Genomic DNA, 85,098 nt, shown 5'->3' on the forward strand with positions numbered 1-85,098 from the left:
ATTTGTGTATAAGAGACAGCCAAGGGAAGGGGGCTTGAATTACCGACTGACGTTATTTTCTAGTATTTACAAATTGACGGATTTTCTTGCGTTGCTCCGCAGACAAAGCATTAAAGCGATCTTTAACGTTTTGAATATCGAAGTCTGAAGCGTTTACCTTCTCTGTGATTTGGTAAGCATCAAACTCATTGTTTCCAGTTGGTTTGAACACTGGTTTGCCATTTTCAAGTGGAATACGAACCTCTTCACCAGTGTTGTGTTTAATAACAAGGTCAAAACCGGAGTCAGTATTGTTTGGTTCAATAGTGCCTGTTGCTACCCAGTTATCATTGCCTTTTTCAGTGATGATCAGCGTTTGGTCGTGCCAAGCGTAGTCGTATGCCATGTTCGGGTTACCAACTTCGCCTTCGATTGGGTTTGATGGCGTGCCCGGTTTGATAACAGGCTTACCGTTCTCTAGCGGGATGCGAACCACTTCGCCTGTGCTGTGTTTGATGACTAATTCAAAGCCAACGGTTGTTTCTTCGATTGTTCCTGTCGCTACCCAAACATCGTTGCCTTTTTCAGTGATGATCAGCGTTTGGTCGTGCCAAGCGTAGTCGTATTCCATGTTTGGATTACCAACTTCCCCCTCGATTGGGTTAGATGGCGTCCCCGGTTTGATAATAGGCTTGCCGTTCTCTAGCGGGATACGAACCACTTCGCCCGTGCTGTGTTTGATGACTAACTCAAAGCCAACGGTTGTTTCTTCGATTGTTCCTGTCGCTACCCAAACGTCGGTGCCTTTCTCAGTGATAACGAGAGTTTGGTCATTCCATGCGTAGTCGTATTCCATGTTTGGATTACCAACTTCGCCTTCGATTGGGTTAGATGGTGTGCCCGGTTTGATAACAGGCTTGCCGTTCTCTAGCGGGATGCGAACCACTTCGCCCGTGCTGTGTTTGATTACTAATTCAAAGCCAACGGTTGTTTCTTCGATTGTTCCTGTCGCTACCCAAACATCGGTGCCTTTCTCAGTGATGACAAGAGTTTGGTCATTCCACGCGTAGTCGTATTCTATGTTTGGATTGCCAACTTCGCCTTCAATCGGGTTTGATGGCGTGCCCGGTTTGATCACTGGTTTGCCGTTCTCTAGGGGGATGCGAACCACTTCGCCTGTGCTGTGCTTGATAATAAGCTCGACGCCAGAGTTGGTTTTCTCAATCGTGCCTGTCGCTACCCAAACATCAGTGCCTTTCTCAGTGATAACGAGAGTTTGGTCGTGCCATGCGTAGTTGTATTCCATGTTCGGGTTACCAACTTCGCCTTCAATTGGGTTAGATGGCGTGCCCGGTTTGATTACTGGTTTGCCGTTCTCTAGCGGGATGCGAACCACTTCACCTGTGCGGTGCTTGATAACAAGTTCGACGCCAGTATTCGTCTTCTCAAGCGTACCTGTCGCAACCCAAACATCAGTGCCTTTCTCAGTGATGATCAGCGTTTGGTCATTCCATGCGTAGTCGTATTCCATGTTTGGATTACCAACTTCGCCTTCGATTGGGTTAGATGGCGTGCCCGGTTTGATTACTGGTTTGCCGTTTTCTAGTGGGATGCGAACTACTTCGCCTGTGCTGTGTTTGATAACAAGTTCGACGCCAGAGTTAGTCTTCTCAAGTGTGCCTGTCGCCACCCAAACATCAGTGCCTTTTTCAGTGATGACAAGAGTTTGGTCATGCCATGCGTAATCGTATTCCATATTCGGGTTGCCAATCTCGGTCTCGATTGGGTTATTTGGCGTCACTGAGATTGGCTTCATTGGTGAAGCCGGATCGGAACTTGAACCACCCGTGCTGATACTGCCTACCGCACCAACAAGAAGGCCACCAGCAATCGCGCCTGCGCTGTCCCAACTGCTTTCATCGGTAGCGTCTTCCGTTGCAAACTCACTCAATTCCATTTGTTGATTACGTGCATTCAAGCTAGCGACATACATCGCCTGTGAAGCGGAAAGTTGTTGATCAATTAAGATTGAGGTTTGACGATTAGCTTCACGAGTGTCGACTTGCACAGCGTAAGCATTAACAGAAAGAGAACTAAAAACGATGGTAGCTAGAAGTGATTTTCTCATTGGTGATTTCTCATAATCGCTTGGAAGAAAGGCAGAGCGATGTATGCCCGACCGATGAGAAAATCTTACTTTTAATACATCTGGACGAATATTGAGCAGAAGGAAAATGGGTATTAACTAAGAGTTAATAGGGTTGTGTGCCTGAGGTAATTGATTCAGTAAGTTAGAAATAATTGCCATTAGCCATTGCTGAACAGGGTCGAATCGATCCTTGTTGGGGTAATAGACATGAATCCGCTTAAGCAGTTTGTCCAACTGATCTTTCTTGATATCCAAAGCGGTGAGATTGGGATAACGCTCAATGTGGAAAAAGGCGGTATAGGGAAACAGCAGGTCTGTCTCTGCCAATATTTCCAGAATAGGGGATGGCAATTCGGAGCGAAACGCAATCTTTGGTGGAACATTGGGATAGTATTCTCGAAGTACTTTGATCGCGTATGGTTCATCGATGTTCCAATCCGTGACGAGCAAAAGCGCCAAAGGGTAGGAAATGGTGTCGGCCAACGAAATGGTTTTTGCTGCCAGAGGATGGTCTTTGCGAACGTAGATGCCAAACAAGTCTTGCCCCACCACTTCGCTAAGAATGTCTTTGCGCGAGAAAGGTAACTCGTAGTTAATGCCGACTTTACAGGTTCCATTGGCAAGATCATCGAGTGAGTTATTGTTCCAGCAAGGCAAATGAAGTTCTACGTTGGGCGCTTGTCGGCTAATTTCACTGAATAGATCTTTGCCTAAAGCTTGCAATAATATCGGGGAAATCGCGACGGTGATTTTACCTTCAAGCTCCGCAGGGTCGAATTGGTTGAGGGAGTTCAGCTTTTTCGAGAGCTTATCGAACGTTGGCTCAATGACACCGTAAAGTTCCGTAGCAAAGTGAGTTGGTGATAGCCCCGTTGGCACTTTGACAAACAACGGATCATCGAAATGGTTTCTCAACTTAGTCAAGGATTTACTGAGTGCGGGCGCGGTGACGAACAATCGATTAGACGCTTTTTGAAGATTTTGCTCCTGATAGATGACCAAAAAAGTTCTCAGAAGATTTAAGTCTAAGTTGGAGTATAAATCTTTCAATATTCACGCCCTTTGTTGTTGATGTTGCTTACTTTAATATCCTTAATTTAGTACTGAGAGTCAAAGCTGCAACAAAAGGTTGGACCTTTGACTAACGAGTGGATGGCTTGAATCAATTGACTGAACGCATCAATTAGATTTCGTAATCAAACACGATGATGTCTTCAAGCAGTGGTCTAAATACCTTTTTCAATGCATCGTGCTCTGGGTGAGGTAGGTAGTTCTGACGACCTGCTTCATCGGCAAACGTCATCATCACGGCGTGTGTGTAGTCTTTATTCTTTCCTTCTGGGCTGTTGTTTAAGCCCCACTCAACGTAGGTTACGCCTTCCACTTTCGTTGGCATGGCTTCGAATAGCTCTCGCAGTTGTTGGATTTTGTCGCTGGTGGCAGATGCTTTAAATTTGATGAGTAGAATGTGTCTGATCATGATTTTGTGCTGTTGTTATATTTTGTTGTGTTTGAAGAACAACACTATAACGGGCATCAACTCTAAAGTTAGCTTTTGGCGTCACAAAATAGGGAAACAAAAACGCGAGCACTTTGGCTCGCGTTTTTAGTTGGTCTAGTTAGGTCGGAAGTTGTTAGATGGGAACCGTTAACCTTCGATGCGTTTCACCAAGTAGAAATGCTTTTTACCGCGTTGAAGCAACCAGTATTGATCGAACAACGGGAAGTTCAAACTTGGGTTTTCTGCATCAACTTTCTCGCCGTTCACACTGATGGCGTTGTTGCCAATCAGTTCACGAGCAATACGCTTTGAGTTGCCTAAGCCTGATTCAACCAGTAGTTCTACCAAGTCTTGCTCAGCACTTTGCATGCTCGGTAAGCCATCGAGTTCCAACTGTTTTAGCTCGCTCAAACTTAGCTGCTGCACATTGCCACTAAATAGCACTTGAGTGATTCGCTCCGCACTTGCTAAGCCTTCTTCACCGTGGACAAAACGCGTCATTTGCTCTGCTAAGATACGCTGTGCTTGCGGTTTGCCTTTGCTCTCTTGGTCTTGTGCTTCAATCGCGGCAATCTCATCGCAACTCAAGAAGGTGTAGTAGCGCAGGAAGTGGTAAACATCGGCATCTTCCGCAGATAACCAGAATTGGTAGAAAGCGTAAGGTGAAGTTTTACTTGGATCCAACCACACTGCGCCACTTTCGGTTTTACCAAATTTAGTGCCGTCAGATTTGGTGATCAAAGGTAGGGTTAGACCGAAGACCTGCTCACCATTTTGACGGCGAGTAAGGTCAATACCACTAACAATGTTGCCCCATTGGTCATTACCACCGATTTGTAGGCGGCAGCCGCACTGACGGTTTAGTTCTGCGAAGTCGTAAGATTGCAGCAATGCGTAACTAAACTCGGTGAATGAAATGCCTTGGTCTGGACGTTGTAAACGTTGTTTAACAGACTCTCGGCTGATCATGGTATTTACGGAGAAATGCTTACCTATGTCGCGGAAGAAGTCGATCACGTTAATCTGCTTCACCCAATCCGCATTGTTTACCATGATCATTGGCTTGCTGACTTGGTTATTCATCAACTGTTGAATTTGATTCGACAGATCTTGTACCCAGCCCGTTACGGTTTCTTCTGAGTTTAAGCTTCGCTCTGTGGCTTTAAAGCTCGGATCACCAATCATACCGGTCGCACCACCAATCAGAGCGATGGCTTGATGCCCTGCATCTTGAAAGCGCTTGAGCATAATCAGTGGAACTAGGTGGCCGATGTGCAAGCTACCTGCGGTTGGATCGAAACCGCAGTACAAGGTTTGTGGCGTAGAAAGCAGTTGTTGAACTTGGTCTAAATCGCTCGCTTGGGCAATCAAACCGCGAGCTTGTAAATCTTCAATCAGTGTCATCGTCTTATCTTTATCTGGTTTGGTTGTATTCAGATTAAAAGGCGATGCGGAATCGAGATATATCCTTAAAGGGACAGTTTGTTATCTTGATTGGGTGATCAGGTGGTTAAGAAACAACTGAAAGAACTCACTTAACGACGCGACATTCAGCTGCGCGTAGATGCGTTTACGGTGGTTCTTAACCGTGCCCTCAGCCACATCTAGCTGCGTTGCTATCTCTTTGCTGTCATAGCCTTGCGCGATCAATGCCGTGATTTCTTGTTCTCGATTAGTGAGGACAGTTTCACCAAAAGATGCCAGTGCAGACTCAATCGCCGTACGCATTTGCCCTGAATAAGCGTTAGGGCTGAATACTGGTTCGGCGAGTGTAAACTCGGTTTGTTTCCAGTGCTGTTGGCACAAAGACTGGATAATGGCGAAGTAAGATTTAAGCTTGGTGACTTGAGGCTTGGTGAAGCGTTTGTCGTCTTGCATAAATCCAAAGTAGAGCATCACCCAACGCGTTGGTTCGATTTCGATCAGCATGCTGAGTTCATCTTTCCAGCCCGTTTGATGGTAGAACTGCTCACAGTAGGCATGGTAATCGAGATTGTTACGTGCGACGTCTTTGCTTACGACATCTTTGAGCGTAAAAATGCCTTGCTCTTTGCTGGCGTTAAGCTTCTGGTAAAACGGGTCGTTTTGAAAAGAGGTGGTGAGATAACGCTGGAACAAAAGCTCGCGCTCATTCTCAATCGAATCATAAAGATAGATAGGGTGTTTGCCTTCGCGGTAACCGAGGATCACCGCGCAATCAAAACTCAATAACGAAGCTATAACGCGCATCAGTTTGGGCGTAAAGCTTGGTGAGTTGAGGGCAGAAATTGTCTCTGCAAGTTGAGTGTTGAATGCGTCGTTAGGCATGGGAATTCGAGCGTGCGATAAAGGTTGAGATAAGCATAACGCAACAGACCGTGATCCCAAAGTGATCAAAAAAGGGAGCCCTGTGCTCCCCTTAAATAAATCGATGCGTTCTTGAGATTACTGCGAATCGGTCAGCTCTTTGTTGACCCAGTATTTCGAGCCAGAAACGTTCGCATCAACCAACAAGCCTGTGGTGTTGAGCTGATACACCGCCACGCCGCTGTTGAATTGCGCTGTCATCTCTTCGCCATCCTCACCAGCAACTAAAGATGCCTCGCTCGACGCTTCCCAGCCTTCCTCGACAAAGGTGTTGAAGTCTTTTTCTTCCTCAAACAGCACGACTTGTTGGTAGAACTTACCGCCAACACCAAGAGCAACACCCGCACCAAACATGTTCATGTAAGTGCGCTTATCCGTTGACTTGTTGACTGCAACACCAGAGCCGGAGTTAGTGTGGAACATCAGCGACAGTTTGCGTGAATCAAACACAGCATAGCCGTAAGCGTTGTCGTAGAGATCTTTCGCTTCTGGTTTCTCATTGAAGAGTTTTAGTAAGGTGCTATCCGCCATTAAATCAATTGCTTGGCGCGCTTCTTCTGGCGTATCACCTTCCATCAATTCATCAATTTTCTTATCGGCGTCGTCGATCCACTTTTTACTGGTTTCAATACTGGCATCGGTCCATTCACCCGCGGTGTTGATCGCATCTTCAGACCAGTTAGTGAAATCTTGCCAAGCTTGTTTAGAGAACGCCTTGGTGTCATCCCAAGTGTCTTTTGCAGTATCAGAGACGGCGTCACCAAGGTCTGAGAGACTGTTAGAAATGTCGTCCCAATCTGCGTAAGCCGGAGAGGCGAGTAGCGTTAAAGCGGTAACAAGTGCAAGTGACTTTTTCATAGGTCCATTCTTTTATGAAATCAGATTCTTTCATTCTAGGTGAAAAATCTCAGAGGGAAAATTAGCACGCCGTTTAGGTTGGGATTGTCGTCACGAACTCACAGAGCTTTGACATGATAGACAAAGAAAAAGCCCTCAAACCGAGGCTTGAGGGCTTTGCATTGCGAGTTGGAAAGGAGCGTATTACTTGCTCACTTTACCTAGCTTCAACCAAGTATCGATAACCGTATCTGGGTTCAATGACACAGAGCTGATGCCTTGTTCCATCAACCATTCTGCTAGGTCATCGTGGTCTGATGGGCCTTGGCCACAGATACCGACGTATTTGCCAGCTTTGGTTGCCGCATCGATGGCCATTTGCAGCATGGCTTTCACTGCTGGGTTGCGCTCATCAAATAGGTGAGCAACGTCGCCAGAGTCACGGTCTAGACCAAGCGTAAGTTGAGTCATGTCGTTTGAACCGATAGAGAAGCCATCGAAGTACTTCAAGAACTCTTCAGCAAGCACGGCGTTTGACGGTAGCTCACACATCATGATGACTTTCAGACCTTGGTCGCCGCGGCGTAGGTCGAACTTAGCCAGTAGGTCGATAACCGATGCCGCTTCGCTTGGTGTACGTACGAATGGGATCATGATTTCAACGTTCTTCAGACCCATCTCGTTACGAACGCGTTTGATTGCTTGAGTTTCTAGCTCGAAACAGTCTTCAAACACTGGAGAAATGTAGCGAGACGCACCACGGAAGCCGAGCATTGGGTTTTCTTCGTGCGGTTCGTAACCTTTACCGCCCACCAAGTTGCTGTACTCGTTCGATTTGAAATCAGACATACGAACGATCACGCGTTTTGGCCAGAATGCAGACGCGATAGTCGCGATGCCTTCGGTTAGCTTGCTAACGTAGAAATCGATTGGATCTTTGTAGCCACGGATACGCTCAGTGATCTCTGCTTTTAGTTCATCGCTTTGCGCATCAAAGTTCAGCAACGCTTTCGGGTGAATACCAATCATCTTATTGATGATGAATTCAAGACGCGCAAGACCGACACCTTCGTTCGGAATTTGAGCGAAGTCGAATGCACGGTCTGGGTTACCCACGTTCATCATTACTTTGGTTGGAAGCAGCGGAAGCTCATCAACCGCAGAGCGTTTGATTTCGAAATCCAGCTCGCCTTGGTAAACGTAGCCCGTTTCACCTTCAGCACAAGACACTGTTACGGTCTCGCCGTCCGTCAGTTTGCTGGTTGCATCACCACAACCAACGATTGCAGGAATACCAAGCTCACGTGCGATGATCGCTGCGTGGCAAGTACGGCCGCCACGGTTAGTGACAATCGCAGACGCCTTCTTCATCACCGGTTCCCAATCTGGGTCAGTCATGTCTGTCACCAGCACATCACCATCTTGCACCAGTGACATTTGGTCTAGAGAATCGACTAAGCGCACTGGGCCTTTACCGATACGTTGACCAATTGCACGGCCTTCAACCAACACATCTGCTTTGTTGCTTAGCTCGTAACGCTCAATCACGTTTTGCTCGCTTTGAGAGCATACTGTCTCTGGGCGTGCCTGTACGATGTAAAGTTTGCCGTCGATGCCATCTTTTGCCCACTCAATATCCATAGGACGTTTGTAGTGCTTTTCGATGATCATCGCTTGTTTTGCTAGCTCTTTGATCTCTTCATCATTCAGAGAGAAGGCGTTGCGCTCTTCTACTGACGTGTCGATGATCTCAACTTGCTTACCGATTTCTTGACGGTCTGAGTAGATCATTTTGATCTGCTTAGAGCCAAAGGTCTTCTTAACAATTGGGTGTTGACCCGCTTCTAGCATTGGTTTGTGAACGTAGAATTCATCAGGGTTAACCGCACCCTGAACCACCATTTCACCCAAGCCCCAAGAAGAGGTGATGAATACGACTTGGTCGAAGCCAGATTCCGTATCTAGGGTGAACATAACGCCAGAAGAGGCTTTGTCCGAGCGCACCATGCGTTGAATACCTGCCGATAGCGAAATGCCACGGTGGTTAAAGCCTTGGTGTACACGGTATGAAATTGCACGGTCATTGAACAAAGAAGCGTAAACGTGCTTGGTCGCTTCTAATACTGCATCAATGCCTTTTACGTTTAGGAACGTCTCTTGCTGACCAGCAAATGACGCGTCCGGTAGATCCTCTGCAGTTGCAGAAGAGCGAACGGCAACAGAAATCTCAGGATGATTATCTGTCAGTTCTTTGTAGTTATCACGGATATCTTGTTCAAGATCCGCAGGGAATGGCGCTTCTAATACCCATTGACGGATTTTTGCACCTGTCTCACGCAGTGCTTCTACATCCTCAACGTCTAGTTCATCAAGTAGTTGGTGAATGCGTTCATCCAAACCTTCGTGGTCTAGGAATTGATTAAACGCATAAGAGGTGGTCGCAAAACCGTTTGGTACTGATACGCCAACATTGGCTAGGTTAGAAACCATTTCGCCAAGTGAAGCATTCTTACCGCCGACTTTGTCGACATCATCCATGGATAGGCCATTGAACCAGAGGGTGTTCTTTTGCATGTCTTTCTCCAGAAACATTGCAGCAATTGTAGAGGGACTTAAAGGCAAACGATTACGTATTGACTAAAAAAAATTCTCAAGGAATTTTCAAAGCTGTGGGGAACGTAATTGCAAGCCAAATTGATTTATTAATATTATGTAAACCATCCTACTCAAATGAATTTGAAAAAATAAACAAAAATGCAAATAAATAGCCAAAGTCGTGATGTATTCTATGTTTCTGACGGAACAGCCATAACATGTGAGACATTAGGGCATGTTGTTCTGGGTCAGTTTCCTTTCATTGCTAATGAAAAAACCTTTCCTTTTGTCGAAACGCCAGACAAAGTTGCCGATGTTATTAAAGAAATTGAAATTTCCTACCAGCGAGAAGGCGTTAAGCCATTGGTATTCTTCTCAATTGTGGTACCAGAACTTCGTGAATTGCTTCGCAAAGCCCCTGCAAATTGTTATGACGTGTTAGAGAGCATTGTGCAGAAAGTAGGAGACGACATTCAAATGAAGCCACAACCAAAGCTGCAACGTTCACGCAGTGTTGGTAAAGATTCTGATACTTATTTCGACCGAATCGCTGCGATTGAATACACGCTTGCTCATGATGATGGCATCACTTTAAAAGGCTTAGAAGAGGCCGATATTATTTTGCTGGGTGTGTCGAGAAGTGGTAAAACGCCCACCAGTCTATACATGGCGATGCAATTTGGTATGCGCGTAGTGAATTACCCGTTTATTGCCGAAGACGTCAAGATGATGCGTTTATTACCGGAGTTTGAAATCCATCGTCATAAGCTGTTTGGTTTAACCATCAACCCTGAACGATTGAATGAAATCCGCGAGAACCGCTTGTCAGGCAGCGAATACGCCAGCACTGAGCAATGTAAGTTGGAGCTTGATACGGTAGAAGCGCTGTTCAGAAGAGAAGCTATCCCTTACATCAACACGTCATCGCTGTCGGTGGAAGAAATCACCACGCGTATATTAGAAAGAGCAGGAATGAAACGTCGCCTATTTTAAGGACATTTCCGGATATTACTTGAGTACAGAACTTAACAAGGTTCCGATAGCCAATATCGGCACCTTGTTTTCTTACTGGTGTGTCTTTTTATGGAGATCTTGCCTCAATTCATAGCGTTGATACTAAGTAAGCTGGGAGCCTTAACGGGTTTTGATCATTTGTGGTTTGCCTGCAATGAAAGCGATGCCAGTCCATACCAAGGAAATCGCAAATAGGAAAATCAAAGGCTCTTGCCAAGAATGAAAGGATTCATGCAAAAAGCCGAAAATCATCGGGCCGGTGGCGGCAAATAAATACCCGACGCATTGCGCCATACCGGACAGCGCAGCCGCCTGGTGTGCGTCGTGCGTGCGTAAGCCAACAAAAGACAGGCTAAGAATAAACCCGCCACCAAGACTAAACCCGATCGCAATGACCCACACCACAGCAAGCTGAGGCAATAGCATTAACCCGATAAGCCCCAATGCAGCGCAAGCTGAAATCATGCTGCTTAAACCGCGTTTGTCTTTCATTCTGGCCATAAGAGGGATAAGAACCAAAGCAGGAACAGCAGTGGCAAGTTGAAGCACCCCATGTAAGACGCCGGCTTCATTTTCTGAATAACCTTTTTCAAGCAATATGCTTGGTAACCAGCTTACGAAGATGTACATCATAAAAGAATTAAGCGCGAGGTAAGCCGTGACCTGCCATGCTGCGAGTGTGCGCCAAAGGTAATGATGGCCTTCCAATGTGGTGGTATCTGCCGTTGGTCGAGTATGTTGGTGTACTTGCGGTAGCCACAGCACAATCGCAAGAACTGGGAAAATCAAGACGCTAGCCAATGACAATCCCCAGTGTGGGATTTGGTCAATATGCCATTTGGTTGCCCAATCCATGATCGGATACGCTGCGCTTGCACTGAATGTTGATGCGACGCCCATCATCAAGACATACATAGAGGTGAGTGTCGTGACCTTATGAGGAAAATCTCTTTTCAGTAGGCTGGGTAAAAGTACATTTCCAAAAGCAATGCCAATGCCAATCAACAGAGTGCCAAGGTAAAGCATAGTAACTGCCCCAAGTGAGCGTAGGATAATCCCGAAAGAGATAACCACGAGCGCAAACATCAATGCTGGTTCTAGCCCTACTTTACGCGCAACGCCTGACGACACTGGAGAAAATACTGCAAAGGCGATCAAAGGCAAGGTTGTAATAAAGCCAGCGAAAGTGGGGGAAAGTCCTAAGTCTTTAGAGATGAAATCAAGAATGGGACCAACCCCGGTGATTGGTGCTCTTAGCGTGCTCGCGATAAGCATAATGCCAAGAATCAGGAGCAGAGGATGATTGAGCTTTACTTTATTTTTATGTGACATAATGTCGCCTCCTAGATAGTGGCGTCATAGTACGTCTTCGATTAGAATCTGAATTTATTGATATTGACATATTATTGCTAAAAACAGACAAATATGGCGAACCCCCTTCCTAGCTCTTACTTTGACTCCGATGACTATCACCAAAAAGTGGTTGCGCTACGGATGCATGAAATCGAGCAAGATGAAGTGCCTTACCATCAGCATCGCAAGGGGCAATTGATCATGCCTTTGACCGGATTTGTAAAGAGTCAGATAGAAGATGCGATTTGGATGGTGCCAAATCATTGCGCGGTGTGGATTCCGAGCCACATTCCCCACAATAATGATATTGCGGCAAATACTGATATTTGCATGCTGTTTGTCGATCCGGTTATTCAAGGTTTACCCAATAAAACGTGCACCTTATCGGTTTCTCCTTTATTGCGAGAGTTAGTCATAAAGCTTGCCAGCGAAGATAAAGATTATGATGAAGCAGGACGAGTTGGGCGTTTAGCTCAAGTTTTAATCGATGAACTTATTAGCATGCCGACAGAGCGGTTTGATTTTCCAATTCCGAGAGAGCCGAGACTCAATAAATTAGCGTATTGGATGATTGATGATCCGAACAATCAAATACACATTGGTCAATGGGCGAAATCATTGGCGATGAGCGAGCGCACTTTAGCAAGGTTGGTTCAACAAGAATTGAGTATGACGTTTGGCCAATGGCGAGCGCAATTACATGCGATTGTCGCGATACAAAAACTGTCGAAAGGAGAAAGTGTTCAGCGAATTTCCGAAGATTTAGGCTATGAGTCGGTTAGTGCGTTCATCACTTTTTTCAAAAAATTATTAGGTAAACCTCCTGCTCAATACATGAAAGATTTCCGTTGATGTCAGAGAGCAATTCATATCAACGAGATAGTGAGTAAGCCTTGAGGAGGCATAGTATTCGCCCCCTCATTGGTTGCAGATTATGTCATGCTTCTATTGACCTTTTACTTAGGTGATCAGTAAAACTCAAACATCTTTTGCACGGCTTGATAATCTTTAGTTTGTGTCAGAGACAACATCAATAAAATACGAGCTTTCTGCGGGTTCAATGTACCAGATGCAACGAAGCCATATTTGTCGTCGTCTATTTCTGCGTCCAAGGTAGTAGACCCAGTAGGCGTGCGAGAGCTGCGAACAACCATGATGCCATCTTTACTCGCCTTTTCTAACTCATCAAACACGCTATGGTATAAGTTCCCATTGCCCACACCAGCACTGACAATACCATCAAACTTCGCATCAACTAACGCTTTGACTGGCAAATTAGACGCGTTGGCGTAGTTATAAACAATGCCCACTTGAGGCAGTTTATCAAGTTTAGATACGTCAAAAGTGGTTTCAGTAGTGTGTTTGCGCTCTGGACTTCTTTGATATTTCGCGTCGCTGTTATGAATGTAGCCAAGTGGACCAAAGTTCGGTGATTGGAACGTGCTGACCGAAGTGGTGTTGGTCTTAGTGACATCACGGGCATCAAATATGGTGTCGTTCATTGCGACTAAAACACCGCGGCCTTGTGAGTCTTCATCTGTTGCGGTCACAACGGCATTGTAGAGGTTCACTGGGCCGTCTGCGCTCATCGCGGTAGAAGGTCGCATCGCGCCAACGATGACGACGGGTTTGTCGCTTTTTACGGTGAGGTCAAGAAAGTAGGCTGTCTCTTCTAATGTATCCGTACCATGAGTAATGACGATACCGTCGACATCATCTTGCGCGAGCAATTCATTGACGCGCTTCGCTAATTTCAACCATACCTCGTCATTCATATCTTGAGAACCGATACTGACAACCTGCTCACCAGAGATATCTGCAATCTTTGTCATGCTAGGCACCGCGTTGATCAGAGAATCTACTCCGACCTTACCAGCTGTGTAGCTGGATTCAGTGGCTGATTGTCCAGCGCCAGCAATCGTACCACCAGTCGCAAGAATCTTTATATTCGGAAGATCCGACTGAGCAAATGATAAAGAGCTGAAGCACAAACCAAGTGTTATCGCACTGAGGCGGAAAAGATTTTTCTTCATAGGGATCACCTGTTTTTGGGTTAGATGTTGGGGGAAGCGTTATCTATCCTAAAAATAGTACGGTAGATTTTTTGAGCACAACCTCACCAATTTACAGATAAAAATAGTGATCAACCAAGCACTTAAAGAATATCAAATCAGATGGTTAACGTAATCGACGTGCTTGATTAACAAGTGAGCCTTTCCAGTAATCTGGTCAACAATTGATTAATCGTAATTGATTCATTAGTAAATAAAGAAGCGCCGTTGTACCACTGGTCGGGAACAGGAAGTGGTAGAGCAGTTCCGCCTAACCAAAGTTCCGTGTAGTTCTAATGGTCTGTGCTTCAGTTAAATACAGGTTGAAGTTTTTGCAATTGGGATGACTGGCTTGATTGTACGTACTCAAGGAAGTCTTGTTTTGGTATAGGCTTTGAAAAGTAGAACCCCTGAATGTTATAGAACCCAAGCTCATGTAACACTCTCAGTTGAGAAGGATCTTCCACACCTTCGACTATGACCGACATATTTAAGGTTTGCGAAAGAGTATGAATGGCTTCGAGCAAAGGCTGGATGGTATGTCCGTTACTCAAGTTGTTCACAAAGACACGATCGATTTTTATGATATCAAATGGGTACTGAGTGATGAAATCTAAGCCTGAGTAACCGGTACCAAAATCATCAACAGCAATTCGGATACCTAGCCTTGATAGGCGGTCCAAGTGTGCACGCAAGGTCAAGAATTCGTCATCATTGAATATAGCCTCTTCGGTAATTTCAAACACCAAACGTTCACTAACTAGATAGTGATACTTCAATCGAGACTCGACTTCATTAATAAAATCTCCTCGAAGTATCAAAGAGCGACTCACGTTTACACTGATATAGCGCTCACTGAACATGATTTTGTTTTCGCTGATCATGGTGATTGCATTGTCTAAAACCAAGTAAGTGATTTGGTCTATCAAACCGACTTTCTCTGCCAAAGGAATAAAAATACCCGGAGAGATAAACCCTTGTACTGGATCGTTCCAACGGACTAATGATTCTCCACCAATTACAGTTCTATCTCGCTGATCGACAATTGGTTGGTAGTGCACGCTCAAATTACGGCCTTTTATAGCTTGTGTTAGTGAGAATTCTAAACTGTTTTTGGCAAATTTCTTTGATGAGAAAAATAGGTGTATGACCAGAGCACAAGCCATGCCTAATAGTCCGATCCAGAGTTTGCTTGCCAAGTATTGCCAATAAAATGGAAAGCCTATTGTTGAGTAGACGGTAAATGGTAATAGTTTGGATGTGGCTTGCTCTTGCCTAAGTTCATTTTGAGTGATGGTGTTTATCGCCGTTCTATCAATGATGTCGATACGATAATGCATGTCACCAAAGCGGAAGATATCGGCAACCAATATTTGCAAGACTTGTTTTGGAAAGACGACGCTGATACCTCGATCTTTTTGTTCAGTGAAGAAAAGGATCAAGGCTTGATTGTTGGTAAGTGCCCTTTGAGTAAATGATAACGTAGCATGTATGTCGCTATCTCCCAAACGATTCAATATGCTGGAATAGATACGAAAAGAAGGATGTCGTTCACTACTGGTACATAGAGCATTGCCATTCTGATCGAACGTAGAGATATCTTTCGCCATTCCTAAGCTAAAGATGCTTGTTCGTAAGTCATGAATTAGTTCATCGCATGATTTAAGGAAGTACTTGTCATCTAACAAAGGGAGCAATTGCTGCACATTATCGCGCAACTCAGTTTCGATCGCCGAAACTGCTTGTTCTGTGAGCTTTTTATGATGTTGATTTGCTAGGGGGATAAAAGCCAACATTGAAATCGTAAATGATAGTAGGCCAACACCGACCAACTGAAAATTATTATTCCACTTCTTAGACATTGTTTTAAAGAATTGATTGGTCACAGAATTAAATCGTGCAAGCAGGTAATGACATAAAACTATCTTAACCGTCTCAGTTTTAGGATTTGGTCAGCGTAAACTGTGATCGCTATCTTATAAAATATAGCTAAGTTACTATTTTAAAATAAAAAATGTCGATTTCATTCACCTTTCTTTAAAGCTTAATGCATGTGCATGCATGAACGCTTTAGAGCGGTTTTTACCATTTCATTCAGTAGATAATCATCAAAAAATGACTTACACAAAATGCGATGGAAACGCACATTTTTTCACGAGTGCTCTGACAATGTCCTAACGAAAACACAAATAACTTCGATTAATTTAGTCTCGGCAAACGTTTTCGTTGTGTGATATTCCACTATCAAGAGGTTAGAGAAATGATCGCGAAAATTTACTCTGTTAAAGTGACTTGTCCGTGCTGTGGTGAGCTGCATACTCAACAATCGAAAGATTGGTTTATTGACCGAACTACACCGTTCTTAGTTGGGGAGGGATATGACTTCCACTGCGGCTGTGGGCAGGAAGTTGAATTTTCTTTTTTGGCTCAACAACACGGTTCGATTGTCAGGCCGATGAGTGATTTAGGTATTTGATACGAGAAACCTACAAGCATTCTTTTCTGCAACACTGGTTCGATGTATCTAACGATAAATAAGTTAAAAAAAAGCGGCTTTACCCCGGAAAAGATAAAAAGCCGCTTGCTAATATAACCAAGTACTTAATGTGACTTGGATATAGACGTGTTAATCCACGTCTTAACGCATAATCATTTGCTCGCGACCAGGACCAACAGAAACCATTTTCACTGGCACGCCCATTAGTTCTTCAATACGTAGAACGTATTTTTGTGCCGCAACTGGTAGCTCTTCGAATTTACGACAACCAGTAATGTCTTCGCTCCAGCTTTCCATCTTCTCGTAGATTGGTGCTAGAGCAGCCGTTTGAGGCCAAATTGGGTTTTCGCTGTGCTCGCCTTCGTAACCAACACAGATTTTTAGATCTTTAAGACCCGTTAGACAGTCTACTTTGGTCAGAGCGATTTCAGTCGCTGCTTGAAGCTCAACGCCGTTCTTAGTCGCTACTGCATCAAAGTAACCCATGTCACGCGGACGACCTGTTGTCGCGCCAAATTCACCCGCTAGTTCACGGAATGCATCTTGCTCTTCCATTGCAGTGATTAGCGTACCAGTACCTACTGATGAGCTGAACGCTTTTGCTACTGCAATAACACGCTCTGGACGCAGAGCAGGAAGACCACTACCGATACCAGCGTACATAGACACAACGTTTGAAGATGTTGTCCATGGGTACTCACCGTAAACAAGGTCACGGCCCGCACCTAACTGTGCTTCGAACAGTAGAGTTTGGTCTTTTGCTTGCAGCTCTTTTAGTGGCAGCGTTACGTTGCAGATAGCATCACGCCAAGGTTCAGACACTTCTAGCAACCAGTTCGCCATTTCTTCAGCGGTTTGTTCGAATTCGAACGTTGGGTAAAGTGCACGTAGTTGTGGAAGTTTCCAGTCCATCCAGAACTTGATGCGTTCTACTAGAACTTCTGGTTGTTTCAACCAACCAACTAGGATGCCTTTTTTCATCACACGGTCGCCGTATGCAGGTGCAATACCTTGACGAGTTGAACCGTATGCTTTGTCGCCTAAGCGTTGTTCTTCTAGCGTATCTTCTAGTGCGTGTAGAGGTAGGCACAGTGTTGCGCGATCAGAGATGCACATGTTCACTTTAACGCCCGCTTCCGCGACTTCCGCAATCTCCTCAGACAGCGACGCAGGGCTGATAACCATACCCGGACCTAAAACTGCCAAACAGTCAGGGTTGAAAACGCCACTTGGTAGCTGGTGCAGCTTGAACGTGCCTAGGTCGTTAACTACGGTGTGACCCGCGTTGTTACCACCTTGGAAACGAATGCTTGCAGAAGCTTGCTCTGCCAAAAAGTCAACGATGCGGCCTTTGCCTTCATCACCCCAGTTTGCACCCACAACAACGATAGACGACATAATTCATTCTCCAAAAACAGACCGGAAAATCTTAGGATGCTCGCATGAATAAGAGAAATTAATTATACTCATTAACTTGATAAGAAAGTCATATCGGGTAATTTTCTATGTTGGATTTGAACTGGTTACGTACGTTTGTCACCTTGGCAGAAGTAAAACATTTCGGAAAAACAGCGATTGAACTGCACATGACGCAGCCAAATGTCAGTCTTCACATCAAGCAACTAGAACAAGCCACTCGTACCAAGTTGATAGAGCGCAACCCTGTACAACTGACTCAGGCGGGTAAGCGGTTATTAGACACTGCCGAACACATGTTGAATGAGCTGCAAATCTGCCAATCCGATCTCAATGCCATTAATGACTTAACGCAAGGAACGCTCTCGATTGCGGCGAGTGACATTGTCTCGCGTCTGTTACTTATCAAGCCATTCCAGCAGTTCAAAAACGAGTATCCTGGTATCGACTTAGCACTGTTCAACACCACTTCATCGCAAGCGGTGGATTTGGTAAAAAGTGCTCGTGCTGACATCGGTTTTGTTATTGCGCAGAAAGAGAGTCAACCACTGCACTTTACGTCGCTGACCCAGATTCATTGGTGTGCTTTCGGCGATAACATTTTCGATTGGCGAGATAACAGCGAAGAGAACCAAACACTTATCTTGCTCGGTCACGATACCCGAACGCGTGAGTTGATTGACGCGTCTCTGCCAGAGCTAAACCTGCCAAAACATAGAGTCATGGAAGTGGGCAGTGTAGAGGCTCAAATTGATTGGGCAGAAGCCGGATTCGGAACCGCAATTGTGCCGGACTTCTCACTCGATCCTAGATTGAAACTATCAAGAAAAGTGACGCCGTTACCCAGCTTCCCCAACACCGATTTTGGCTATATTGTTCGCCAAAACCAAGTGCTGTCCAAAGCCGCCAAACAGTTATTGAAGTGGGTGGGTGAGAATGTATCTGTGGTGGGGTAAAGCTTAATACAGTTCTTCGAGGTTAAGCACGTTAAGTTCACAAACACTATAGATTTCATTAGTGATGGGTTCCGTTTTTGTTGTCGGATAAGTGAAGACTTTGAGTGGGGTGTCCAAGTTGCAGGTCAAGTTTTCAAGAGAAATGAACAGAAGGGGAGACGGGTGAAATGAATGGACTTTTGATTGCCATATCGTTATCTCATTACCTCGAAATTGGGTGCTGAGATCCAGCTTTACTCGAATATCTTGCAATGACTGATGTTGATGTTTTGAATCTAATAGCACGGCTTCAAAAACAAAGTACCCTTCCGCATTAGATTGTGTCGAGTCAGATACAACACCTTTGAAAACAATCGTCCTTTCGATATTGATGCCCTCAACGGGCTTGCCATTTAAACGCAGATAGCCAGATATATAAGGACTTAAAACACCTTTCATTTTTCATGTCACCTCTTGCTGAAATATAAAAGGTGTCAGAATCTTTAAAGTTTATTGAGCGAGCAAGAATAAACCTTGTATTTTCGACTAAAATCACCACGCTTTGAAAACGATTAAGTTTTCTCGATGAAAAAATGAGGCGAGCTGTTTATCATAGGCAACGAAATTAACCATGCCACTATTGTGATGACTGACAAGATTATCTCCATCCCTCTACCATCTTTGATTCACCGAATTGGTGGTGATCATGCTAAGCGAGCCAAAGCTATCGCCGCAGAGAACAAGTGCGAACTGAAGCGTATTCGACGCTCGCGTAATTGGGAAATTGCAGGGGAGGCTTTGGATTTGAAAGCGTTCCTCGATCATATCAAGGCAGAAGAATCTGAGCCAATGCAATTTGTGATCAACAAAATGGAAGTTGGTCTTGCCAAGCACAGCGATAAGCTTGAACCTTTGGAAGCCAAGCTGATTCGATTCGTCTTGGAGAATCCAAACATTACTTTGGCGGAGCTAATGTCGGAAACCAACTGTACCATCGCCCAAGCTCGAACGGCGCGTTTCGATGCTGAGATGCTATAAACCTGAAAGTTTCTTCTCCTATTCCCTGTCTATATAGGTAAGCGATTGATTATCAAACATCGGATATTGTAGAGAGGGAAGGTTATGAAGCTGATATTGAAACTGTTGAGCGTATTCTTCATTTGGGGGAGTTTGACGCTTCCTGCTTTCGCTCTTGATCCTGTTTATAGCGACTTTCTCGGTAAAGCGATTCGTGGCTATGACCCTGTCGCCTACTTCACTCAATCAAAACCAGTCAAAGGTGACAGCGACTTTACTTACCGTTGGAATGATGCCAAATGGTACTTTTCATCGGCTGAAAATCGAGATGCATTCGTGAAAAATCCTGAGAAATTTGCACCGCAATATGGCGGCTATTGTGCTTGGGCAGTGAGCAAAGGCTATACCGCTAAGATAGATCCTAATGCGTGGAACATTCACGATGGAAAGCTCTACCTAAACTACAGCAAATCCGTTCAAGCCTCTTGGCAACAGGACATTCCGGGCAACATTGCGAGCGGGGATAAAAACTGGCCGAAGTTACTCGCAGAATAACGAAGTCTAACAAGATAAAAGGTCGCTATTACAGCGACCTTTTTCAATTTTGGTTCCATGAAATGGAGCATTACCACATCAGATCGTCTGGTACGACGAAATCTGCGTACGGGTCATCTTCTGCAGGGATATCCGCTTCTGGTTCTTTCTGTTCGATGATCACAGACTCGTCACGTTGAGCAATCTTGTTCGCAACAGGACGAGGAATGACCACATAGCTTTCACCAACGATGGCGATTGCCAAGATGCCTTTGATCAACTGATCACGGACAAGTGAATCGACATAGAGAGATTTCACTAGCGTGCCGTGAGTGAAATTGTATTTGATGTCACCATCTTTCAAATCAAGCTTGTTCATTTCGATTAGCTGAATGATTTGCGCTTTAACTTCTTTGCTCAAACGCTCGTTGTTTTGCTGCTCGCTAAGTTGCTTGTCACGTTCTAACTGCTGACGTTTGTTCTCTTCAACCGCCGCTTTTACTTCGCGGGCTTGAACGCGTGATTTTTTAGAGCCTTTCTTAGCTTTCTTCAGTTTTTTCTCGTTAACCAAGCCTGCTTTTAGCATCTGCTCTTGAAGGGTAAGTTTTGCCATGTTCTATCCGGTTAGTGCGCAATTTTGTGCATTTTAACCAGTCAGAAGACGCAAAGGAAGAGGGGGAAGTCCTTCTCATTGATATTGAGTTCGCTAAGGTAAGGAGAACAATGGAAATGAGCAATGGTTAAAATATAGAACTTGATTCGATAAAAAATAGTAAAAATAAAGAGACTATCATTCTGTAATATAATTTAGTAATTATTAGATAATTCCAACGGCCTTTACTTTAGTGTGCTTATTGTTATTTATTCTTCGATTTATTGTGAGGCTGATAATATTAGTAATCATTGATGTAGTTGATTTTTATTTTATTGATTTTAATTTTGTCGATGTCAGTCACAAAAAAAAGGCAGAGGAAAAAAACTCAATTTATGATCCTTTACCATAACTCGATAACCCTCACCGTTGAAATCTATTATTTGTAATGATCGATATATTGCTGTCCTTTCCGACCAATGTGTTCTTTGTGCCGTTTGTTTTTCTTCTTTTGATTATGTGCATTGATCTCATCTTTAATGTTGTAGATGTGGCGGTCGCAGATATCGATTTATTTGAATCGGGAAATCTATTTAGTGGTGGGCTCTTATTGCCCCCGATATTATCTAAAGTCCCACTAGCGGTGGGCCTGTGCGTGAGTTTCTTCTTTGCCACTATTCTGTCTTTCTATTTTTCTTCTTTTATAGATCAATACATTAGCACTACTACAGCGATGATTGCGAAAGTCGTTTCTATACCTGTTAACTTCTATTTGTCTTTGTATATTAGTGCCAAGCTATTAAGCCCATTAGCGCCACTCTTTGATAAGAGTAAGGCGTTTGCAAAGGTCGATTTTGTAGGGATGAAAGCAAAGGTGCACAGTGGTGAAGTGAATGCTCAGCGCGGTGAAATTATTGTCCATCATAATGGCAGTGAATTCTTACTGGATGCCCGAATATTAGAGTCGGATGCACCCATTGAATATGGCAACGATGTCGTAATCGTTTCTCTAAATAAACAAAAAAAATATTACATTATTAATCAGTAGCTAGAAAATTAAGGAGCAGCTATGCAGATTTCTCCAAGTCTGATATTCCTTGGAATTGGTATCGGGATTTTTTTGATTATTCTTGTGTTTCTTACCACCCGATATAAAAAAGTTCGAGGTGAAGGCGACGCGCTTATTGTAAACGGACTGCATGCTACTCGCGCTTCTTTAACTGGTACTTTTGTATGGCCAGTGATCAATAAATTTGAGTTCATGGATATTACTCGTAAAAAAATCTCTGTCGTTAGAAGTGGTCGTAAAGACCAAGAAGGCGAAGAATATGAGGGCCTGCATTGCCGAGATAATATTCGTGCGGACCTTAAAGTCGATTTCTATATCGGTGTGAATCATGAAGAAGAAGACATTGTTCGTGTTGCTAAACTCTTTACTGCTCATGATGCCTCTAACCTAGACCGCCTAAAAGAGCACTTCCAACCTAAGTTTTCTGAAGCTCTTAAAACGGCGGTAAAACAGTTTGAATTCGAAGAGCTGTTAACTAATCGTCGTGCGTTTCGTGATGCCGTTGTTGATGTAATCGGTAGCGAAATGGATGGTTTTAAAATCTATGATGTTGTGATCGATAAAGTCGACCAAACGGCTTTAGATGCGCACAGCCCAGGCAACATTCTCGACGTAGAAGGCATTCGTAAAATCTCTGCTATTACCGCGCAAAAGAACACGGAAACTAACGCGATTCGTCAGGATGAGCAAACGACTATCAAGAAGAAAAACGTTGAGGCCGAAGCGAATCGTCTCCAGCTTGATAAACAAGAGAAAGAGAGCATAGCTCGTACTCAGCGTGAAATCGATATTATCAAAGCGCAAGAAGAGGCGTTGGCCGCTGAAAAACGTGAAGAATATGAGCGAATTACTAAGCTAGCTGAACTTGAAACCGAGGAAGAAGTTGCTAAGAAACGCGAAAGTGTCGAGATGGAAGTCGAAATGACACGTATTGCAAACCAGCGCCAAGTGGCAATTCAACAAGAAGAGCTCAATCGTTCCGTCGAGACTGAACGAGTTCGCACCTCAGCGGAAGTCGCTGAAAAAGAAATGCAGAAAGAGACGACGGTCGAAGAAGCGATGAAGTCTGTCGCAGAGACTCGTTCTCAGCGCGTTGAAATCGAACGTAAGATTGCGCGCGAAGAGGAAGAAACGGAAAACTTGCGCGTGAATGAGCGTGTAAACCGTGAAAAACGCATCAAGCTGACGGAAGCAGAAGCGGTTGCGGAATCTGCTCAGATCGAACTATTGGTTGCAGCTCGTGCAGAGAAAGACGCAGCTCGTGAACGTTCTGAACGTATCTTGATCGAAAACGAAGCTGAGATGAAAGTGAAGACTCGTGACGCGGAAAATGAGTTGGCAGTGAAGACTCGCCAAGCTGAAGCGGAACAGGTGGTCACAACCAAACGTGCGGAAGCAGAATTTGTGGCGAAAGATCGTGAAGCCGCAGCGAAAGAGCGCATGGCACAAGCAGAGAAAGAGTTGATTAGTGCAACAGGTCTTGCTGAAGTGGAAGTAGAGCGTGAGCGTGCGCTTGCGATAAAAGAGACGGGTGAAGCAGAAGCTTACACCTTGCAAAGTGCCGGTGAAGCCGAAGCTCAAGCCCTACGTGCTAAAGGCCTGGCAGAAGCTGAAGCTCAGACAGCTCGTTTCGAGGCGGCTCAGCAATATGATGATCACACACGTGAACACGACAAGTGGGTGATGCAGTTACAGCAAGAGAAAGACCTTGAATTGGCGCGTATTGATGCTCAGAAGACTGTGGTCGGAGCGAATGCTCAAGCCTTGGGCGAGGCGCTATCGAAGGCAGATATCCGTTTGTTTGGTGGTGAAGGGATGGAGCAAATCCGCCGCACTATCATGGATGCTGCTGTCGTTGATGCGAAGTTTAACGAATCAGAGGTTCTTAACCCACTGGTCTCAGATTACGTAAATGGCAACCGTAGCTTGCCGCAAGACATCAAAGACGTGTTAGAGAGTACGGAACTGAAAAGTAGTGATTTGAGTAACGTTGCTTTAGCGGGTTTGCTGAATTCACAAGGTGGCGCCGCGGAGCTGATGAAGAAAATTCAAAGCTCATTAGACACAACAACCAGCGATAAATCTTAACCTTTCATTCTCTCTAAAAAATCCCGCTTCATCGTAAGCGGGATTTATAGGTATTAGCATGTCAGATATGACTCAAAAAGCGGTGAGTGATGCTGGTGCATACGATGTTTTAAAGACGCGTTTGTTGCAGCAAGGCAGCCAGCTAAAGTCTCTCTCCCAATCCTTCAATCAGCAACGTCAAGAAACGTTTGGCGGTCAAGATTTCAAGTTGATCGGCAAGGTCAATGTTCAAACCGATGCCAAGTGTATTCCGATCGACATGGCTCAGGTAAACCAGCATTTACTGTTCGGTTATCATGTCCAAGTCGGGATGAAAGCGACCCCTTCGTTAGATGATGTCTTCGGGCTTTATCAGCTTCACGAAAATGAAGGTACGTTTCGTGTAGAACGCCTTCCACTTGAATCCAGTTTTTTATCGGATTCTCGTTTTACCCATGAATTGACGGAACTGTTTACTTACTACCGAGACGCGAGGCTTTCTCAAATTTCTCGTCAAGAAAGCACGCTTTACCTCGCCTTCCAAATCGGAATGCGCCCGGAAGACAGGAAAGTATTTCGTTTTCAGATCAACGCCCACTCTATGGAGTACATTGATTCTTTGGGGCAAAACGCGCTAACCAGTGTTCCTCAACATGATTTTGATTGGATCCCAACAACGCGAGATGATCATGTGCTTGGCGATCATCCGCATGTATCTATTCAAGATAAGCTGTTTGTTGAATGTGTGGGTGGGGACTTAACCATCAAGGTGGAAGACAACACCAAAGATGGCAAAGGTATCTACAGAGAGGACGTTGAAGATCCTCACCAAAGCGTTGCTGATGCACAGATCGACTACGCGTTTGTCGGAGACTTAATCGCGCTTCGAGTAAAGCCAAACCGAGAAAAACACGCTCGATACTTCCTCTACAATTCAGTGAATCAGTCCGTTGTAAGGGCTGATGCATTAAGGGCAAGTGCAAAAACGTTACCTGAAGATCATGGTGTGCTTTACGCTAATGGTTATGTTTTATCAAATGGCGAAGACAAACAGTTCGCCTTTGAAGCTGACCAGCTCAAGTTTTTCCAACAGATCACGTCACCGAATGGTGAAGACATTCTTTATATCTTTTTCAACGCCGTTGAAGGTTATTACATCGCCTACACCTACAACTTGATTGAAAAGAAATTTGAAGCGCCAATGGAAAGCCACGGTTACAGCTTATACCCAGATGGCCGCTGGTTAGTGTTTCAACTGTCAGAAAATGAAGAGGCGTCTACCATCCACCCAATGAGAATTTGGGATACGCCATTTTCTACACCAGAGCACTATGCGAAGGTCAATGCGCAAACTCAAGGCAGCAGTCCACTGTTCAATCTTGGTAATACTGAGCTAGTGCGAGCACTGTCTTCTGTACTTTCGATTTGCCAATTAGCACAGAGTGAAGAGGTGACTCAAGCGGCCTATGAGGTACTGATAAAGCAGTGTCGTTCAACGCTCGATCACTACACCTGGCTCAATCATGATTACGCTTGTGGAATAGGCAGTGCGATCAATGAACTCATGGGGACTACCGATAAGATCATCGATGAGTTTGCCAAAGTTCAACAGCTACAAAAACATGCAGCAAGCAGTCTTGATGAGCAAAAATCTGCGGTTTCCGAGCTTATCGGGAAAATCAAACTGGCACCCAAAGAGCAAGCGAACACGCTACTGAGTTTACTTAGTGAGGTAAAAGGGCAAGTTGGCGTGACTATGTCGCTCCGTCAGCAGCATTATATTGATGAGGTTCAAGTCGACCGTTTGCTTGAAGAATTACAGGCACAGCGTGAGTCACTTAACCTACACTTGCTCACTCTTCTTCAGGACGAAAAAGCGTATGTCCCGTTCAAGAAGCAAATTCAGAAAATCGAGTTACAACTCGAAGAAGTGAGCAAAACGGCGGAGATTCAGAAACTAAGCGAAGAAGTTGAAACACTTCGTCATGAGCTTCAAATAGTGACGGAAGAAGTTACAGACATCGAAACCGAAGACCCGACACAAGCAACTCGGATCTTAGACCTCACGACAGAAGTAACGTCGCTGCTTAACACTGTTTCAGCCAAGCTAAGAGCAAAATCTCAAGGCTTACAAAGCGAAGAAGCTCAAGCGGAATTTAGTGCTCAATTTAAGCTACTCAGCCAGTCGGTGAGTAGTGCAATGGAGCAAGCGTTAACGCCAGATGATTGTGATACCCAGCTTGCCAAGCTCGTTGGGCAACTGGATAAGTTAGAGTCGCGTTTTGCAGATTTTGACCAGTTTTTGACCGAAATATATTCAAAGCGTGATGAGATCCAATCGACACTGGATAACCACAAGCAACAGCTCATAGCGGGTCAACAACGTCGAGTTCAAAACTTGCTCCAAGCGGCGAATGTCACTATGAGCAGCGTAGAAAAGCGCGTTGAACGATTTGATGATGTCGCAGGGCTAAATAGCTACTTTGCTACTGATGCAATGGTACTTAAGCTACAACAGTTGTCTCAGACTATTCGTGAGCTTGGCGACAGTGTGAAAGCTGACAGTGTTGACGCAAAATTGAAATCGCTTCAAGACCAATCTTTGCGTGCGCTACGTGATAACCAAGACATCTTCGAGAAAGGTGGAACCGTTCTGCGTTTGGGCAAGCATAGGTTCAGTGTGAACCAGCAACCACTTGACCTTAGTTTGGTCGATCAAAGTGGTGAATTGGCGTTACACATTTCCGGTACGGATTTTTACCAAGCAGTTGAAGATAAAGCATTCCTCGACTTGCAAACCGTTTCTCGTTTAGACGTAGCCTCAGAAAGTGAAGATGTCTATCGAGCGGAATATCTGGCGTATTTGATCTTGCATCAAGCTTCTATCAATCAAGATGGGCAGAGCCTAGAAACGCTTTATGAAGCTTTGAAAGAAGATAAGTTGAATGAACTCGTTCAACGCTTTGCGGCGCCACGTTATCGAGAAGGGTATGTCAAAGGTATCCACGATCATGATGCGGTTAACATTTTACATAAAGTGCTGCCTGTTTATCAGCAAGCGGGGTTACTGCGTTACAGCCAAACCGCGCGCTCGAAAGCCATCTTATGGTTATTAGAGCAAGATGCTGAAAAAATAAAGTATTATCAACAACAGGCGCAAAACGCGAAGTTATTACGAGAGCATTTAAATGCATCGCAAGCGTATCAAGAGCTGCAAAAACAACTGGTTGATTCCCTAAATGATCAACATGAAGCCGCTGACTACCTTGCGCAGCTATTGAGTGAGCAAGATTGGCAAATTGAAGTGAGCCAGGATTCTCTTTCTCTCTGTGAAGATTATTTGCAATTCAGACGCAGCTTAGGCTGGCAACCTCAACCGCTAAGTTTTACTGAATCATTTAACGATCACCACCAGTGGCTCAGTGCGTACACTACGAAAAAGCAATACGGTCAGGCATTCGCATGCGAAGCGGCGACGGTTGCTGTGGTGAATACCTTGTCAGAGAAAAGGCTAGCCAGTGTCGACTTTTCATTGGTGTGTCATGTCGAAGGATTACTGGGAGAGCACACTCGAATTAGCAAAGGCAGTTTAGCGCTCGTATTGGATGATTTTATTCAAAGAAACGAACATCACCGAAGCTCTGTGGTTCCGAGCTTTGAAGCTTATCTATCTCAGCGCACTCAGTTGTTGAGTTCTGCTAAAGAAGATTTCCGTCTTAGTGAGTTTAAACCTCGCCCATTAACGTCATTTGTGCGCAACAAGCTGATCAGTGAGAGTTACTTACCTCTTATTGGCGACAACTTTGCTAAGCAAATGGGCACGTTAGGCGATAAAAAGCGTACTGACTTGATGGGGATGCTACTTCTTATCTCTCCGCCTGGTTACGGTAAAACGACGTTAATTGAGTATGTTGCACACAAATTAGGTTTGGTGTTTATGAAGATCAATGGCCCATCCATCGGTCATCAAGCGACATCCCTCGATCCAGCCGACGCCCCTGATCAAAATGCGGCGCGTGAAATTGAAAAAATTAACCTTGCGTTCGAGATGGGCAACAATGTGTTGCTGTACTTGGATGATATTCAACATACTCATCCTGAATTTTTACAGAAATTCATCTCACTCTGTGACGGTACTCGCCGCATAGAAGGTACATGGAAAGGGAAAACGAAAACCTACGACATGCGTGGCAAAAAGTTTGCTGTCGTCATGGCGGGTAACCCGTACACCGAGAGTGGTGAAGCGTTCCGAATCCCAGATATGTTGGCTAACCGTGCGGACATCTACAACCTCGGTGACATGCTGTCTGACCAAAAATCGATCTTCGACTTAAGCTTTATCGAAAACTCGCTCACCTCCAACAATGTTCTTGCGCCTTTAGCAACGCGAGATCTGCATGATTTGTACCGCTTTGTCAGAATGGCAGAGGGAGAAAATATCGCCCTGAGTGAGATGAGCCATTCGTACTCAGCAATCGAATCTGGCGAGATCGTGACAACCCTACAAAAACTGGTCATGGCTCAGCAAATTGTGCTGAAGGTGAATCAGCAGTACATCAAGTCAGCCGCAACAGCGGATCAGTATCGTGTCGAACCACCATTCAAGCTGCAAGGCTCGTATCGAAACATGAATAAACTGGCGGAGAAAATCTCGTCAGTGATGACCGACCAAGAGATGAACACGCTGCTTCAAGATCACTATCAGGGTGAAGCGCAAACGCTGGCTGCGGGCACTGAAGAGAACCTACTTAAGCTTGCAGAGCTACGTGGTGACATGACGGATGAACAGCGAGCTCGTTGGTCTGAAATCAAAGAAGGGTATCAGCGTCAGCAAATGATGGGTGATTCCGAAGACAGAGCCGGACAGGTGGTGCAGCAACTTGCCATGCTGAATCAGCACGTTGCTCGCTTTGGTAACCATGAACAGGAGGGCAACTAAATGAATCGACAGAAATGGTCTGCATGGTTGGAGGCCTCGATACAAGATTACCGCCTAGATGATAGTGAGCGAAGAGAGCTCCAATCGGAGCTGCAGGATTCGGTATTAAGTCATGAAGACCGTTCGTACCTGCGGAATTTGAGCTTTAAGCTTGTACAACAAGAAATACAAAACCAAGGTGATGCAGCCGCTTTGGTTCGCTGGTTAGAGCGAGTAGTCAAAGTCTTAGACAATGTAATGAGTGCGAATTCGGCAGATACCGCGTCGAGTTGGTTTTCACCGGGTAGAGCGTGCGCATCCGGCATTATTGAACAGCTGAAACTGGCCCGTCATTCAGTGGATATCTGCGTTTTCACGATTGCAGATAATGACTTAACCGATCAGATCCTCGCCGCGCATAAAAGAGGCGTGGCGGTCCGAATCGTGACCGACAACGACAAAATGTACGATAAAGGCAGTGATGTTGAATATCTTGCAGCACAAGGTGTGGCGGTTAAAATTGATACCACTCGATATCATATGCACCATAAGTTCGCGATATTCGACCAACAGCGGTTGATCAATGGCAGCTTTAACTGGACACGCAGTGCTTCTAAATACAATCAGGAAGATATTACGCTTACCGACGATCGCAGGTTTGTTTCTGCGTTCTCAAGACAATTTGAAACGTTATGGCAAAAGTTCCCTTGTCATAAGCCGTCATAAATATAGGGAGATCCCATGACCGAATTGATGAATTCTGAACATCAGGTACTTGAGGTGGACGCTACTCCTCAAATCGTCGCGCTAGCAGAGCAATTTGATGCGTTTGACAGTGTAGCGACGATCACTTTTGGTAAAGAAGCACTAGAAAAAATCACCGCTTTCTCTGACGAAGTCTTAGAGCAAGTCCGTGTTCGCGACAGCGGTGAGGCGGGCGATATTTTGCATGCAATGGTATCGTCCATGGACAGCGCTGAATTCTCAAATCTAGGCAAAACCAGCTTGTTATCGAGACTTCCTCTAGTCGGTGAGCTTTTTGATTCATTCAAAAAATTCTCGGCAAGTTTTGATTCAGTGAAAAGCCAATTGGAACAGCTTTCAGGGCGTTTAGAAGCACAAGAGATGAAGTTGGCTCATGATATTACCCAGCTCGATACGCTCTATGATCATAACTTAGATCTGCTTGGCGGATTAGAGCAGTACATCGCCGCTGGTAGGTATAAGTTAAATCAACTTACTCAGAATGTGTTACCAAACTTGCTGGCACAATCTGAGCAAAGTGGCGACGCGTTGGATGCCCAGAAATATCGGGATGCGACCCAAGCTGTTGCGCGTTTAGAAAAGCGCGTGCATAACCTTGAGCTTACTCGCCTTGCTGCCATCCAAACTGCGCCCCAGATTCGATTGTCTCAAGAAGGCAATAAAATGCTGATGGAAGACATTCAAGATATCGTTCACAACACCTTCCCATTGTGGAAGCGCCAATTCTTGATTGCGATTTCCAATTACGAAAAAGAGAAAGCGTTAAAGGTAACGCGCGCGGTGAAGGATTACACCAATAAGCAATATGTGCAAAACGCGGAGAAACTGAAGGCGTTAGAAGAACAAATTGCAGAAAACTACCAGCGTGGCATTCTCGATCTCGATTCTCTAGAGACCGTGAATCAACTGACGATAGAAACGTTGAACAATACACTATCTCGAGTGAAGGAAGGCAGAGCGCAACGCGAGCAGGCTCAGCAAGTGATTGAGCGAGCAGAGGCGGAACTTAAACAAGCGCTTCAGCAAACCTTGTAAGGTGAATCATCGAGAAATCACTCCCTTACTTATTTTTTATCTACTTGTAACTAGTAATAGAAAATAGGGAGTGATTTTTTTGGTAAAAGAGACAGCGTGGTTTCATGCCGAGTTTACAGAACCACATCAGCGGTGATTGCGCTTACATGTGACCAGAACCGTGGAACATGCCACCGAACATTCCGCCAAATATCATCCCTAAAATGCTGAAGATGATCCCTAGAATGATCATCGCCGGGATTGAAGCGATAGCGAACTTGACCATAAAGATCACCATCGACATAAATGGCATCTTAATATCAACAACGGTGACTTCTTGTTTTGTAGTTTCATCAGACACGAGCGTTCTCCTAAATTTGCATTCTGAATATGCAGCCAGTTTATTACATTCAAACTTAAGAAAACGTTGAGCTGTGTTGCGCTTTTCCCTTTATGGGATAGCAACTGATTAATCTGAGAAATACGGCACGCTATGAATCGCTATCAGAAGCGGGTAAAACCTCTCAACCAAGCGCCGGATAATCGGTATAGCCGTGTTCATTACCACCAAAGAGTGTGGAGCCATCCAGTTCTGCCAGAGGTTGTTGGTGCTGTAAGCGCGCCACCAAATCTGGGTTAGACACAAACGGGCGTCCAAACGCGACTAAATCCGCATAGCCTTTCTCAATCACCTCGTCAGCACGCTCTTGGGTGTAACTGCCAGCGACGATAATCGTATTGGTGAAGTATTCGCGCAGTTCGATGCGGAAGCTTTCTGGAATCACTGGTGCGTCGTCCCAATCCGCTTCAGACAGGTGCAAGTACGCAATATCACGAGCTTGAAGTTGTTTCGATGCATCGAGGATGGTTGGCACAATGTCTGGACAGTTCATGTCCTTGAAAGTGATGAATGGCGCGAGTCGTACTCCCACTTTGTTGGCACCGATGGCTTCGCTCACCGCATCGACCACTTCTAATAAAAAGCGAAGTCGGTTTTCGCGAGTACCGCCGTAGTTGTCGGTTCTGTGGTTTGAATTAGTACGTAGGAACTGGTCAATCAGGTAACCATTACCGCCGTGGATTTCGACGCCATCGAAGCCTGCTTCAATCGCACGTTTCGCGGCATAGGCAAAATCATTTACAACACGGTCAATATCCGCTTGAGTCATGGCTCGAGGCTCTACACAATCGACCATGTTGCCATTGCCTTGCTCGTCGGCAATCCATACTTGGGTTTCTACTGGCTTTAGTGTTGATGGGGCAATAGGCTGTTCGCCTTTTTGAAATGTAGGGTGTGATACACGGCCAACATGCCATAACTGACAAAACATCGCTGCACCTTGCTCTTTTGCTGCTTGAGCGACGGTTTTCCAGCCTGCCACTTGTTCATCAGTGTAGACGCCTGGTGTGAACGAGTAACCCTGCGAATCGTCTGAAATCTGGGTGGCTTCAGAGATGATTAAGCCTGCGGTTGCGCGCTGCTTGTAGTAAGTCGCCATCATTTGGTTTGGAATGTTGCCCGGTTGGCTGGTGCGCGCTCTGGTCATTGGAGCCATGACGACGCGGTTTTGTAGATCCAGTTGTTTTAGTTGTGCTGGTTCAAATAGCTTGCTCATGATCGATTCCTTACTTAAGTAGTGGCACTTGGGTTTTGTTGCTTACCGATTCCATCCAATCTTTCACGGTGTTGTCCCATTGGATTTCCGCGGCACTGAAGAACCCGCGCAAAATAGAAAATAAGATCGCTTCGTCTACCAACGTCACATGCTGGTAGGAATCGAGATTCAACACACTTTTCGCACGTTCAATGAGCGCTTCGACCTCTTTGGCAATGTTTGGTGTGTCTTGCAAAAGTGCATCAAAATTGAGTGCATCCGTTTCCTTTTTTGCGCGCCAAGCGAGCTGTGCAGACTGAGTGGCAAACTCTGGTAAATCCATGTTTGACCAACGTGGGTAACCCACTTTCTGCAGTGGAAGAAACGCGATTTTTTGCCAATCTAGCGCTTGTTGAGATGGTTGGCTTGTTTCACTTGATGTTGCCAGTTCAAGGAAGTAAGCGATGATATCTAGACTTTCTGCCATCGCTTCACCGTTGTCTTTGATAAGAAGAGGTACTTGTTTGGTTCCAATCAGGTCTGTTGTGGTTTTGTCGTCGTCATAAGCAATATTGATGACGTCGAGTTGGATATTCAGCATGCCAGCAACGTAGCGGACGCGAGCACTGAATGGGCAATGTTCGTAAATGTAGAGTTTCATAGTGTTTTCCTAGTGATTTAATTGGGTAGCCCCGCCTTTTCGGGAGGCGTTAAGTCAGGGCTACCAGTAGGGATGAAATTAGTTGTTGAAGCTTGGTGTTAGCTCAGTTTGTTTGCTTTCTTTGCGGTTCGCCTTGGCGATGAATAGCAGACCAATCAGTGGAACAATGATGGCTGCGTAAGGGATCATGCCTGCGCCCATTTGGCTATCGAGCACCATGCCGCCTAAGAAACCGCCAAAGGCATTGGCTAAGTTGAACGCAGAGATGTTTGCTGTCGCCGCTAATTCTTGACCTTCACCACCGTGGTTCATTACTCGAAGCTGCATTGCTGGCACGTTAGCGAATGACGCAATACCAAATACAAAGGCGGTGGCAATAAACAGAACTTTGCTGTCGACAGCTAGGCCGACCAGTACCAGTGACACAATCATCGCGATAGCCCAGAACATGGACGCTTTTTGTAGGTTTTTATCTGATGAGCGACCACCCATGGTGTTGCCGACAATCAGACCGACGCCAACGATAACCAAAATCCAAGTCACGGCACTTTCACCAAAGCCAGTGATGTGCATGGCGATAGGGGCGATGTAGCCATACAAAGTCATAAACCCCGACCAAGCAAATACGGTGATCGCAAGGCTAATAAGTAGCATTGGGTTTTTGAACGCAGCCAATTGCGCTTTGACATCTTTTGCTTCGCCATGACCCGTCGATTTGATCACTGAAGTGATGAAGAACAGAGCCACTAAACCAAAAGCGGCAACGGTTAAGAAAGTGGTGTGCCAGCCGAATTGCAAGTCAATCCAAGTACCGCCAGGCACACCTAAAACGTTAGCCAGTGTTAGGCCTGCGAACATCTGTCCGACCGCACGACCTGCCATTTTTTCTGAAACCAAATTGGTCGCGACCACGGCTCCGATGCCGTAGAAAGGACCTTGAACCAAGCCTGTGATCACTCGGCTGACCATCAACACAAAGTAGTTCGGTGCGAAAGCGGACAATACGTTGCCGAGAATAAACAGCACCATTAGCCCAGCCAGTACGGCTTTCTTGTTAAAGCGCGCTAAGTAAATCGTAAGTAGCGGGCCGCCAAACACAATGGCAAGCGCGTAGGCACTGATTAGGTAACCCGCTTGCCCTTCCGTGATGGACAAAGAGTTGGCGACTTGAGGAAGGATTCCTGCAATAACAAATTCCGCGGTACCGATAGCAAAAGCTGCAAGCGTTAGGATCCATACCTGCAGTGGCATTTTTTCTTTATTCATGGGGAAGTCTCTTTTTTTATTTCGTTTGAACCCATTGGTGCCATGCTTTTGTATTGCTCTGGCACCTTGTTTTTATTTGCGGTTAGCTAAGCGTGCGTTGTTAGCCAAGCAGTCCGCCACCATCAACATCAATCACAGCGCCTGTCATGTAGCTGTTTTCAATCAGAAGTAAGTAAGCTTTTGCAACGTCACTGGCTTCGCCAACTTTGCCTACAGGTAAGCTATTTTGTGTGCGTTGGTACATGGCATTTCTATCGTCTTCGTTCATGCCTTGATACGCCTCAGTTCTAGTCAAACCTGGACTGACCGCATTTACTCGGATAGGAGCCAACTCTTTCGCCAGTACTTTCGTGGTCGCTTCAATGGCCGCGTTGATGGCAGTTTTGACGTAGGTGTTAACAACAACTTTGCGCGATAACATGCCAGACGTTAGCGTGATTGAGCCGCCTTTCTTGATGTAGCGTGCTCCATGTTTCGCCGCGTTGATTGCGCCCCAAAATTTGGTATCGAACGCGTATTTTGCTTGGGAAACTTCTACATCCACCACTTTGCCTGCCGGAGCATAAGAGCCTGCTGTGACGATCAGGTGGTCAAAAGCACCAATGGTTTCGAAGTAGTGGTAAACCGACTGTTCATCGCTGATGTCTAACCCTGTTTTGCGGCTTGCTACGTGGACAACCGCATTCTCGCTTGCAAGTTGTTGGTTAAGTTCAGCACCAATACCTGATGTGCCACCGAGTACGACGTAAACGGTTTTTTCTGTTTTCATGATTTGTTTCTCCAATCTCGTTTCGTTGGAGCCAGTATATTGATTGGAAGAAAATTGATAATTGGGTAATATTTGAATTTATTATTCAGCTCAGTCGAATAATGAGTTTTTAGGAGGGAATGTGGACAAGTTTTCGGATATGACGCTGTTTGCCAGCATAGTGAAGAACCAAGGGCTGGCTGCGGCTGGCAGAGAGCTCGGCTTATCGCCAGCAACAGTAACGGCAAGATTGCAGTCGCTGGAAGACCGTTATGGGGTGAAATTACTTAATCGCAGTACAAGGCATATTTCACTGACGGACTCTGGCGCTATGTACCATCAGGCATGCTTGGAAATCATCGACAGCGTCAAAGAGACGGAGAACTTACTCCAAAATGGCACCAAAGAAGTGCGCGGCACACTTAAAATCTCGGCTCCTCGTGATATTGGTAAGCAATATATTTCGCCAATACTGTCGGAATTTAGTCAGCTCTATCCAGACGTGATCCCTTATCTGTATTTGAACGATAACTTATCCAACTTAGCTGAGTCCGGTTTGGACATCGTTATTCGATATGGGGAGCTAGCCGACAGTAACCTTATCTCTCGCAAACTGGCATCCAGTCGCCGAGTGCTTTGCGCTTCTCCTCAGTATTTGGCAAAGACAGGCACGCCGATCACGCCACAAGATTTAGCACAGCACGATTGTTTAGCCATGGTTCGCAGCAATGAAGAGTTGAAAACATGGCACTTTCAAGATGAAGAGCAGCACAATGTAGTTACTGTCGTACCGAAGCGTTTTTCTGATGATGGCGAAGTGATTCGTCAATGGGCGTTAGCTGGGGCAGGTATTGCGTTGAAATCGATTCTCGATGTGCAAGAGGACATCAAACAGCAGCGTTTAGTGACGGTGTTAAATGGCTATATGAAGAACTTCAACGCATCGACTTCATCTGCAGGCGCAGATTTGAACGTGATTTACCTGAGCCGCCAGTATCAACCCAAGCGACTTCGTTTGTTTTTGGACTTCTTGATTGAGCGTTTTCATAGCCAGTTTCCGGATTAAGCAAGGCTTAGACGGCAACCTGTAATTGAGGCCATGTGATTAGCCAGTTTTTGGATTCTACCCGAGATTGAAACAGCACTAATGTTCGCTTGGGGTTGTAAGTAATCTGGCCTTCAAACAAAGACTCAAATCCGAACGCTGAAATGCACTCTATCTGGTTCTTTTCGTTCAATCTGGCAGCGACCGCTGTCTCTTTTTCTGGCCAGTAACTCATCGCATCTAAGGTACTTTGGTATGGCTCATCACCATTCCTTAGGTGCATGTTTGCTTGATTGCGAACTTGCCAGTTGAGCTCTGGCATTAAGACGTTTAGTTGAGCTTCGTATTTGAGGTAGGCTTGTTCGTCCAACTCATTCGACTCGAAATAAACCACATCAAGATCGTTTAATGGTGTTGGATTATGCTTTTGATGAAGGTTGTCCCAAACTAGGTTTCGTACAAAGCCTGCAGCAATGTAGCAATCTGGCAAAGCCAGTGAGCGAACACACCCCAATGCTTGAATGCGAAGTGGATCTTCTGTCATCAACTGGGCAAGTTTTTCTTCAAACATCGGTATTACTTCGCTGGTGGCAGTTCAATGCCGAGTTCATCGCGTTTTCGTTTACTCAAGCCAAGTGCAACCAATCGATAAGATTCTGACAAATAGTACTTTAACTCTTCGTCTAGGCGTCCGGAGGTTTCCGTTTGCTGAATCCACTTCATGTCACGGTTTGCGAAATAAGGGGCCGGAATATAGCCCTCATAATCACTTAAAAAATCGAAGTTTAAAGGGGAAGTCTTAAACGTAAATGCAGGCTGCTTATCTTTACTCCAGCCACCAATAGCAAACACCTTTCCACCGACTTTCCAAACGTGCGCATCACCCCATTGAACAACATGAGAAGTGGCAGTGAATGAGCCGCAGAATTGATTAAATTCATCGTATGTCATTGGGTTACCTCAATAGTGATTAGCTTAAATTTTGGGCTAGCTTAGTGATGTGTGCAATCAAAGCCAAGTGAGATTCTGAGGTTTCCCTTCTATGGCGATAGATGCCGACAGTACCCGGCTTGGGCTGTGATTCCACGGTTAAGATTTTCAACCCTAACGATTGTAAGTAATCGCTCAGGTGGCTGGTATAAGACATCACGGCTATGCCACTTTTTAGTACATCAATACTCGCAAGTAACGAATCGACTTCGTAAGTTGGACGGTTATCAAGTTGCTGACGTTCCCTTTCGTTTTGCTTGGGAATTGGGTTGTCTAAAACATGGTTAAACTTTTTTGCATCATAGGTGACGGATAGGGCGGGGTATTCATGGAGCATTTGTTTCGTCACCATTTTACCCAAAAGTGGATGATTGGGAGAGACAAAGTAGGCGTCAACAGTTTGAAATAAAGGAATAAAAGTAACATCACACTTTGACGACAACCCTACAATTTCATGACCAATGAAGAATTCAATTTGCTCATTAATCAAAGAATCCATTAAACCCAAATGATTCCCAAATTCGACGTGTGTGGATGCGGATGGTTGCTGAGACAAATGTTCATCTAAGGCTTGTTTTACGAACAAAGGCCACCACGCATCTCCGGTTCCTATTTTTATTTTGCCGACTTGATACTGCTTCCTCTCTTCAATGCCTTGCATCATTTGATTATATTCGTGTTGCATTGCATCGCTATGACGATAGAGAATACGACCAAACTCGGTCAGAACCATGCCGCTTTGGTGGCGTTCAAAGAGAGTGACGCCAAGAGATTCTTCCAGCTTTTTTAAATTACTCGTCATTGTCGGTTGGCTTAGTCCGGCCATCCTTGCGGCGGCACTTATGCTTTGACAACGAGCAATCAGTAAAAATTGCTGTAGAGATTTGTCCATTGTTATTCCCCTTTTTGAAACAAGGTTTCTTGGGGGTATTGTGCACAATTTCTTTTATAAATCACAAATCTGCTATCTGAAATAATTGAATTTATTAGTGTTTCATAGATCTAAATCACTATTGGTGAGCAACATATAGATATTGTCTATAAAGCTTGTGATGTTACCTATTTTTCTCTGAAGAGCGTCTTCCTTAGACTGTCGCCAAAATAACAATCTAAGGGATGAACATGAAACCAAGTTTTATAGCGCTTGCTGTTGCTGCAACGATGGGATTAGTTGGATGTGGTTCAGGTTCTGATACCACGGAGATCGTCGATAATCCAATTATTTCGGAAGATCTTTACTTGCGCGGATTGAATGGCGATTGGGGGACTGCAGAACACGCGAAGCTGAACTATTTAGGCAACAATGAATATGAAACGGTGTTGCGTGTAGCGCGAGGTAGTAATCAGTTCAAGATTGCCGATCCTGGCTGGCAAATTCAATACACCCATTTTGAACAGCCTGCGATGTTTGATGAGGCTCAGGACTATTTACCAAAACCAGAAACGAATGAAGCGTGTATGAATGACGACTGCAATTCGGAAATCACGTTTGAAGATAAAGGTTACTATAAGTTTTCTGTGAGTTTTGCGGACGACAGCAGCGCGACGATGACCGTAACAAAAGCCACGCAGGAAGAGGCAGAGAAGTATTATTCAGATGCTATTTTGGATCCTGAAATGGTGCATGAGGGGCATCAAAATAAAGAACTAAAACTGTTCCGAAACTATGATGACAGTAACGAAACAGTGACATTTTCAGTCAAGGATCCTAAAGCAGATCTGCGTGAATTTGGCATCTCAACCACGACGGAACTGCGAGACGCTCTGGATCAAGGCATGGTGATTACGGAGAAAGAAGGGCCTCGCGTTGTATCTGGCGATCTCGCGTTTGATGCACTGTTCGCTTTGACGATGAAAGAGCTCGATCAACTTGCGGTATCTGAGATCAAAGACGGCAATTACAACTACAACAAACCAATAAAGGCAGAAGTGTTTGAAACAGGTGCTAAATGGCATTACGTTTGGACTCGTGATTTGGCATATGCGGCCGACCTTTCCCTTGCGTTGATGAATCCTACGCGCGTTGAAAACGGTTTGGAATTCAAACTATCTGCGTTCCGTGATTCAACCGATAAACAATATGACGGTGAGCAAATTGTTCAAGATACAGGTACTGGAGGCAGTTGGCCGATCAGTACTGACCGAACAACTTGGGCGTTAGGGGCTGAACGTTTACTGTCGACACTGGATGGCGAAGCTTACAACCAATTTGCAGAGCGTGCTTACAACGCGGTTAGCAACACGCTAGAAGCCGACCGTTTAGCGGCGTTTGATCAAGATTCAGGCCTTTACACGGGAGAACAGTCGTTCTTGGACTGGCGCGAGCAGACATACTCTACGTGGACGCCTGATGATGTTAATGCGATTGGTAGTAGCAAAGCGTTGTCTACTAACGTGGTTCACTATCGAGCAATGCGCTTAGCGGCGAAGTTGGCAGAACAATTTGACTCAAAAAACGCGGTGAAATACGCAGATTGGGCTGAGCAGTTAAAAACGGCAATCAATACTGAGTTTTGGAATGAACAGCGTGGTATGTACGTGAGTTACTTGTTCGATAACGGGCAAGATATTGCGGTCGATAAATATGACATGCTAGGTGAAGCGCTTGCAATTATAAGTGGCATTGCAAGTGATGCTCAGGCGAAACAAATTATGGAAAGCTATCCTCATAGTGAGTTTGGTGTGCCAGTTTATTTCCCTCAACAACCTGATGTTCCTGTGTATCATAACCGTGCTATTTGGCCATTTGTCACCGCATATAGCTTGCGCGCTGCACATCATACCCAAAACGTGGCAGCGGCTAACAATGCGATTCAATCCCTAGTTCGCGGCACCGCAACGAACCTATCAAATATGGAAAACTTGGAGTGGCTGTCTGGCAAATCGTTCATTATTCACAGTGATCATGGTGCAGATGCTTCTCTTGATGGCCCTGTGATCAACTCGCAGCGCCAGCTATGGTCGGTAGGTGGTTACCTCAATATGGTGGTCGAAACTATCTTTGGTATACACACTGAAACAGGACAATTGGAAGTTAAACCGTTCATTACAGGATGGGTTCGCAATCAACTTTTTGCTCAATCAGATCAGATTACATTGGAGAACTTTAGCTTCAAGGGTAAAAGCTACTCTGTGACGGTTCACCTGCCAGAAGTACAAGATGAGTCAAACGGTTACTATCCAGTGGAAGAGGTGACGGTTGATGATAATGGTCACTACCAAGTCACCTTGGGTAGTCTTGTTGCTGACGACAGCAGTATAAAAGTGGTTGATGGAGTCACACCTTACGCAACGGAGAGCGAAAAAGTCTTTTCTCCAAAAGAGCCTACGCTCGATGTCACTCGCGCTAACAATAATGTGACGATCGGTGTAACTAGTGACTACAACATTAACTTGTACCGCAATGGTCAACTGATCCAAAGCAATGTTAACGAAAAAGAGTACAGCGATACCTTAAGCGGTTTTGCGTGTTATTTGGCTGAGAGTATTAATGAACAAGGCTTCCGTTCTAACCCAAGTGAACCGGTTTGTGTTGGCGAAGATATTCGCGTCAAACTCGAGGGTGATTACCAACCGCTGAGAGACGATGTATCAGTGGTCACTGTCAGCAAAGATAGTGGTGATGTAAATGGTCTGAGTGCTTTCACCGTTCCTACCAAAGGGCGATACCAGTTGGCGGCGCGGTATAACAATAACTTAGGCCAATTAAATACCGGTATTACTAACGCAGTGAAAGAGCTCGAAGTTCTCGACGAATCTGGCCAGTCAGTTGGTAAAGGTTATATTCAAATGGGCCATATTGGTGAGAACAAAGGTATGCGTTACTCAACACCGATTGAAGTCTCTCTAGAACAAGGCAAATCATACCGACTGGTTCTCAAAGACCATTTCAATATGAGTTACTTGAAATCTAATGAAACCTACATTTACTCAGGTGGTGTAGATGGAGAGATGAACGAAGCGCAGATTGCTGATATCCGCATCACACCGCTTCAATAACGTGAATTGAAGTTCTAAGAAAAAGCCGCTGAGATTATCAGCGGCTTTCTATTTAAGTAACCACTGGATGTTCGTTGTAACGTGAGTGTTCAGAAAAGTGCTTACCAGCGTTTGGATTCCGACATGCTAGTGGAGAGATGGTCGATAAAGGCTCTTAATAACGGTGTGACTTGTTTACGCGTGCCATAGATGGCATGAACGCCTAACGTTTTTGGGTGCCATTCCGGTAATAACTGAATCAACTTACCCTCAGTGAGCATATCCTTCACAGTTGGGTAGGGCTGTAAGCTGATTCCGTTACCATTTAAGGCGGCAGCAAGCAGTACTTCTGGGGTATTCGCGCTGATATTGCCTTTGATGGAGACTGATTCATCACCGTTTGGCCCAGAGAATATCCACTCAGAACGACCAAAATAGCTAAAGGAAAGACAATTGTGGTGTCCTAGGTCTTGGGCGTTTAACGGTGCGCCTTTTTGTTCTATGTATTTGGGGGACGTACATATCACCGAGCGGCATTCACCTAATTGCTTTGCTACGACATTAGCAGGTAACTCATTGGTGATACGTATGGCAAGATCAATGCGTGATTCCACGAGGTTTACGGTTTCATCTGTCGACACAATATCAATCGCCACATCAGGCCACTGTTCAACAAAGCTTGTGATTGCGTCAATTAGGAAGCTACTCACAATGGAATAGCTCGCGGTAATACGCAATTGACCTTTTAGATTCACTCGATTTTGATTTCGGATTCCGCTTAGGGATTCTTCAAGCGCAAGTAGCTCTCGTGCAATCTCAAGCGTCTCTTTCCCTGCACTGGTTAAACTGAGGCTTCGAGTTGTGCGGTGCAGTAAACGAGTATCCATCCACGTTTCGAGCTCACCCAAGTAACGTGTCACTTTAGTTCGGGACATGTCGAGGTGCTCTGCTGCTGCACTCAAACTGCCACGCTCTACGATCGTGACAAAGACGTTCATTGCCTCAAGTCTGTCCATTCTTCTGCTTCACTTTAAGAAAATCACTGTCGTAGTATATGTCCGGATTTCGCAACAGTGAAAGTTAATTTGCTGTCTATTTCATCTAAAACCAATCAAATAAGATGACCTCAACACTAAACGAGCCGCATGAGTTGGTTCTCTAACACGGAATAAGATGATGAATAAGCGTTCAATTACTCTACTGATCACAGCACTAGCGGCATCGAACTATGTGTCGGCTGCGGACTTAACGATTACCCACTACAACCCCGGTGAAAATGCGATCTTTCCTGCAAGCTCTGTGCTTGTTTCTGGTGAAAAAGAGCTGATGTTGTTTGACGCACAATTTAGCGTCAAAGACGGAAAAAAATTGGTGGAACAGATTAAAAACAGTGGCAAAGAGCTGTCGATGATTTACATCAGCAGCGGTGACCCAGATTATTATTTTGGCTTAGAGCCTATTGTTGCGGCCTTCCCTGATGTCAAAGTGGTCGCGAGCGAAGCGGTTGTTAAACATATCGAACGAACAAAAGATGCAAAACTGGCGTACTGGGGACCTATTTTGGAAGAGGGAGCACCATCAAAAATTGTTGTGCCTACTGTACTCAATGACACCACTCTGACGCTTGAAGGTAAGCGTATTGAAGTAAAAGAAATCAATACTCATGATGTTTACCTTTGGGTGCCTTCGGAGAAGACGGTATTTGGTGGTGTATCGGTTTACAGTGGTGTTCATGTTTGGATGGCTGACACTCAGTCGAAACAAGAGCGTGCTCAATGGTCTCAATCGTTGGAGCGTATGAAAGTACTGAAACCAAAAACCGTGATTCCGGGGCACTACCTTGGTGATATGCCGAAAGGTGTGGAAGGTGTTCAATTCACTATAAACTACATCGCAGACATTGAGCAGACGCTAGAAAAGTCAAGCAAGCTATCATCAAGCGAGATTTCGGCAGCGATGAAGGCTAAGTACCCACAATTTGCTGCCACAGAAGGCGATCTTGAACTGGGCGCGAAAGTACTAAGTGGTGAAATGGAGTGGCATTAATCTAAGCCTACTATTCGCCATACTACCAAAAAAAAGAAGCCCCTCATTGTGAGGGGCTGTTGTCGTAATAGCTTTGCCACTTGTCGACGTGGTTTACGATGTGATTGCTGATGAGTGGTAAGTAATTAAAGGCGTGTTCAAAGCTTCAGAACAATTCTTGCCGAGTTACGTCACATACTGACACATTCAAAATCGGTACATGACCGATTAAATAACCATACAAAAAGTCATATTTTTGGTGTCACAGATGATTGGTGTATTTGTCCCCAATAAATACCTAGTCTAACGTGCAAATTATCTGTTAATTCATCACGGTGATGGACGTCATATAACTTGATACAGTTTGGCCAATTTAGTGTCTGTAGGGGTGTTAACACACTTCTTCATTGTCATAAGAGTCGAACAGTATGGTAAATGATGTGGATTTCACCTTTTATGTTTCTGGGTTCTCCGGTGCATTTAAAGTCGAAAGCTTCCGGATTACGGAAACAGCCTCTTCTCCCTTTGAAATGAACCTGACAGTGTTGTCCGACGATGATGCCATCACGTTTGATGCCTTAAGCCGAAAAATGGGCGTTCTGAGCCTGTTTGGTCAAGGTGTAGGAACGGCTCGTCAGTTTAATGGCAGCATCTCTGAGTTTCGCTATTTAGGCTCTGGTCGCGGCTTCTCGCGCTATCATATTACCTTGGTTCCACATCTTTGGTTTCTCACTCAGCGCCAAGACTGTCGTATCTTCCAGATGCAAACCGCTCCGGACATTATTCGTCAGGTCTTTGATGATGCAGGAATGGGCGATTACCGCTTTGAACTATCAGCGCAATACGAAGCGAAAGAGTACGTTCTTCAATATCGTGAGAACGACCAGCATTTTGTGCAGCGAATAATGGCAGAGCATGGCCTTTGGTATTACTTTGAGCACGGCACTACTGGGCATACTATGGTCATTGTCGATAGTAATGATGCAATACCTGAGCTCATCAGTTCACCCGCTAATGCTTCTTACCTAGGACCTGTGATTTATCATGCCCAAGGCGGTGGTTCGCCAGATCGAGAACACATCTTCGACCTCGAACAAATCCATCGTACTCGTACTGGCATTGTCAGCTATGGCGATTACAACTATCTCACACCGAAAATCCCACAAGGCAAAAGTGCGGATGAAGGCCCGAACTTTGATTTGCAGCGCTACGACTACCTTGGCCGTTATACTTCACCAGACTTAGGGCAGCAGCGTGTAACGGAGTGGATGTCCGAATACACAGTGGACAGCCATCAGATTGAAGCTGCGAGCGATATCATGCGTCTCACCGCAGGCTACAGCTTCGATATCAGCCAGCACCCTCGTTCCAACATCAACCGTGATTACCTCATGTTGACGGTGATGCACACGGGCTTTAACCCTCGTGTACATGAGGAAGAGTCGAGTGATGAGCCTACAACTTATCACAATCAGTTTGTCTGCTTACCACGAGACGTGACATTCCGTGCACCTAAAATGGCGTCACCTGTCGTTGATGGTCCTCAAACCGCGGTTGTAGTTGGTCCTGCGGGTGAAGAAATCTACACCGATGAATATGGACGCATCAAAGTTCAGTTCCATTGGGACCGCTACGCACAAAGCGATGAGCATAGCTCATGTTGGCTACGTGTTAGTCAATCAATGGCAGCACCAAACCGGGGCGCTGTTTATTTGCCGCGCATTGGTCATGAAGTGATTGTGACCTTCCTAGAAGGCGATCCAGACCGCCCGTTAGTGACGGGGGCGGTGTACAACGGTTTACATACGCCGCCATACCCATTACCAGAAAATAAAACTCGCACCGTATTTAGAACCCAAAGCCATAAGGCTGAAGGTTACAACGAAATGTACTTTGAGGATGAGAATGACCAAGAAGAGGTTCACTTCCGTGCTCAAAAAGACATGAAGACAAAAGTGCTCAATAACCGTTACCGAGATATCGGTAATGATGAAGAGTTAAAAGTCGGCAACAACCAAGAAAATAACATCTTAGGCGACCGTAAAGAAGTGATTGACGGGCATAAAACCTCCATCACTAAGCAAACCTTTATGGAGCAAGTTGAGGAAGATGTTCACGTTACTTACAACGCTAATGAGAAAAAGCAAATCGCGAATAATCAAACACTATCCATTGATGAAAACCGCCAAACAATGATTGGCAAAAGCACGTCTCTAGACATCGAAGGAAATGCGACACTCGCTATTCTAGATAGTCGTTCTGTAGATGTCGGAAGTGACGATTTACAAAGGATTGGTGCAAACCTCACGGTGGATGTTCAAGGTAATACGTCTATACGCTCAGATGGAGAGACGACCTATATTTCTGGAGAGGAAATCAAAGTTCAGGTTGGCTATGCGGGATTAATACTAAAAAGCAGTGGTAAGATTCAGCTCTATGGCTCTTCGATTACGATAGATGGTGGATCTGAGAGTATCATCAAAGGTGGTAAAGTCGCTATTAATCCGGGTAAAGGTAAATCTCGCTTTGTAGAAGCTCCGCCATATGAGTCTTTTATGCGTTATAACCAACGCATTGTATTGAAAGACCAGTCCACAGGTGTTGTACATGCAAACAAGCAATACAAGATAGTGTTTGAGGATGGAAAGGAAATTTTTGGTAAAACTAACGACAAAGGTCAAACATCGTTAATAAATACCAAAGATTTAGAGGCTTCGTTTGATATTTACTGGAGAGAAATCTAATGACAGATGACCTATGGATTTATGCCGGCAGCTCAAAAACAACAGATGCTAACGATAAAGAACCGGTAGAGGTCAATGTTGCTGCAGGAAATATGTTTTGGGCCGATGACCAAAGTGGCCAAGATTTAGATATACAATTTGCTGTAAATGGTAAACGTAGTCCCTCGCTACCTAAAGAATTCACGCCTAAGGCGACGCTGCTTCCAAATACGGCGGAGGGAACGTGCAACTCTCTTGAAGTGTATGTGAATGGGCAAGGCTATACCATATTAGAAAATCGGTCGATAATGGAGGGGGTTAAGTCTCCAGGGGATCTCAGAGCTGCGATACTGACTTGTCCTGCTAAGTCTTTGAATCAAAAAACAATCATTAAACCCAATAATAATGGCGATAACGAAGTCATCTCTATCCTTAAAGCAAGTTCTACTTTAGTTCTTCCAGAAAACCTTCTCGGCGAAGTCTTTGATATCGACCAACTATCAGAGGAGGTAGTTTCTGCACTTTATGACACTTTAGCAGAAAATTCTTTGTTGGAAGTTTATGATCACTTGTCAAATAGCAACCGGGATCAAAATGCCACAGCGACAATGATGGTTCAAATGGTCGATCATGGAAAAGCGTACACTTACTATAAAGAAAAGTATGGCGCAGATGCTGCAAGGGGGTATTTGAAAGAGTTTATAGTTAAGGGGCAGTTTTCCGTTAAAAGGATGTCACAGTGGGGGGGGAAACTTGGTATTGTGTTTAAGGGAGACCGCAGAAATCGTGCATTTCTTACGGGTATAAACTACGGAATTGATGCTGACAAAGTTCAAATGTTTAGCTCCATCATTCAAGCTTCAGAAGATATGGCATCAGAAAGCTGGAGAAATCTTAGAAACAACGTTTCAAATAACGCAAATCCGTTTAAGGGAACAAATATTATATCTTTTGTTTTTGTTGCATCTTTTGATGTATATGAGTTTTTTACAAAAGATATTGGAGAGCAAAATATTGCTGAGTTTTTAGGTGCTTTAGGTATAACTACAGCAAAGCTTTTTATCTCCGGAGTAATTTCTATGCTTGTCTTAGCTTTTGCTGTTATGTATTTAGGTAGTTTTGGGGTAGTTTTAAGTGCAGGCATTCTTTTTTTAAGTATTGCCGGAGTGTCTTTTTTAGTCGGTTGGGGGATTGACGCTCTTGATACAAAGTATGAGGTTAAAGATAAAGTAAAACTATTTTTAAAAGACGCTTTTCCTGGATTGACAATAGAAAATATGATCAATAAAGATATTGATAAAAACAAGCGTGATATTGAAAATTACATTGGCTCATCGGCAATGCATGGTTCAGGATTTTTTGGGTTTTAAGGGATACTATGGAAGTTTACTCAGATAATAAAATAAATGAAGGGGCTAAAAGGTTTTCTATATTAATAGCTTTTTTTTGCTTTGCGCCGTTCCAAATAGGTAATGCTTTTTCTTCTGAATACTATATTCCTCAGTTTTTTTGTTGGTCTATGTTTTTAATGACATGTATTGTTCCGTTGTATACATTTTCTAGTTATGGGATGAGTTTGATTAACAAAAGAGTTGAATTTGGTTTGTTGGGACTATTCTACTTGTTATTTAATATTTCAATGTTAATCATGGAGCCTGTAATTACAAGTTCTAAGAAAATCTTTGACATTAACTTTTATATGTTCATTATTCTGATTTTAACATATTTTTTTGGTGTTTTTTTTGGTGCTTTTTTCAGTAATAAAAATAAATTTCATAATAAAAATTATATTTTGGTTAGAGGTAATGAAATTGAACTTAGAAAAGTAGATGTATTTGGTGCTCTAAGCCTTCAAAGAATGCCTTTTCTAAGAGCTCCATTAAAAAAGATGCGAAATGCGTTGTATGTTGTTGCCTTTTTCGTTGGGACCGGTGGCGCTGGTGTTGGTATGGGGATAGCGGAACTGCTCAAACGTTCTGATATTATTAGTCCTGAAGTAGGAGTTCATTCCGTTCTGTTTTTCAGCCTTGGTATGCCTGTACTATTCACATTTGGAGTGTTGACTTACTCGATGGTCGCTTATCTGCTTGAGTGGCGGAAGCTGATTGCTGGCATAGAGAAAGAGTTTGGTGGGCATAAAATCATCTTCAACTCTCAAAAAAAGTCTTATAAGAAGATTAGAGAGATACTAGATTCCAAAGAATAATTCAAAAAACGTATATTAAGAAACCAGTTAGACAATTGTTTTTACCGCTGGATAAAACAAAGCCGCTGAGATTATCAGCGGCTTTGTTGTTTTAACTCGGTATCTAATTACTTAGCAGTTTGCGGACGTGGCTTACGACGTTGTCCTGATGGCTTATTGCCTGACGGTTTACCGTTTGAAGGCTTTGTGCCAGCTGGCTTGCCGCTGTTAGACTTGCGGTTACCTGATGGTTTGCCACCGTTACCGTTTTTATTTGCGCCCGGTTTGTTCGCTCCAGACTGGTTGCTATTCGGCTTGTTACCGCTTGGCTTGCCGTTTGAACGAGCTTGACCGTCACGATTGCCTTTTGGTTTACCAGCGCCGCCTTTAGCTGCTTCACCCTTGCCGTTTTTGTTGTCGCTGTTGAAGCGACGCTTTGGTTTGTTGTTACCGCCGCTGTTTTTCTTCTCAGCGGTTTGACTGTTTTCACCTTCTGCTTTTGGCTTCTTAGGCTTTTTCGGTTTCTTAGGCTTGATTGGGCGAGTATCCAATTTAGATTCTGGAACCACATTGGTTGGTGCAAAGCCCGCTAGCTCTTTACGTGGAAGCAGTTGTTGAATCAAACGTTCGATGGCAAAAAGCTCTGATGCTTCAAGTGCGCACACTAGAGAAATCGCTTTACCAACTTCTCCAGCACGGCCTGTACGACCGATACGGTGAACGTAATCTTCTGCCACTTTTGGTAGCTCGAAGTTAACCACTTGAGGAAGCTGAGGAATATCGATACCGCGTGCGGCGATGTCTGTTGCTACCAGCACACGAATCTCGCCAGATTTAAAATCAGCCAACGCTTTAGTACGAGCACCTTGGCTCTTGTTACCGTGGATCGCTGCCGCTGGTAGCTTTTCGTCCACTAAGAATTTCGCCAGGCGGTTTGCACCGTGTTTAGTGCGAGTGAAGACCAGTACTTGTTTCCAATCACCATCTTTGATCAGTTTTACCAGCATCGGTGCTTTCTTCTTCACGTCTGATGGGTAAATGCTTTGCTCTACAGTGCGTGCTGTCGAGTTTGCAGGGTTCACTGAAATCTCAATCGGGTTGTTCACAAGGCCTTTCGCAAGGTCACGAATCTCATTCGAGAATGTCGCAGAGAACAGTAGGTTTTGACGTTGCTTAGGCAGCAAATCAAGAATCTTACGAATGTCGCGGATGAAGCCCATATCCAGCATGCGGTCCGCTTCGTCCAATACGAGTACTTCTAGTTGGTCGAACTTCACCGCGTTTTGGCTGTAAAGATCCATCAAGCGGCCTGGGGTTGCAACCAATACGTCAGCACCTTTACGTAGACGCTGCATTTGTGGGTTGATCTTAACACCACCGAACACAACAGCACTGTTTAGCGATAGGTGACGGCTGTACATGAACACGTTTTCTTGTACTTGAGCTGCAAGTTCACGCGTGGGTGTAAGAATAAGTGCACGAACGTGATTACTACGAACGCGAGGGCCGTTTGACAAGCGTTCTAGGATTGGCAGCGTAAAGCCCGCTGTTTTACCCGTACCAGTCTGCGCTGCTGCCATGACGTCTTTCCCTTCCAGAATTGCAGGAATTGCTTGAGCCTGAATTGGCGAAGGGGTGTCGTAGCCTTTTTCCTGAATAGCTTTAAGGATTGGAGCAGATAGACCTAACGAGGTAAAACCCATATGTATGATTCTCAATTGTTGAGTTAGATAACAAGGCGTCGAATTTATGTGCGACGCGAAAAGTGCGCCATTCTGAGGCTTTTAGCCGTCGGCTTCAACTATTTCTGTTACCGATGAATAGTTGATCCAGATCTCACTTCCGAATCGGTGACAGCGGCTGGGGATGACCTCTCTGAGTTTTTAAAATAGGTGGAGGAGGGACTTTATTGATGCTGTTACTATATTTTTCTTTTGAATCATAAGCTTTGGTTGTTTTTCAATGTCTCAGTGAAAGTCAGAGACTTGGTAGTTCAGCTCACTTATCCAAAATTCATTGTCTAGGTGGGCTTGCATCATTCTTTTTTGTTGTCCGTTTTCTAGAGTAATAAGATAGAGTCCGGACGTGAGTCCTTCGACCATATAAAAGCCATCCTTTTCTATTTTGCTTGAGAATTCTATATCGTTGGCAATGTGTTTGAAATGGAGATAGCTGTAGTCTTCAAGTGGGCCTTCGATTACTCCATCAATACCAAAAGAGGCGATCAAGACCACGGATATTTGTGTAACCCCCGCTTGGCGAGTATTGACTAGAATGGGATTGTGTTGCGTTGTTAAGTTGAGGTCGAGGGCACTCTCATCAACATGGATAGAAAGGTTATCGTGGGCAGGAACTTGATGGAAAACAAACTCGCCGTTTTCATCACTCATCGCGAATTGGTCAAGCACACGCAAATTGACATTTGGGATCACGTTGCCTTGTTGATCGACGACGGTGCCGACGAGCTTGGCATAACTGTATTTGCTCCAATCTAATATTTCGGCAATGTTGTCGTCGAAATGGCTGCGAATCCCGGCCTCCGTAGTAAGCTCAATACCATAATGTTCGTGGTTGCCGAACAGTTTTATTTTGAAGTTTGAGTTTACGCGTGCTTCTAACGTTGCGGATAATTCAACATCGTTATTGGTATAACTGGCAGACAGGTTCGACATCACTTCTTCAAAATACTGCCCATAGTTAATCCAGCAATCGGTACAAATATTTCGCAACGAAGCTTCAGTTTGTTCAAGAGAACCGGATTTATCCCATGCCCCTTTTACACGCCATGAGGTATCAGAAAAGCCATTCTTGGCGAGCTCAATAGTATGTAAAAAGTCGTCGATATTTTCTATCTGGTCGCGTGTGTAATTGGATTCAACGCGGAGAAAAAGGTTACGTGCAACTTTTGCACTGAGTTGAGGTGAGATTTGGTACTTATCATCTTCACGTCTTAAATCAAGGTAGGCGTTATAGTAAGGGCCTGAAAAGCTGTATTTTAAAGCGTCATACAACTCGGAATTCCGCGTGAAATTCACCGTCTTGTTGAGCTCTAAGCTTAACGATTGTGTGCGACCAAACTGCATATCCAACTCAATAGGAAAACGTTGTAATTCAGGAATCCAGCCCACATGCATTGCAAGCCAGTGGCGTGGGAGATAGCGTGTTTGGAAAGCCAAGAGCGTGTCGTGGTCTGCAATTAACGCGGTGCTGCCAAAAGTGAGGTAATCATCAATGCCATATTCCAAAATACCTGCGCCAACTTTTGCCTTTTCAAAGTCGGCGATGAGATCTATCCCCCATTGCCCTTTTGGAAGGAAGCCACCATCCAAACCTGCGATAATTACTTCCTCTTGCTGCCAAACACCTTTGGCCAAGTAATAACGGAAAGTGAGAGTATCGCTCGGTGCAATGTTACTTTCTTCTATCACAAACCGACCAAAATCATCAGAGCGATATGAGCTTTGATAAACCCCGTTGACTAAAAGATCGATGTTGATGTTTGGCTGGGTTGTCCTTTCCAATTGAAGGTTGCCAAATTTTGGCACCGTTTTGTGGTTGGAGTAGTGAAAGCCATTTTCGAGAATCACAGGATTCGAGTAGAGACCACCATCCAATAACACATGTCCAAGTTCAACTCGGTTGTGGTTGTCTGGTTGAGCGATTGTGATGTTGTAGTATGCCACTGGATGATCTTCTCGTGAATCTACAGACATTTGGCCAATCCAATTTTCTGTACTCAATAGAGAATCGGAGAGCAGGTGTCCTCCCTCCTTGTTATCGCTCTCATATGACGCGGTTGCGGAAAGGCGAGTGGAAAAGCCCAACGTTGATAGCGGTCTGACTGAGGGTTGTCGCGTCAACTGTTCGAGTCGTTTGGCTCTATCTCGAGAATCACGTTTGAGTTTTTGAATTTCCTCCTCTAATTCAGAGGGGGATTTATAGCTCTTGTCGATGATGAGTTGGTAGTCTTCGATATACCAACGAGCTTTAACGGGTAAGCAGTCATTAAGGCTACGCCAATGGATAAGCCATTCCTCTTCATAAAAAAGGATCTGGATAGGTTGTTGCGTTGAATTTGATCGGTAACATACGTGACGGCTTAGGTCGATAATGAAAGCGGGGGTTTCTCGTGCCACGTCTTGCGGTAGGTGTATTTCACAACGCTTATGAACGCAGTTTCCGTGCATTTCCAATAAGTAAGCAATACTGCTCTCGATAGGCAGGTAGGGCTGTTCCTCGTCATCCATCATAACACGATAAAAACTGTCCCCCACATTACCCAAACGAACCTCGATGTGAGCAGGATACAAGGCTAACTGCGATGGTTCGTTGGCGAATAACGGAAAAGATAGGGCGAAGATCATTGACAAGCACAGCCCAATGTAACGTAGTCTCATTCTCGTTAGATTGGGCTTAGTACGTGAATCGATGTAAGGGAGGTTACAAGGTGCATTCGTGTAGTGATTGTTCGTCTTGTGTGATAAGAATCTTACTCTTGGCCGGAAGTCGTTTCACGAGCTCAGATTGTCGAAGCAATACCAGCCTCTCTTGATGATTATCGGTGTTGAGCATCGCATTAAATTGATATCTGCCTTTGTTTTGGATGCGTAACTCACCTTGTTTACATTGGATGGATACGTCTTGTTGAACCTCGCCGCGTTGTGCGTAAACTGGGATGTAGCTGTTTACTCGGAAGTCGAGAGCAAAAGAGGGCCCAGAGCTTTGAGCGTCTGCGGTTTGGCTTTGAACCAAAGTGATAGGAGAGAACCACAAGTAAGCTCTATATTCGCCGTTGTCTTTATCTGCTGGTAAAGCGCTAAACCTCAAGCGAATCGTACGTCGTTGGTTTGGCTTTAACTCCCGAATGATCGGCGGAGATACTTTGCTCCACTTTGCAATATCTTCCGTTTGCGCGATGTCTTTGTCGGTGCGGGTGACACCTCTCGAAGTGATAGGGCGATAAACTGGCTTAATTTCAAGCCTAATGGGTTTGTCTGAGTTGTTTTCTACGATGATCTTCTCTGTCACTGATTGATCCGCATTCAGCACCAAACGGGTGGGAGCAATCAGCAATTGCGCATAGCTGGGGAATGAGACAAATATTGTCGTGAGTAATAGAACTAGGTGCTTCATCGATAATTAACCTCAAAAGGAATGGTGCCAGAGTAGCTGCCTGCTGGAAATTTTGCGCCTATCCGAATTTTTGCGCCGATACACAACAATTTGCTTCTTCCGTTGCTGTTTATTTTTGAGCGCCCGCGTTTAGATAAACCACACCCATAAAAAATTCGACGAACCTTAATTTTTCGAGATGATTTGTCATGATTAAGGTATTGGTTGTTAGGTACGGTGACGGTAATTTTTCGTCCCGGCTCACCGTCTACATAAAAACGGACAACGTAAAGTTGACTGTGGGTTGGGTTGGAAACTGCATTTTGACCTCGTCCAGATAAATATATTCCTGGGAAAGTGATATCCATATTTTCTGGGACGATCGTCAATGCCAAGCAACTTTGATGAGTTAATAAAAATAACCCTAAATAAAAAGCGACTTTTAATGGCATGATATTCTTATTTTGATAATGGCGGCATTAAAACATTTCCGCCATTTCATTAAATAATACTATTGATTACTGGTAAGTAACATCAACTGGAACGCTAGCAGAGTACGTACCTGCGACAAGCGTTGCTGTTGATACTTGTGCTGTGCCACCAATTTTAAGTTCAGCAGTTCCACCTGTTAGTGTCAACGCAGGAGAGAAGTCGAAGGTTGCTGCAACGTTGTTTGCGCCATTTACAAGGTTAGTACCAGAGATAGCAACATCAACCACTTCGCCAGCGCCGCCGTCGATAGTGAATGTTGCAGCGCCCGCATCACCTTGGGCAATGACAACATCTGTTGTACGGTCTGATGTGATAATACCGAAATCAAGATTAGACGTTCTGGTCATAGTGATCGCTTGTTTTACTTCTAACGTTGCGTCGAAAGTATCGCTAACGGCAAAAGCATTCATTGATGAAAAGGTGATAGCAGATAGCGCAGTAACTTTTACAAATGTATTCATTTCTTTACCTGTTGTGTTTTGGTTTGAGTAAAATATTCTTATATATGAGACAAATAACTAGGGGTTGGTATATTTGTCAGTTGAATAAAATAAACAGAAAGCATAGCTTGTAAAAATATTTCTATAATTAGATACTTTATATATAAATAAGTTGAACAGCGGTCACATAAGCTATTAGCGGTTACTAATTAAGCTGGTATTATATTGTGGATAAAAAATTTAAATAAATTAACCATGTAAATAATGTGTAGTTATTAGTTGCATAAAAATAAGGTGAATATTATTCAATATAAGTATCATCAAGCTTTAATGAAGAGGATGTTAATGTAGGCTTTAATAATTAAGGTGTAGTGATTGAGACATAATTAAATTTAATCTCTGTTATAACATTAAATACTTATACCCAAGTAACCTCAAAATGCTAGGTTCAGCGAGAGTGGCTTGGTTTGTAGACGCGGCGGCGATTTAAAGGTCTAGTGGGCCTAAATCAAGAATCGGCAACAAAGTATGCAAGCCAAGGCCCTTACTATTTGTAAAGAGTGCCCTTAGGGAGCGTGTCATTGAGTCGTTTTTTTAATTAAACCAATGGCTGCGTCAAACAACTTGGAAAGAGCTGGCTATTACGCTGCGTTGTTTTCCTTGATCTCGAATCAATGACAGCGCTCTGAATCCTGCATCTTGAAGTCACTTGGGTATATAATATAGTGCTGGTGGTAAATAAGGCTCAACCCTTATGGTCGACATAAGCACTATTTGAGATGCAGTGTCGGAGAGACTTTCCCACGCTCTGTGATTCGATCTCAAAAGAGATGAGAGCTTATTATGAGAGTCTAGTCTTGCTTGGCGCGATCTAAAAAAGTTTGAGTGATGAGCTGGAACAAGGCATCCACACTCGGTCTTTGTTCAATATGGTTAAATAGGGGGGTGTGAACATCACCGCGAATATGATCGGCATGGCCACACAATTGATTGCACAGTTTTACCGGTTCAACGATCTTTTCTACGTCCGCATCAATAAGAATGCAGGCCTGAGAGAGCACCACTTGCCCGCCTCCCTTTTTCAGTAAGACTCGTTGTGCGGTTCCGACCACTTTTTGTCCATTGATGTTTAGGTTGTAGTCCCCATCACAATATGAGTTTGGTGTTGCGTGCACATCAACCTTCACACCGAGTTGTTCAAAGAACACCCCTAGGACAGAACATAAGTCGAGATACGCTTTTTTGATGTCGTATGGCTGACCTGTTGGCCAATGATAGATGTGGGATAGATTAATGATTCCAGGAACTTGTGGTACGGGTGCGCCGCCAGTTTTTCTAGAGAATAGTTTCCAGTTAGTGTCTTCAAGACCTTGTTCAAGCTCGTCTGAAATAGGCCACTTCTTACCCGCAGGAAGGACGAGTGTTGGGCTCTTCACTTGCCATAACAGTAGGACTTGAGAAAGTTGATCCGTCTGCACGAGTTTGATCAGCTCATCTTCTTTACTGAAAACATCTGCGACTTCAGTGGATTGATAGCGGATCAGTTTATTTTTGGAAGCCAAATTCAGTTCCTCTTTTCATCTGCCCTTCAGTTTTACTCCAATTTCGTCACAAAATCCAATCACAACTCTGTTTTTGTTTGAAAGTAAATGTTCATTAAAAACATTAAGTTAAAACCTTCAGGCGCAAATATCGAGTCAGGTTCATAATTTGTTTTAATGCAAATGTTGCGTATGCAACGATTGTTGTGTAATCTTTGCTTTGTACCGCTACACACATCAAATCAAAAAAGAGAATACTGCTATGAAAAAGAAACTCGCTTTAGTTCATCGACTTGCTTCTATCAGTGCCTATCTATTGATCATGAGCTTTTTCACTAGCACCGTACTGGTGGAGTTGTTTGGTAACCACCAAACCATTTTGGCAGTAAAAACCTATATTTCTTATGCGATTTGGGCAGTCGTACCATTAATGGCAATCACTGGAATTACTGGTGCTAAGATGGCACCGAATGTGAAAAAAGGGCCTTTAGCTGCGAAGAAAAAACGCATGCCTTTTGTTGCCTTGAATGGTCTGCTGATTTTGGTTCCTGCTGCAATTTACTTAAAGTACTTAGCGGGAATGGGTCAGTTTGATACCATGTTCTACATTATTCAGGGGATTGAGTTGCTTGCTGGCTTCATCAATCTTACCTTGATGACGCTGAATATTCGTGATGCTCGCGCATTAAAGGCATCAAGAAAATCAATGCTTGTGTAAAGCATAAAAAATTTTTGTTGTTCATTGCTTAAACGATAAATAGAATCCGCAGTCTATTTAATTCTAAGGCGATGAAATTATGAAAAAGTTAATGACTGGTGCAGCATTAGCAACGTTATTAACTGGTTGTGTGACGTTCCCAACACAAGAATCAGAGCAAGTAAAAGTGATTTGGGATGATGTAAATGCAATCGAAAACTGCCAACACCTTGGTACAGTAATGGGCTCAGAAGGTCACTTCTACGATTACTGGCTCCATGCAGACAAAGACATGGTTTGGGGCACATTAAACCAAATGCGCATAAAAGCAGTGGAATTGGGTGCAGACACGCTTTACTTGTATCAACCACTGGGTTTCTCAAGCTCGGTCACTATGTTCGCTAACGCGTATCAATGCCAAAACTAAGCTTGGAACAAACGAATGAAAAGCAGACTGTCGACAGTCTGCTTTTTTGCTTTATGCCCCCCAATTTTAAAGGGGGCTGCAAGGAACGACAGGACAGGCCGTTCTTGAATTTTAGTTCAAGCTTGCGGTCGCCATAGCAACGGAATCGGTAAACGATACACTGAATGCGTCATCGGTATTGAGCACTTTGGCAGGAAATTCCAAGCTTAGCTGAGTTTGAGGCGCCACTTCAGATTCTACACTGGTAATGAACTTCCGAGTTTCTCCAGGAGAAATCGTCAGGTCGCTGTTTCCCTCTGGACCAAGTTCAGCAATACCAATGGTTGCTAGGCCATTACCTTCACCATCCACCAAACTCAACAGTGATTCGGATTTGTAAATCAACTCGCCTTTATCGGTTTGGTACGCTCTGAAGGTGTTAAAGCTTGGCTGTAAATCGCCTTCTGTTGCTAAGTTGGTCACAGAGAAAGTGACATTCGAGCCGTCAAATTTTTCGACTTTGACTAAGACATTCGCATCTTGATAACGAGCGGCTGCCGCAGCGGTTGCCAGCTCTTTCTGTCTTTGTTTCTCTCGTTCAACTTCAGCGATACGCGCTTCTTCCTCTGCAATACGTGTTTCTGCCATCGCGTATGACTTATCCACCATCGCCAGTAGGGCAGGAATAGAGTAAGCAGACAAGCCCTCTAAGTGATCGAAGTCGATCTTCGCGTGAGTGGTCATGTTATTGGTCGAGAACTGACAGTGACCATCAATTAAGCTCACGAATGCGACTTCATATGTACCTTGTAACTTGCTTACTTCAACGCCGGCCTTCTCTATGTTGGCACGCACTTGTTTGATTTCTGCCAGCGACTGCTTAGGTAATGGGCCGTTTGGTGATACGTCGTTAGCCACAGAGACTAATGCTTCGGTCACGAATGGATTGTTTTTCTCTGGAACGACGGTAGTTACAAGGTTAGCTTGAGTAATATCTTCCCCAAGTAACACCGTCATTTTTTGCGATGCAGCGGTCTTATTACCGGCGAGAACGTCGCTACAGTTCGGTGAGTTGCTTGCATTTGCAGATGTTGCAGCAACGAGTGATAGCATGGCGGACAAGCCAGTGATGACGAGTCCTTTCGATGGTCGATTGTTCATCCTGATAACCCCTCTGGAATATGATGCGCTCAGCTAACGTTTGTTGCCCAACTTAGTTGGGATAGCGACATTCAGAATGGTTGTAGTTGCGTCCTCGCCACGTTCATCTTCACAAGACTGTTTAGTTGGCTTTTTCTGCCCAACTCTAAATCGCGATAAGCCGTCACGATCAAAAGTGTTTGAATTCGTCGATGATGCTACAAGGTCGATGTCTTTTTTCTGAAAGATAGACGTAACTTTTCCAAGCTTCAAATCCGTGATCGAGATCTATTTTTTGCGATGGTGCGAGGATCAAGAGAAAACAGACACTTAACGTAGAGAGTTGATTTTGAGAGAAAAAAATAAATTTTTTTTGGAACTTTTTGAAACGCTGCCTTTGAGACTTAATTCGCATCTCAAAGGCAGGTGTTTGGAAATCAAGGCGTAATTTTGACTACAGTGCGTTTAATACGTCCGCCAAACGGGTCACGGCAACTGTCAATTCTTCTGGTGTAGCGTTTGTAAAGTTTAAGCGCAGCGCTGCTTTTACTGCTGAGCCCTCTGGGTAGAATACAGGACTTGGTACAACGGCAACGCCGTTAGCCAACAATGATTTGGCCAGTTCAAACGTATCGCATTCTGGGATCTCTACCCATACGAACATACCACCATCAACAGGCTTAAGGACGCAACTTGCTGGAAGCTGTTTTTCTAGCTCTGCATACATCACATCGTAGCGAGACTTGTACAATTCACAGATGGTGGTGATGTGGGTGGCAAAGTTGTCATGTTGAAGCAAGCCGTGCAGTAGGGCTTGCATCGGTACGCTTGAGTGCAAATCGGCACCTTGTTTGATTTTAATCAGCGGTTCTAGGTAGCTAGTTTTACCCGTAACCACACCAATACGAAGGCCTGGCGATGCAATCTTAGAGAATGAACGTAGTACGATAGAGTTCTGTGGACAGAAATCAGAAACCAAAGGCAAAGCTTCACCAGAGAAACGCAGCTCGCGGTACGGTGCATCTTCGATAAATGCCACATTGTATTGAATACAAAGCTCTGCAACTTTTTGACGTGTTTCTAGTGCCCAGCATACGCCTGTTGGGTTATGGAAATCTGGCACCGCATAGAACATCTTCGGCTTTTGCTCAGCGAAGCACTGTTCTAGCTCTTCAAGGTTTGGACCGAACTCTGTTTGAGAAACAGTCACGATGTTTGCTTGAACCAAGCCAAACACCTGCATCGCACCAAGGTAGCTTGGGGCTTCCATTACGACTTTGTCACCCGGGTTCACATAAGCACGCGCAATCAAATCCAAACCTTGCTGAGAGCCAGTCGTTACCATTGCGCTGTGCGTGTCTGGCAACTGGAAGTAATCCGTCAAGAAATTAAGCAGAGGTGTGTAACCGGCCGTCGAACCGTATTGGAAAACCTCAGGCATGTTTGCGAGATTTTCCAGTGTTGGTTTCATTAAATCGATTGGGAAGGTCTTCTCGTCTGGCAAACCGCCAGCAAGCGAGATGACGTTTTTATCGCTAGCGGCAGCGAGGATCTCTCGAATGTACGATGACTTTACTTGTTGTAGTGACTGTGCGATTTCCATGTGTTGTGTTTCTCGTATTTTTTAATTTTGGTTTTATTCAGAAGATAGTACATGGGATTTGCTAACTTAAGTGTGTCCATTTATGCTGTTAAACATGTCCATTTATGCTATTTCAATCAAACGCTAAATTATGAGTCAGCAACAGGTTTCCAGAATCAATGACGTACTGTTCTACATTCACCAAGACATTAGCAGAGAATTATCCGCTAAAGAGTTGGCTGATGTAGCAGCGTATTCTGAGCAGCATTTCCACCGTATTTTTAAAGAGGTGGTGGGGGAGTCGATTCATCAATACATTCGTCGTACGCGAATGGAATACGCTGCAAACCAGTTGATGTTCGATACCAAATCGTCGGTATTAGAGATTGCCAATAAGTGCGGTTTCAGTTCGGTATCGTCATTCAGCCGTGCCTTTAAATCCACATTTGATATGTCGCCCGGTGCTTGGCGTAAGCATGATTTGCATGTCGCGGAAAAGCCGTATCTCAAAGATCCAGAAGTGGCGGCGGGTTATCATCGCGTCGCCAAGCGTGCTTTACCAGATCCTAAAGTTGTCGAAGTGCCACAGCGGTTTGCGGCTTATGTTCGTCACGAGGGGTATAACCGTTCGATTCGCAATGCTTGGCTGGTGTTAAAAGCGTGGGCCAACTCTGAGAACCGAGACTTCTCTACGCAATATGGTTTGCATCATTCCAACCCGGCTTGGGTTGAGTTGGACAAATGTCGTTACGTGGCGTGCATGGCCATTGATAAACCGCTTAAGTATCGCGGAGTGGTGAACCAGATGACCATTCCGGGTGGCTTACATGCGGTGTTCAGGTTGACTGGTGTGTATGGTGAGCTGCTGCCTCAAATCAGCATGGTGTTGGAGAAATGGTTACCAAACTCGGGGTTCAAGCAACGCTCGACTCCTGCGTATGTGCATTATCATCAAAACCACTTTTTAAATCATGAAGAAGCGTTTGAATTAGATTTCTACTTGCCTATCAGTTTCTTCTAACAATTTCTTTTAAAAAGCTTTGCTTCACGTTCAATGCTTTACTATTGTGTTAGATGAAAATGCCCGGCATTGACGTCGGACTTTATAGAATAAGTTGAAAATGAAATGAATATAGAACATCTCAAGCTTTTCGTTCGTTTGGCATCAACGCACAACATCAGCATGGCAGGACAAGAGCTTGGATTATCGCCAGCCGTTGCCAGCGCCCACATCAATAAGTTGGAAGAAGGGCTAGGCGTTCGCCTTGTGCACCGAACCACACGTAAGGTCTCATTAACGGAAGAAGGTCAGGCATTTTTGCCACACGCAGAAGAAGTGCTTGCAACGGTAGAAGCGGCGCGAGGTGCGGTCGGAGTAGGTCATAGTGCACCAACCGGTACGCTCCGAGTAACGGCTCCAGCGTCGTTTGGGCGTTTGCATCTTGTGCCTGCACTCAAAGGCTTTATGGCGGCTTACCCCGAGCTTACGGTGGATTTTCGTTTCTCCGATTCCATCATTGATATGGTTGAAGGCGGGTTCGATGTCGCGATTCGTCTTGCAGAGTTGAAAGACTCAACGCTGGTGGCACGCAAATTAGCACCGGATCGCCGTATCATTGTTGCTTCACCAGAGTATTTAGAAAAGCACGGTACGCCGAAAACACCGCAAGAACTTGCTGAGCACGAATGCGTGACGCTAATGGGGCTAGACAATTGGGTGTTTGAAACCCCAGATGGTCATTATGCGATGCGCGCTTCGGGCAGCTTTAGAACCGATAACGGCGATGCGATGCGTGATGCTTGTATCGATGGACTTGGTGTGTCGATCAACTCGATTTGGAGTGTCTACAAACAGCTTCAAGCCGGTGAGTTGGTTGAAATCTTGGAAGACTACCCATTGGTGATGAACGCCAGCATTTGGGCTGTTTACCCTAGCTCACGTTTGATCGCACCTAAGGTTCGTGCCTTTATTGATTACTTTGCCGAGCATTACGGGCAGCCACCTTACTGGGAAACCGAACTGGCTACCCATCAGAAATAAACAAAAACGCTTTCCAATCGGAAAGCGTTTTTTATTGTGTTTATCTAGCGGGAAAGAGAACGACTACCAAGAGAAAGTCTGGATGACGTTGTCTTTTGCCATTGGGTTAGATGCAATCGCGTGATTGATGTTTCTCAGAAAATCCTCGCGTGAATCCAACAACCAACCTTTCTGTGGAACGATGTTGTTACCATGGTCGCCCCAGTAGAAGGTATCAATGTTCAAGTTTTCGAGTAGGTATTTCTCTTCCTCAAGCACTTGAAGTTGAGTTGGCATAATGAACTCACCATTCTTCACTTCTTGTTCCATCACCGTTCCTGGTTGAATCGCAAGTGCCATAGGCGCAATTTGCTCAGGATTGATTTGGTTCAAGATGTCTGTTGTCGCAATAATGTGTTCTTTTGAACGTTCGCGTCCACCTAGGCCAAAGATGAAAGACAGCAACACTTCAATGCCAGCTTCTTTTGCCATTGCCATGCCTTCGATCGCTTGCTCTGGTGACATGCGTTTTTTAATGCGCTCAAGAACAACGCGATCGCCAGATTCAAGGCCAGAATAGGCCATATCTAAACCCGCATCTTTCAGCTCTTTCAATTCAGCAATGGTTTTACGGCGGAAATCGTTCAATCCACTATAAAGAGAAATCTTTTTGCATTCAGGAAAGGTTGAACGCAGTTTGTCGAAGATCTTAAGCAAGTAATCCGTACGTGCCGCCATAACGTTACCATCAATCAAAAAGATCGACTCTACATGTGGGTAGATAAGACGCGCTTCTTCAATGTCTTTAAACACGTCTTCAATAGGGCGTACCTTAAAGCGTTTGTCATCAAACATGCTGCAAAACGTGCAGGTGTTGATGCTACAACCCAATGTGGTTTGGATTAAGATGCTGCGGTATTCCGGCCATGGTCGGTAAACTTTGCCCTCATAGTTCATAGTTGGATCTCCAGTTAAAAGCGGGATGATTCGATGTCATCACTCGCGAAAGATAATGGGAACGAACGCGTTTGAGTCTGGCGTTTTTCCCGATGGCTGAAGATTAACAAGAGAAGGCTTTGTTGATAATTGGCCTTTATATCAAATGAGTTTTTAGATTTTATTGAAAATGAACAATGATGGCAGTTTTATAAGCGCGAGATCAAAACGTGAGAAACAGAAACGCCAGAAATCAGTAAACAGAAACCAGTACGTAAAAATGACAACACCCAGCCGAAGCTAGGTGTTTAACAGGAAACAACTGTGTTGAATTAAGCGAGTTTAGCAATCATTGCTTCAATCGCGTCTACTACTTGTTGTGATTTGATGTCATTCAACGCATCACGATGAGGAGCGGCAAAAGCTTCAATGTCGTTGTCGAAGTACGAACCGTGCGCTTGAGCAAATTCATCCGATAGTGCGGCACGAATTAGAATGTCTGCGCCCAAACTGATGTCATTACCCGCGATACCGTAAGCGTCTTTCACCATTTTGCTGCCAAGGAATGATTTTGGATTGATGGAAACCACCATCGGGCCGACATTTTTCAACTGCAATCCCATAACGCGTGACCACATTGTCAGTGCCAATTTACTTTGAGCATAAGCTTCACCGTCTGACAGTGGTTTTTCGCCCATCAAGGCTTCGATGCTCACTGGCGCTTGTGCTGCAGAAGATAAGTTTACGACACGACCCGTGTTACCAAGTAGTGGGAGCAACTCTTTTGTCAGCATGTACGGCGCAATGGTGTTAACGGCAAAGCGTACATCAAGACCTTCTTGAGTTCTTGAGTTAGGTGTCGCGAATACGCCTGCGTTATTGATGATCACATCCAGTTTGCCAAAGCGCTCTGCCACTTCTGCAACCATCTGTTTAACGGCTTTGACTGAAGACAGATCAGCAACGATGCTTTCCACTTTGCCAGCATTCATCTCAATTAAGCCTTGCTCTACGTTTTGTAGTTTAGCCTCGTTGCGGCCATGAACAATCACGTGGTGACCATCTGCCACTAACATCTTTGCTGTTTCTAAACCAATGCCGTCTGTAGCGCCAGTAATCAGGATGATTTTTTGCATAATTGAGATTCCTCATGAAGTCGTTATGCAACAATCATAGAGTGAACAGAGTGATTAAACTATCGAGGTAAAGAGGGAAACACTTTATACGCAAAATTGAAAATCAATTTGTTATCTTTTTGTGGGCGATACGACGAATTAACCGCCCACGAAATGCTATGGTTATTTCAAGCGTTGCTTAAGATTTGAGCAGCTTGATTAACTAAAATACACTCAGCCCAAGAGGTCTTTATGTTAGGCGAAAATCACTCATTAACTCATGAATTCCCAGAACATTTGGATACCATCAATCAGCTGACAGCAAGTGACGCCTCGTTTGCTGAAAACGCTAAAAGCTACAACTCTCTCGATAAAGAAATCCGCGAACTAGAATTGCGAGGAAACCCACTCGACGACCATGAAATGAACACACTTAAACATAATCGTGCGGAGCTAAAAGACTGGCTTTACACAAAAATTATGAGCGCATAATTAAGACTGTGACTCCATGGATGGCGGCTCGAATTTCGAGCCGTTTTTTATGCCGTTTTTATACTGGTTCTACACGCTACTCGACAGGTAAGTGCCCTGTCTTTACCCAGATGATCGTCTCTTGATCAACAAAAGGAAAATGCTCGCTCATGTGTGGGTTGCGTAACCACGTATGCTGGGGGTAGTGACCTAATTCATCATTAAACTCACCAGACAGAACAAAGATCTCTTCCCCTCCAAAATGGCGATGAGGTTGAAACTTTTCACCTTTAAGCCATTTGACCAATGCAACATGCTCGTGTTCGAAGTTGTGCAATGGCATTACCTCCAATCCACCAATACCCGGTAACCACTCGGTTTGGTTGGTATTGATGCGTACCGTTTCTAGATCGTTAGGATCAAATTGATTAAGTTTCACTAAGATCACGCAACCATCTTTGCTGAATGGGGCATGTTGGCTTCCCGGAGGGTTTCGTAGGTAAGTTCCCGCTGGGTAATCGCCATGTTCGTCAGAAAACACCCCTTCGAGCACCAGTATCTCTTCTCCATATGGGTGAGGGTGGGGCGAAAACTGTGAATTTGGCTCATAACGCACCACGCTGGTGGTGTGCCCTGATTCTTTGGCTTCTCGTTCTAGTGGCTTTCGCCAAACGCCTAATGCTGGGCTGGCAATCCAATCTTGTTGTGCGGTGTTAATCACCAGCCGTTGTGAAAAATCCATGTTTAACATTGCTTGTTACCGGTGTCAGTCATGTTTGGAATAAATATATACCCAAGTGACTTCAAGATGCAGGATTCAGAGCGTTGTCACTGATTCAAGTTCAAGGAAAACAACGCAGCGTAATAGCAAGCTCTTTCCAAGTTGTTTGACGATGAAATTGCGTCAGTGACACGCTCCCAAAGGGCGAGTTGCCTTGGCTTGTATGCTTCGTTAACAATTTTTTATTTAGAGCCACTAGATCTTCAAATTGTTGCCTCGCCTTCAAACCAAGTCATTCTCGCTGAACCTAGCACTTTGAGGTTACTTGGGTATACACAGTGTCAAACTACACGTGTCTTGTCTGTTTGGCGGCTCTGATTTTTATCGTTTTAGCTCGCTGAACAAACATGAGGTAAGGCGGAGAGATGTGATGAGCAAACTGGATGTGTGATGGTCAATAATCATTAACCTTATGATTATTATTGATAATGTTTACACAAAATGATTTTACAAATTGTTACATGCTTTGCTTTTTTTAATTCTTGTTATGTTATAACATCCGCGAAATATTTGGTGGTGTTATAACATAACAAAATAAGGAAAAACGTTGTGAATAAAAAATTGGTCTCTTTAGCGGTTGGTAGTTTGTTTGTTTCCCCAGTTTTCGCCGATACGCTTTCGAACCCTCAGATTGGCGTGGTACTAGACGGTTACTATCAAGATGGCCAGCGTCATAACTCAGAGCGTGAAGAAGGTTTTGGCCTGGGTCATACTGAGCTGAACATGTCTGCAAACATTGATGATAAATTCCACGGTGCACTAACGGCGGTTCTAGAAAGCCACGGTGATGAAACCGAGCTGATGCTTGAAGAGGCGTTTATTGAGACACTAGCACTACCATACGGCTTAAATGTACGTGCAGGTCGCTTCCTATCTGACTTTGGTTACCTGAACAACCAACACATGCACACAGACAGCTTTGTTGAGCGTCCAATTGCTTACCGTACTTTCCTTGGCTCGCATTACTACGATGACGGTGTGCGTGCAAACATTGTTCTTCCAACTGACCTATATGTGAAGTTAGGTGTAGAAGCATTAAGCGGCAGCAAGATGTCTTCTGTTGAAGATGGTTCTGAAGTTGGCGTTTACACCACAACACTTAAGCTTGGCAGCGATTTCTCAGAGTCTTCAAGCTGGCAGTTTGGCCTGAGCTACCTACGTAACGAAAACGGTAAGGTAACAGAGTTCGAAGATCATGATCATGATCACGGCCATGCAGGCGAGCACGATCATGACCACAGCCACGCAGCTGCGGTAACGGGTGAAAACTTATACGGTGCAGACTTTGTATGGAAGTGGGCGCCAGATGGTAACTACAAGTACAGCAACTTCACGCTATCTGCGGAATACATGTTGCTAGACGGAGTGGTAGACAGCAAATACAAGAACGATGCTGAATCGCCAGACAACCTAAGCGCATACTACGTATCGGGTGTTTACCGCTTTAACCCAAGCTGGTCAGCGGGACTTCGTTACGGTGAAGCAGAAAGCTACGATGGCCATGCGCACGGCGACCACATGCACTTCACAGCACTGAACGATAAAGAAATGGATGCGATGATCGCATGGGATTCTTCTCACTTCGGAACTATCCGTGCGCAATACACTCGCATTGATAACCAAGACAGCGAGACAGACAACGTATTCACTCTGCAATACGTGATGACATTTGGAGCGCACGGTGCACATGCGTTCTAAGCTGACATTAAATAAATGCAGTTTAGCGATGATGGCGGCGGGGGCTGCCATCATCTCTTCACCTGCTTTGGCTCTTAACATCTTTGTTTGTGAGCCAGAATGGAAAGCTCTTCTCGAAAGTCACGCCCCAGACGCGACCATCTATTCTGCGACCACTGCCAAGCAAGATCCTCATTACGTACAAGCTCGCCCTTCTTTGATTGCAAAGATGCGCCAAGCCGACATGGCCATGTGTTCTGGCGCGGAGTTAGAAGTAGGGTGGTTACCTATGCTGCAAGTTCGCAGTAGCAATGGTGCGGTACAAAACGGTTCACAAAGCATGATCTACGCGACCGATTTCGTGCGCATGTTAGACACTCATGATCATGTCGACCGCAGCATGGGGGACATTCATGCGCACGGAAACCCACATGTGCAGTTTGCGGCTAATGACATTATTCCCTTGTCACATGCGGTGACGAAACGGTTACAAGTGCTTGATCCAGACAACGCGCAAACCTATCAATTTAACGGCATGAAGTTCCGTGCCCATTGGCGTAAAAAGCTCAATGAGTGGAATGAGAAAGCTGCACCATTGAAAGGCAAGCAAGTTGTGGGGTATCACGCAACCTATCGCTACTTGTACGATTGGCTTGGCATGGAGCAAATTGCTGACCTAGAACCGAAACCAGGTATTTCTCCTACCACTTCGCACCTTCAATCCTTAACTAAGTTGGACTCCGATTCTTTTGAAGCGATTGTCTACTCGTCGCATCAAGACCAGCGTCCAGCAAACTGGCTACAGAAACAAACTAATAAGCCGCTGATTCAGCTGCCTTTAACGGTTTCTGATGGCGAAAGCTTGGATGAAATGTATGACCAAGTTATCGATGATTTGTTGGATGTGCTCGTGCAACCTGTTCCGGTGAAGATCTAAATCATGGCAGATTATGCATGGCTATTACCCGCGGTGCTGTGTGGCTTGATCGCTCTGGTTGGTAACGTGGTACTCGGACAGCAAGTGCTAAAGCGTCAGATTATCTTCATCGATTTGGCGGTGGCACAAGTTGCCGTCTTGGGGGCTGCACTGAGTCACTATTGGTTGAACCAATACGATCTCTTTTCTGGTTCTTTCTTTGGTGAGATGGTTGGCCCTTGGATGATGTCGTTACTGCTTTGCGGTCTGATCGCCTTAATGGAAAAACAATATCAGCAACATCTAGAACCGATGATTGGCAGCTTGTTTGTGGTATCCGCCTCTCTAGCGATATTACTGGTGAGTAAAGATCCGCATGGCGCAGACTTTATTCAAGGTATCCTCAATGGTCAGTTACTTTGGTCAACATGGGATGATGTTTGGCCTTTGGCATTAATCACCGCAGCGATGTTGTTATTGGTGTGGCTCAAGCCAGAATTCATGCAGGGCAGTGGCTTCTATCTCATCTTCGCGATATTAATGCCGATTACGGTCAAGTTAACGGGCATCTATTTAGAATTTGCCTTGTTGGTGATTCCGGCCTTGTGTGCGGCAGCACTGAAAGGAACAAGATTCTTCGTTGCGAGCATCAGTATTGGCATCGTGGGGATATTGTCGGGCATCGCGGCGTCAGCGTATTATGACTTACCAAGTGGGGCGAGTATCGTGATCACCTTGTTCATTGCAGGCATGTTGTTCAATCTTTTGCTTCAGCCTTGGCTGCAAAAAGCGCAATCCGTTCATGAAGAAACAGCATGAAAACAGGCTGAGGAACCTGCTCGAACGTTGACCTAGTACTTTGGCTTAATGATAAAAAGGCTCCGCGTGAACGGAGCCTTTTGTTTAGCACTGCTTTTTCTTATTAGTAACCTTGCTAGTTATTAACTGATTACTTAGTTACTTATCTCCTACTATATTAGCAAGATTTGAACAGAGGTAGAGTCTGAGGTTGGATTGAATCTGTCAAAGTGTTATCCAGCGCAGGGAATAATTGATTAATTCCCGTTTCAGACAGCCCTAACCACGCCATTAAGCTCGCATGAAGCTGATCGGAAGAGATAGTTGGAATCACACGCCCACGCGAAAGCAAGTAAGGGCTTGTCTCCGATAAGTCTGGATATTCACCCACGATCGCTTTTCCTGCTACACCGCCGCCCATCACCAATGCGTGGCTTGCCCAGCCGTGGTCCGTACCATCCGTACCGTTTGGAATCAAAGTACGGCCAAATTCTGAATGAGTGAACGTCGTTACCTGATCAAACAAGCCATTGTTTTCCAAAGCTAATTGGAACGCGGCCATCGCTTCTGCCAACTCTTGCAGCAAACCCGTTTGGCGGCTAATTTGAGCAGAGTGAGTATCGAACCCGCCTAACTTACAACTAAAGTACTGTGCAGGATGCTGAAACTGATCTTTATGCAGCAGCAGTTTAAATACCGCTTTTAGTTGATTACCGATGCGTGTTTCTGGGAATACCTCAGTAATTTCGGCATTCAAAATGGCGCTGAACTCCTGATACATTCTGGTCGAGTCCACTGCAACACCAGCATAGTGAGACTGAAAAACGTTGCCGTAACTGCCCGTGTTTTGCAGTTGATCAAACAGATCTCGCGAACGTTGGTCATTAAAAATATCGCTCGGCGGTTGAGAGCCGACCGAGTTAGATTGCGCCTCGATACAGTTGGTCCACACTTGCGTGCCGCCAATATCAAACATTGGTGACAGCTCATTTAGACTGCGCAGCATAGTGCCGAGCTCGGTGGAAGTCTTAGCACCAAAGCCCTCTTTCGACAGAGACTTGGTCGCATGAGACTGAACCATAGTGGATTGATGAGAGTGGCTGAACAAATGAGCAGGGCGAGTACTCTCTCCATAAATCACATTGTTTATGCGTTGTGTCAGTGGGCCTAGGTTCACAACAGGTACAAGGCTAGCATTATCCCAATAAGTCTTGAGCGCAGCCATGGCAGGGTTTAATGCTAGCTTGGCGTCATCATTGACCGCATCTAAATGAATACAGCTCGTCTCATCCAAAGCCAAGTTGCCACGCAATGCTCGATATTGGCTGTTCGCCGGTGCGGCAGTAGGGATCAGCATATTGTAGCCATCGTTACCGCCCGCAAGGTCGATACCCACTACGGCGCGATAACCGTTTTTGCACTGATTGAAAGAGTCTGCAAAGGCAGGAAAAGCAGCAAGGTTAAGTGCAGAAACCCCAACACCAGCGGAACCTGCTTGTAAAAAACGACGTCGTGTTAAGTTCATGATGATTACCCCTGTGTGATGAATTCTGGTGAAAGCAATGCGTTCATAACGAGATTCTTAATCTCTTTGCGCCATTTAGATTGGCGACTTGGGCACTGGGCGAGGTAATCGAGATAGCATTGACGAGCTTGCTCACTCATTTGATAAGCAAACAAATACTCGTTGAGGTAATCCACTACGCCTTCGTCATCAAAAGCAAGGTATCGGGTGAACAGCACTTCATCCATGTACCAATCTTTGGCCTCTTCCTCGAGACGAGCGACAAGCTCACGGAACTGAATCCCATATTGGTAGATGTCATGCCATTGGTACACATTGAATTCTGGTGCCACTAGACCATTAAAATCAGGGTGGTTTGGCGCATCATCAGGTTGGTAATAATAAAACACAGAAGGTGCCGACAGTGGCAACGTTCGGTTATACCAATTGAACTGTTTTGGCCATATCAATACGCCGTCACGTCGCTTCACTTGTAGCGCGCGCATCGCATGGGTAAACACAGAAAGCGGGTCACGCAATTTACCCACCGTGCTGCCAGAGCGAAGCGCGTCTTTATCCGTCAGAATCGCGATTATTAAGGCTTGCATGTCGCCATCAGAACGTTTGAACGCACGGCGCACACGGCGAATATAACCTGCTCTTGGATTGCTGGTCACAAGCTTATTGATGAAGAATTTCGTGACAAATGTATAGAGCGTGTTTTGGCTCATCAAGAGCTCAATCACCGCTTCTAGTTCTTCTTCTGCGGACAGGCCTGCGGCAAACTTCTTACCTAATATGCGTTTTTCACCCATATCATGCTCGCCGCGCGGTAACATTGGCTGGCTGTACTTATCGTCACCGCGAATATCGATGAACTTCCAACCGGTAAAGACACGCGCCAGTTCTTCGATGTCCTCTTGTGTATAAGATGGCACTTCGTTACCTTCGGCATCCAAACGTACTTCACCGTTGTTACGCAGTTTAACTGGGCCAAGCGTGAACAGTTGCAACAGTTCACGTGCGTAGTTTTCATCTGGGGCAGTGAGCTCGTTAGAAACGTTATTCACAAAAGTCAGGTACTCACCCATGATTGGCGATTTCGACACAAAGCGAATCACATCGCGGAAGTTTCCGAAGGCATTATCGAGCAATCCGTCGAAGTAATTACACATGTAGCGACGCTTAGAAGCCGCTTTAAATGCCGGATCTTTCACACTAACTACGAACAGTTGAGACAGGGTATAAGCAATACGCTGACGCAAGATATCATCGCCTTCGACTGTCATGCGTGTCCAGCTGCTGGCGTAATACAAGCCTTGCCCTAAGTCCGGTACGTTGAGCTCATCTTGCTCAAAATGCTTCAGCCAAGAAGACGGTGTAATAAGTGTTTGTTGAGCGACCCAGTTTTCAATGCTTCCCGATTGAGCAAGATCATTAATGTCACGTTGGGATGGCCCGAACGTGCACTGTTGCAGCGTTCTTGCTGCATCTATGTAAGCCTGATTCATTTTATCTCCCGTAGGTTTTATTATCTTTCTCAGGTAAGGCGTCCTTTGCTACGTCCATATTTAAAAGCACGCCGTATCTTTAAATCGTAATCGAGAATTTTGATAACAAGAATGTAATACCCACAGGTTTATTGTGACTTTGCTGCATAATCTAAGAATTAGTTTCATGAGCTCTAAATGAAAGGCGAGTTATTCAACAAACAGCGCACTTGTTACACCGCCATATCGACAGAACGGTGACGGAAACCCGTTATTTTGCAAACCATCATCAAGTTGTCTTGATTAGTTCACATCCGGCTCCCAGACTGTTCCTATAGTTTGAAGTAAATATGAAAGACCCTGCGTATGAGAAGCGCAGCTGTAACGCGGCTAGGCATAAAAATAAAAAACGCTAGGGAAAAAGCGAATTTGTAATCTCAACATTTAAGGAAGACCAAGATGAAAGCGGAAAAAGTAGCAGTTGTTACTGGTGCGGCTCGTGGTATTGGCCAAGCGATTTGTGAGCAATTACTGGAAGATGGATTCCACGTTGTCGGGCTAGACATATCGCCTGTGGAATGGAGCCAGTCGGCGCAGCTAAGCAATTATCAAGTCAACTTGTGCGATGCAGCAGCTGTTAGCGAAGTGGTAGACAGTATCGTAAAGCAGCATGGAAGAATCGATGCGCTGGTTAACAATGCCGGTATCACGCGAGATGCCTTGTTGCCAGACATGCAAGAGCAAGATTGGGACAGCGTCATCGACGTAAACCTAAAAGCGGTGTTCTTACTCACTCAACGCGTTGCTCCTGTCATGTTAGAGCAGGGCGCAGGCAGTATTGTCAGCATCTCTTCTATTGTGGGTACGGATGGCAATATCGGCCAGAGCAACTACGGCGCAAGTAAAGGCGGCGTTATTTCTATGAGCAAAGGCTGGGCGAAAGAGCTATCAAGAAAGGGCGCGCAGATCCGCGTCAATTGTGTTGCACCGGGCTTTATCGCCACCGATATGACCAAGAACCTGCCAGAAAAAGTGATTCAAATGATGGAGGGCAAAACCCCGTTAGGTCGAATGGGCTCAGTGCAAGACATCGCCAATGGCGTCTCCTTCTTAACCTCCGACAAGAGCGCCTACATCACAGGCCAAGTACTCAAGATTGATGGTGGGTTAGTGCTTTAACCTTCAACACTCAGTCTCAAATAACAAACGCCCTTTACTTATGTGAAGGGCGTTTTTGTTGGGGGGAGTCAATTGAGTTACTGGCTAACAGTTGCCCATTCCTTGTTAGTAACGTTCAACCTCACAAATCACAGTGAGATGGTTTGAACTACTCCTTCTAATCAGCATAGTGGCTATGAAAGTGGGGTCTTACCAACTTCGCCAACTAATTCGAATAGGCCGTCTTATCTCCATTTTTTAACCTACCGAAGAAACGTGTTCTCTGTTAGAGTCACCGTCAACTACGCTATTGAATAAAGACACCCACAGATCGCATGTAATTGATGGATTTTTATTCACCCTTAGAACTCATTTTAGGAATCCCTAGTGACTAACAACGAAATTTTACGTCGTATCCAACACGCGTTAAACCTTAAAAACGCACAGATAATGAAAGCTTTCGGGCAGGCCGAAGTTACTGTGGCTCACGATAAAGTGGCAAACTGGTTAAAAGATGAAAGCGACAAATCTAGCGTTAAGATGAAGGATCAAGAGTTAGCGGTATTCTTAAATGGCTTTATTAACCTCAAGCGAGGCAAAAAAGACGGCGAGCAACTTAAGCCAGAAGTAGCGTTGACCAACAACATGATTCTCATGAAGCTGCGCATTGCGCTAGACATGAAAGCAGAAGATGTGTTGGACGTATTAGAAGTGGTTGGTATTAGTTTAAGTAAATACGAAATTGGTGCGTATTTCCGCAAGCCAAACAACAAAAACTACAAACAGTGTGAAGACCAACTGCTGTGCGACTTCTTAAATGGCGTGCAGTTTACCAATCGTCCCGATTCTGAAGAGTTTACTGGGTAATTTTTATCTCGAATCGAACGTGGTAATTGATTAAAAAAGCGAGAACCATTTCATTTGGTTACTCGCTTTTATCATGTTAAAGACCGATATTAGAGCTTCACAATCACGTCTACTCCTTGTCTTTCTTCAGTAGATACCTATCAAACCACGTTGAAATCTGGTCGGCTTTTAGAATCAAGACACACACCGCCCCCTAAGACCCCACCAAGCTAAAACCTTAAGCCAGTGAGGGGCCTCTATTCTGGTCAAGCTATTCTAGACATCTTGTAGTGATTCACCCAAACTGGCCACGTATATAGAGTTTTTCCATACTTTTGGTTATGCGAGCAGGGTCACGACTGACGCCATTAGTAACACGGAATTGTCCAAAACCTTCACAGACTGAATTTATACCTGTTGTGATCACCAAACACGTAAATCGATGATAAAAAGCCCTTCCTATTTCTAGAAAGGGCCTGTTTCTTTCGTTCTACCTATCTAGGTCGGCCGCAGTTCAATACAGAACAGCGAGTCCTACTGGCCAAAGTAATGAACCTAAAGTTACTCAGTAGGCAATATGGTGACTGGGGTGAAAGATGCCACCGCGTTGCCACCTGCACCAGGGCGGTCAACATAAGGGGTTTTCTGCAGTAGCGTGTAATACACGTCTACAAAGTCATCATCGTTTACCAAGATATTGTTTGGAATCAACTCAATGATTTTGCTGGTGATCTGCGGGATGATCACATAACCCTGTACCTCTGGATCAGGGATCATCTTCAGTACTTCTTCTGCGGCTTTGACCAGCAGTTTTGCAAGCTCTTTATAGTTGGTGCCGTCATCGTGCTCCATCAGAATAATGTCTGCTGCGCCCCAGCGGTAACGGGGCCAAAAAATGATGGTTTGATTTGGGTAATAGGTTTGCTTGTCGTAATCCAGATAAGGCATTTCGACCAGGTCAATCTGCGGTTCTAAACGGCTGGCATCAACGCCCGTTACGATCGCATAGATTTCGGCTTTACCTGAGATCCAAGGTTCTCTATCCACTGCTAAACGAATCTTTGTAAGCTGAGTGGTGTTCAGTTCTTCCGGTTCTGATTCGGATATAGAGTGACGAGCCTTGCCGATTAGAGGTTGTTTTTGAGGGTTGTCGACACTGTTTTTTCCGTCGGCATTGATTTGAGTAGCCATGCCAAGTTGGTTCAGCTCTGCTTGCATTGCCATCAGGCCAGCTTTGAGCTCTTTGGCGCCATCACTGTCAATCACGAAGACAGGGACATCCGGCATTTGGTAGACGTCTAACTCATGAACTTGCCCGTACACGTCATACGCTTCAATGTATTGCCAATCGGCATCGTCACCAGATGGTTCGAATGCGAACAGCGGGCTCTTACCATCTTTCCAAGCGTCAATCATGGTTTCATCAGCCATGCGGATTTCAAGAACGGAATCACTGAAGTTATTGATACCTTTCATCTTGCGATAGCTAAGATCGGCTTTTTGCATCTCGCTAGAGAAGGTCGAGTAGGGCTGAGCTGAATTCAGCTTGTCTATCGGCATCGATAAACTTTTTTCGGTGATCTGAGCTTTCAAAGAAGACTCAAGATCGGCGTAGCTGGCACTGATCTGCAATGCTAACGATTGTTTTTGCTCAGCAACGTTGGTTGAGGTTAATGACGAGGTAGTTGTGTTGATGCTGTCTGCATAGGAATGGAAGCCAACCACCGTGGTAGCAAGCGCCATACTGATCGAGAATGATGGTCTCATAAAAAGTCCTTATTTTAATTTTTATCACTAATAGAGTATTTACCCTACAAGGATCAACCTATCAATTTCGTGAATGCGTGAAAAACTTCGCTTGGACTTTTTGTTTCAGTGTGCAGCACAAGATCTCAATTTGATTAAATTTTATAAAATTTATCGAGTGCTAGCTTGATATTTCATAGTTTATAAATTGGTAAATAAGGAATTTGTGGCGTTATTAACTGCTGAATCTGTCTGTGTATCAGTTATCGGAATCGTTTTATGAAGCCGCTAGACAATAAGAACCATTGTGGTTTTTGATCACTATTCGGTGCTCAAAGCCTTGCACGATAAGGTCTGCATCTTTTCGTTCATCTTCTCTATGGCTAGTGAGTAGTGCGACCGTAAAGCATCCAGCTCTTTTCGCTGATAATACGCCAGAGGAGGATTGTTTGAACGCTAATTCAAGATGGAAGAACGGGCAGGGGATGGTACACACAGCTTAAAAGCCAACAGTCATAGCTGTTGGCTTTTTTGAAGGGCTAGTGAATCAATTGATATAAGTTGGATACTCGCCGTTTTTCATTCTCGCCTCTATTTGATTTATCACTTGTGGCAATTCTGCAATGGTCTCAATAACGTAGTGCGCACCAGCGGCGTAAAGCACTTTTTCTGCGGCTTGTTTTCGTTGTTCGATTTCTGTTGCTGTCATTGCTTGGAACTCTTCTGGCGTCGCCCCGAATTCGTTACCTGATACAGATAGACCAATCGTCCACATGCCTGAGTTTAGTCCTTCGTGAATACCAGCGACGGCATCATCAACCTTCACGCAATTGCTGACGCGTGTTACGCCCAAATCAATAACGTTCTTCAGTGCCATCCATGGGCCTGGGCGAGAGCCTGCTGCAATTTCATCGCTCGCAACCACACAATCTGGCGCGGATATCATCGTGGAGCTGGGAAGTTAATGTTCCCAACGTGGACTCCGAATACATTAGCGCAAACCAACTCCGTTATTACTTAATTGTAGTTGCAATAACGGGGCGGACCATACATTTTTGTGGGACAACAATATTGGGTTGTGGGTATGCGATTTCTTCATCAGAAGCTAGAAACATTCACTTTTCCGATATCGAATATTAGCGTTGTTACGATTGTGCGAATGATTCTCGCACATTTAGAGCAAGAGATTAATTTTTACCTTTCAAGTTATTGAATTTATAGGGAATAAAATTTAATGAAGAAATGCATATCTATTATTTTTACTTGGTGTATAGTGTCGGCAGCTCAAACGGTGAGTTATTGATAATATATTTAGTTCAAGATCTTCTCAGTTTTTTCGATTAAGTTCGTCATATCTATCCTGCGATACCTTATTCTTTATTCCTTATTTAGTAGCTTTCTTTTTAACTTAATCAATGTATCGAGATATATTATGTCAAATAAAACAACTGGCTCAGTAAAATGGTTTAACGAATCTAAAGGTTTTGGATTTATCACTCCTGATAACGGCGGTTCTGACCTGTTTGTTCACTTCAAATCAATTGTTAGTGAAGGCTTCAAAACATTATCTGAAGGCCAAAAGGTTTCTTTTGTTGTTGAGCAAGGTAACAAAGGCCCTCAAGCGGGTAACGTTACGTTAGTGTAAGACATTTCTAAAAAGTCTCTTCTGTCGAGGAGACTTTTTTACTTTACGTTTAATAAAGATCCCGAAGGTTCGAAATACGAATAAAAATAAATATTGGGATCGATAAGGTAAGAAGTAACATGAGAAAACCAGTAAGAAAATCAAGCAAGAAAACACAGAAAAACAACTTCGAAGAACGGTTCGCTGCGATGGTAAAAGAATACCAAGAAGCGAAAGAAATTCTCGAGTCTATGACTGAAGGTTCATCAGAATATTTAGCACAGAAAAAAGCATGTGATAAACTTTTTGCAAACGCTGAACGATACATCAATAAAAAATAATGAATTGAAATGGCTTTATTCTAACCTGAATAAAATTAACTAAAATTATTTTGCTTAGAATCACTACATTTTTAAAAGCCTGAGCCTCAGTTTTCTGCAATCGTTGGTTCAATCTGTGTTGATCTCATTTAGAAAAATCATTGAATTACTGTTGCCCACTTATGTTCTGACTTGTGTAGTATCATTGTTGTTTTCATAGCCAATATGAACGCGGTGCGAAATTCAGTAACCCACCAAAAATAGGATGATATATGAGCAAGCTACCTAAACCGACACAAAAGCAGAAGCAATTTAGTATTAATCCGAAAGGGAAAGGGGTTAAGCGGATACCGGAAGAGTTGAAAACAATGGGTGTTCGCAAACGCATAGAAGAGATTGAGGAACAAAAAGAATGGGATAAGGAGTGGGGACTATGAGCTCAAGAAACCTCTCTGAACTTATCAATACGACACTCCTCTTACACTCCGAAAAGCTGAGTAACTTGGACCGAGACATGCTTACAGGTTTACGAGATCAACTTAATCGTGAGCAAGCTTTGTCAGACAAACAAGTTAAACTGTGTCAAAGGCTACTACGAAAAACGAATCAAACCTGTGTATTTATTCATGACGTTCCAAACGAATCATGATTGCTAGCAAACATCAGTCTTCACTGCTATCTACCCAGCCATCATCAAGCGTCATTCGACTTAGCATCTGATCCATTAAATCTTTAATCTCAATTCGCATTGCGCCCTCTGGCGCATGATGCTCAGCTGAGCGCTTGGCGTTCGTTAGACTTTTCATGAAGATAGCTTCGCTATCCATTACGGCGTGTTTCGCGTTGAAGTAAGTGACCTGATAGGTCGGCATAGTATTATTCCTTTTATGGAGATGTGATGATGTGACGCTTTCAATATAGCATTGTTTCACTCTTAAACGTTCGAACTTACTTGGTTTCTTGCCAAAAACTGACTAGGCAAGCAACTGATTATCAAGGAGTATGGACGGAAAAGGCACATCGCACAATGGCCATTACCTCAGCCTTATCCACAAACCTGCGCACTATGACTATTTTCATCGCCCCCATTGGTTAAGCAACTTAACGTCCCACTTTCCATAATATGATGTGTACCCCTGATATGTCGTGGTTGCTATTCTCAAAGGCCAACGATTTGAAGGGCACTGCCTTTTATGGGCAACCTTGTGTGGGTTAAAGTTGAATTTTAACTTGTCGCAGTTTCTAGCTCAGAAGTGCCCCAAAGTGTGCTTTGAACGTCATTGAAAGGCATTAGAAAATCCAATATGAAAAAATGTAACATTAGTGTAATGAACTACTAATATTAGATAGTCTTTAAGTGGCGTTGTTGATTAAATCAGTTGAACCTTTCATCAACCTTGCGACCTGACCCTACGTCGTAGAGGTATGGGGATGTTATAGGCAGTCATAAAAGATAACTAACTGACGTCAATATGATAAAGCGTTGTGCAAACGAGGTAAAGTTACGTTTTGGGGTGACGGCTCAGCCGCTGAAGCATGGCAATGCAAGAACTACAACGGCAAACGTGTCGAGGCTTGATACCACTACTAAAACAGTTTTGATGATTAAAGCAATATTCTCTCTCCCTTTATGAGTGCTTCAAGGGTTTATCGACGCTATATCTTCATTGATGACCCTACTGTCTTTTAGATTTATATTACCACTTCCAACGGATAACTACTGAGGAGCATAGTACTGATATTCTATTGGTTCTGTTGAATAAAATAGCCATTTCCAACCAAAAATTTCATATTCATACTTTTCTGGTCAGAAACAATAATTAGCTTTTCTCTGTGGTATGCGCTCGGTGAATTGATGGGGCGCATACAAACTTTATTATCTGTCGACTTAGAGAAAATTCTCAAGGCCATAGTAAAGCTGCTTTCTCTTAAGAACTTCTTTGCAACTTAATATCACCCCTGCCATAAAAGATTCTCTATCTGAAGTGGAATGTGTTAATTTTAATACTTCCCCTTTTGAACCAAACAGAACGCTTTGTTTTGCTATGAAGCCATCCATACGAATAGAATGAATTTTTATGCCATGAACGTTAACATCTTGAGACAATTTAATCTTGGTCTGCTTTGAACCAACATCATGAATTACAGATGATATCAACTCTGCAGTTCGAATAGCGGTTCCTGATGGGCTATCTTCCTTCTGAATACTGTGTGCTTCGACTATTTCAACATTAGGAAAGTATTTTGCAATCTTTGCTGAATAAATCATCATTAGTACAGCACCAAGAGAGAAATTAGGAGCAATCAATCCTCCTAAAGCTTTTTCTTTTGAAAGTACTAAGAGCTCGTCGACTTGGGCTTGAGTAAAGCCGCTAGTTCCAATTACTGGCCTTGAACCACATTCAAGTATAATTTTAGTATTCTTATAACCCAACGAAGCTAGTGAAAAATCAATTACAACATCAGGTTGATGCCTAATGATTTCAGCACGCAGGTCATGTTGACTGTTTGTACATTTAACTAACTCAAATCCATTCTCTTTGAGCAGTGCCTTTTTCGTGATTATACCCATTCGTCCAGTATAACCATTAATCAAAACACGAATCATAAATCACCATAATAATTTCTTAATTGAACATATATTTTTCTCTTGTAAGGAATTAACAGTATAAATATAGCTGAAACTGTTAGTACACCACAAGCATATAAAACACCGGTATTTCCATAAAAATTAATAACAACACCTGTTAGAATAGCACCAAACCCCATCCCCACACGAATAGCGTTATTGTACAAAGCTGAAGCAGTACCTACATTTTGAGGCAGTAAATTTTGGAAGATTATCAGGCCGACAGATGATGTAACTCCAATAAGAGACGCATTGAAAAATTGAAAAACAATCAAGGAGGTTTTAGATTCTAAATGAGGTAAAATAATATAAAAAACCAGTCCTAATATCATACCGACAATTAGTAATATTTCACCATTGAATTTTTTGACAGCATATCCAGAAAAAATAATCAATGGAACTTCAAGTAAAGCAGCAAATCCCATCAATAAACCTACGAATGCTATATCAAGACTTAATGTTTGTACGATGTAAAGTGGCAGTGTAATAGTGTACATATTAACAGCAGCATATAATAGAATAAATGCAACGGCCAAAGAGCTGACTCTTCGGGAAGTGATAAATAGAGACTTTAACTTTATGGTTTTCGTATTACATGGCGATTCCTTTTTTTGTATAGAAAATGATAGTAAGAAAGATATAAAATATAAAATTGCCGAAATGACAAATACCCATTTATACCCTAAATGGTTTAATAAAGTAAAAGAAATTGCCGGGCCAATAACCCAGGAAATAGATATTACAGCTCTTTGTAAGGATAGTGTTATTGCTGTCGATTCATGTTGATTCAGCTCCCTCATAATCGCAAATAATTGTGGAACCGCTGCGCTGGATACCGAAACAAATATCGCTCCAAAAAGTAAAATTGAAAAGTAAGATTCACTCATTGCAAACAATATACATCCAGTGCTAGCTATTAGTGAGCTGAACTGAATAATAGTTTTTCTTGAAAGGTTCTTGTCACTACGATGTGCTAGGTATTGACTGATAACAGTTGATGATATCATCGATAAGAAAAAATAAAATCCGATTAAAAATGGAGATACGCTTAATTCCTCTGCAAGATAAATAGATATGACAGGAGCAAAAAACGTCGAACTCAGTGAAAACAGTGACGTATGCAATAATATATTTATAACGGAGTTTGATTCTTTTTGTTTCATTTGGATAGCCAGCATGTATTAATTAACTTTTCAATATTATGGCCATTGTCTGAACCAACAAATGGCAGGACTCCTACTAGGTATTTATTGTATGTAAAGTCAATATATATAAAGGATCTTGCCGAAGATTCTTGCCCTATAGTTAAATTACCAGTAGATTGACGTTTTCCAATGTTAGTCCCTAAACCAAATGTTATTGATTGGTGATAAGCGTTCCAATCATAACCACTAACACCTGTTACGAGGGGCGTTTTAAACAGGCTAACTAGAGAAGCAGGTATTCTAGAAACATCAAGGCCTAGAAAATATCTAGCTATTTTTCTTAGGTCATTAGTTGATGTAATTAATCCACCTGACGCTAAAAAATAATCTAGCACGTCATTGCTCATGTAGTTGGAAATTAATCTTCGTTCAAACTCTTTTATATATAAGTTTGCTTTCAATTGAAGTTCAGAATCTACGTACATAGTTTCAGAGAGTCCCAAAGGTTCAAGGACATAATCATTAGCTATAGTTTTATAGTCCTTCTTACCTATATGGCTAATAATTTTTCCTAATACAATATAACCTAGACTCGAATATGACCATTGACTGCCTGGCGTAAATTGTAGGCTGCCCATAACAACGTCATAGTCAAAAGTGCGTTTACTTATGGGTTTGGCTTGTCTTTGAGGGTAGAATTCTCCATTTGCACCATTATCAGCATCTAGACCTGAAGTGTGTGTCAGTAAGTGCTTGATAGTAATTCGGTTATTGCCAATATTTTTAAAAGTAGGTATGTAGTTAGATACAGGTTCGTTAATAGAAATGAGACCTTCTTTCATAAATTGAGCAATGATCAGAGAGGAAATCCATTTAGATATAGATCCCGCATAGAACTGCTTTGACATATCTATTGTGCGATTGGCAGCGTAGATGCTTGAACCATTAAAAAACTCCAAGCAATACTCATTAACAAGTTTGGATTCGACGAGTCTATCCAAGAACAAATTACAACTCATGAATTATACTACCTTTTAATACTTCTTTAATAGGAGTAAGCGCAAGCTTACTATCGTCAAATGTGATTTGATGCTTGTTAAGAAAATCTGAATACATAACAAGGTCTAGTGAATCAATGCCAATATCAACAGGTTTTAAGTTAGAGTCGGATATTTTTCTATTCCATATAGTTTCTAGTTCGGATAGAAGAGGTTGAAGAAAATTGTCATCTATAACTGGGGAATGAGTTCCTCGATCAACGTGATTGATAGTCGATTGTCTATCTATTTTTCCTGTGTTTGTAACTCTAAATTTATCAATAGAATATATTCTTCCAGTTGAAGGTATATCTAGTTTTCTCAAGTAGTCATTGATAATTTTAATGGATAGCCCGAAACCTTCATATATAATTAGTAGCTCTCCATTATCACTATAGCACATGAAATTATTACCAAATTCTACAGACAGATTATTTTCTAGATATTCAATATTTATCATCTTGCCTTTGTACTTAAATGAGCTAGTTAATCGTCCAACAATAGATATGACACCGTCCTCTTCTTTTCCTATATCACCTGTTCGATAGCGAACATATCCATTTGGCAAAAAAGAAAACTTGTTTGAATTTTGAGTACTAATCAAATAACCCATACTGCCGTAGCGACTTTCAATTACTATTTCTTTGTTGTCATCTATATATAGATTTACATCAGAAAGAGGCTTCCCTATCACTCCTTGTTGACTTGTATTTTCATATGTTATTTCTCTTACGGATTTGCCCAACGTCATTTCTGTTGCACCATAAATGCTATGTATGCTAGAAATATATTTCCAGTTCACTAAATTATAATTAACCTTACTAGGGCATTCACCACCCAGCAATAAACCAAGTGTCTTTACATTAGCCTCGCTAGTATGAAGACTAGTTAGTAGCTTGTTAAAAATCAATGGCGTTGTATTTACATAAGCGCTCAATATTCGTTCGTCGTTTTTAATGCTATATATACAGTCATCTAACCCACCTAAAAATAGATTTCCTTTGTTTATAATTGTTATGAAATATGATCGAAGAATTGCATCAAAAGTGAATCCTACCATTGGGTAAGATGTGAAATCTTTTAGGTTAGGGACAGTTATACTAATATTATCTAAGAAATGACTTACCGTTTTAATTTGACCTAAAACGCCTTTTGGTTGTCCTGTTGAACCAGATGTAAAAAATATAAAATCATACGGTTGGGAAGGATAGGTAGATTCAAAAAATAATGTATTATCATCTCTAAGGTCGAAATTTATTACATTTTTTGCAGTAGTAAAATAAACTTCATCGTACTTTTCAGAAACATTAATAATTAAAACATTATCTAACGCGTCAACTTTTTTCTCATTTACTTCGTGATTGTCATTTTCATACAAAGTGAAGAACGGTTTGCCAACCTTTAATGATGCTAGAATAGAGATAAAAGCACCAATTGAATGGTTACCAAATATTCCTATAGTATGATACTTATCATCTTTTAATATACGAGCATATCTATTTACAATCTTTTTAACGTAATGACTATCAAATGTGTTTGATTTTGTATGAATCTTGAAATTTTTACATAGTATTTTGTCAGTGAAATTATTCATCGATATATGTCTTTCACCTCAAATTACTGTTGAAAATTTATCATGAAACCATTCGTCATTATAAATGGTATCCAAATATTTATGCCCTAGATCTGGGCAAATAACCAAAATATGCTGTTCATCATCAGACTCTTTTATAAATTCATGAGCAGAATGAACTGCGCTGCCAGATGATCCGCCTAATAATATACCTTCGTCTTTTGCTAGCGTCCTAACCATATTAAAAGCATCTATATCAGACACTTTTTTCTTAACGTCAATTGCTTCATCTATATAGTTTCCAGGCTTAAACGATAAGCCTGTACCATTTTGTAGAAATGGAGCCGGATGACCTCCGAAGATAACAGAACCTATTGGCTCTACTCCGATGGTCTTCAAATATTTAATCTGTTCTTTAATAGCCAAGGATATACCAGATAGATGACTACCAGTACTTACGCATCCAACTAATACATTAATACAAGGTATGGATTGTACGATGTTTTTGTAAATTTCATAACCTGTGATTGTGTGGTGATAATCTATTAAATGCCCATTTGAATACTGATCTAAATAAATCCCATTCAGTTCGGTAGCTATCATTTTAGCTCTTTTGATTCTTGGAATTTGATAAGAACCATTCTTATCTTTTTCTGTTGAAACAATAACTCTAGCTCCATATGCTTTCATTGCTAAGATATTTTGTTTTGAAGCTTTTGGATCTACAACACAGACAAAGTTATAACCCATATTTGCACTTAGCATTGCAAGAGCAACGCCTAGGTTTCCTGAGCTTGCCTCAACAATAATGCCACCTTTTTCTAGCGATTTGTGTTCTTCCGCCCATCGAATTAGTCCAATTGCAGTCCGATCTTTTATGCTGCCACCAGGGTTAAATCCTTCGAGTTTACAATATATTGCAGACTTGTCATTTTTACCTTTTAAGGTGTTTATTTTTACAATCGGATTATTACCAATAATTTTAGTTAAGGTGTTTTTGCATTCCATCACTGAAACCTCTCAATAGAAAATGGTTTATATTCATGTTTCATTTCATCACTTACAATATCTGCCAATATCTTGGCTGACATAGGTGCTCCAGCTAGACCTGTATGACCATGCCCTGAGTTAATATAAAGACTATTCTTCTTATTTAATGAAGAGATTATTGGTAAGCTGTCTGGTGTTGAGGGCCTAAATCCACTCCATTCCAAAACTTCACTATATTTTATGTTTGGAAATATTTTAGTAATTGTACTGTGTAAGTATTCGTAACTCATTTTAAAATCTGGAGAACTATTTGATCCTTTGAATTCTGCAATTCCAGCGACTCTTAATCCACTATCCATTGGTGTAATACACGTTTTGCTTTCGTTATGAATGATGTTGAATTTTGGTTTGATGTTACAGTTTTTAAAATGTAAGTGGTAACCTCGCTCTCCAATGATAGGTACCGATATTCCTATCTTTTTTAATATATCTTTGGATTTGTAGCCACTTGTTATAATGACAGCTTCAGGATTCAATTCACCATGATTTGTAGATACGGAAATAGATCCATTATTATCAATAAGAGAAGCCTTGGAAGAAATAAATAGACCACCATTAACCTTAAACAATTCAAACAAGCTTTCACATAGTAGTGGTAGATTTGAGCAATATCCATCATTATTAATGATGACACCACATTCAATATTTTTACTTAACTCTGGTAATTGTTCTGATAATTGGCTTGAATTTATCCTTTCAAAGTTAACTCCACGCTTATTACGTATTTTCCAGCCTAACTGGTTATTATTAAAGTCGCTTAACTTATCATATAAAGTTATATAACCAGATTGTTTTATGATTTTTTCAATCCCTAACTCTTTAGTTATTTCCTTATATAGTGAAATTGTATTTTCATTAACCAATCTTAATGACTTTGATATATTTTCAACTCTTTTTAATCTACTATTTCTGAAGAACTCAAAAAACCAAGGTGAACTTTTAATTATCTCTTTAGTTGATATTTTTGGTCATGACTCAAATAGGTTG

Annotated in this window: 75 protein-coding genes and 2 pseudogenes; 31 read left to right on the forward strand and 46 right to left on the reverse strand. The window is 43.6% G+C overall.

What is annotated here, in order from left to right; translation table 11 throughout:
- Window positions 1-52: 52 nt before the first annotated feature.
- From BCT11_RS07840 to ppsA, 7 genes are all read right to left on the reverse strand, one after another.
- Entirely contained in the window at window positions 53-2,107 is a 2,055-nt protein-coding gene (locus BCT11_RS07840) for a hypothetical protein (protein ID WP_102387840.1), read from the reverse strand.
- A gap of 117 nt (window positions 2,108-2,224) precedes the next feature.
- The gene (locus BCT11_RS07845; RefSeq protein WP_102387841.1) at window positions 2,225-3,178 is read right to left on the reverse strand and encodes a LysR family transcriptional regulator; all 954 of its coding nucleotides are present in this window, start codon (window positions 3,176-3,178) and stop codon (window positions 2,225-2,227) included.
- 133 nt (window positions 3,179-3,311) lie between these two features.
- Window positions 3,312-3,608, reverse strand: coding sequence for a Dabb family protein (locus BCT11_RS07850; protein ID WP_102387842.1), 297 nt, complete (start codon window positions 3,606-3,608; stop codon window positions 3,312-3,314).
- Window positions 3,609-3,776: 168 nt separating this feature from the next.
- Complete coding sequence (gene tyrS / locus BCT11_RS07855) at window positions 3,777-5,033, reverse strand: tyrosine--tRNA ligase (RefSeq protein WP_102387843.1); 1,257 nt, start codon at window positions 5,031-5,033, stop codon at window positions 3,777-3,779.
- Between the two features lie 81 nt (window positions 5,034-5,114).
- Window positions 5,115-5,936: a LuxR family transcriptional regulator gene (locus BCT11_RS07860; RefSeq protein WP_102387844.1), complete on the reverse strand. Its 822-nt coding sequence runs from the start codon at window positions 5,934-5,936 to the stop codon at window positions 5,115-5,117.
- Between the two features lie 117 nt (window positions 5,937-6,053).
- Complete coding sequence (locus BCT11_RS07865; RefSeq protein ID WP_102387845.1) at window positions 6,054-6,833, reverse strand: hypothetical protein; 780 nt, start codon at window positions 6,831-6,833, stop codon at window positions 6,054-6,056.
- Between the two features lie 183 nt (window positions 6,834-7,016).
- A complete protein-coding gene (gene ppsA, locus BCT11_RS07870; RefSeq protein WP_045421882.1) occupies window positions 7,017-9,386 on the reverse strand; it encodes a phosphoenolpyruvate synthase in 2,370 nt (789 codons plus the stop codon).
- Window positions 9,387-9,566: 180 nt separating this feature from the next.
- Here ppsA and BCT11_RS07875 point away from each other — a divergent pair, with 180 nt between their 5' ends.
- The gene (locus BCT11_RS07875) at window positions 9,567-10,400 is read left to right on the forward strand and encodes a pyruvate, water dikinase regulatory protein (protein ID WP_038865048.1); all 834 of its coding nucleotides are present in this window, start codon (window positions 9,567-9,569) and stop codon (window positions 10,398-10,400) included.
- 141 nt (window positions 10,401-10,541) lie between these two features.
- On the opposite strand, the gene BCT11_RS07880 is transcribed toward BCT11_RS07875, so the two are convergent.
- Window positions 10,542-11,753, reverse strand: a complete 1,212-nt coding sequence (locus BCT11_RS07880) for an MFS transporter (protein WP_045483720.1) — start codon at window positions 11,751-11,753, stop codon at window positions 10,542-10,544.
- 93 nt (window positions 11,754-11,846) lie between these two features.
- On the opposite strand from BCT11_RS07880, the gene BCT11_RS07885 reads away from it, so the two are divergent.
- Window positions 11,847-12,626 (forward strand): helix-turn-helix transcriptional regulator, encoded by a 780-nt coding sequence (locus BCT11_RS07885; protein ID WP_102387846.1) that lies wholly within the window; start codon window positions 11,847-11,849, stop codon window positions 12,624-12,626.
- A 116-nt stretch (window positions 12,627-12,742) separates the two neighbouring features.
- Here BCT11_RS07885 and ansB read toward each other — a convergent pair whose 3' ends face one another.
- Window positions 12,743-13,807, reverse strand: coding sequence for an L-asparaginase 2 (ansB, locus tag BCT11_RS07890; protein ID WP_038865054.1), 1,065 nt, complete (start codon window positions 13,805-13,807; stop codon window positions 12,743-12,745).
- 326 nt (window positions 13,808-14,133) lie between these two features.
- Entirely contained in the window at window positions 14,134-15,621 is a 1,488-nt protein-coding gene (locus BCT11_RS07895; RefSeq protein ID WP_102387925.1) for an EAL domain-containing protein, read from the reverse strand.
- Window positions 15,622-16,085: 464 nt separating this feature from the next.
- On the opposite strand from BCT11_RS07895, the gene BCT11_RS07900 reads away from it, so the two are divergent.
- Window positions 16,086-16,301 (forward strand): hypothetical protein, encoded by a 216-nt coding sequence (locus tag BCT11_RS07900; protein ID WP_080774341.1) that lies wholly within the window; start codon window positions 16,086-16,088, stop codon window positions 16,299-16,301.
- 162 nt (window positions 16,302-16,463) lie between these two features.
- On the opposite strand, the gene BCT11_RS07905 is transcribed toward BCT11_RS07900, so the two are convergent.
- Window positions 16,464-17,720: an adenylosuccinate synthase gene (locus BCT11_RS07905; protein ID WP_102387847.1), complete on the reverse strand. Its 1,257-nt coding sequence runs from the start codon at window positions 17,718-17,720 to the stop codon at window positions 16,464-16,466.
- A 107-nt stretch (window positions 17,721-17,827) separates the two neighbouring features.
- Between BCT11_RS07905 and BCT11_RS07910 the strand changes: the two genes are divergently transcribed.
- Window positions 17,828-18,694 (forward strand): LysR family transcriptional regulator, encoded by an 867-nt coding sequence (locus tag BCT11_RS07910; RefSeq protein WP_045463339.1) that lies wholly within the window; start codon window positions 17,828-17,830, stop codon window positions 18,692-18,694.
- Between the two features lie 3 nt (window positions 18,695-18,697).
- Here BCT11_RS07910 and BCT11_RS07915 read toward each other — a convergent pair whose 3' ends face one another.
- Complete coding sequence (locus BCT11_RS07915) at window positions 18,698-19,132, reverse strand: DUF6795 domain-containing protein (RefSeq protein WP_102387848.1); 435 nt, start codon at window positions 19,130-19,132, stop codon at window positions 18,698-18,700.
- A gap of 186 nt (window positions 19,133-19,318) precedes the next feature.
- On the opposite strand from BCT11_RS07915, the gene BCT11_RS07920 reads away from it, so the two are divergent.
- Together BCT11_RS07920 and BCT11_RS07925 are read left to right on the forward strand one after the other, a co-directional pair.
- Window positions 19,319-19,711: a ribosome recycling factor family protein gene (locus BCT11_RS07920; protein ID WP_102387849.1), complete on the forward strand. Its 393-nt coding sequence runs from the start codon at window positions 19,319-19,321 to the stop codon at window positions 19,709-19,711.
- 84 nt (window positions 19,712-19,795) lie between these two features.
- The gene (locus BCT11_RS07925; RefSeq protein ID WP_020194663.1) at window positions 19,796-20,245 is read left to right on the forward strand and encodes a YHS domain-containing (seleno)protein; all 450 of its coding nucleotides are present in this window, start codon (window positions 19,796-19,798) and stop codon (window positions 20,243-20,245) included.
- A gap of 70 nt (window positions 20,246-20,315) precedes the next feature.
- Here the strand turns inward: BCT11_RS07925 and BCT11_RS07930 are convergent, their stop codons facing one another.
- Window positions 20,316-20,837 (reverse strand): DUF2058 domain-containing protein, encoded by a 522-nt coding sequence (locus BCT11_RS07930; protein WP_038865060.1) that lies wholly within the window; start codon window positions 20,835-20,837, stop codon window positions 20,316-20,318.
- Between the two features lie 427 nt (window positions 20,838-21,264).
- Between BCT11_RS07930 and BCT11_RS07935 the strand changes: the two genes are divergently transcribed.
- Genes BCT11_RS07935 through BCT11_RS07955 form a run of 5 tightly spaced genes read left to right on the forward strand, consistent with a single transcriptional unit; the run spans window position 21,265 to window position 30,670 of the window.
- Window positions 21,265-21,864: a DUF1449 family protein gene (locus BCT11_RS07935; RefSeq protein WP_038876667.1), complete on the forward strand. Its 600-nt coding sequence runs from the start codon at window positions 21,265-21,267 to the stop codon at window positions 21,862-21,864.
- A gap of 21 nt (window positions 21,865-21,885) precedes the next feature.
- Window positions 21,886-23,973 carry a peptidase gene (locus tag BCT11_RS07940; protein WP_038865062.1) on the forward strand — a complete coding sequence of 696 codons (2,088 nt, stop codon included), beginning with the start codon at window positions 21,886-21,888 and terminating at the stop codon, window positions 23,971-23,973.
- Between the two features lie 58 nt (window positions 23,974-24,031).
- On the forward strand, window positions 24,032-28,891 hold the full coding sequence (locus tag BCT11_RS07945) for a DNA repair ATPase (RefSeq protein ID WP_102387866.1): 4,860 nt from the start codon (window positions 24,032-24,034) through the stop codon (window positions 28,889-28,891).
- Entirely contained in the window at window positions 28,892-29,596 is a 705-nt protein-coding gene (locus BCT11_RS07950; protein ID WP_038865065.1) for a phospholipase D-like domain-containing protein, read from the forward strand. It begins immediately after the preceding gene.
- A gap of 15 nt (window positions 29,597-29,611) precedes the next feature.
- The gene (locus BCT11_RS07955; RefSeq protein WP_042604443.1) at window positions 29,612-30,670 is read left to right on the forward strand and encodes a toxic anion resistance protein; all 1,059 of its coding nucleotides are present in this window, start codon (window positions 29,612-29,614) and stop codon (window positions 30,668-30,670) included.
- A 142-nt stretch (window positions 30,671-30,812) separates the two neighbouring features.
- Here BCT11_RS07955 and BCT11_RS07960 read toward each other — a convergent pair whose 3' ends face one another.
- The 5 genes from BCT11_RS07960 to BCT11_RS07980 all read right to left on the reverse strand — a co-directional run bounded on the left by BCT11_RS07960 (window position 30,813) and on the right by BCT11_RS07980 (window position 34,940).
- Window positions 30,813-31,010 (reverse strand): hypothetical protein, encoded by a 198-nt coding sequence (locus tag BCT11_RS07960; protein WP_038876674.1) that lies wholly within the window; start codon window positions 31,008-31,010, stop codon window positions 30,813-30,815.
- 163 nt (window positions 31,011-31,173) lie between these two features.
- Window positions 31,174-32,265: an alkene reductase gene (locus tag BCT11_RS07965; RefSeq protein WP_102387868.1), complete on the reverse strand. Its 1,092-nt coding sequence runs from the start codon at window positions 32,263-32,265 to the stop codon at window positions 31,174-31,176.
- A gap of 10 nt (window positions 32,266-32,275) precedes the next feature.
- A complete protein-coding gene (locus tag BCT11_RS07970) occupies window positions 32,276-32,905 on the reverse strand; it encodes a GrxB family glutaredoxin (protein ID WP_102387870.1) in 630 nt (209 codons plus the stop codon).
- Between the two features lie 78 nt (window positions 32,906-32,983).
- Window positions 32,984-34,171 carry an MFS transporter gene (locus BCT11_RS07975; RefSeq protein ID WP_102387872.1) on the reverse strand — a complete coding sequence of 396 codons (1,188 nt, stop codon included), beginning with the start codon at window positions 34,169-34,171 and terminating at the stop codon, window positions 32,984-32,986.
- A 100-nt stretch (window positions 34,172-34,271) separates the two neighbouring features.
- Window positions 34,272-34,940 (reverse strand): SDR family oxidoreductase, encoded by a 669-nt coding sequence (locus BCT11_RS07980; RefSeq protein ID WP_102387874.1) that lies wholly within the window; start codon window positions 34,938-34,940, stop codon window positions 34,272-34,274.
- Window positions 34,941-35,061: 121 nt separating this feature from the next.
- Here BCT11_RS07980 and BCT11_RS07985 point away from each other — a divergent pair, with 121 nt between their 5' ends.
- Entirely contained in the window at window positions 35,062-35,985 is a 924-nt protein-coding gene (locus BCT11_RS07985) for a LysR family transcriptional regulator (protein ID WP_102387876.1), read from the forward strand.
- Window positions 35,986-35,992: 7 nt separating this feature from the next.
- Here BCT11_RS07985 and BCT11_RS07990 read toward each other — a convergent pair whose 3' ends face one another.
- Genes BCT11_RS07990 through BCT11_RS08000 form a run of 3 tightly spaced genes read right to left on the reverse strand, consistent with a single transcriptional unit; the run spans window position 35,993 to window position 37,846 of the window.
- Window positions 35,993-36,535, reverse strand: a complete 543-nt coding sequence (locus BCT11_RS07990; RefSeq protein ID WP_102387877.1) for a nucleotidyltransferase family protein — start codon at window positions 36,533-36,535, stop codon at window positions 35,993-35,995.
- A 5-nt stretch (window positions 36,536-36,540) separates the two neighbouring features.
- Complete coding sequence (locus BCT11_RS07995; RefSeq protein ID WP_102387878.1) at window positions 36,541-36,915, reverse strand: MmcQ/YjbR family DNA-binding protein; 375 nt, start codon at window positions 36,913-36,915, stop codon at window positions 36,541-36,543.
- Between the two features lie 19 nt (window positions 36,916-36,934).
- Complete coding sequence (locus BCT11_RS08000; protein WP_061035413.1) at window positions 36,935-37,846, reverse strand: LysR family transcriptional regulator; 912 nt, start codon at window positions 37,844-37,846, stop codon at window positions 36,935-36,937.
- A 230-nt stretch (window positions 37,847-38,076) separates the two neighbouring features.
- Here BCT11_RS08000 and BCT11_RS08005 point away from each other — a divergent pair, with 230 nt between their 5' ends.
- Window positions 38,077-40,953, forward strand: coding sequence for an amylo-alpha-1,6-glucosidase (locus BCT11_RS08005; RefSeq protein ID WP_102387879.1), 2,877 nt, complete (start codon window positions 38,077-38,079; stop codon window positions 40,951-40,953).
- A 101-nt stretch (window positions 40,954-41,054) separates the two neighbouring features.
- Here the strand turns inward: BCT11_RS08005 and BCT11_RS08010 are convergent, their stop codons facing one another.
- Window positions 41,055-41,948, reverse strand: coding sequence for a LysR family transcriptional regulator (locus BCT11_RS08010; RefSeq protein ID WP_102387880.1), 894 nt, complete (start codon window positions 41,946-41,948; stop codon window positions 41,055-41,057).
- Between the two features lie 160 nt (window positions 41,949-42,108).
- On the opposite strand from BCT11_RS08010, the gene BCT11_RS08015 reads away from it, so the two are divergent.
- The 4 genes from BCT11_RS08015 (at window position 42,109) to BCT11_RS08030 (ending at window position 47,886) form a co-directional block, all read left to right on the forward strand.
- Window positions 42,109-42,978 carry a Vmh family MBL fold metallo-hydrolase gene (locus BCT11_RS08015; RefSeq protein WP_042604451.1) on the forward strand — a complete coding sequence of 290 codons (870 nt, stop codon included), beginning with the start codon at window positions 42,109-42,111 and terminating at the stop codon, window positions 42,976-42,978.
- A 407-nt stretch (window positions 42,979-43,385) separates the two neighbouring features.
- Window positions 43,386-45,701, forward strand: a complete 2,316-nt coding sequence (gene tssI, locus BCT11_RS08020; RefSeq protein WP_102387881.1) for a type VI secretion system tip protein TssI/VgrG — start codon at window positions 43,386-43,388, stop codon at window positions 45,699-45,701.
- Window positions 45,701-47,050 carry a hypothetical protein gene (locus BCT11_RS08025; protein WP_102387882.1) on the forward strand — a complete coding sequence of 450 codons (1,350 nt, stop codon included), beginning with the start codon at window positions 45,701-45,703 and terminating at the stop codon, window positions 47,048-47,050. Before tssI ends, BCT11_RS08025 begins: the two co-directional genes overlap by 1 nt.
- Before the next feature lie 8 nt (window positions 47,051-47,058).
- Complete coding sequence (locus BCT11_RS08030) at window positions 47,059-47,886, forward strand: hypothetical protein (protein WP_102387883.1); 828 nt, start codon at window positions 47,059-47,061, stop codon at window positions 47,884-47,886.
- Window positions 47,887-47,993: 107 nt separating this feature from the next.
- Here the strand turns inward: BCT11_RS08030 and BCT11_RS08035 are convergent, their stop codons facing one another.
- The 6 genes from BCT11_RS08035 to BCT11_RS08060 form a co-directional block, all read right to left on the reverse strand.
- On the reverse strand, window positions 47,994-49,568 hold the full coding sequence (locus BCT11_RS08035; RefSeq protein ID WP_102387884.1) for a DEAD/DEAH box helicase: 1,575 nt from the start codon (window positions 49,566-49,568) through the stop codon (window positions 47,994-47,996).
- Window positions 49,569-49,832: 264 nt separating this feature from the next.
- Window positions 49,833-52,229: a carboxypeptidase-like regulatory domain-containing protein gene (locus BCT11_RS08040; RefSeq protein WP_241908999.1), complete on the reverse strand. Its 2,397-nt coding sequence runs from the start codon at window positions 52,227-52,229 to the stop codon at window positions 49,833-49,835.
- Between the two features lie 76 nt (window positions 52,230-52,305).
- Complete coding sequence (locus BCT11_RS08045) at window positions 52,306-52,998, reverse strand: molecular chaperone (RefSeq protein ID WP_102387885.1); 693 nt, start codon at window positions 52,996-52,998, stop codon at window positions 52,306-52,308.
- Window positions 52,995-53,429, reverse strand: coding sequence for a DUF4402 domain-containing protein (locus BCT11_RS08050; RefSeq protein WP_102387886.1), 435 nt, complete (start codon window positions 53,427-53,429; stop codon window positions 52,995-52,997). Before BCT11_RS08050 ends, BCT11_RS08045 begins: the two co-directional genes overlap by 4 nt.
- Window positions 53,430-53,495: 66 nt before the next feature.
- The gene (locus BCT11_RS08055) at window positions 53,496-53,930 is read right to left on the reverse strand and encodes a DUF4402 domain-containing protein (protein ID WP_038865086.1); all 435 of its coding nucleotides are present in this window, start codon (window positions 53,928-53,930) and stop codon (window positions 53,496-53,498) included.
- 830 nt (window positions 53,931-54,760) lie between these two features.
- Entirely contained in the window at window positions 54,761-55,471 is a 711-nt protein-coding gene (locus BCT11_RS08060) for a lipoate--protein ligase (protein ID WP_102387887.1), read from the reverse strand.
- 241 nt (window positions 55,472-55,712) lie between these two features.
- Between BCT11_RS08060 and BCT11_RS08065 the strand changes: the two genes are divergently transcribed.
- Complete coding sequence (locus BCT11_RS08065; RefSeq protein WP_038865089.1) at window positions 55,713-56,168, forward strand: hypothetical protein; 456 nt, start codon at window positions 55,713-55,715, stop codon at window positions 56,166-56,168.
- Window positions 56,169-56,247: 79 nt separating this feature from the next.
- Window positions 56,248-56,574: a DUF4156 domain-containing protein gene (locus tag BCT11_RS08070; protein WP_038865090.1), complete on the forward strand. Its 327-nt coding sequence runs from the start codon at window positions 56,248-56,250 to the stop codon at window positions 56,572-56,574.
- A gap of 111 nt (window positions 56,575-56,685) precedes the next feature.
- Here BCT11_RS08070 and BCT11_RS08075 read toward each other — a convergent pair whose 3' ends face one another.
- The 3 genes from BCT11_RS08075 to BCT11_RS08080 all read right to left on the reverse strand — a co-directional run bounded on the left by BCT11_RS08075 (window position 56,686) and on the right by BCT11_RS08080 (window position 59,296).
- Window positions 56,686-57,714: a hypothetical protein gene (locus tag BCT11_RS08075; protein WP_042602148.1), complete on the reverse strand. Its 1,029-nt coding sequence runs from the start codon at window positions 57,712-57,714 to the stop codon at window positions 56,686-56,688.
- 33 nt (window positions 57,715-57,747) lie between these two features.
- A complete protein-coding gene (locus BCT11_RS28025; protein WP_039974807.1) occupies window positions 57,748-57,966 on the reverse strand; it encodes a hypothetical protein in 219 nt (72 codons plus the stop codon).
- Window positions 57,967-58,147: 181 nt separating this feature from the next.
- Window positions 58,148-59,296, reverse strand: coding sequence for a PLP-dependent aminotransferase family protein (locus tag BCT11_RS08080; RefSeq protein WP_102387888.1), 1,149 nt, complete (start codon window positions 59,294-59,296; stop codon window positions 58,148-58,150).
- A gap of 130 nt (window positions 59,297-59,426) precedes the next feature.
- Here BCT11_RS08080 and BCT11_RS08085 point away from each other — a divergent pair, with 130 nt between their 5' ends.
- The gene (locus tag BCT11_RS08085) at window positions 59,427-60,296 is read left to right on the forward strand and encodes a helix-turn-helix domain-containing protein (protein WP_038882412.1); all 870 of its coding nucleotides are present in this window, start codon (window positions 59,427-59,429) and stop codon (window positions 60,294-60,296) included.
- A 105-nt stretch (window positions 60,297-60,401) separates the two neighbouring features.
- A complete protein-coding gene (locus BCT11_RS08090; RefSeq protein ID WP_042602152.1) occupies window positions 60,402-61,316 on the forward strand; it encodes a LysR family transcriptional regulator in 915 nt (304 codons plus the stop codon).
- Between the two features lie 63 nt (window positions 61,317-61,379).
- Here the strand turns inward: BCT11_RS08090 and BCT11_RS08095 are convergent, their stop codons facing one another.
- Together BCT11_RS08095 and BCT11_RS08100 are read right to left on the reverse strand one after the other, a co-directional pair.
- Window positions 61,380-62,252: a radical SAM protein gene (locus BCT11_RS08095; RefSeq protein WP_038882409.1), complete on the reverse strand. Its 873-nt coding sequence runs from the start codon at window positions 62,250-62,252 to the stop codon at window positions 61,380-61,382.
- Window positions 62,253-62,563: 311 nt separating this feature from the next.
- Window positions 62,564-63,367: an SDR family NAD(P)-dependent oxidoreductase gene (locus tag BCT11_RS08100; protein WP_045407959.1), complete on the reverse strand. Its 804-nt coding sequence runs from the start codon at window positions 63,365-63,367 to the stop codon at window positions 62,564-62,566.
- Between the two features lie 231 nt (window positions 63,368-63,598).
- On the opposite strand from BCT11_RS08100, the gene BCT11_RS08105 reads away from it, so the two are divergent.
- A complete protein-coding gene (locus BCT11_RS08105) occupies window positions 63,599-63,838 on the forward strand; it encodes a YdcH family protein (protein WP_038865100.1) in 240 nt (79 codons plus the stop codon).
- Window positions 63,839-63,914: 76 nt separating this feature from the next.
- Here the strand turns inward: BCT11_RS08105 and BCT11_RS08110 are convergent, their stop codons facing one another.
- Window positions 63,915-64,568 (reverse strand): cupin domain-containing protein, encoded by a 654-nt coding sequence (locus tag BCT11_RS08110; protein ID WP_063344511.1) that lies wholly within the window; start codon window positions 64,566-64,568, stop codon window positions 63,915-63,917.
- 579 nt (window positions 64,569-65,147) lie between these two features.
- On the opposite strand from BCT11_RS08110, the gene BCT11_RS08115 reads away from it, so the two are divergent.
- From BCT11_RS08115 to BCT11_RS08125, 3 genes are read left to right on the forward strand one after another with little or no spacing between them, the layout of a single operon-like run.
- Window positions 65,148-66,296, forward strand: coding sequence for a hypothetical protein (locus BCT11_RS08115; RefSeq protein ID WP_102387889.1), 1,149 nt, complete (start codon window positions 65,148-65,150; stop codon window positions 66,294-66,296).
- Window positions 66,286-67,212: a zinc ABC transporter substrate-binding protein gene (locus tag BCT11_RS08120; protein WP_045407953.1), complete on the forward strand. Its 927-nt coding sequence runs from the start codon at window positions 66,286-66,288 to the stop codon at window positions 67,210-67,212. Before BCT11_RS08115 ends, BCT11_RS08120 begins: the two co-directional genes overlap by 11 nt.
- A gap of 3 nt (window positions 67,213-67,215) precedes the next feature.
- Window positions 67,216-68,010, forward strand: a complete 795-nt coding sequence (locus tag BCT11_RS08125; RefSeq protein ID WP_102387891.1) for a metal ABC transporter permease — start codon at window positions 67,216-67,218, stop codon at window positions 68,008-68,010.
- A gap of 157 nt (window positions 68,011-68,167) precedes the next feature.
- Here BCT11_RS08125 and BCT11_RS08130 read toward each other — a convergent pair whose 3' ends face one another.
- Window positions 68,168-69,514 (reverse strand): DUF1501 domain-containing protein, encoded by a 1,347-nt coding sequence (locus BCT11_RS08130; protein WP_102387892.1) that lies wholly within the window; start codon window positions 69,512-69,514, stop codon window positions 68,168-68,170.
- A 5-nt stretch (window positions 69,515-69,519) separates the two neighbouring features.
- On the reverse strand, window positions 69,520-71,004 hold the full coding sequence (locus BCT11_RS08135; protein WP_102387893.1) for a DUF1800 family protein: 1,485 nt from the start codon (window positions 71,002-71,004) through the stop codon (window positions 69,520-69,522).
- Between the two features lie 438 nt (window positions 71,005-71,442).
- On the opposite strand from BCT11_RS08135, the gene BCT11_RS08140 reads away from it, so the two are divergent.
- On the forward strand, window positions 71,443-72,162 hold the full coding sequence (locus BCT11_RS08140) for a beta-ketoacyl-ACP reductase (RefSeq protein ID WP_102387894.1): 720 nt from the start codon (window positions 71,443-71,445) through the stop codon (window positions 72,160-72,162).
- 366 nt (window positions 72,163-72,528) lie between these two features.
- Window positions 72,529-73,008: a DUF1456 family protein gene (locus BCT11_RS08145; protein ID WP_038882396.1), complete on the forward strand. Its 480-nt coding sequence runs from the start codon at window positions 72,529-72,531 to the stop codon at window positions 73,006-73,008.
- Window positions 73,009-73,548: 540 nt separating this feature from the next.
- Here the strand turns inward: BCT11_RS08145 and BCT11_RS08150 are convergent.
- The 3 genes and pseudogenes from BCT11_RS08150 to BCT11_RS08160 form a co-directional block, all read right to left on the reverse strand.
- Entirely contained in the window at window positions 73,549-74,754 is a 1,206-nt protein-coding gene (locus tag BCT11_RS08150; protein ID WP_102387895.1) for a DUF3103 domain-containing protein, read from the reverse strand.
- Between the two features lie 256 nt (window positions 74,755-75,010).
- Window positions 75,011-75,193, reverse strand: a pseudogene (locus BCT11_RS28345) (haloacid dehalogenase); the annotation flags it as partial.
- Window positions 75,194-75,280: 87 nt separating this feature from the next.
- Window positions 75,281-75,679, reverse strand: a complete 399-nt coding sequence (locus BCT11_RS08160) for an HAD-IA family hydrolase (RefSeq protein ID WP_080869711.1) — start codon at window positions 75,677-75,679, stop codon at window positions 75,281-75,283.
- Between the two features lie 486 nt (window positions 75,680-76,165).
- Here BCT11_RS08160 and BCT11_RS08165 point away from each other — a divergent pair, with 486 nt between their 5' ends.
- The 3 genes from BCT11_RS08165 (at window position 76,166) to BCT11_RS28115 (ending at window position 77,114) form a co-directional block, all read left to right on the forward strand.
- Entirely contained in the window at window positions 76,166-76,378 is a 213-nt protein-coding gene (locus BCT11_RS08165; protein ID WP_038865127.1) for a cold-shock protein, read from the forward strand.
- 119 nt (window positions 76,379-76,497) lie between these two features.
- On the forward strand, window positions 76,498-76,698 hold the full coding sequence (locus BCT11_RS08170; RefSeq protein ID WP_038882393.1) for a hypothetical protein: 201 nt from the start codon (window positions 76,498-76,500) through the stop codon (window positions 76,696-76,698).
- Between the two features lie 251 nt (window positions 76,699-76,949).
- A complete protein-coding gene (locus BCT11_RS28115) occupies window positions 76,950-77,114 on the forward strand; it encodes a hypothetical protein (protein ID WP_164492023.1) in 165 nt (54 codons plus the stop codon).
- 225 nt (window positions 77,115-77,339) lie between these two features.
- Here the strand turns inward: BCT11_RS28115 and BCT11_RS08180 are convergent, their stop codons facing one another.
- Window positions 77,340-77,549 (reverse strand): hypothetical protein, encoded by a 210-nt coding sequence (locus BCT11_RS08180; RefSeq protein ID WP_038882392.1) that lies wholly within the window; start codon window positions 77,547-77,549, stop codon window positions 77,340-77,342.
- A gap of 611 nt (window positions 77,550-78,160) precedes the next feature.
- Here BCT11_RS08180 and BCT11_RS28350 point away from each other — a divergent pair.
- Window positions 78,161-78,308: pseudogene (locus tag BCT11_RS28350) on the forward strand (transposase); the annotation flags it as partial.
- A gap of 257 nt (window positions 78,309-78,565) precedes the next feature.
- On the opposite strand, the gene dapB reads toward BCT11_RS28350, so the two are convergent.
- From dapB to BCT11_RS08210, 6 genes are read right to left on the reverse strand one after another with little or no spacing between them, the layout of a single operon-like run.
- Window positions 78,566-79,285, reverse strand: a complete 720-nt coding sequence (gene dapB / locus BCT11_RS08185; protein WP_102387916.1) for a 4-hydroxy-tetrahydrodipicolinate reductase — start codon at window positions 79,283-79,285, stop codon at window positions 78,566-78,568.
- Window positions 79,282-80,469 (reverse strand): sugar efflux transporter, encoded by a 1,188-nt coding sequence (locus BCT11_RS08190; protein ID WP_157939352.1) that lies wholly within the window; start codon window positions 80,467-80,469, stop codon window positions 79,282-79,284. The genes dapB and BCT11_RS08190 overlap by 4 nt, the downstream gene beginning before the upstream one ends.
- Window positions 80,466-81,470, reverse strand: a complete 1,005-nt coding sequence (locus BCT11_RS08195) for a serine hydrolase domain-containing protein (protein WP_102387920.1) — start codon at window positions 81,468-81,470, stop codon at window positions 80,466-80,468. The genes BCT11_RS08190 and BCT11_RS08195 overlap by 4 nt, the downstream gene beginning before the upstream one ends.
- The gene (locus BCT11_RS08200; RefSeq protein ID WP_102387922.1) at window positions 81,460-83,082 is read right to left on the reverse strand and encodes an AMP-binding protein; all 1,623 of its coding nucleotides are present in this window, start codon (window positions 83,080-83,082) and stop codon (window positions 81,460-81,462) included. The genes BCT11_RS08195 and BCT11_RS08200 overlap by 11 nt, the downstream gene beginning before the upstream one ends.
- 18 nt (window positions 83,083-83,100) lie before the next feature.
- On the reverse strand, window positions 83,101-84,069 hold the full coding sequence (locus BCT11_RS08205; protein ID WP_102387923.1) for a pyridoxal-phosphate dependent enzyme: 969 nt from the start codon (window positions 84,067-84,069) through the stop codon (window positions 83,101-83,103).
- Entirely contained in the window at window positions 84,069-84,974 is a 906-nt protein-coding gene (locus tag BCT11_RS08210) for an FAD-dependent oxidoreductase (RefSeq protein ID WP_157939354.1), read from the reverse strand. Before BCT11_RS08210 ends, BCT11_RS08205 begins: the two co-directional genes overlap by 1 nt.
- Window positions 84,975-85,098 lie beyond the last annotated feature (124 nt).

It is taken from the genome of Vibrio sp. 10N.222.52.B12, from assembly GCF_002875385.1.
GTDB lineage: Bacteria > Pseudomonadota > Gammaproteobacteria > Enterobacterales > Vibrionaceae > Vibrio > Vibrio jasicida.

Bases quoted from the DNA above. Each gene is read 5' to 3' on its own strand.
- BCT11_RS07925 (WP_020194663.1), top strand. From the start codon at position 19,796: ATGAAGCTGATATTGAAACTGTTGAGCGTATTCTTCATTTGGGGGAGT.
- BCT11_RS08095 (WP_038882409.1), bottom strand. From the start codon at position 62,252: ATGAACTATGAGGGCAAAGTTTACCGACCATGGCCGGAATACCGCAGC.
- BCT11_RS07865 (WP_102387845.1), bottom strand. From the start codon at position 6,833: ATGAAAAAGTCACTTGCACTTGTTACCGCTTTAACGCTACTCGCCTCT.
- BCT11_RS08105 (WP_038865100.1), top strand. From the start codon at position 63,599: ATGTTAGGCGAAAATCACTCATTAACTCATGAATTCCCAGAACATTTG.
- BCT11_RS08195 (WP_102387920.1), bottom strand. From the start codon at position 81,470: ATGAGTTGTAATTTGTTCTTGGATAGACTCGTCGAATCCAAACTTGTT.
- BCT11_RS07895 (WP_102387925.1), bottom strand. From the start codon at position 15,621: ATGTTGGCTTTTATCCCCCTAGCAAATCAACATCATAAAAAGCTCACA.
- BCT11_RS07850 (WP_102387842.1), bottom strand. From the start codon at position 3,608: ATGATCAGACACATTCTACTCATCAAATTTAAAGCATCTGCCACCAGC.
- ppsA (WP_045421882.1), bottom strand. From the start codon at position 9,386: ATGCAAAAGAACACCCTCTGGTTCAATGGCCTATCCATGGATGATGTC.
- BCT11_RS08120 (WP_045407953.1), top strand. From the start codon at position 66,286: ATGCGTTCTAAGCTGACATTAAATAAATGCAGTTTAGCGATGATGGCG.
- ansB (WP_038865054.1), bottom strand. From the start codon at position 13,807: ATGAAGAAAAATCTTTTCCGCCTCAGTGCGATAACACTTGGTTTGTGC.
- BCT11_RS07910 (WP_045463339.1), top strand. From the start codon at position 17,828: ATGTTGGATTTGAACTGGTTACGTACGTTTGTCACCTTGGCAGAAGTA.
- BCT11_RS07940 (WP_038865062.1), top strand. From the start codon at position 21,886: ATGCAGATTTCTCCAAGTCTGATATTCCTTGGAATTGGTATCGGGATT.
- BCT11_RS07840 (WP_102387840.1), bottom strand. From the start codon at position 2,107: ATGAGAAAATCACTTCTAGCTACCATCGTTTTTAGTTCTCTTTCTGTT.
- BCT11_RS08085 (WP_038882412.1), top strand. From the start codon at position 59,427: ATGAGTCAGCAACAGGTTTCCAGAATCAATGACGTACTGTTCTACATT.
- BCT11_RS07860 (WP_102387844.1), bottom strand. From the start codon at position 5,936: ATGCCTAACGACGCATTCAACACTCAACTTGCAGAGACAATTTCTGCC.
- BCT11_RS08200 (WP_102387922.1), bottom strand. From the start codon at position 83,082: ATGAATAATTTCACTGACAAAATACTATGTAAAAATTTCAAGATTCAT.
- BCT11_RS07905 (WP_102387847.1), bottom strand. From the start codon at position 17,720: ATGTCGTCTATCGTTGTTGTGGGTGCAAACTGGGGTGATGAAGGCAAA.
- BCT11_RS07915 (WP_102387848.1), bottom strand. From the start codon at position 19,132: ATGAAAGGTGTTTTAAGTCCTTATATATCTGGCTATCTGCGTTTAAAT.
- BCT11_RS08075 (WP_042602148.1), bottom strand. From the start codon at position 57,714: ATGAACAATCGACCATCGAAAGGACTCGTCATCACTGGCTTGTCCGCC.
- BCT11_RS08090 (WP_042602152.1), top strand. From the start codon at position 60,402: ATGAATATAGAACATCTCAAGCTTTTCGTTCGTTTGGCATCAACGCAC.
- dapB (WP_102387916.1), bottom strand. From the start codon at position 79,285: ATGATTCGTGTTTTGATTAATGGTTATACTGGACGAATGGGTATAATC.
- BCT11_RS08140 (WP_102387894.1), top strand. From the start codon at position 71,443: ATGAAAGCGGAAAAAGTAGCAGTTGTTACTGGTGCGGCTCGTGGTATT.
- BCT11_RS08025 (WP_102387882.1), top strand. From the start codon at position 45,701: ATGACAGATGACCTATGGATTTATGCCGGCAGCTCAAAAACAACAGAT.
- BCT11_RS07930 (WP_038865060.1), bottom strand. From the start codon at position 20,837: ATGGCAAAACTTACCCTTCAAGAGCAGATGCTAAAAGCAGGCTTGGTT.
- BCT11_RS07945 (WP_102387866.1), top strand. From the start codon at position 24,032: ATGTCAGATATGACTCAAAAAGCGGTGAGTGATGCTGGTGCATACGAT.
- BCT11_RS08080 (WP_102387888.1), bottom strand. From the start codon at position 59,296: ATGGAAATCGCACAGTCACTACAACAAGTAAAGTCATCGTACATTCGA.
- BCT11_RS08005 (WP_102387879.1), top strand. From the start codon at position 38,077: ATGAAACCAAGTTTTATAGCGCTTGCTGTTGCTGCAACGATGGGATTA.
- BCT11_RS08010 (WP_102387880.1), bottom strand. From the start codon at position 41,948: ATGGACAGACTTGAGGCAATGAACGTCTTTGTCACGATCGTAGAGCGT.
- BCT11_RS08015 (WP_042604451.1), top strand. From the start codon at position 42,109: ATGAATAAGCGTTCAATTACTCTACTGATCACAGCACTAGCGGCATCG.
- BCT11_RS08030 (WP_102387883.1), top strand. From the start codon at position 47,059: ATGGAAGTTTACTCAGATAATAAAATAAATGAAGGGGCTAAAAGGTTT.
- BCT11_RS08160 (WP_080869711.1), bottom strand. From the start codon at position 75,679: ATGATATCCGCGCCAGATTGTGTGGTTGCGAGCGATGAAATTGCAGCA.
- BCT11_RS07975 (WP_102387872.1), bottom strand. From the start codon at position 34,171: ATGAATAAAGAAAAAATGCCACTGCAGGTATGGATCCTAACGCTTGCA.
- BCT11_RS07885 (WP_102387846.1), top strand. From the start codon at position 11,847: ATGGCGAACCCCCTTCCTAGCTCTTACTTTGACTCCGATGACTATCAC.
- BCT11_RS08135 (WP_102387893.1), bottom strand. From the start codon at position 71,004: ATGAATCAGGCTTACATAGATGCAGCAAGAACGCTGCAACAGTGCACG.
- BCT11_RS08125 (WP_102387891.1), top strand. From the start codon at position 67,216: ATGGCAGATTATGCATGGCTATTACCCGCGGTGCTGTGTGGCTTGATC.
- BCT11_RS08065 (WP_038865089.1), top strand. From the start codon at position 55,713: ATGAAAAAGAAACTCGCTTTAGTTCATCGACTTGCTTCTATCAGTGCC.
- BCT11_RS08170 (WP_038882393.1), top strand. From the start codon at position 76,498: ATGAGAAAACCAGTAAGAAAATCAAGCAAGAAAACACAGAAAAACAAC.
- BCT11_RS07875 (WP_038865048.1), top strand. From the start codon at position 9,567: ATGCAAATAAATAGCCAAAGTCGTGATGTATTCTATGTTTCTGACGGA.
- BCT11_RS07990 (WP_102387877.1), bottom strand. From the start codon at position 36,535: ATGTTTGAAGAAAAACTTGCCCAGTTGATGACAGAAGATCCACTTCGC.
- tyrS (WP_102387843.1), bottom strand. From the start codon at position 5,033: ATGACACTGATTGAAGATTTACAAGCTCGCGGTTTGATTGCCCAAGCG.
- BCT11_RS08100 (WP_045407959.1), bottom strand. From the start codon at position 63,367: ATGCAAAAAATCATCCTGATTACTGGCGCTACAGACGGCATTGGTTTA.
- BCT11_RS07970 (WP_102387870.1), bottom strand. From the start codon at position 32,905: ATGAAACTCTACATTTACGAACATTGCCCATTCAGTGCTCGCGTCCGC.
- BCT11_RS07935 (WP_038876667.1), top strand. From the start codon at position 21,265: ATGATCGATATATTGCTGTCCTTTCCGACCAATGTGTTCTTTGTGCCG.
- BCT11_RS07900 (WP_080774341.1), top strand. From the start codon at position 16,086: ATGATCGCGAAAATTTACTCTGTTAAAGTGACTTGTCCGTGCTGTGGT.
- BCT11_RS07995 (WP_102387878.1), bottom strand. From the start codon at position 36,915: ATGACATACGATGAATTTAATCAATTCTGCGGCTCATTCACTGCCACT.
- BCT11_RS08205 (WP_102387923.1), bottom strand. From the start codon at position 84,069: ATGGAATGCAAAAACACCTTAACTAAAATTATTGGTAATAATCCGATT.
- BCT11_RS08165 (WP_038865127.1), top strand. From the start codon at position 76,166: ATGTCAAATAAAACAACTGGCTCAGTAAAATGGTTTAACGAATCTAAA.
- BCT11_RS08045 (WP_102387885.1), bottom strand. From the start codon at position 52,998: ATGAAGCACCTAGTTCTATTACTCACGACAATATTTGTCTCATTCCCC.
- BCT11_RS07920 (WP_102387849.1), top strand. From the start codon at position 19,319: ATGACTGACAAGATTATCTCCATCCCTCTACCATCTTTGATTCACCGA.
- BCT11_RS08180 (WP_038882392.1), bottom strand. From the start codon at position 77,549: ATGCCGACCTATCAGGTCACTTACTTCAACGCGAAACACGCCGTAATG.
- BCT11_RS08150 (WP_102387895.1), bottom strand. From the start codon at position 74,754: ATGAGACCATCATTCTCGATCAGTATGGCGCTTGCTACCACGGTGGTT.
- BCT11_RS07950 (WP_038865065.1), top strand. From the start codon at position 28,892: ATGAATCGACAGAAATGGTCTGCATGGTTGGAGGCCTCGATACAAGAT.
- BCT11_RS08130 (WP_102387892.1), bottom strand. From the start codon at position 69,514: ATGAACTTAACACGACGTCGTTTTTTACAAGCAGGTTCCGCTGGTGTT.
- BCT11_RS08040 (WP_241908999.1), bottom strand. From the start codon at position 52,229: ATGATCTTCGCCCTATCTTTTCCGTTATTCGCCAACGAACCATCGCAG.
- BCT11_RS08110 (WP_063344511.1), bottom strand. From the start codon at position 64,568: ATGTTAAACATGGATTTTTCACAACGGCTGGTGATTAACACCGCACAA.
- BCT11_RS08035 (WP_102387884.1), bottom strand. From the start codon at position 49,568: ATGGGTTTTACCTCGTTAGGTCTATCTGCTCCAATCCTTAAAGCTATT.
- BCT11_RS28115 (WP_164492023.1), top strand. From the start codon at position 76,950: ATGAGCAAGCTACCTAAACCGACACAAAAGCAGAAGCAATTTAGTATT.
- tssI (WP_102387881.1), top strand. From the start codon at position 43,386: ATGGTAAATGATGTGGATTTCACCTTTTATGTTTCTGGGTTCTCCGGT.
- BCT11_RS08070 (WP_038865090.1), top strand. From the start codon at position 56,248: ATGAAAAAGTTAATGACTGGTGCAGCATTAGCAACGTTATTAACTGGT.
- BCT11_RS07980 (WP_102387874.1), bottom strand. From the start codon at position 34,940: ATGAAAACAGAAAAAACCGTTTACGTCGTACTCGGTGGCACATCAGGT.
- BCT11_RS07880 (WP_045483720.1), bottom strand. From the start codon at position 11,753: ATGTCACATAAAAATAAAGTAAAGCTCAATCATCCTCTGCTCCTGATT.
- BCT11_RS08190 (WP_157939352.1), bottom strand. From the start codon at position 80,469: ATGAAACAAAAAGAATCAAACTCCGTTATAAATATATTATTGCATACG.
- BCT11_RS08055 (WP_038865086.1), bottom strand. From the start codon at position 53,930: ATGAATACATTTGTAAAAGTTACTGCGCTATCTGCTATCACCTTTTCA.
- BCT11_RS07965 (WP_102387868.1), bottom strand. From the start codon at position 32,265: ATGAGCAAGCTATTTGAACCAGCACAACTAAAACAACTGGATCTACAA.
- BCT11_RS08050 (WP_102387886.1), bottom strand. From the start codon at position 53,429: ATGCCATTAAAAGTCGCTTTTTATTTAGGGTTATTTTTATTAACTCAT.
- BCT11_RS08000 (WP_061035413.1), bottom strand. From the start codon at position 37,846: ATGGACAAATCTCTACAGCAATTTTTACTGATTGCTCGTTGTCAAAGC.
- BCT11_RS07955 (WP_042604443.1), top strand. From the start codon at position 29,612: ATGACCGAATTGATGAATTCTGAACATCAGGTACTTGAGGTGGACGCT.